Origin of the sequence: Paenibacillus sp. PastM-3 (genome assembly GCF_029893965.1) — a bacterium.
Taxonomy (GTDB): Bacteria; Bacillota; Bacilli; order Paenibacillales; family Paenibacillaceae; genus Paenibacillus_AQ.
Genome location: NZ_JARXXP010000003.1, coordinates 287,344 through 402,686 on the forward strand (window position 1 = coordinate 287,344; position 115,343 = coordinate 402,686).

At 52.2% G+C, this 115,343-nt stretch carries 117 protein-coding genes, 1 pseudogene, 3 riboswitches and 1 other annotated feature (2 of these 122 only partly in view); of the genes and pseudogenes, 103 read left to right on the top strand and 15 right to left on the bottom strand.

The window, feature by feature from the left end; genetic code table 11:
• From M2108_RS07930 to M2108_RS08050, 25 genes are all read left to right on the top strand, one after another.
• Nucleotides 1–27, top strand: the 3' portion of a protein-coding gene (locus M2108_RS07930) for a hypothetical protein (RefSeq protein ID WP_277468493.1). 399 nt of this gene lie to the left of the window's left edge; 27 of the gene's 426 nt are visible here — the last part of the coding sequence; its start codon lies off the left edge, out of view; the stop codon is at nucleotides 25–27.
• Nucleotides 28–254: 227 nt separating this feature from the next.
• Nucleotides 255–1,412, top strand: coding sequence for a D-alanyl-D-alanine carboxypeptidase family protein (locus M2108_RS07935; RefSeq protein ID WP_277468761.1), 1,158 nt, complete (start codon nucleotides 255–257; stop codon nucleotides 1,410–1,412).
• A 171-nt stretch (nucleotides 1,413–1,583) separates the two neighbouring features.
• Nucleotides 1,584–1,937: an anti-sigma F factor antagonist gene (gene spoIIAA, locus M2108_RS07940; RefSeq protein WP_277468491.1), complete on the top strand. Its 354-nt coding sequence runs from the start codon at nucleotides 1,584–1,586 to the stop codon at nucleotides 1,935–1,937.
• Nucleotides 1,934–2,389 (top strand): anti-sigma F factor, encoded by a 456-nt coding sequence (gene spoIIAB, locus M2108_RS07945; RefSeq protein WP_090719100.1) that lies wholly within the window; start codon nucleotides 1,934–1,936, stop codon nucleotides 2,387–2,389. The genes spoIIAA and spoIIAB overlap by 4 nt, the downstream gene beginning before the upstream one ends.
• A gap of 11 nt (nucleotides 2,390–2,400) precedes the next feature.
• Nucleotides 2,401–3,156 (top strand): RNA polymerase sporulation sigma factor SigF, encoded by a 756-nt coding sequence (sigF, locus tag M2108_RS07950; protein WP_039875115.1) that lies wholly within the window; start codon nucleotides 2,401–2,403, stop codon nucleotides 3,154–3,156.
• Nucleotides 3,157–4,929: 1,773 nt separating this feature from the next.
• A complete protein-coding gene (locus M2108_RS07955; RefSeq protein WP_277468490.1) occupies nucleotides 4,930–5,211 on the top strand; it encodes a hypothetical protein in 282 nt (93 codons plus the stop codon).
• Nucleotides 5,212–5,242: 31 nt separating this feature from the next.
• Nucleotides 5,243–5,509 (top strand): hypothetical protein, encoded by a 267-nt coding sequence (locus M2108_RS07960; protein ID WP_277468489.1) that lies wholly within the window; start codon nucleotides 5,243–5,245, stop codon nucleotides 5,507–5,509.
• Nucleotides 5,510–5,535: 26 nt separating this feature from the next.
• Entirely contained in the window at nucleotides 5,536–5,919 is a 384-nt protein-coding gene (locus M2108_RS07965; RefSeq protein ID WP_277468488.1) for a 1,4-dihydroxy-6-naphthoate synthase, read from the top strand.
• A 496-nt stretch (nucleotides 5,920–6,415) separates the two neighbouring features.
• The gene (locus M2108_RS07970; protein ID WP_277468487.1) at nucleotides 6,416–6,694 is read left to right on the top strand and encodes a hypothetical protein; all 279 of its coding nucleotides are present in this window, start codon (nucleotides 6,416–6,418) and stop codon (nucleotides 6,692–6,694) included.
• Between the two features lie 194 nt (nucleotides 6,695–6,888).
• The gene (locus tag M2108_RS07975; RefSeq protein ID WP_277468486.1) at nucleotides 6,889–7,293 is read left to right on the top strand and encodes an Imm10 family immunity protein; all 405 of its coding nucleotides are present in this window, start codon (nucleotides 6,889–6,891) and stop codon (nucleotides 7,291–7,293) included.
• Nucleotides 7,294–7,409: 116 nt separating this feature from the next.
• A complete protein-coding gene (locus tag M2108_RS07980; protein WP_277468485.1) occupies nucleotides 7,410–7,658 on the top strand; it encodes a hypothetical protein in 249 nt (82 codons plus the stop codon).
• Between the two features lie 28 nt (nucleotides 7,659–7,686).
• Nucleotides 7,687–8,142: a hypothetical protein gene (locus M2108_RS07985; protein WP_277468484.1), complete on the top strand. Its 456-nt coding sequence runs from the start codon at nucleotides 7,687–7,689 to the stop codon at nucleotides 8,140–8,142.
• Nucleotides 8,143–8,543: 401 nt separating this feature from the next.
• Nucleotides 8,544–9,071 (top strand): hypothetical protein, encoded by a 528-nt coding sequence (locus M2108_RS07990; protein ID WP_277468483.1) that lies wholly within the window; start codon nucleotides 8,544–8,546, stop codon nucleotides 9,069–9,071.
• A complete protein-coding gene (locus M2108_RS07995; RefSeq protein WP_277468482.1) occupies nucleotides 9,068–9,514 on the top strand; it encodes a hypothetical protein in 447 nt (148 codons plus the stop codon). The genes M2108_RS07990 and M2108_RS07995 overlap by 4 nt, the downstream gene beginning before the upstream one ends.
• Before the next feature lie 203 nt (nucleotides 9,515–9,717).
• On the top strand, nucleotides 9,718–11,301 hold the full coding sequence (locus M2108_RS08000; protein WP_277468481.1) for a sigma-70 family RNA polymerase sigma factor: 1,584 nt from the start codon (nucleotides 9,718–9,720) through the stop codon (nucleotides 11,299–11,301).
• Between the two features lie 28 nt (nucleotides 11,302–11,329).
• Complete coding sequence (locus M2108_RS08005) at nucleotides 11,330–12,094, top strand: metallophosphoesterase family protein (RefSeq protein ID WP_277506133.1); 765 nt, start codon at nucleotides 11,330–11,332, stop codon at nucleotides 12,092–12,094.
• Nucleotides 12,095–12,131: 37 nt separating this feature from the next.
• Nucleotides 12,132–12,641: a hypothetical protein gene (locus M2108_RS08010; protein ID WP_280776955.1), complete on the top strand. Its 510-nt coding sequence runs from the start codon at nucleotides 12,132–12,134 to the stop codon at nucleotides 12,639–12,641.
• A gap of 28 nt (nucleotides 12,642–12,669) precedes the next feature.
• Entirely contained in the window at nucleotides 12,670–12,906 is a 237-nt protein-coding gene (locus tag M2108_RS08015) for a hypothetical protein (RefSeq protein ID WP_277468477.1), read from the top strand.
• Nucleotides 12,907–13,017: 111 nt separating this feature from the next.
• Nucleotides 13,018–13,329 carry a hypothetical protein gene (locus M2108_RS08020; RefSeq protein ID WP_277468475.1) on the top strand — a complete coding sequence of 104 codons (312 nt, stop codon included), beginning with the start codon at nucleotides 13,018–13,020 and terminating at the stop codon, nucleotides 13,327–13,329.
• Nucleotides 13,330–13,535: 206 nt separating this feature from the next.
• Nucleotides 13,536–14,594: a FecCD family ABC transporter permease gene (locus tag M2108_RS08025; RefSeq protein WP_277468474.1), complete on the top strand. Its 1,059-nt coding sequence runs from the start codon at nucleotides 13,536–13,538 to the stop codon at nucleotides 14,592–14,594.
• 2 nt (nucleotides 14,595–14,596) lie between these two features.
• Complete coding sequence (locus tag M2108_RS08030; protein ID WP_277468473.1) at nucleotides 14,597–15,631, top strand: FecCD family ABC transporter permease; 1,035 nt, start codon at nucleotides 14,597–14,599, stop codon at nucleotides 15,629–15,631.
• Between the two features lie 37 nt (nucleotides 15,632–15,668).
• Entirely contained in the window at nucleotides 15,669–16,709 is a 1,041-nt protein-coding gene (locus M2108_RS08035) for an NAD(P)/FAD-dependent oxidoreductase (protein WP_277468760.1), read from the top strand.
• A 162-nt stretch (nucleotides 16,710–16,871) separates the two neighbouring features.
• Nucleotides 16,872–18,431 (top strand): spore germination protein, encoded by a 1,560-nt coding sequence (locus M2108_RS08040; protein WP_277468472.1) that lies wholly within the window; start codon nucleotides 16,872–16,874, stop codon nucleotides 18,429–18,431.
• Nucleotides 18,421–19,626, top strand: a complete 1,206-nt coding sequence (locus M2108_RS08045) for a Ger(x)C family spore germination protein (RefSeq protein ID WP_277468471.1) — start codon at nucleotides 18,421–18,423, stop codon at nucleotides 19,624–19,626. The genes M2108_RS08040 and M2108_RS08045 overlap by 11 nt, the downstream gene beginning before the upstream one ends.
• A gap of 29 nt (nucleotides 19,627–19,655) precedes the next feature.
• Entirely contained in the window at nucleotides 19,656–20,753 is a 1,098-nt protein-coding gene (locus M2108_RS08050) for a GerAB/ArcD/ProY family transporter (protein WP_277468470.1), read from the top strand.
• A 2-nt stretch (nucleotides 20,754–20,755) separates the two neighbouring features.
• Here the strand turns inward: M2108_RS08050 and M2108_RS08055 are convergent, their stop codons facing one another.
• Both M2108_RS08055 and M2108_RS08060 read right to left on the bottom strand, forming a co-directional pair.
• Nucleotides 20,756–20,983, bottom strand: a complete 228-nt coding sequence (locus M2108_RS08055; RefSeq protein WP_277468469.1) for a YczF family membrane protein — start codon at nucleotides 20,981–20,983, stop codon at nucleotides 20,756–20,758.
• Between the two features lie 131 nt (nucleotides 20,984–21,114).
• On the bottom strand, nucleotides 21,115–22,182 hold the full coding sequence (locus M2108_RS08060) for an ABC transporter substrate-binding protein (RefSeq protein ID WP_346780774.1): 1,068 nt from the start codon (nucleotides 22,180–22,182) through the stop codon (nucleotides 21,115–21,117).
• A gap of 416 nt (nucleotides 22,183–22,598) precedes the next feature.
• On the opposite strand from M2108_RS08060, the gene M2108_RS08065 reads away from it, so the two are divergent.
• The 3 genes from M2108_RS08065 to M2108_RS08075 all read left to right on the top strand — a co-directional run bounded on the left by M2108_RS08065 (nucleotide 22,599) and on the right by M2108_RS08075 (nucleotide 25,816).
• Nucleotides 22,599–22,958, top strand: a complete 360-nt coding sequence (locus M2108_RS08065; protein WP_277468467.1) for a (2Fe-2S) ferredoxin domain-containing protein — start codon at nucleotides 22,599–22,601, stop codon at nucleotides 22,956–22,958.
• A 194-nt stretch (nucleotides 22,959–23,152) separates the two neighbouring features.
• A complete protein-coding gene (locus tag M2108_RS08070) occupies nucleotides 23,153–24,328 on the top strand; it encodes an AI-2E family transporter (RefSeq protein WP_277468466.1) in 1,176 nt (391 codons plus the stop codon).
• A 21-nt stretch (nucleotides 24,329–24,349) separates the two neighbouring features.
• A complete protein-coding gene (locus tag M2108_RS08075) occupies nucleotides 24,350–25,816 on the top strand; it encodes a carboxylesterase/lipase family protein (RefSeq protein ID WP_277468465.1) in 1,467 nt (488 codons plus the stop codon).
• A gap of 67 nt (nucleotides 25,817–25,883) precedes the next feature.
• Here the strand turns inward: M2108_RS08075 and M2108_RS08080 are convergent, their stop codons facing one another.
• From M2108_RS08080 to M2108_RS08090, 3 genes are all read right to left on the bottom strand, one after another.
• On the bottom strand, nucleotides 25,884–26,786 hold the full coding sequence (locus M2108_RS08080; RefSeq protein WP_277468464.1) for a formylglycine-generating enzyme family protein: 903 nt from the start codon (nucleotides 26,784–26,786) through the stop codon (nucleotides 25,884–25,886).
• Between the two features lie 102 nt (nucleotides 26,787–26,888).
• Nucleotides 26,889–27,524, bottom strand: coding sequence for a glycoside hydrolase family 11 protein (locus tag M2108_RS08085; protein ID WP_277468463.1), 636 nt, complete (start codon nucleotides 27,522–27,524; stop codon nucleotides 26,889–26,891).
• Nucleotides 27,525–27,943: 419 nt separating this feature from the next.
• Entirely contained in the window at nucleotides 27,944–29,116 is a 1,173-nt protein-coding gene (locus M2108_RS08090) for a substrate-binding domain-containing protein (RefSeq protein ID WP_277468462.1), read from the bottom strand.
• 206 nt (nucleotides 29,117–29,322) lie between these two features.
• Nucleotides 29,323–29,472, top strand: a riboswitch (FMN riboswitch).
• 125 nt (nucleotides 29,473–29,597) lie between these two features.
• On the opposite strand from M2108_RS08090, the gene M2108_RS08095 reads away from it, so the two are divergent.
• The 6 genes from M2108_RS08095 (at nucleotide 29,598) to M2108_RS08120 (ending at nucleotide 36,301) form a co-directional block, all read left to right on the top strand.
• Entirely contained in the window at nucleotides 29,598–30,566 is a 969-nt protein-coding gene (locus tag M2108_RS08095) for a DMT family transporter (protein ID WP_277468461.1), read from the top strand.
• Nucleotides 30,567–30,759: 193 nt separating this feature from the next.
• Nucleotides 30,760–31,419: a stage V sporulation protein AA gene (locus M2108_RS08100; protein ID WP_277468460.1), complete on the top strand. Its 660-nt coding sequence runs from the start codon at nucleotides 30,760–30,762 to the stop codon at nucleotides 31,417–31,419.
• Entirely contained in the window at nucleotides 31,416–31,841 is a 426-nt protein-coding gene (locus tag M2108_RS08105) for a stage V sporulation protein AB (RefSeq protein WP_277468459.1), read from the top strand. The genes M2108_RS08100 and M2108_RS08105 overlap by 4 nt, the downstream gene beginning before the upstream one ends.
• A 665-nt stretch (nucleotides 31,842–32,506) precedes the next feature.
• Nucleotides 32,507–34,189 carry a spore germination protein gene (locus M2108_RS08110; RefSeq protein WP_481856876.1) on the top strand — a complete coding sequence of 561 codons (1,683 nt, stop codon included), beginning with the start codon at nucleotides 32,507–32,509 and terminating at the stop codon, nucleotides 34,187–34,189.
• A 198-nt stretch (nucleotides 34,190–34,387) separates the two neighbouring features.
• The gene (gene lysA / locus M2108_RS08115) at nucleotides 34,388–35,722 is read left to right on the top strand and encodes a diaminopimelate decarboxylase (protein ID WP_277468458.1); all 1,335 of its coding nucleotides are present in this window, start codon (nucleotides 34,388–34,390) and stop codon (nucleotides 35,720–35,722) included.
• A gap of 147 nt (nucleotides 35,723–35,869) precedes the next feature.
• Nucleotides 35,870–36,301 (top strand): peptidylprolyl isomerase, encoded by a 432-nt coding sequence (locus tag M2108_RS08120; protein ID WP_090719028.1) that lies wholly within the window; start codon nucleotides 35,870–35,872, stop codon nucleotides 36,299–36,301.
• A 94-nt stretch (nucleotides 36,302–36,395) separates the two neighbouring features.
• On the opposite strand, the gene M2108_RS08125 is transcribed toward M2108_RS08120, so the two are convergent.
• Nucleotides 36,396–37,187, bottom strand: a complete 792-nt coding sequence (locus M2108_RS08125) for a YwaF family protein (RefSeq protein ID WP_277468457.1) — start codon at nucleotides 37,185–37,187, stop codon at nucleotides 36,396–36,398.
• Between the two features lie 250 nt (nucleotides 37,188–37,437).
• On the opposite strand from M2108_RS08125, the gene M2108_RS08130 reads away from it, so the two are divergent.
• Nucleotides 37,438–41,004, top strand: a complete 3,567-nt coding sequence (locus M2108_RS08130) for a collagen binding domain-containing protein (RefSeq protein ID WP_277468456.1) — start codon at nucleotides 37,438–37,440, stop codon at nucleotides 41,002–41,004.
• Nucleotides 41,005–41,110: 106 nt separating this feature from the next.
• On the opposite strand, the gene M2108_RS08135 is transcribed toward M2108_RS08130, so the two are convergent.
• On the bottom strand, nucleotides 41,111–42,442 hold the full coding sequence (locus M2108_RS08135; RefSeq protein ID WP_277468455.1) for an MFS transporter: 1,332 nt from the start codon (nucleotides 42,440–42,442) through the stop codon (nucleotides 41,111–41,113).
• A 162-nt stretch (nucleotides 42,443–42,604) separates the two neighbouring features.
• On the opposite strand from M2108_RS08135, the gene M2108_RS08140 reads away from it, so the two are divergent.
• The 25 genes and pseudogenes from M2108_RS08140 (at nucleotide 42,605) to glpK (ending at nucleotide 68,896) form a co-directional block, all read left to right on the top strand.
• Nucleotides 42,605–43,807, top strand: a complete 1,203-nt coding sequence (locus tag M2108_RS08140) for a helix-turn-helix domain-containing protein (RefSeq protein WP_277468454.1) — start codon at nucleotides 42,605–42,607, stop codon at nucleotides 43,805–43,807.
• A 110-nt stretch (nucleotides 43,808–43,917) separates the two neighbouring features.
• Nucleotides 43,918–44,313, top strand: coding sequence for a large conductance mechanosensitive channel protein MscL (mscL, locus tag M2108_RS08145; protein WP_277468453.1), 396 nt, complete (start codon nucleotides 43,918–43,920; stop codon nucleotides 44,311–44,313).
• Between the two features lie 162 nt (nucleotides 44,314–44,475).
• A riboswitch (FMN riboswitch) is annotated at nucleotides 44,476–44,647 on the top strand.
• Nucleotides 44,648–44,866: 219 nt separating this feature from the next.
• Entirely contained in the window at nucleotides 44,867–45,967 is a 1,101-nt protein-coding gene (gene ribD / locus M2108_RS08150) for a bifunctional diaminohydroxyphosphoribosylaminopyrimidine deaminase/5-amino-6-(5-phosphoribosylamino)uracil reductase RibD (protein ID WP_277468452.1), read from the top strand.
• A 77-nt stretch (nucleotides 45,968–46,044) separates the two neighbouring features.
• Nucleotides 46,045–46,710: a riboflavin synthase gene (locus M2108_RS08155; protein WP_277468451.1), complete on the top strand. Its 666-nt coding sequence runs from the start codon at nucleotides 46,045–46,047 to the stop codon at nucleotides 46,708–46,710.
• 152 nt (nucleotides 46,711–46,862) lie between these two features.
• Complete coding sequence (locus tag M2108_RS08160) at nucleotides 46,863–48,116, top strand: bifunctional 3,4-dihydroxy-2-butanone-4-phosphate synthase/GTP cyclohydrolase II (RefSeq protein WP_277468450.1); 1,254 nt, start codon at nucleotides 46,863–46,865, stop codon at nucleotides 48,114–48,116.
• A gap of 47 nt (nucleotides 48,117–48,163) precedes the next feature.
• Nucleotides 48,164–48,631, top strand: coding sequence for a 6,7-dimethyl-8-ribityllumazine synthase (gene ribH, locus M2108_RS08165; RefSeq protein ID WP_039879072.1), 468 nt, complete (start codon nucleotides 48,164–48,166; stop codon nucleotides 48,629–48,631).
• A gap of 151 nt (nucleotides 48,632–48,782) precedes the next feature.
• A complete protein-coding gene (locus tag M2108_RS08170) occupies nucleotides 48,783–49,574 on the top strand; it encodes a segregation and condensation protein A (RefSeq protein WP_277468449.1) in 792 nt (263 codons plus the stop codon).
• Entirely contained in the window at nucleotides 49,543–50,148 is a 606-nt protein-coding gene (gene scpB / locus M2108_RS08175; RefSeq protein ID WP_277468448.1) for an SMC-Scp complex subunit ScpB, read from the top strand. Before M2108_RS08170 ends, scpB begins: the two co-directional genes overlap by 32 nt.
• Nucleotides 50,149–50,357: 209 nt before the next feature.
• The gene (locus tag M2108_RS08180; protein WP_277468447.1) at nucleotides 50,358–51,044 is read left to right on the top strand and encodes a DUF2953 domain-containing protein; all 687 of its coding nucleotides are present in this window, start codon (nucleotides 50,358–50,360) and stop codon (nucleotides 51,042–51,044) included.
• Nucleotides 51,045–51,160: 116 nt separating this feature from the next.
• A complete protein-coding gene (gene ytfJ / locus M2108_RS08185; RefSeq protein ID WP_277468446.1) occupies nucleotides 51,161–51,634 on the top strand; it encodes a GerW family sporulation protein in 474 nt (157 codons plus the stop codon).
• A 273-nt stretch (nucleotides 51,635–51,907) separates the two neighbouring features.
• Nucleotides 51,908–53,113: a D-alanyl-D-alanine carboxypeptidase family protein gene (locus M2108_RS08190; RefSeq protein WP_277468445.1), complete on the top strand. Its 1,206-nt coding sequence runs from the start codon at nucleotides 51,908–51,910 to the stop codon at nucleotides 53,111–53,113.
• Between the two features lie 39 nt (nucleotides 53,114–53,152).
• Nucleotides 53,153–53,818, top strand: coding sequence for a nucleoside recognition domain-containing protein (locus M2108_RS08195; RefSeq protein WP_277468444.1), 666 nt, complete (start codon nucleotides 53,153–53,155; stop codon nucleotides 53,816–53,818).
• 7 nt (nucleotides 53,819–53,825) lie between these two features.
• Complete coding sequence (locus M2108_RS08200; protein WP_042178321.1) at nucleotides 53,826–54,359, top strand: spore maturation protein; 534 nt, start codon at nucleotides 53,826–53,828, stop codon at nucleotides 54,357–54,359.
• A 246-nt stretch (nucleotides 54,360–54,605) separates the two neighbouring features.
• Nucleotides 54,606–56,031: pseudogene (locus tag M2108_RS08205) on the top strand (glycoside hydrolase family 1 protein).
• 90 nt (nucleotides 56,032–56,121) lie between these two features.
• Entirely contained in the window at nucleotides 56,122–56,973 is an 852-nt protein-coding gene (gene licT, locus M2108_RS08210; RefSeq protein WP_277468443.1) for a BglG family transcription antiterminator LicT, read from the top strand.
• Between the two features lie 134 nt (nucleotides 56,974–57,107).
• Nucleotides 57,108–59,024, top strand: coding sequence for a beta-glucoside-specific PTS transporter subunit IIABC (locus M2108_RS08215; protein ID WP_277468442.1), 1,917 nt, complete (start codon nucleotides 57,108–57,110; stop codon nucleotides 59,022–59,024).
• A 34-nt stretch (nucleotides 59,025–59,058) separates the two neighbouring features.
• Nucleotides 59,059–59,334 carry an HPr family phosphocarrier protein gene (locus tag M2108_RS08220; RefSeq protein ID WP_042197015.1) on the top strand — a complete coding sequence of 92 codons (276 nt, stop codon included), beginning with the start codon at nucleotides 59,059–59,061 and terminating at the stop codon, nucleotides 59,332–59,334.
• An 894-nt stretch (nucleotides 59,335–60,228) separates the two neighbouring features.
• Entirely contained in the window at nucleotides 60,229–60,573 is a 345-nt protein-coding gene (locus M2108_RS08225) for a peptidoglycan recognition protein family protein (RefSeq protein WP_277468441.1), read from the top strand.
• 20 nt (nucleotides 60,574–60,593) lie between these two features.
• Nucleotides 60,594–61,352: a pseudouridine synthase gene (locus M2108_RS08230; RefSeq protein ID WP_090718397.1), complete on the top strand. Its 759-nt coding sequence runs from the start codon at nucleotides 60,594–60,596 to the stop codon at nucleotides 61,350–61,352.
• A 110-nt stretch (nucleotides 61,353–61,462) separates the two neighbouring features.
• On the top strand, nucleotides 61,463–61,987 hold the full coding sequence (locus M2108_RS08235; RefSeq protein WP_221798098.1) for a redoxin domain-containing protein: 525 nt from the start codon (nucleotides 61,463–61,465) through the stop codon (nucleotides 61,985–61,987).
• On the top strand, nucleotides 61,984–63,672 hold the full coding sequence (gene resB, locus M2108_RS08240; RefSeq protein ID WP_277468440.1) for a cytochrome c biogenesis protein ResB: 1,689 nt from the start codon (nucleotides 61,984–61,986) through the stop codon (nucleotides 63,670–63,672). Before M2108_RS08235 ends, resB begins: the two co-directional genes overlap by 4 nt.
• Nucleotides 63,669–64,931: a cytochrome c biogenesis protein CcsA gene (gene ccsA / locus M2108_RS08245; protein ID WP_277468439.1), complete on the top strand. Its 1,263-nt coding sequence runs from the start codon at nucleotides 63,669–63,671 to the stop codon at nucleotides 64,929–64,931. Before resB ends, ccsA begins: the two co-directional genes overlap by 4 nt.
• Nucleotides 64,932–65,123: 192 nt before the next feature.
• The gene (locus M2108_RS08250; protein WP_068730002.1) at nucleotides 65,124–65,840 is read left to right on the top strand and encodes a response regulator transcription factor; all 717 of its coding nucleotides are present in this window, start codon (nucleotides 65,124–65,126) and stop codon (nucleotides 65,838–65,840) included.
• A complete protein-coding gene (locus tag M2108_RS08255; protein WP_277468438.1) occupies nucleotides 65,841–67,286 on the top strand; it encodes an ATP-binding protein in 1,446 nt (481 codons plus the stop codon). It abuts the gene before it with no gap.
• 116 nt (nucleotides 67,287–67,402) lie between these two features.
• Nucleotides 67,403–68,896 carry a glycerol kinase GlpK gene (glpK, locus tag M2108_RS08260; protein WP_277468437.1) on the top strand — a complete coding sequence of 498 codons (1,494 nt, stop codon included), beginning with the start codon at nucleotides 67,403–67,405 and terminating at the stop codon, nucleotides 68,894–68,896.
• An 89-nt stretch (nucleotides 68,897–68,985) separates the two neighbouring features.
• Here the strand turns inward: glpK and M2108_RS08265 are convergent, their stop codons facing one another.
• The 5 genes from M2108_RS08265 to M2108_RS08285 all read right to left on the bottom strand — a co-directional run bounded on the left by M2108_RS08265 (nucleotide 68,986) and on the right by M2108_RS08285 (nucleotide 74,174).
• Nucleotides 68,986–69,348, bottom strand: coding sequence for a hypothetical protein (locus M2108_RS08265; protein ID WP_277468436.1), 363 nt, complete (start codon nucleotides 69,346–69,348; stop codon nucleotides 68,986–68,988).
• Nucleotides 69,349–69,400: 52 nt separating this feature from the next.
• On the bottom strand, nucleotides 69,401–69,769 hold the full coding sequence (locus M2108_RS08270) for a carboxymuconolactone decarboxylase family protein (protein WP_068729994.1): 369 nt from the start codon (nucleotides 69,767–69,769) through the stop codon (nucleotides 69,401–69,403).
• Nucleotides 69,770–69,794: 25 nt separating this feature from the next.
• A complete protein-coding gene (locus tag M2108_RS08275) occupies nucleotides 69,795–71,435 on the bottom strand; it encodes a thiamine pyrophosphate-binding protein (RefSeq protein WP_277468435.1) in 1,641 nt (546 codons plus the stop codon).
• A 114-nt stretch (nucleotides 71,436–71,549) separates the two neighbouring features.
• Nucleotides 71,550–71,642, bottom strand: a riboswitch (cyclic di-GMP riboswitch).
• Between the two features lie 196 nt (nucleotides 71,643–71,838).
• The gene (locus M2108_RS08280; protein ID WP_277468434.1) at nucleotides 71,839–73,089 is read right to left on the bottom strand and encodes a methyl-accepting chemotaxis protein; all 1,251 of its coding nucleotides are present in this window, start codon (nucleotides 73,087–73,089) and stop codon (nucleotides 71,839–71,841) included.
• Between the two features lie 92 nt (nucleotides 73,090–73,181).
• Complete coding sequence (locus M2108_RS08285; protein ID WP_277468433.1) at nucleotides 73,182–74,174, bottom strand: helix-turn-helix transcriptional regulator; 993 nt, start codon at nucleotides 74,172–74,174, stop codon at nucleotides 73,182–73,184.
• 157 nt (nucleotides 74,175–74,331) lie between these two features.
• On the opposite strand from M2108_RS08285, the gene M2108_RS08290 reads away from it, so the two are divergent.
• Nucleotides 74,332–75,171: an SDR family NAD(P)-dependent oxidoreductase gene (locus M2108_RS08290; protein WP_277468432.1), complete on the top strand. Its 840-nt coding sequence runs from the start codon at nucleotides 74,332–74,334 to the stop codon at nucleotides 75,169–75,171.
• Between the two features lie 96 nt (nucleotides 75,172–75,267).
• Here M2108_RS08290 and serA read toward each other — a convergent pair whose 3' ends face one another.
• Both serA and M2108_RS08300 read right to left on the bottom strand, forming a co-directional pair.
• Entirely contained in the window at nucleotides 75,268–76,860 is a 1,593-nt protein-coding gene (serA, locus tag M2108_RS08295; protein ID WP_277468431.1) for a phosphoglycerate dehydrogenase, read from the bottom strand.
• A gap of 241 nt (nucleotides 76,861–77,101) precedes the next feature.
• Nucleotides 77,102–77,328: a binding site (T-box leader), on the bottom strand.
• A 112-nt stretch (nucleotides 77,329–77,440) separates the two neighbouring features.
• Nucleotides 77,441–78,349 (bottom strand): hypothetical protein, encoded by a 909-nt coding sequence (locus M2108_RS08300; protein ID WP_277468430.1) that lies wholly within the window; start codon nucleotides 78,347–78,349, stop codon nucleotides 77,441–77,443.
• A gap of 66 nt (nucleotides 78,350–78,415) precedes the next feature.
• On the opposite strand from M2108_RS08300, the gene M2108_RS08305 reads away from it, so the two are divergent.
• From M2108_RS08305 to M2108_RS08315, 3 genes are read left to right on the top strand one after another with little or no spacing between them, the layout of a single operon-like run.
• Nucleotides 78,416–79,009 carry a CPBP family intramembrane glutamic endopeptidase gene (locus tag M2108_RS08305; RefSeq protein ID WP_277468429.1) on the top strand — a complete coding sequence of 198 codons (594 nt, stop codon included), beginning with the start codon at nucleotides 78,416–78,418 and terminating at the stop codon, nucleotides 79,007–79,009.
• Nucleotides 79,006–79,386 (top strand): hypothetical protein, encoded by a 381-nt coding sequence (locus M2108_RS08310; RefSeq protein ID WP_277468428.1) that lies wholly within the window; start codon nucleotides 79,006–79,008, stop codon nucleotides 79,384–79,386. Before M2108_RS08305 ends, M2108_RS08310 begins: the two co-directional genes overlap by 4 nt.
• Nucleotides 79,380–80,228 carry a metallophosphoesterase gene (locus M2108_RS08315; protein ID WP_277468427.1) on the top strand — a complete coding sequence of 283 codons (849 nt, stop codon included), beginning with the start codon at nucleotides 79,380–79,382 and terminating at the stop codon, nucleotides 80,226–80,228. Before M2108_RS08310 ends, M2108_RS08315 begins: the two co-directional genes overlap by 7 nt.
• A gap of 125 nt (nucleotides 80,229–80,353) precedes the next feature.
• Here M2108_RS08315 and M2108_RS08320 read toward each other — a convergent pair whose 3' ends face one another.
• A complete protein-coding gene (locus tag M2108_RS08320; protein ID WP_481856864.1) occupies nucleotides 80,354–81,292 on the bottom strand; it encodes a polysaccharide deacetylase family protein in 939 nt (312 codons plus the stop codon).
• Nucleotides 81,293–81,377: 85 nt separating this feature from the next.
• On the opposite strand from M2108_RS08320, the gene M2108_RS08325 reads away from it, so the two are divergent.
• The 39 genes from M2108_RS08325 to hisC all read left to right on the top strand — a co-directional run.
• A complete protein-coding gene (locus M2108_RS08325) occupies nucleotides 81,378–81,758 on the top strand; it encodes a hypothetical protein (protein WP_277468426.1) in 381 nt (126 codons plus the stop codon).
• A 227-nt stretch (nucleotides 81,759–81,985) separates the two neighbouring features.
• Nucleotides 81,986–82,600 (top strand): genetic competence negative regulator, encoded by a 615-nt coding sequence (locus M2108_RS08330; protein WP_277468425.1) that lies wholly within the window; start codon nucleotides 81,986–81,988, stop codon nucleotides 82,598–82,600.
• A gap of 82 nt (nucleotides 82,601–82,682) precedes the next feature.
• Nucleotides 82,683–83,378, top strand: coding sequence for a glutamic-type intramembrane protease PrsW (prsW, locus tag M2108_RS08335; protein WP_068729972.1), 696 nt, complete (start codon nucleotides 82,683–82,685; stop codon nucleotides 83,376–83,378).
• A gap of 338 nt (nucleotides 83,379–83,716) precedes the next feature.
• Nucleotides 83,717–85,081, top strand: coding sequence for a germination protein YpeB (ypeB, locus tag M2108_RS08340; protein ID WP_277468424.1), 1,365 nt, complete (start codon nucleotides 83,717–83,719; stop codon nucleotides 85,079–85,081).
• Between the two features lie 157 nt (nucleotides 85,082–85,238).
• The gene (locus M2108_RS08345) at nucleotides 85,239–85,892 is read left to right on the top strand and encodes a flagellar brake protein (RefSeq protein ID WP_277468423.1); all 654 of its coding nucleotides are present in this window, start codon (nucleotides 85,239–85,241) and stop codon (nucleotides 85,890–85,892) included.
• A 186-nt stretch (nucleotides 85,893–86,078) separates the two neighbouring features.
• The gene (cmk, locus tag M2108_RS08350; RefSeq protein WP_277468422.1) at nucleotides 86,079–86,789 is read left to right on the top strand and encodes a (d)CMP kinase; all 711 of its coding nucleotides are present in this window, start codon (nucleotides 86,079–86,081) and stop codon (nucleotides 86,787–86,789) included.
• The gene (locus M2108_RS08355; RefSeq protein ID WP_277468421.1) at nucleotides 86,786–87,373 is read left to right on the top strand and encodes a lysophospholipid acyltransferase family protein; all 588 of its coding nucleotides are present in this window, start codon (nucleotides 86,786–86,788) and stop codon (nucleotides 87,371–87,373) included. The genes cmk and M2108_RS08355 overlap by 4 nt, the downstream gene beginning before the upstream one ends.
• A gap of 168 nt (nucleotides 87,374–87,541) precedes the next feature.
• Nucleotides 87,542–88,855: a 30S ribosomal protein S1 gene (rpsA, locus tag M2108_RS08360; RefSeq protein WP_244157839.1), complete on the top strand. Its 1,314-nt coding sequence runs from the start codon at nucleotides 87,542–87,544 to the stop codon at nucleotides 88,853–88,855.
• Nucleotides 88,856–89,055: 200 nt separating this feature from the next.
• Entirely contained in the window at nucleotides 89,056–90,381 is a 1,326-nt protein-coding gene (gene der, locus M2108_RS08365; protein WP_068729962.1) for a ribosome biogenesis GTPase Der, read from the top strand.
• Between the two features lie 12 nt (nucleotides 90,382–90,393).
• Nucleotides 90,394–91,011 carry a glycerol-3-phosphate 1-O-acyltransferase PlsY gene (gene plsY / locus M2108_RS08370; protein WP_277468420.1) on the top strand — a complete coding sequence of 206 codons (618 nt, stop codon included), beginning with the start codon at nucleotides 90,394–90,396 and terminating at the stop codon, nucleotides 91,009–91,011.
• A complete protein-coding gene (locus M2108_RS08375) occupies nucleotides 91,004–92,044 on the top strand; it encodes an NAD(P)H-dependent glycerol-3-phosphate dehydrogenase (protein WP_277468419.1) in 1,041 nt (346 codons plus the stop codon). Before plsY ends, M2108_RS08375 begins: the two co-directional genes overlap by 8 nt.
• 67 nt (nucleotides 92,045–92,111) lie before the next feature.
• The gene (locus tag M2108_RS08380; protein WP_068729957.1) at nucleotides 92,112–92,387 is read left to right on the top strand and encodes a stage VI sporulation protein F; all 276 of its coding nucleotides are present in this window, start codon (nucleotides 92,112–92,114) and stop codon (nucleotides 92,385–92,387) included.
• 161 nt (nucleotides 92,388–92,548) lie between these two features.
• Nucleotides 92,549–92,728: a DUF2768 family protein gene (locus M2108_RS08385; protein ID WP_068729955.1), complete on the top strand. Its 180-nt coding sequence runs from the start codon at nucleotides 92,549–92,551 to the stop codon at nucleotides 92,726–92,728.
• Nucleotides 92,729–92,819: 91 nt separating this feature from the next.
• Nucleotides 92,820–93,443 carry a hypothetical protein gene (locus M2108_RS08390; protein WP_277468418.1) on the top strand — a complete coding sequence of 208 codons (624 nt, stop codon included), beginning with the start codon at nucleotides 92,820–92,822 and terminating at the stop codon, nucleotides 93,441–93,443.
• Nucleotides 93,440–93,808 (top strand): 2Fe-2S iron-sulfur cluster-binding protein, encoded by a 369-nt coding sequence (locus tag M2108_RS08395; protein WP_277468417.1) that lies wholly within the window; start codon nucleotides 93,440–93,442, stop codon nucleotides 93,806–93,808. The genes M2108_RS08390 and M2108_RS08395 overlap by 4 nt, the downstream gene beginning before the upstream one ends.
• Before the next feature lie 83 nt (nucleotides 93,809–93,891).
• Nucleotides 93,892–94,644 carry a hypothetical protein gene (locus M2108_RS08400; RefSeq protein WP_277468416.1) on the top strand — a complete coding sequence of 251 codons (753 nt, stop codon included), beginning with the start codon at nucleotides 93,892–93,894 and terminating at the stop codon, nucleotides 94,642–94,644.
• Nucleotides 94,645–95,058: 414 nt separating this feature from the next.
• Nucleotides 95,059–96,537: a stage IV sporulation protein A gene (gene spoIVA / locus M2108_RS08405; RefSeq protein WP_277468415.1), complete on the top strand. Its 1,479-nt coding sequence runs from the start codon at nucleotides 95,059–95,061 to the stop codon at nucleotides 96,535–96,537.
• Nucleotides 96,538–96,848: 311 nt separating this feature from the next.
• Nucleotides 96,849–97,121 carry an HU family DNA-binding protein gene (locus M2108_RS08410; protein WP_042178229.1) on the top strand — a complete coding sequence of 91 codons (273 nt, stop codon included), beginning with the start codon at nucleotides 96,849–96,851 and terminating at the stop codon, nucleotides 97,119–97,121.
• Between the two features lie 165 nt (nucleotides 97,122–97,286).
• On the top strand, nucleotides 97,287–97,535 hold the full coding sequence (gene mtrB, locus M2108_RS08415; RefSeq protein ID WP_277468414.1) for a trp RNA-binding attenuation protein MtrB: 249 nt from the start codon (nucleotides 97,287–97,289) through the stop codon (nucleotides 97,533–97,535).
• Nucleotides 97,536–97,642: 107 nt separating this feature from the next.
• Nucleotides 97,643–98,176 (top strand): hypothetical protein, encoded by a 534-nt coding sequence (locus tag M2108_RS08420; protein ID WP_277468413.1) that lies wholly within the window; start codon nucleotides 97,643–97,645, stop codon nucleotides 98,174–98,176.
• A gap of 113 nt (nucleotides 98,177–98,289) precedes the next feature.
• Nucleotides 98,290–99,159 (top strand): heptaprenyl diphosphate synthase component 1, encoded by an 870-nt coding sequence (locus tag M2108_RS08425; protein ID WP_277468412.1) that lies wholly within the window; start codon nucleotides 98,290–98,292, stop codon nucleotides 99,157–99,159.
• 2 nt (nucleotides 99,160–99,161) lie between these two features.
• Complete coding sequence (locus M2108_RS08430) at nucleotides 99,162–99,914, top strand: demethylmenaquinone methyltransferase (protein ID WP_277468411.1); 753 nt, start codon at nucleotides 99,162–99,164, stop codon at nucleotides 99,912–99,914.
• On the top strand, nucleotides 99,907–100,779 hold the full coding sequence (locus tag M2108_RS08435; protein ID WP_277468410.1) for a UbiA-like polyprenyltransferase: 873 nt from the start codon (nucleotides 99,907–99,909) through the stop codon (nucleotides 100,777–100,779). Before M2108_RS08430 ends, M2108_RS08435 begins: the two co-directional genes overlap by 8 nt.
• Nucleotides 100,776–101,384, top strand: coding sequence for a UbiX family flavin prenyltransferase (locus tag M2108_RS08440; RefSeq protein WP_277468409.1), 609 nt, complete (start codon nucleotides 100,776–100,778; stop codon nucleotides 101,382–101,384). The genes M2108_RS08435 and M2108_RS08440 overlap by 4 nt, the downstream gene beginning before the upstream one ends.
• Nucleotides 101,381–102,241, top strand: coding sequence for a menaquinone biosynthetic enzyme MqnA/MqnD family protein (locus M2108_RS08445; protein WP_277468408.1), 861 nt, complete (start codon nucleotides 101,381–101,383; stop codon nucleotides 102,239–102,241). The genes M2108_RS08440 and M2108_RS08445 overlap by 4 nt, the downstream gene beginning before the upstream one ends.
• On the top strand, nucleotides 102,238–103,206 hold the full coding sequence (locus M2108_RS08450; RefSeq protein ID WP_277468758.1) for a polyprenyl synthetase family protein: 969 nt from the start codon (nucleotides 102,238–102,240) through the stop codon (nucleotides 103,204–103,206). Before M2108_RS08445 ends, M2108_RS08450 begins: the two co-directional genes overlap by 4 nt.
• A gap of 88 nt (nucleotides 103,207–103,294) precedes the next feature.
• Nucleotides 103,295–103,738 (top strand): nucleoside-diphosphate kinase, encoded by a 444-nt coding sequence (ndk, locus tag M2108_RS08455; protein WP_277468407.1) that lies wholly within the window; start codon nucleotides 103,295–103,297, stop codon nucleotides 103,736–103,738.
• Nucleotides 103,739–103,764: 26 nt separating this feature from the next.
• Nucleotides 103,765–104,568 (top strand): CheR family methyltransferase, encoded by an 804-nt coding sequence (locus M2108_RS08460; RefSeq protein ID WP_277468757.1) that lies wholly within the window; start codon nucleotides 103,765–103,767, stop codon nucleotides 104,566–104,568.
• A gap of 109 nt (nucleotides 104,569–104,677) precedes the next feature.
• On the top strand, nucleotides 104,678–104,839 hold the full coding sequence (locus M2108_RS08465) for a hypothetical protein (protein ID WP_277468406.1): 162 nt from the start codon (nucleotides 104,678–104,680) through the stop codon (nucleotides 104,837–104,839).
• 269 nt (nucleotides 104,840–105,108) lie between these two features.
• Nucleotides 105,109–106,278: a chorismate synthase gene (gene aroC / locus M2108_RS08470; RefSeq protein ID WP_277468405.1), complete on the top strand. Its 1,170-nt coding sequence runs from the start codon at nucleotides 105,109–105,111 to the stop codon at nucleotides 106,276–106,278.
• Between the two features lies 1 nt (nucleotide 106,279).
• Nucleotides 106,280–107,383, top strand: coding sequence for a 3-dehydroquinate synthase (gene aroB / locus M2108_RS08475; protein WP_277468404.1), 1,104 nt, complete (start codon nucleotides 106,280–106,282; stop codon nucleotides 107,381–107,383).
• On the top strand, nucleotides 107,377–107,748 hold the full coding sequence (gene aroH, locus M2108_RS08480) for a chorismate mutase (RefSeq protein ID WP_090719796.1): 372 nt from the start codon (nucleotides 107,377–107,379) through the stop codon (nucleotides 107,746–107,748). The genes aroB and aroH overlap by 7 nt, the downstream gene beginning before the upstream one ends.
• Before the next feature lie 341 nt (nucleotides 107,749–108,089).
• Complete coding sequence (gene trpE / locus M2108_RS08485; RefSeq protein WP_277468403.1) at nucleotides 108,090–109,643, top strand: anthranilate synthase component I; 1,554 nt, start codon at nucleotides 108,090–108,092, stop codon at nucleotides 109,641–109,643.
• A gap of 72 nt (nucleotides 109,644–109,715) precedes the next feature.
• Entirely contained in the window at nucleotides 109,716–110,756 is a 1,041-nt protein-coding gene (trpD, locus tag M2108_RS08490) for an anthranilate phosphoribosyltransferase (protein WP_277468402.1), read from the top strand.
• Nucleotides 110,746–111,576, top strand: coding sequence for an indole-3-glycerol phosphate synthase TrpC (trpC, locus tag M2108_RS08495; protein ID WP_277468401.1), 831 nt, complete (start codon nucleotides 110,746–110,748; stop codon nucleotides 111,574–111,576). The genes trpD and trpC overlap by 11 nt, the downstream gene beginning before the upstream one ends.
• A complete protein-coding gene (locus M2108_RS08500; RefSeq protein ID WP_277468400.1) occupies nucleotides 111,569–112,249 on the top strand; it encodes a phosphoribosylanthranilate isomerase in 681 nt (226 codons plus the stop codon). The genes trpC and M2108_RS08500 overlap by 8 nt, the downstream gene beginning before the upstream one ends.
• On the top strand, nucleotides 112,246–113,442 hold the full coding sequence (trpB, locus tag M2108_RS08505) for a tryptophan synthase subunit beta (RefSeq protein WP_277468399.1): 1,197 nt from the start codon (nucleotides 112,246–112,248) through the stop codon (nucleotides 113,440–113,442). The genes M2108_RS08500 and trpB overlap by 4 nt, the downstream gene beginning before the upstream one ends.
• The gene (gene trpA, locus M2108_RS08510) at nucleotides 113,442–114,263 is read left to right on the top strand and encodes a tryptophan synthase subunit alpha (protein ID WP_090719810.1); all 822 of its coding nucleotides are present in this window, start codon (nucleotides 113,442–113,444) and stop codon (nucleotides 114,261–114,263) included. Before trpB ends, trpA begins: the two co-directional genes overlap by 1 nt.
• A 55-nt stretch (nucleotides 114,264–114,318) precedes the next feature.
• Nucleotides 114,319–115,343, top strand: partial view of a histidinol-phosphate transaminase gene (hisC, locus tag M2108_RS08515; RefSeq protein ID WP_277468398.1) — the 5' portion only. Its footprint extends 73 nt past the window's final position; only the first 1,025 of its 1,098 coding nucleotides appear in the window; its start codon is at nucleotides 114,319–114,321; its stop codon lies beyond the right edge, outside the window.

The window sequence follows — 115,343 nt, forward strand, 5'->3', positions numbered from 1 at the left end:
TTCAGCGCAATGGCAATCGGAGGCTAACCATCTCCCGTCTTGACTGGATTGAACAGCAAAGGGCTTTCTCTGCAGAATCCGCGAGGATGCAGGGAAGGCTCTTTTTTATATGTACGGGTTTATTTTGCTGCGTAGAACTGGAATAATTTCCTGCCTTTCTGGCCAGACTGGAATACAGTACCTGTGAATTGAAGGTAATGTTCAGGAGGGGAACTATTTTGAGAAAAATACGTGTATTGACGCTTGTGCTGTGTATGGCTGTTTCTGTACTGGGAGCGGCTGCGGGAGCATCGGCAGAGGAAAAAGCAAAAAGTACCGGCAATTCCGCTGCTGCTGATCTCGCCCCGAATGCGCGTTCCGCCATCCTGATGGATGCGGTCACCGGCACAATCATTTATGAAAAGAACAGTCACGACAAGCTGCCGCCGGCCAGTATTACCAAAATCATGACAATGCTCCTGACGGTGGAGGCGCTGGATGAAGGAAGGCTGCAATTGACCGACATGGTGCGGACCAGTGAATACGCCGCCTCGATGGGCGGTTCGCAGATCTTTCTGGAGCCCGGCGAAGAAATGAGCGTTGACGAGATGCTCAAGGGTATCGCGATGGCTTCCGGCAATGATGCCTCTGTGGCGATGGCAGAGAAGATTGCCGGGTCGGAGAGCGCTTTTGTCGATATGATGAATAGCAAGGCAGCGGAGCTGGGCCTGAAGGACACCCACTTTGCCAACTGTAACGGGCTGCCCGCAGAGAACCATTATTCTTCCGCCCATGACATTGCCGTTATCAGCCGTGAGCTGCTGAAGCATGAACGGATTATCAAATATACCGGCTCCTACCAGGACTATCTGCGCAAGGATACCAAGAAGCCGTTCTGGCTGGTCAACACGAACAAGCTGGTGCGCTTCTATACCGGCGCTGATGGCCTCAAAACCGGATATACGTCTGAAGCTAAGTTCTGCCTCTCCGCCACTGCGTCCAGAGACGGGCTGCGCGCCGTTGCCGTGGTGCTGGGTGAACCGAACACCAAGACCCGCAACAGTGAGGTGTCAGGCATGTTCGACTACCTCTTTTCGCAATACAAGGTGCACACGATCTATAAACCAGGAGATGCTATCGGCTCACTGAAGATTGAAAAAGGCGTGAAAAAAGAGCTGCCGATTACCGCCAAGGAAACCTACAGCGTGCTGCTCAAAAAAGGCGTGACCCAGGAAGGCATCCGCAACGAAGTGGTGCTGCAGAATAATATCAAGGCACCGGTCGCCGCAGATCAGACCATCGGCAAGCTGGTCGTCTACCAGGGCACGAGTGTCATTAAGGAATATGAGCTGAAAGCAGGGGAGGCTGTACCAAAGGCCGGCTTCTGGAAGCTGTTCAAACGTACAGCGGGCTCGCTGTTTACGATTGATTAATTGCTTGCATTTTGTAGATTCACCCTCTGACTTCTGTAGATTCATGGGAGTTTTCTTCTAGTTTTGTCGTGAGGCAGGAATCACTCTTTGCCGTGTAGAAAACCTTGTCCTTGTAGGGGAAAGAAGTCGTTACAGGGTGGTTTGAAAGCAACGAAGAGGAGAGTGGCAAGTATGAATTCCCATGTGGAGATGGAGCATCACCGGGGCGTGCTGATTGTCCGTTTGAATGGAGAGCTTGATCATCATGCAGCCGATTATGTTCGGATGGAAATGGATGAAGCCATTATGCGGGGCCAGGTCGAGCATCTGATTCTCAGCCTGAAGGAGCTGCAGTTCATGGACAGCTCCGGTCTCGGTGTTATTCTTGGAAGGTACAAGCTAATCCGCAGTAAGGGCGGCAAAATGGCAGTCTGTGAGGCCACCGCACCCGTGAAGCGGCTGCTGGAAATGTCGGGCCTGTTCAAAATCATGTCCCTATATGACGACGAGAGTGCTGCACTCTCGGATTTGGAGGTTGCGTTATGACAAAGAATGAAGCTGCTAACTTCATGAGTGTCCAGTTTGCCGCCCTCTCGGAGAACGAATCGTTCGCGCGTGTGGTGGTAGCGGCCTTCGTCTCGCGGCTTGATCCGACCATGGATGAACTGAATGACCTGAAGACGGTCGTATCGGAAGCGGTCACCAACTGTATCATCCACGGCTATGACAGCAACCCGGAAGGGATTGTCAGCATCTCGGCGAGAATCGAGCATGAAACCGTACATCTGACCATTGAGGACCAGGGTAACGGGATTGAGGATCTGGAGCTGGCACAGCAGCCGCTGTATACGTCCAAGCCGGAGCTGGAGCGGTCGGGAATGGGCTTTACGATTATGGAGAACTTCATGGATGCCTTCGAAGTGACCAGCGAGCCGGGCCGGGGCACCTCCATTTCCATGAAGAAAACAATCGTCTCCAAAAAAGCTTTATACAATTAGGGGTTGGAGCCATGGAAGCAGAATCAAAAAAAGCTCCGCCGACCTATTTGGACGATGCGGAGGTCAAACGTCTTATCGCGCTTAGTCAGGCCGGGGATAATCTGGCCCGCGACACGCTCGTAAGCTGCAACATCCGGCTCGTCTGGTCGGTGGTGCAGCGGTTTATGAACCGCGGTTACGAGCCGGATGATTTGTTCCAGATCGGTTGTATCGGACTGCTCAAGTCCGTCGACAAATTCGATCTCAGCTATGAGGTCAAGTTCTCCACCTATGCTGTGCCGATGATCATCGGCGAGATCCAGCGCTTCCTGCGCGACGACGGGACCCTGAAGGTCAGCCGCTCCCTTAAGGAGATGGCCAACAAGGTGCGCAAGATGAAGGACGAGATGTCCAAAACGCTGGACCGTCTGCCGACCATCGGCGAGGTTGCCGAAGCGCTTGGTGTAACACCGGAAGAAATCGTGTTTGCCCAGGAGGCGAACAAGCCGCCGACCTCGATCCACGAGACCGTCTTCGAGAACGACGGCGATCCGATCACCCTGATCGACCAGATCGCCGACGAGTCGCAGGAGCGCTGGTTCGACAAGCTCGCGCTGAGCGAAGCCATCGGCGCGCTCACCGAACGCGAGCGCCTGATCGTCTACCTGCGCTACTACCGCGACCAGACCCAGTCTGAAGTCGCCAGCCGCCTCGGCATCTCGCAGGTGCAGGTGTCGAGGCTGGAGAAGAAAATCCTCGCGAACATCCGGGAGCAGATTGCCCAGTAGGTGGCGGGGAGCGTAGCGGGTTGAGAATTGTACAGGAACATTTGTAAAAGTGAAAGTGAAAGTGAATGCAGGGTGGGAACGTGCGTGCAGGTGAATGTTGTGCGTGTAACAACGTGAATTCGAGATCTGTGGCAAGAAAGCGCAAGACTGAGTGGGTCGGGACATGAGTAACAAGTAATTGGAATGGCCGATCACGTAGGTCAAGGGCAGAAGTGAGCGCCAATGCTGAGGCAGCCGGGATGAGAGTAGTAAGCAGCGTAAGTAGTGAGAGTAATCAGTAAGTGTGATGGCCGATTGCAGCTGTAAGGTGCTTGGAGCAGGGTATGGAGAATGATGTGACGGGTGCAGTATACGGTACGGATTAAACCGCCTCGGGAGGGGCGGTTTTTTGCTTTTGGAGGATGCCGAATAGAATAACTGCAGGATCTGCTGGGCAGGTTGGGTATGCGATTGAATCTGCTATTTTTACTTGCTTCGGTCTGCTCCTTTGTTGTCGTGTCATTTGCTAATCGTTTTTCATCTGGTTTGATATGCGATTCGACGCAGCAGCCGTAGTGATTTCCTGCCCAATCTGCGTTGTTTTCCCTGCTCCAGTTGCTGAGGCAGATAGCAGAGGCTGCTAACGGACCGTACAGCCCTTATTTTTACTCTGGCGTACCTTTCAGATTTCTAACGGACCCCAGCGCCGTTATTTCCTCCCAAACAGACGTTTTTGGCGTAAACCACCGCAGATAAGAGCGCCTGGGTCCGTTAGAATCCCCAAAAGTGTCTTTTTGCAAAAATAAGATCATCTGGGTCCGTTAGAGCTGTATTATTTGCGGATACGGTATTATGATTCAGTGTATTTTTACTGTTGCTCCAGTCTGCTCCTTTGTTGTCGTGTCGTTTGCTAGTCGTTTTTCATCTGGTTTGAATTTGATTCCATGCTGAATCCGCACTGATTTCGCTGCTCCAGTAGCTGAAGAAGGTGCCGGAGGCTGCTAACGGACCGTACAGCCCTTATTTTTACTCTGGCGTACCATTCAGATTTCTAACGGACCCCAGCGCCGTTATTTCCTCCCAAACAGACGTTTTTGGCGTAAACCACCGCAGATAAGAGCATCTGAGTCCGTTAGAATCCCCAAAAGCGGCTTTTAGCAAAAATAAGAGCATCTGTGTCCGTTAGAGCTATATTATTTGCGGATACAGTATTATGATTCAAGTATTGGCAGTCAATTAACTGAGGCTGCGTACAGAGAATCAATTACGTTACACTATGAGGTACTAGAAACTGTCATAGTTGAGGATATCTACGGTGTTAGAGATACTCGGAAATGACAAGTCGATTTTAGAAACTGCGCCGAAATGTATGGGAACTAAGACGTTCCAGCTTCAGATAGAAGCTGTTAGATCAATAGGCAGAAGCTAGTCAGTATAGACCTCGTATTAGATGGTTAACTTTTTTAGAGTGTGAACCATGTAGCCGGTTATAAAAATTGTTGGATTGGAACGGTCAGATGAAGCGCCGGGAATAGTAGTGGCATTGTGGCTACATGTAATTTTGCAAGCTTTAGGAGGGATTTTTCTACTGTTCTATGGTTATTAAGATTGGGTATAGGAGGTACGGGCACAGATGGGGGATAATGATGAGTATCTTGAATATGTAATGGAGAAAGCACGCGAAATTGGAAAAGAGTTCGTTATTGATAGTATCTTTCGTTAAAGCTGCAAGATCAGAACGGGATACTGACAAGTTTTTTGCTTCCTATGTGTTCGCTTGGGAATTTGATTTAAATGAAAAATTACATATTAGATTTGAATATGTACGAAATTATGAGTAATAAAGGCTACAACTTAATTGATCTCTCAACAAAAATCTGGCAGTTACAGGAGATAAACTGGCTGCATTTCTCAGTGGAAGAACAAAAGAAATGGAATCGGGATTTTGAAGATACAGTCGGGTTGCTTATAAAAAAGATTGAACAGAACAATTCAGATGCATCGGTGTTAGGCGAGGGAAAGATAAGCGAAGCGAAAGAGGTTGCTTTGGGGGTGGGTTATGATAAATATAATTAATATGCGGGTTTGGAATAAACAGAGGCGCATAATGAAGGAAACGGAAACTAAAATAATCTCACTGCTTAAAGAACTGAACTACAAAGAAGTAATAATCAATAATACCGTCGTTTATACATCTGAAGGAAAGTATTTAAAGCTAACCTTTATTAGGGGTTTAAAATCATACGTTTTAGAATACGCAGACAGTTATGACGAAGCTGAGAAGAATCTTTTTGAAGATGGTGATTTGTTTCCGTTAACAATGAATGAAGCGGAGCTGCTATGTAAGATGCGGGACGAAATTATGAACTCCTAATCTGACTGCGATAATGAGGTGAAAAGATGCCACATAACAACTTAAAGTTGTTTTGCAAAATATATTTAGACACCGACCTTGATAGAGCTAGCGTATTGTCTGATATTAGCGGAGCTATTGGTGGCCAACCGGGGCCGTATTCGAGTTTAGTCCATGGTACTTGTGATCTCGATGTTATAAGAAATGATGATTTTAATGAACAGAAAAGGAAAGTACTCCCTGACGGATTTTTGTACTCAAAATATTTAATTGAAATTGAACCGAGTAAAGGTATTCGCACTGAAACATATATTACTACAATATCATGCCTGCTCGAAGGATTATGGGAAAGAGGTTATAAGGCAGTGGCTTCGTGTGATTTTGAAGAGTTGTTGCTTAATAAAGGCGGATACAGCCAAGTACAAGATTGAATACATTCAACAACATCCTGGAGGAACCGATATGCTGATGAACTTCAAAGACCTTGGCAGTTATCGACGTGCCCGAGTTTGGCTGGATGAACCTCCGTTTGAGGCCTACCCAGCGAGGGAGAGAGTCGAGCGCGCCTTTCCTTTGATAAACTATAATTGCTTTACAGCCAGAGGTAGTCAGACGCGGAATTCCGGAGGAATATATTGTTGCAATGTTCGATGAAATACATACGTTATCTAAAGATTCCGCTTTCCTGCTGCCATCAGGAACGATAGGAATTCATACCGGGGCTCACGGGGAAGTGGGATCAAGTCCGGTCAGCTTCCGGCAGACAATGAGTGTGCTTTTGCGGCTTATAACACTGGAAAATAAAACTCCTGAGTCAGTGCGAGAGACTATTGTAGATGAGCTCGGCAGAATGAGTAAATAATGTTGAATGCAGATTCAGTTTTTGAAGCCTAAATCCACCATAAACCCAAAGGAGCCACCACCAACATGTTCGATGACATTGACTTTACCCCGGGAATTGTTACTTATGACGGAACTAAATTTCTGGATCAGGAGGACATTTTTCAGGTTGCCTATCGAGAAGATTCTTATACATTGGACGTTGGCTGGTACCGTAAAGTATTTAAGGTAGTTGTGATTAATAATCTAGATTGGGAAAAGCCGGCACTGGAAAAAAGATGCACGAACCCGGATCAGCTGTATGAACTGGTGCAGGAATGTGTTGATTTTATTAGAAAGAGGTTGGAAATGGACCCTAATAGTTAAATGGATGTTGTCATAATCAGAGCAGTGTTTTCCGTAATTGGAGAAACGCTGCTCTTTTTTCGCTTACTTCTACGTTGATTCACCATATTCTGACTACAAATCCGTACAAGAGAAGGGTTACCCTGTATGGATGTTGAAATTATTTACAGTGAATCTTTTATTTGAATAAACTAGGAACCACGGAGGCGGCGAGGATGAGCACATTTACTGCAAGTTTTATATATGCACAGGCTGATGATGAGAATGATGTTCTAATGATAGGCTTCGCTGACGATCAGTTTGATCCGCAAGAGTATATTCTCCTCCAAAAAACAATGCATCCGGACGAACAAGACTTGAAGCTGGGTTTTGATAAAATCCATATTACTTACAACGATGACTCCCAGTCACTATATGGCGGAATCGAAAAAGTGCTGCTTAAACCAGGCTCAATCGAAATTTCTTTGGACGAAGAAGCTGTTGAAGCCTTGGACTGTGAAGCAGCGGTGGTGCGGGTTAATTTTGATCCAAGAGCACTTAAATTAGATGAGCGTAGAGAACTTTTTGAGCAGATGTTTGGAGAGTTGCTTGAAATAGACGCTGAAGCGGGCTTGGCATGATCTACTTTCTGTACGATTCAGACGGGCAAAAATGGTAGGCAGTCTGGGATGAACTGATCAAGGAGCAGCTGCCGGATTGGCTCGAAACCAAACGTACCTTTCCACGGGGCACCAAAGTGATTGGCTATTTAGAAGTGTTATATCCGCATGGAGTTATTGTAAGCATTCCGCATACTAAGGCCCTTGGACTTGCTGACTATGACGAATGTGCTGCACATGCCGGGCATCGCAGTATACATAAAGGCTTGTTAATTGAAGCAACTGTCAGCGGATATGATGAGGTTAATTTTTGGCTTTTATTAGAGGAGCCTCGCGTCAGGGGGATGCTGCTTAGTCTAATACACGATATTGATGGTGGGGCATAACCGATTCGAATAAAAGGAGGCAGAGAAAGTGAATATAAAAGTTCACACGATGCAAAAGCTGCTCTCATTAAGTGTAATCCTTGTTCTGCTTATCGGTATTTCACTGTACTCCGGGTATTCTTCAGGCCAAGCCGAAATAAGCTATCGGACCGATATCAAACCGATCAGCGAGCGCTTCCCCAATCTGACAGGCATTGATAAAGTCTATTGGAGAGGAAGCACCATCGGCGGTGATTTTGGGCCGACTAATTATTGGATGCGGGGCTATGTGTTTTTGAGCCAAGCTGCCGCTGCAGCGCTGAAACAGGACTATGCCTGGGAGAACGAGCTGATCATTCCTAAACTTCAGTATGATTTTAAAGGCAAGCTTCAGCATTGGAGCAGCAGCGATGATTTTGATGCCTATATTAAGAGTTCCAGCTACACGGGCCATTTTTATTTTGACCAGAAGCAGAATGTTCTTTATTTCGATGTGGAGCGGTAATATCATGAGGTACAGTTTACACATAGTTAGGAATATCGGAGGTGTAGGGAATTAAGGAGAGACTTAAATATTACGTTCCGGTGTATATATGCGGATTTTGCATATCCATATGGGTCACGGGCGTTCCTCAATGGTATTACCTGCTTCCTGTTAAACTGATCCCGTTATGCTTTATGATGATTGCTGGAAACAGCTTATATAATATCTCTGTTAAAAAAATGCCTCTATACGCTGCTAAGCTCCTTATCTTAAAATACATATTTGTCTCCATGCTGCTTCTGTTTACTTTTGCTTTGTTTTATCAGCTTCTGCTGACCTATTCAATTGATATATCGCCATTAATTGGAGTGTAGGGCATTATAATTAGACATTGCGCAAAAATAACTCATAAGAGGAAGATAATGAAGATTCATAACCTTCTAAAAGTATCAGCAGCCTTAGTAATTATCTATTTATGCACATCCTTTGGATTTGAGAGTGAGAGCATTCATATCAGAAAAATAAATGAAAACAACTATTTTTTAGTGCTATTCAATAAAACACACCAACCCATTTTTGAAGCAGAGTATCCGGTAGAACCGACGACCGAACTTCTGGGCTCTCATCTAATTCAGATTACACAAAGTCTGGGCAATCCTAACCGCTATGTGTTTTATTTCGATACAGAGAATATGCGGATTTCAGATGTTTACTATAATCCGATTCTGATTGAGGATACTAATATTTTGTATGTAGATGATGAACGAAGATTGATCTATCAAGATATCTTTGATGCCTCTAAAATGTACAGGGAATTCATCCGGAATTTCTCTATGACGGCTGTTGCCTCGAATGCAGTGTATCAGGCGGATATCGTAAATAACACTCTGTGTATTAAATATTTTGAAGGACCAGATCTAGTAGAAAGGGAGGAAGAAATACCACTGTGAAAAAAGCATTCATCACCTTCAGCGCGCTTGTTCTGACTCTATTCTTGCTAACCGCCTGTCAATCCAACCAAAACCAACAATCCGCCAAGGAGGAACGGATGAGCCTGAGCGATGTCACCAAGCTGCTGGATGAACACAAACTTATTTTTACTGAAGCAAGTGCTGCGACTCCTGCCGCAATCATTAGTGAAACTGCGAACGCACAAGTAACCTTTATTTTCCCTCTTACCTACCAGACCCTGCATGTGTACGAGTTTGAGAATGCGCAGGAATTGGCCGATGAGCGGGAGGCTTTGCTTGAACGGTTTGAAGAAGCTTATTTTGACGCAGAGGTTGTGGAGATCGTACATAATAATGTGTACATGGTCACAGCTAAAGATTTAGGGGAAGAGGAGTCCGAGCTGGAGCGGCAGGTTAGGGAGATTTTTGAAGGAGAGAAGTAAGGGAGGCGCGTATGGACGAAACGATTCTAACAGAAGGCTGACCGGATTGATCCGGAGCATGTAGCCGGGTTAGAGACCCTCTTTTCCAGAAAAACATTTCGCAAAGAAGCAGCTGCTTTCAGATGCAGGGCAAATACAAGGTAACCTTTTACCCCCTAAACGGCACTTATAGATAAGAACATGTGAAAAGAGGTCCGGCAGGCATGGAAACGCGGTGGATTGAGGAAGCACAGCAAGGGGATACGGAAGCGTTCGGGCGGCTGGTTACGCATTTTCGCGGGATGGCGTTTGCGGTGGCGTATGACAGGCTGAGGGATGTGCATCTGGCGGAGGATGCCGTGCAGGAGGCGTTCCTGGAAGCTTATACGCATATCGGCAGGCTTGAACAGCCGGCAGCATTCCCGGGATGGTTCAAGACGATTGTCGTCAGACAGTGCCAGCGGGCGCTGCGGCGTAAACGGTATGCCAGTCTTCCACTGGAAGAGGCATCCCATCTTACGGATGGGTCACAGACAGTAGCCGAGCTTGCCGAGCAAAACGAAGGCGCACGCATTCTGCAGCAATCGGTGGCGGCGCTGAGCGACCGGCTGCGGGTGCCGCTGCAGCTGTTCTATTTCTACGGCTATTCCCTCCAGGAAATTTCCGCTTATCTGGACATTCCGCAATCCGCGCTCAAAAAGCGGCTCTTCGACGCACGGCGCAAGCTCCGCGGAGCACTTCCTGTCATCGACCTGGCTTCCGTGTTCAATAGCTTATATGAAGGAGGCAGGAATATGCTCCATATCGTGAACGGAGACAGTGTGGGGAATATGCTGAAGCAGGGCATCGTGCAGGGGGATGTGCTGGTTTGGCGGGAGGTATATTCGGCCGGGCCGAATTTTGTGAATCCTGTAGGTGAACAGGAGCGTGCTTTCCGCGCCAAAATACTCGAACAGTCCATGGGTATCCCGTCAACAGAATATATGGCAGGCTGTGCGGAGCAGGAGGAGCAGCTGCGCGGCTACAGCCGCTATGAGGAAGTGGTGCTCTGGTTTGAGCATGATCTGTTCGACCAGAGTATGCTGGCCTGCCTGCTGCACTGGTTCAAGGGGCAGAGACTTGGCCGCACCAGACTCAGCCTGCTCTGCATCGGGGAATTTCCCGGAATCGAGCTGTTTCACGGGCTGGGCCAGCTGACTCGGGAGCAGCTCAGTACGTTGAATGGAACATGGCGGAGCATCGGGCCTAAGGAGCTGGAGCTGGGCAGCGAGCTGTGGCAGGCCTATGCTGCATCATCCCCTGAGCACATGGCTGATCTGCTCGAGCTAAGAGAAGAAGAGCTGCAGGCATCTGCTCTCCCTTTTGCCTATGCAGCATTCCAGGCTCATTTGTCGCGCCTGCCTTCGGTGGAGAACGGGCTTGGCATCGTGGAGCAAACGACCTTGCTCAAGGTGCGCGGCGGAGCCGACACACCGATGAAACTGTTCCGGCAAGTGTCTGACGAGCTGCATGTGCTAGGGATAGGCGATCTGGAATACTGGCTCTATTTGCGGGGGATGGTACAAGGTGCGAACCCGCTAATCCAAATTGACGGTGCGGCTGCTGCAGCCAACTGGGATTTCCGGCAGGTGCCGGATTTTCTGAATTGCAAAGTAACAGCAACAACGCTGGGCGAACAGGTGCTGGACGGTATAGAGGACCGGGTGGCTTCACAGGGGATTGATGTGTGGTACGGCGGACTGCATCTGCATGGCCATTCGGAACCTTGGCGGTGGGACAGCCTGGCGCAAAGACCCGTGCGTATGTAGCTTTTGATGCTATAATAAGGTTCTGATAATGATTGGAAAGGAGTGGAAGATCATCAGAACCTTAGTGATCAGCGATATTCATGGCTGTTACCGGGAATTTAACGCGCTTTTGCGAAAAGCGGACTATAACCCGGGGCGGGACAAGCTTGCGCTTATCGGCGATTATGTGGACCGGGGGCCGAACAGCAAGGCCATAGTGGATCAGGTGATGTCCCTCCATGCGGAATATGGAGCGGTTGTCTTGAAGGGTAACCACGACAAAATGGCCTGTGACGCGCTGCTCAGCGACGATGAGGACAAGCTCGACCTGCATTGGCTGAACAACGGCGGGTTTTATACGCTGGCTAGCTACGTAGGGGCAGATGCGGATTTTGTGCAGTATGACCTGGGCTGGGCGGAGTATATCCGGATCAAGCACTGGATCAGGCAGGTGTACAAGCATCATCTGGATTTTTTGAGCTCGCTGCCGCTGTATCATGAGACGGAGGACCATCTGTTCGTGCATGCGGGGATCGATCCGGCGCTGGCGGACTGGAGAACGCAGAAGGATTATGATTTTATCTGGATCAGGGAGCCGTTCTACAACCATCCGGTAACGAGTACCGGCAAAACCGTTGTGTTCGGCCACACCCCAACCTTCGAATTCCAGCACGATCCCGGCATCTGGTTCAGCCCGCACGGCGACAAAATCGGCATAGACGGCGGCTGCGCCTACGGCGAACAGCTGAACTGCCTGGAGATTGGTGAGGAAGGGTATAAGAGCTACAATGTGCGCCTCGGTGAGAGCAGCTGAATAAGTGTAACCCGACTTGCAAAATAAGGAGATGAGCATGGACAATCCGGCGACAGGCAATATTACATATTTTAGTGTGTTAAAGATCTGCTACAGGATCTACGGAGTCTATTTATTCGTAACGGGATTTCTTGATATTCTAAGCTATGGGGCCTATTTCCTTAGTCTTGAAGTTTATCTTCAGCTGCTGGTAATGGCAAAAATAGAAGATTTGGTTACAGCAGTACTTACTTTGTTGAGCGGTATTGTTATAGTGGTGCTGAGCGGGAAATTAAGCGCAAGGATTGCAGATAAGCAGCAGGAGCTCTCACTGGCAGCGGACCAGCTTCAGCATATCGTTTATTATGCGCTGCATTTCGTGCTGACTATGGTGCTGGTTCCTTTAACGGTTTATATTTTGGCCGGGATAGCGGTTCTTTTTTATGGAGTAGCTGAAGGATTGGATTGGAGTCAAATCACTATAATTGTCATGATGCTTATCTTATGGTGCTTTTTGATTCTGGCAAAGAAAAGCTGCCGCAGGCTTGTACGGTTTTTCATGAAGTAAGCTTGTAACCTATAAACGGAGGTTGTTGATGAAAAAAATACTGTCCCGTATCGGGCTCGGACTGCTGGTTCTGCTCATCGTATCCATCGGGGTCTGCTTTTATATCGGTGCGTTTACTTATGCCTTCAGGCTTATGATTCTGCTGCTGTTTGTGTTTGGCGGTATGGGGGCCATTTATAAATTGAAGAATGACGAATATATGTATAACGGATACACAGGCAGCCGACGCAGCGACAGGGAGGAGTACGAAGAATATACACGGTAACGGACAGTTCATGGCAGACGGAGCAGGGGAAGGGCAAAGGTCTGCCCGGGCCACAGCGTACATAGAATGGTAGAAGTCATCATCTACTCTACTGCAGCAGGAGGCTTGCGTATGGATGAGAAGCTTCAGGCTCTTATGCTGTCCGTCGATGTTCTTGTAATCGATATTATGGAACCGCTGCGCCGCAAAATGATCAATGAGTCGGCTTTTGCCAGGCTGTATACTGTGCTTGAGGAAGTAGAGATCGTGATCAGGCAGGAGCAGCAGATTGACCGGCAGCTGGCTGCTCAGCTGTTTCTGGTCTATTCGCAGCTGGTAACCCAGTCCAATTATGTGTATGATAAAAGCCCCTTTGTCCCGCATATCGGCAAACTGCAGGGGATGATCCGCAAAATATTCAGCGGTGCTCTGCAAAATGTATAAGGTCCGCGCTTTACAGTGCCCCGTTATTCTCTGCTGCGTCAGAGAACAAACGGGGCTTTTCCGCATGCTGAGCGGCAGAAAAAAACGCTGGCAATAGATTTTTTTTGGAAGACATTTGGATTTGTCCATTGCCAAACCATGGTAATCTATCTTACAATACTATAATGATAATGAGAATCAATTTCAAGAGAATGGGTGAGAGATTCATGAATCAACAGGCAGCTGCCGGCAAAGGGCAGACCCGGACTGCGGATCCTGTGAAGTTTCGTTCACGCCCGTGGGCGGCAACGCTGATTTTGATATGCGGTCTGATTGCCCTGGTATTCGGCATTGCAGTTTCAGTGTCGTTTGGAGCGGCGGATATCAGGCTGTCCGTGGTATGGGCCGCTGTATTTCATTTTAATCCAGATCTGACGGATCATCAGATTATCCGCGAGCTGCGGATGCCCCGGGTGCTCGGCGCCGCGATGGTCGGTGCAAGCTTTGCCGTTGCGGGCGCTATCATGCAGGGGATGACCCGCAATCCGCTTGCGGACTCGGGGCTTATGGGAATTAACTCCGGTGCCGGGTTCGCGCTGGCGGTATGTTTTGCCTTTTTCCCGCAGCTTCCGTTTATGTATCTGATCCTGTATTCCTTTATTGGCGCAGGAATGGGGGCGGGAATTGTCTACGGGATTGGCTCCCTGTCCCGGGGCGGACTGACTCCGGCCAGGCTGGTGCTGGCCGGTGCGGCCTTCAGTGCGCTGCTCTCGGCGCTCAGTGAAGGGATCGCGTTATATTTTAACATCGGACAAGACCTGGCCTTCTGGTATGCAGGCGGGGTGGCGGGAACCAAATGGTTTCAGCTCAAGATCATGTTCCCGTGGATCAGCGGAGCGGTTATCGGAGCAATCGTCCTGTCCAGATCCATCTCCATGCTCAGTCTCGGTGAAGATGTCGCCAGAGGGCTTGGACAGCGTACAGGGCTGGTCAAGCTGGCAGGGGCATTAATCGTGCTGATTCTGGCCGGAGCTTCAGTATCAGTGGTCGGGGCGGTAGGCTTTATTGGCTTGATTATCCCCCATCTGACGCGTTATCTGGTCGGTGTGGATTACAAATGGATTATTCCCTGCTCGGCAGTGCTCGGTAGTCTGCTGGCGATCTTCGCCGATCTGACGGCAAGAATGATTATTCCCAAGCATGAGACCCCATTCGGTGCCATAATCGCCCTGATCGGCGTACCTTTCTTCCTGTATCTGGCCCGTAAGGAAAGAAGGGAGCTGTAGTCATGCAGAGAACAACCGTACCGTCCTACGAATCGGCAAGACGCAGACGCGAGCTGAGAATTCTGGCAGCAATAGCTGTACTTATTATTATTGCTTTTATTATTAGTGTGAATACGGGATACATACGATTAACACCTCTGGAGCTGTTAAATACGATGCTGGGCAAGGGAACGGACAAGCAGCAGCTGATTCTGTTTGATTTCCGGCTGCCGCGCATTGTCATCTCTCTGCTGATCGGAGCCGGGCTGGCTGTTTCCGGAGCAGTTATGCAGGGCGTCTTCCGCAACGACCTGGCTGATCCCGGTATTCTCGGCATCAATGCCGGGGCCGGGCTGATGGTTATGCTGATGATTTCCTTCTATCCGACAACCAATGCAGCTCCGGTTTATTTTCTCCCGGTCATTGCGTTTGCCGGAGCCGGCCTGACTGCCGCCCTGATCTATGCGCTGGCCTACAAGCGGCATGAGGGCATCAAGCCGATCCGCCTGCTGCTGACCGGTGTCGCCGTTGCCGCCGGGATCAGCGCCGCGATGATTGTACTCACGCTGCGCCTTGATCCTGACAAATATCAGTTTGTCGCGACCTGGCTGGCGGGCAGCATCTGGGGAACCAGCTGGAAGTTTGTATTATCACTGCTGCCCTGGATTGTCATCCTGGTACCTTACGTCATCTACAAGGCGCGGGTAATGAATGTGCTCAACCTGGGAGAGCAGACAGCGGTCGGCCTGGGAGCTAACGTCAATAAAGAGCAGTTCAAGCTGCTGGCTGCAGCCGTCGGCCTGGCTGCTGCCAGCGTTGCCGTCAGCGGCGGGATCGGCTTCGTCGGCCTCGTCGGGCCGCATCTGGCGCGGCGGCTGGTTGGGCCGAGGCATCAGCTGATGCTGCCGGCCTCAGCTTTGCTGGGCGCTCTGCTGGTGATTACGGCCGATACGATCGGCCGCTGGATCCTGCAGCCGTCGGAGATTCCGACTGGCATCGTAGTCGCCGTCATCGGCGCACCTTATTTTTTGTATCTGCTGGCACGTACGAAGTCATAGGCTGCTCGGCTATCATTCAACCGGAGGGGATAACATGATTGATCAGGATCTGGAATTATACGACGTGACAATAATCGGCGGGGGACCTGCCGGGATGTATACGGCTTTTTATAGCGGGATGAGAGATCTCAAGACGAAGCTGATCGAAGCCAAAGAAGAGCTTGGCGGACGAATGCGGATCTATCCCGAGAAAATGATCTGGGATGTGGGCGGTGTGACACCGACCCTCTGCGGTGATCTGATCAAGCGGCTGGAGGAGCAGGCCCGCACGTTCGAACCGACTATTGTGCTCGGGCAGCAGATCATCAAGCAGGTGCGCCAGGAGGATGGTACGTTTATACTGACCTCGGCTACAGGCGAGCAGCACTGGACACGGACAGTCATTCTGGCCATCGGTTACGGGATTCTGCAGATGGCCAAGCTGGAGATTGAGGGAGCCGACCGTTACGAGGTAACCAACCTTCATTATACCGTGCAGGAGCTGGAGCCGTTCCGCGGCAAGCATGTGCTGATCTCCGGGGGCGGTGACTCGGCGGTAGACTGGGCGAATGAGCTGGAGAGCATCGCAGCCAGCGTTACAATTGTTCATAGAAGAGACCAGTTTGGCGGACATGAGAAGAACATTTCCCGCATGAAGGCATCGTCGGTCAAGGTACGCACACCGTATACAGTGAGCCAGCTGCACAGCAGCAACGGCGAAAAGATCGACCAGGTAACGATTGCTCATGTCGACTCCGGCGAGAGCGAGCAGTTCACTGTAGATGCGGTCATTGTGAATCATGGGCTAAAATCGGATTTCGGCCCGCTGAGCGACTGGGGGCTGGAGATGGGGGAATGGTGGGCCAAGGTCAGTCCCAAGCTTGAGACGAATCTGCCCGGTATTTTTGCCGCCGGAGATTTCGTTGATTATGACAGTAAAGTCCGCCTGATCGCCGGGACATTTACCGATGCGGTGCTGGCGCTGAACAGCGCCAAGCTGTTTATGGACCCGGATGCTCCCAAATACGCCTATGTGTCTTCCCATAATGACCGGTTCAAAGAGAAAAATAAAGCGTTGGGCGTAATTGACGACCACTAGCAGACAATAACAGAATAGAAACCATCCTGGCTGTCAGCCTGCAGGTATTCTGCGGGCAGGCAGCTTTTTTGATGTTTTCGGGGTCTCCATACCCTCCCGCTCATTCCATAAGCTGCATAAAAAGAGTCTACCAGGCGAATAGTAAGCAGGGAGGTGCTGAGCATGCCTAAACAACAAACACAATCCAGTCCGGGAGAGATCAAAAGCAGCGGAGAGGAGAGTCCGCCCCTCTTCACGCATCTTGAGGACACTCTCAAGCAAATCCATGAAAGGCTCGGCAACAGCCCGGATTTGAATGTACGTAAGTATGAGACTCTCAATCATGACAATCATGTTGCCGTTTTGTATATAAATGGGCTTGTAGATAAAGAGCTTGTAGACGAGTATGTCACTCATGCCCTGTCGTTTGAAGAAATTAAGGAGAAGGCTCCTTCTGCCTGGGACCTCTTTATCTTTGCCAAGGAAAAAGCGCTGAGCATCGGTAAAGAAAAGGTGGTAGAAGACCAGAACAGCTTGCTGGAAGCCTTGATGTCCGGAGATACCATCATTCTTTTTGACAAGGTGGATAAGGGCATCAGCGTGACCACAAGCGGCGGTGAAGGCCGGTCCGTTACTGAAGCATCGACCCAGGTCAATATCCGCGGGCCCAAAGAGAGCTTCACCGAGTCGCTGGGGACGAATATAGCGCTGGTGCGTAAACGGATTAAAAACCCGAATCTCTGGATTGAGACGCTGACGATGGGATCGGTAACCAAAACGGATGTATCCATTGCCCATATTCATGGCCTGGCCAAGGAAGAGACGCTGCAGCAGATCCGCGCAAAGCTGGCAGACATCCATGTCGATTCCATCCTGGAATCCGGATATATTGAACAGCTGATAGAAGAGAATAATTACTCGCCGTTCCCTACGCTGTACAATACCGAACGCCCGGATAGTGTAGCCGGAAATCTGCTGGAGGGGAGAATTGCCATTTTTGTGGACGGCACTCCGTTTGTGCTGATTCTTCCAGCTACTTTTTTTATGTTCTTTCATACTGTCGAGGACTATTACCAGCGCTATGATATTACTTCAGTCATCCGGGTGCTCCGCTTTGTATGCCTGCTGGTGTCACTGTTCGGTCCGGCGATTTTTGTTGCCGCGCTTAATTTTCATCAGGAGATGATCCCGACGCCGCTTCTGATTAATTTTGCCTCGCAGCGTGAAGGGGTGCCGTTCCCGGTTGTTGTTGAGGTACTGCTGCTGGAGGTCACTTTTGAAATCATCCGTGAAGCCGGTATCCGGATGCCTTCGCAGATCGGCCAGACCGTCTCGATTATCGGCGGTCTTGTCCTGGGACAGGCGGCTGTCCAGGCGGGGATCGTCTCTCCGGCGATGGTCATTGTTGTCTCCCTTACGGGAATTTCCAGCTTTGCGACTCCTGCCTTCAATATGGCCCTGTCCATCCGCATTCTCCGCTTTGTTATTACCTTTGTGGCAGCCTATATAGGGCTGTACGGAATTGCCATTGTCGGGCTTATACTGGTTGCCCATCTATGCAGCCTCCGTTCCATGGGTGTGCCCTATATGTCGCCGCTTGCTCCCTTTGCGCCGGGGGACCAGAAGGATATTTTCCTGCGGACACCGCTGCATTTCATGAAGACCCGCCGCCGTCTTCTGAAAAATGATGAAGCGCCGGGAGCCGCCGTTCAGACCAGCCAGGGCAGCCGACATGAAAAGTAGGCTGGCATTGCTGCTTGCGGTCTGTATCAGCTGCTCCCTGGTGCTGAGCGGCTGCTGGAACAGCCGGGAGCTGAATGAGCTGGCCATCGTCAGCGGAATCGGCATTGACAGCCTGGACGGCAAGCCGGGATACCGGGTGACCTTCCAGATTATTAACCCGTCTTCATCTTCACAGACAATGGGCTCCACCAGCAATCAGCCGCCGATCGTCATTGTTACGGCAACCGACCGCACGATCTTTGGAGCCCTCCGCAAAGCGTCAAGACGGGCCACCCGCCAGCTGTTTTTTGCCCATACCCAGCTGGTGATCATCGGGGAGTCATTGGCCAGGAAAGGAGTAACCAGTATCTTTGATATTTTCGAACGGTCGCATGAGCTGCGGCTGAATTCAGCGGTGCTGGTCGCCAAGGGTTCGGATGCGGCTTCCGTTCTTAAACTGCTGACAACGCTTGAAACATCGCCATCCATGGGTCTGCTGAAGAAGATGCAGAATACGTCCCAGGTATGGGGCGAGAACCGCAGGGTTACTGTGTTTGAAGTGATTAACGGGATAACCGGGGCAAGCGATTTTACCGTCAACGGGGTACAAATTGTCGGAAATGCGGCAGAAGGGGAGAAGAAGAGCAGCCTGGAGCAGTCTGACCCTATGGTTGGATCGATTATGAGCGGATTAGGCGTTTTTAAGGAAGGGAAACTGATTGGCTGGCTGAACGGAATGGAATCCAGAGGTACTCAGTGGATGCTTGATAAGCTAAATGAGACCAATGTCAATGTGGACTCTCCGGATACGGAGGAGGATATTGCCGTTAACATTTTTTACTCCAAGACAAGGGTGAAGGTGGAACTGCAAGACGGCAAGCCGGTGTTCCATGTTCATATAACGGAAGAAGGCATTATTAATGAGACTGGGGGTTTCGTCGACTTAAGCAAGGATGAGGTACTGAGGGCACTTGAAGAAAGCATTGAAGAGAAGACAGCGGCTGAAGTCAGGCAGGCGTTTGAGACTGCACAGAAAATGAAGACGGATATTTTTAATCTGGGCAACGAATTGAAGCGTATCCATCCTGATCAATGGGAAAAGGTGAAGCAGGACTGGAGTTCTGCTTTTGCCGAAGGGGAGCTTGATCTCCGGGCGGAAGCCTTCATCCGCAGTACAGGAATGCGGCTAAAGCCGTATATTCCAGCCAAAAAATAAACGTCGGTTAAGGAACGGGGGTCCATTTTATGCGAAAGGAAGTCATTGGTCCGTTTCAATTGTTTGCCATGATCGTTCTGTTTGAACTGGGAACAGCGGTTGTTGTCCCCATCGGCCTGGAGAGCGGTCATTCGGTATGGATCTCCATCCTGGTGGCGCTTCCTGGCGGTATTCTGCTGTTTATGCTCTATGCTTACCTGTACCGCCAGTTCCCGGATCTCGTAATCAGCGGGTATACCCGGAAAATTCTCGGGAAATGGATCGGCTGGCCGCTCAGCCTGCTGTATCTGCCGGTACTGACTTACAACGGAGGCAGAAACTTGCGGGAGGCGGGCGATCTGCTGATCTCCTCTTCGTATGACCGGACACCGATTTTTATCATCAACTCCATTATGATCATTGCTGTAATGTACATCCTGTATCAGGGCATTGAGGTCTTTTCAAGAACCTCGGAAATTTACTTCTGGCTGATTGTAATTATGGGAATGATTTCGAACTTCGTTGTGATCATTGCCGGTCTGGTCCAGTTTAAAAACCTGTTTCCTGTACATCCGGGCGAATGGGTTGAGGTGTACAAGTCGGCGTATCCGAATATCTGGATTTTTCCTTATGGGGAGCTGGTGTGCTTTACTGCTGTTCTGCCCCATTTCAAAGCAAGGAATAAAGTCGGCAGAACCGGTGCGGGTGCCATTACCCTGAGTGCCCTGCTGCTCAGCATTACACATGCGATTGAAATGTCGGTGCTGGGCCCGGATATATACAGCCGCACTACCTTTCCGATGTTCACGACGATTTCACTGGTCAATGTAGCCAATTTTTTGCAGAGGCTCGATGCGCTTGTAATCCTGACGCTGATCATCGGGGTCTTTTTCAAAATGTCCATCTACTGCTATGCGGCGGTATCAATCACGGCGGATTTGTTTCATGTCAAGGAGCCCCGGAAGCTGGTTATTCCTGTAGGCTCGGTGGTGCTCTTCAGCTCATTTGTCAGCGCGGAGAATTACCCTGTCCATATGAATGACGGAAAGGTATTTCTGGAGAATATCCTGCCCTTCCTGTGCGCAGTCATTCCCATTCTGCTGTTCGTTGTGCACCGGGTCCGGCGCAGGTTCGGCTGGTACCGGTAGGGTTATTTACGGCGTGACTTGCGGGGTTTGAACAGATCTGCAGCCGCAAAAAAGACGGGTAGGCCAGCGAACCCAATCATACAGCAGGCTTCCTGAAAGGTCGTCGTGGCAAATGCGGAAGTAACTGATTGCAGCGACCTGTGGAAGCTGGTCCCTCCGATGACATCCACGCTAACAATCATTCCCAGTGTCAGCAGGGCAAGCACCATATAGACTCCAATGATTTTCATACCTTTGATCCTCCTGTTTCCTGCGATTCAAGGTTTCCGCCGGGGCGGAAACTAAAGGTATTATCCCCGTTTCCTGTATAAGGTAGTCAAAAAAAGGCCGGCGGGCAAGAAGACCCGTCAGCCATACTGAATTATTGTCCTGAAGTAAGCCAGTCCGCCAGCTCCTCTGTCTGCGAGAGAACGGCAATCGGATCGTAATACCACGAACGCTCCTCTTTCCATACGTAAATATGGCCATTCTTCACTGCGGGCAGACTGCCCCAAATCGGATCATTGCTGAAATCCTCAAGCGCTTGGTTGTTGTCAGTTACAATGAGATAATCTCCGGCATAGCTGGGCAGCATCTCGTTAGAAATCTCTGCCCACTGCTTCTCCATAATCACATCTGCCACTGCTGTCGGAGGTTTGCGTCCAAGTGCCTGGTAGACTGCCTGTCTGCCGCGTCCAAAGTTGTCCCCGTAAGCCCAGGTGGACTTGTCGGTATGCTCCAGAATGCTAAAGGTAGCTTCAGCCGGGATGGCAGCATCCACTTTGGCTTTGGCTGCGGCAATACGCTTGTCATAATCATCCAGCCAGTCTTTGGCTTCCTGCTCCTTGCCCAACAACTTACCGAAGTAAGTCAGCTCCTCATGGGCATTCTTCAGCTCACCGTAAGGTACAATGACTGTCGGTGCAATCTGGCTGAGCGTTTCATAGCTGTCAGCCATACCGGAGATAATCAGATCAGGCTCCAGTGCAATAATATTCTCCGGAGACATCTTCCCGTAGGTTCCGGTATCTGAAACACCGGCAAGCGCTTCTTTAAAATAGACATTTTCCAGGGTCAAGCCCGGGGCTCCGACCGGTATAGTGCCCAGGGCAATCAGGCTTCCGAGGTACTCTTCAGCCACAATCCGTTTCGGCTCTGCCGGAATTTCAATTTCGCCGTTGACGGTGGTGACGGTTTTGACGGCTGCAGGTGCAGTGGTGGCTTCCGGCTGCGGAGACGCAGAGGCCGGAGCGCTGCTTGCTGTATTGCTTTTTGTAGTAGCCGTACCTGCATTAGTACTGCTGTTACTGCAGGCTGAAGCCACAAGGGCCAGCGTTAAAAGCAGGGGATAAAGGATCCAGTATGTTCGTTTGGTACTGCGTTTGTTGCCGTGCTGCCCATCCGTTACCCAGCAGCCTCTGTGCCTGCCCTGAAGATGAAACAGCAGCATATTCAATCCATACTCCCTGCAGATTAAACTGGGCTTCCAGGGAGAGGGGGAGGCTGCAGCTGCAGCACAGCATCGTACCGCCGGAAATTACATGCTCGATGCCCTCTATTTCAATGACACCGCTGCCGCCGGTTACAACCATCAGGATGGAGAAGGGGGGAGGTGGAACCGTACCCTTGCTTACAGATAAACCGGCAAGATCAATAATCCGGCAAGGCCAATGGAAGCTTGGGGCGTGCGGGGCGGACTGCCGAAGTGCGGGCTGGTCATCATACATTCACTCATCTCTTGTGTGATAATCATTCTCAATTAGAGTATACCAAGGTTTTGGACTATTGACGATCCTCCGGCAGAACCGTAGAGTTTAATGTAATCCTCAATGAGGGTAAAGGGAGTAGTATAAGGAGGGATTGCCTGTGACAACCTGGAATCTGCAAGGGACGGTTAACCACCTGCTGATCTGCAACGGCAGCAGCTGCAAAAAGAATAAAGGCGAAGAAGTCGCTGAAGCGATCGAAGCCGAAATTGATAAACAGGGTGCCGGAAGCCTCATTCATACGACCGTCACCCGCTGCAACGGCAGATGCTCCGATGCCTGTGTGGTCATTTCCTATCCGGACGGCGTATGGTACCGGGAGATGACGCCTAAATCGGGCAAAGCGCTTGTACGCAGGCTGCTGGAAGGGGAGCGGCTGGAGGAGAATATCGTTTATACTTATGAGGGGCAGCTCACCGCGGCTTCATCCAAGGGCACCAAGGGCAAAAAGAAAAAATAACGGAGTAGCGGCACTATAATGGAGCGTAGCAATGAATGCCATACATAGCACAGCTCAGACAGTAAACCGCGGCTGATTAGCAAGAACCATTTTCACCCTTGAAATTTGACTTGCAGGCCATGCGTTGACTATGCTTATATCAGTGCATTTTATCACAATATTAGATGAAGGTTTGTTGCGGGGGGAGTGTATTCATGGAGAGGCTGCAGGTATGGCCTGAACGGTTTAAAAGATTTTTTCTGAATAACCGATTTGTTGTGACTTTATTGATTGTTCTGCTGATCGGCATTAACATTCTGGTGTTCTCCAAGGTCCCGTTTATTTTCAAGCCGGTGTCCACGCTGCTGCATACGGTGGCTGCCCCGCTGCTGTTGTCGGGAATTGCCTATTATCTGCTGAATCCGCTGGTAGACCGCATGGAGACAAGAAGCAAGATTAAACGGGCCTACGGTATCGTTATCCTGTATCTGGCCATCGCGGGGATTGTCACGCTTATCCTGCTGACGGTAATTCCGATTATCCGCACCCAGCTGGTCGGCCTGATCGATAATTTCCCGAAATACAGCGCCCAGATTCAGGAGGAATTTATTAACCTGACCGGCAGTGAGCTGTTCGGGCGGATCCAGGAAAACGTAGGGGTCGGTACCAGTCTTGATTTTGGGGATCTGACGAACAAAGCGACCACATGGGCCACTTCGTTTCTGAATAATGCCGTGAATGGGGTCGGCAGTTTCGTCGGTGCGCTGACCGAGATTGTGCTGGCCGTGGTTACGACACCGTTCATCCTGTTCTATCTGCTCCGTGACGGCAAAAGGCTGCCCGATTATCTGATGCGGTTCATTCCGAACGCCCTGCAGCCGCAGACCCGCCTTGTCATGAAGGAAATGAACAGCCAGGTGGCGTCTTATATCCGGGGACAGATTATCGTCAGCTGCTGTATTGGTGCGCTGCTGTACATAGGCTATCTGATTATCGGGCTGGAGTATTCGCTGGTGCTGGCGATTGTAGCTGCCTGTACGGCAGTCGTCCCTTACCTGGGTCCGGCCATCGCGATTACACCGGCGTTGATTGTAGCGCTGGTTACTTCGCCTTTTATGCTGCTGAAGATGATATTCGTCTGGACGGCTGTCCAGCTTATTGAAGGCAAATTCATCTCGCCGCAGATCATGGGCAAGTCGCTGAAGATTCATCCGATTACGATCATTTTTGTCATTATTTTTGCCGGGAAAATGTTTGGTGTACTCGGTATTATTCTGGCTGTTCCGGGATATGCCGTGCTCAAAGTTATCGTTACCCATATCTTTCAATGGTTCCGGTTCCGTTCCGGGCTATACCGTGTAGAAGCAGCAAAAGAAGAAGCCGAGAAGTAGGCCTGAAAGGATGAGAAGCAAATGACAAGACCCGTTGCGGATACGATATACGGAAAAGTACAGGGAGCGCCAAGCGGCGGAGTAAACGTATGGCGCGGCATTCCGTTTGCTGCACCGCCTGTCGGGGAGCTGCGTTTCCGTGCCCCCCAGCCGCCGGAGCCCTGGGATACCGTAAGGGAGGCTGTGGAATTCGGGACGGCCGCACATCAGCCGCCAAGCTCGGACAGCATCCGGTTCGGCGGGACACAGCCCGTCTTCTCGGAGGATTGCTTGTATCTGAACGTCTGGGCACCGGCAGGCGGGCAGGAAGCGCTGCCGGTAATGGTCTGGATTCACGGCGGCACCTTCCTGACAGGAGCGGGCAGCCAGCCGATGTTCAACGGCGCAAAAATGGCTGAATCCGGCAAGGTAATTGTAGTTACTGTCAATTACCGGCTGGGGCCGTTCGGCTTCCTGCACCTGTCACCGTTCGGCCCGTTTGAGTCCAACCTGGGCCTGCTGGACCAGATAGCTGCGCTGCAGTGGGTGCAGGATAATATAGCCGGCTTCGGCGGCGATCCCAAGCGGGTGACGGTATTTGGTGAGTCAGCCGGCAGCATGAGTATAGCGGCACTGCTGGCAATGCCTGCCGCGAAGGGGCTGTTCTCCGGCGCCATTATGCAGAGCGGCGCGGCGCAGACATTGAAGCCGCAGCAGGGCGCGCAAATTGCTGCGGCGTTCATGGATGAGCTGGGCGGTGACGTGAACCTGCTGCAGGCTTCGACGGCGCAGGACATTCTGGCTGCGGCCGCCCGGATGGCCTACAAGCTGTCCGGCGATTCGCTCAGCATGCTGTTCCAGCCGCTTGTTGATCCGGCGACCCTGCCGGTGGAGCCGGCGGAAGCGGTGGCCGGCGGCGCAGCGGGCGGGATTCCGCTGATGATCGGAACGAATCTGCATGAGGGCCATCTTTTCTTCCGGGGCGACCGGGAAGGAATGGACTTTGACCAGTCGCTGAAGGCACTGGAGCTGATGCTGGGTGTGGATAACCTGACGGAGCTGGCCAGCCATTATCCCAAGAACTGGGAAGGGCAGGCGGCGTTACTGACGGATCTGTATTTCTGGGACAGCTCCCTCGCGTTTGCCGAGCGGCAGCTGCCGCATGCTCCTGTCTGGATGTACCGGTTCGACTGGACCATTCCCGGCCATCCGCTGCTGGGCAAGGCTGTCCATGGGGCAGAGATTTATTATGTCTTTAATACAATAGACCTGCTGCATCAGTATGGGGTGCACGTCAGCCCTGAGATGGCGGCGCTTGCGGAGCGGATGCAGGCGGCCTGGACAGCCTTTGCGCACCGGCGCAGCCCGGAGGCAGACGGCTGGCATTGGCCCGCTTACTCTAAGGGCGGGCGGGACACGATGATCTTCGGGCAGGACGTCCATGTGGAGACCGACCCCGACCGGGACAAGCGCAAGCGGCTGCTGTCGGCCCTGTCTGCTTCCCGGTAAATCGGAAGCGCCAAATTGGATTGAAAGAGGAAGCCGCCAGGCCCATGCCTGGCGGTTAATTTATGTCTTAAGGGTTCGCAGAAGCTGAAATTCGCTGCTTTGCACGGACCGCATGCACCACCCGAAAGCCCTGATCAGGCCCGTACCCGCTGGCTTCGAACTTGCCGCGGAACGAAACCGCGTTATTGCTTACGTCACCGATCCAGCCGCCGCCCTTTACAATGCGGTAGATACCGCCGCCGGCGTCCCCTTGGCTGTACCAGTCCCAGCACCACTCCCGTACATTCCCGGACATATCGTAGAGCCCCAGCTCGTTCGGTCTTTTGCCTCCGCCGATTTTGGTTCTATTGTTGTTTTGTTCAATGACCGGCCAGAGCCAGTCCCCTGTCAAATAACGGTCGCCGGCATTCCGCCAGTACCAGGCCACATCATCCGCAGTATTGCTGCCGCTGTACGTATAGCTCTGGCTTAATCTGCCGCCGCTTGCCGCATATTCCCATTCTGCCTCCGTCGGCAGCCGGTAGCCGTCGGCTTCCGCATTCGGCGTTATTGTCCATTTCAGCGTATCGTTAACACTTTTGTTGGCCGGGTCCGGGGTCTCCTTGTTGATCACATAATAGGGTTCAAAGCCCTCTTGGATACTCCGTTTATTGCAATACTCGACAGCATCATACCAGCTTACCATTTCCACTGGCAGACGGCTGCCTTTGAACAAGGATGGATTGCCACCCATGACCTCCATCCATTCTTGCTGTGTAACCTCATACTTGCCGATATAGAAATCAGAGAGAGAGACGCCATGACCAGCGTAGTTGGTCATGGTGCTGATAAAGCTTCCGCCTTGAACAAAAACAAAGCTGTCCTCCTGCAGAGAAGCCTCTTTGGACTCAGGAGAAGGGGACTGCTGCTGCGAGCAGGCGCAGAGCAGCGCCAATAGGGTGATTGCAGGGATAATCCACAGTTTGCTCATGAACCATGCTCCTTTTTATGCCGCAGGCCGCCGTGCTTATCGCCGGCGGCAAACCGTCCGGCGATACAACCGGACGGTCCTCGGACAACTATGATTATTGCCTTACCACACCGTTACATTGGAGCTGCCGCTGCTCTGGTAACCCTCTGTTGCCAGAACCTGGTAGGACCAGCTGCTGCCCAGATTCATACCCTTGCTTTTCCAGGCATTCACATGATTGGCAAAGGTTATCGCGGCGTTGCTTCCGGTCGCCCGTTTCGACTGACGGACACTCCAGAACTGGGTGAACGTCGCAGTACCGTCGATAGAAGGCGCATTAGTCCGGGTTGTTGTATAGATATCATAGGTGCCGCCGTCACTGGTTACGCTACCTTTGTAAGTGCCTGTAGGCCGGTAGGTGCCCCAGCTGTCTACAACGTAGTATTCGATCAGTGTGTTCCGGGTCCACCCGTAAAGCGTTAAATAGGCATTGCCAGAGGGCGACCATACACCGGCATTATAGTTGATTGTCCGGGAGGCTGATCCGGTATTCCAGCCTTTACCTACTACGAAATTACCTGTATTAGACCAATTAACGCTATAATTACCGCCAGTACCATTGGTAGCGCTTACAGTTCCTCCGCCATCAGTCCAGTTCTGCCAGTAATCGGTCGCTTCCGCACCTGCCGATGCTGCAAACATGCCAAAAGCAATTGAAGCGGTAAGAAGAGTTGTCACTACTTTTTTAAATTTGAACATGGGTATTACCTCCTAGAGTTTAATTGTTTTTTCAATGCTTGATAATGTGCTTCCGGAATGCGGCCTTACGCATATCCCTTGCTATCACATCTGCAAAGTCTCCTGGAGTACATGCTTTGATGAATCCCTGACGTTCAAACTCTTCCGCTGCCGCCTCCTTTCATTCTGGTGAATGCTTTGAGCATATTTGCTTGAATACGAGATGATTATAGAATAACAGCGCTGTCATTTCTATTTACCAAATTAAAGGTGTTACCCGATTTTTTACATATGTTTCAAACAGATAAATTCAAATTGAGAGATTGAAAGCTACAGTTTCACGATTTGTAAAAAAATTTCATTTTCTTTCGCGCAAAAAGGGAGTGTTCCCGGACAGCCGGAACACTCCCTTTCATTGTTTAGAATGGAGCACTCATCAGTCAGTTAACAGGTACGTAGCCGGTCTTGGCCACCAGCTCCTGTCCCTCCGGGGACACGATCCAGTCCAGAAAAGCCTGCATTTTCCCGGAAGGTGTACCCGCTGTTACCGCGTAAAAGTTGACGGTATACGGATAAGCACCGCTGCGGATGCTCTCCTTGTTAGGCTCAACACCATCAATGGCAAGCAGCTTGAGCTCGTCGCTCCGGTTCATTTGAGAGGCGTAGTAAAGGAAGCTGAAGCCGATGGCATTTTTATAGTTGCGGTAATTGGAAGTCCGGGAGATAATCCCGCTCATGAGATCCATAACATCTTCAGACGGCGCCTGCATCAGGGTGCGGTCCTTCATGATTTTTTGCAGCATCGACTGGCTGCCGCTGCCTTCATCGCGCTGAAAGGCCCGGATCCGGTCATTCCGGCCGCCGGCCTGCTTCCAGTTGGTAAGCTCACCGGAGTAGATGTCCTTAATCTGCTCTGTGGTCAGGCTGCTGACAGGATTACGTTTGTTGACAAAAAAGACAAAGGCTTCACGGCCGATCGGTGTAAGCACCAGCTCGCGGCCGGCCAGCTTGGCATCCTTCTCCTGGGCAAGTGAGGGAGCTGCAGTAAAGATAATGTCTGTTTCACCGGAGAGCAGCCGCTGATACGCGTAAGAGGTGGAAGAACACACGACCGGATTATCTGCAAAATCATACGGGTCATACTCATCCTCCGGGTATACGGCCTGCGCAAATGCGGAGTAGAGCGGATACAGCGCAGTCGCCCCGTCTAGCCGCGGCGGATTGTCTGTAATCTTATAGGAAGCCGGCTGTTCCAGCACAGCAACTTTGGACTCGGGTTTAAACGGCTGATATTGCTGCAGGGAGACCTCTTGCTCGCTTACCTCAGCCAGGCTGTTCACATAAGCTTTGTTCAGCTCATATCCGCCGGTTGCCAGCAGGCAGAGCCCCAGGAACGATGCAAAAGCAATGCCCCGGGTACGGGATGTGAACCAGCCGAAGATGGAGCACACGATATAGGCGCACAGCACAGCAGCGACCACGGCAGTGAGCGGAGCATAGAACCGGAACCCGCCCAGCAGTGCAACAATGAAATAGCCGACAAATGCCAGCAAGGCAATAGGAACTACGGCTACAATAGAAAACAGCAAATTTAACCAGATTGATCTTTTCACAGCTACCCTCTTTCTAAAGATTAAAGTATGGAAAAAAACAGATAGTTTTATTATACCTTAATAATCCAGTATTTTCTTCCAAAAGTCTCAATCTGCCGGACAAGCCCTGCTATGCTGATATGAAACAAAGCAGAAATTTTCATAAAAAGACTGGACGAAATAGCAGAACAGAGTTATTCTGAGATTGTGAAAAAAATAACGGAATACAAGATTCTCGGGGTAAGGTGAAATTCCTGACCGGCGGTGATGTTCAAAGCGAACTAAGCCCGCGACTCAATTACTGCATGTACTGCGGGATTGACTGATCTGGTGACAATCCAGAGCCGACGGTAAAGTCCGGATGGGAGAGGATCATAGATAAAGGCAACAGGTGTATTCCTGATGTCTTTATTGAAAATGCCCCCGATAATTGCTGTAACAGGGTAGTTCGGGGGCTTTTTGGTCTCTTATCGAGGGTTTGTATCGACAAGGAGAATGAATTATGAGTAACGTATCAGCTTCATCATCAGGTATGCGCACATCGCCAGTCCGCAGCGGCTTCTGGCTGGTTGTGCTGGGGGCGGCGCTCTGGGGCGTTGACCCGCTGTTCCGGATTATTTTATTGAAATCATTGACCTCCTCGCAGATCGTTCTGCTGGAGCATGTAGTACTCTTTCTCGCAGCCGCACCGGTTCTTTGGCGCCATCGTGCCGAGCTGAAGTCCATCGGGATCCGTCAGGCAGGCGCGCTGCTCGTTGTGTCCTGGGGCGGTTCCGCCGTGGCAACGATCCTGTTCACCAAGGCTTTGTCCAGCGGTGATCTGAATGCTGTGCTGCTATTGCAGAAGCTCCAGCCCGTGTTCGCTATCGGACTGGCGGCCGTTATTCTGAAGGAACGCCTGCCGCGCAACTTCGGCCTGCTGATTGTTCTTGCACTGGCCGGTACTTATCTGCTGACCTTCGGCTGGACGGTTCCTTTCGGCCATGTTAACAACTTTGTCAGCGTAGGCAGCCTGATGGCCATGGGCGCTGCTGCCCTGTGGGGCGGCTCGACCGTTATGGGCCGTTATCTGCTTGGCTCTATGAGCTATGAGACCGTAACCTCCCTGCGTTTCATTCTGGCACTTCCTTTGCTGTTCACCCTGACTACACTGGAAGGTGCTCCATGGCAGGTAAGCGGCGGACTGGGAGCTACTTCGCTAGTAGCTATCAACCTGCTGCTGCAGGCGCTGCTGCCGGGACTGCTCAGTATGCTGCTCTACTACAAAGGACTGAACACGACCAAAGCTTCTTTTGCCACACTGGCCGAGCTAAGCTTCCCGATGACCGGGATTCTGATCAATTGGGTTGTCTATCACCAGCTTGTTACCATGGCGCAGGTTGTCGGGTTTGCCCTGATCTGGACGGCACTGTTCTACATTTCCAGCCAGCAGACCAAACAGCAGCAGACAGAATTGAAGCGCGCAGCTTAAACAAATACGCCTGAGGAGAGTAACTCCAGGGCTTTCTGCAATATAAGGATGTCTTCATCCAGCCGTAATGGCTGGGAAGGCATCTTTTTTTTGTGTTTTTCCTAAGATGAAATCTGCTTCTCTGGAGTAAAAATAAGGCGTTTCTCCCATACTACCGTTATTCTGCTGTCATCCTTTGAGGAGGTGCATGAAGATGAAGGATAAGCCGGCACCTGCGATTTACATACAGCTGAAGAACAGGGTCACGGTGACCAAAGGCCGGGGAGTTATGCTGCGGGATGTGGCCTACCTGATTGCTGCTGCGGATATTAGGGAGCAGTTGGACTCGATTCTGCTGCTCCAGCCGGAGCAAAGCGACGGGAATCTGATCCTGATTGATCTGCTGACCATTATCCCGCGGATTCATGAGCTTGTTCCGGGGGCCGATATCCAGCCGATCGGGGAGGGGCGGACCATTGTACAGATTGAAGGCCCGTTAGAGGCGCGCAAGCCGTCCATTGCCCTGTTTATGCTCGTCTGGCTGCTGCTGTTCTTCGGCTCGGCGCTGACCATCATGAATTTCCATGCCGATGTCAGCATGCAGGAGGTGCATGTGAGGATTGTGGAAATGCTGACCGGTCGGCATGACGAGCATCCATATGTCTTTCAGGTAGCCTATTCGCTGGGAATCGGGTTCGGGATGGTGGTTTTTTTCAATCACCTGTTCAAGAAAAAATGGAATGAGGAGCCGACACCGCTTGAAGTGGAAATGTTCCTGTACCAAAAAAATATTGATCATTTCGTAGTACATGAGGAATACAGCAAGCTGGAGCACCGTCAAGGCCCTTCCGCGAAAAGGAGGGGAGCCCCATGACGGCTCCGCTCTCCCTCGGGCTCCATCTGCTGCTGGGGGTAGCGTCCGGAATCGCCGTCGGCGGGGGGGTTATTGCCCTTTTTATCGTACTGGATATGGTTCCGCGCCTGGCCCAGCTGACTTCCTCCTACAACAAGGTGCACTGGTATGAGGGAGCGATGGTCAGCGGCTCGCTGCTGGGTACGGCGAGCGATTTCTGGAACTGGAAGATAGCGGCCGGTCCGCTGGCTGAGCTGGGAGTAGGCCTGCTTGACGGGGTTTTTGTCGGCATGCTGGCCGCTGCCCTGACGGAGGTACTGAATGTGCTACCCATTCTGGCCAAACGGCTTCATATGACGCATTATCTGTTCGGCCTGCTGATGGCAATGGTCTGCGGCAAGGTGGCAGGGTCATTGTTCGATTGGTTTGTGTACCAGCGTTAACCCGGCTGTTGTTAGGAACAGCTTCGAAGCATCAGCGGCATTTTGAACTTTTAGGAGGTTATGGAGTAATGAGGTATATACACAGCGGGGATCAGGTGGAGACTGGCCGCAAAAAAGCTTCTGCTCCCGAGCATGCGGATTTGCAGGGAGACGGTGCGGATGGGGGAGAACAGATGCACACAGAGCAGCCGGAGCATAAGGGGGAGGCAGACGGCAGTACCGATATTGGCGTAGATGCAGGGGCAACCGGCTACGGGGATCATGATCTGCAGGCCTCTGTTGGAGCCGGTACTCCGGACCAGGAGGGGGAAAAGACAGAGGGGGAGGAGGAGCCGGAGGTTTCCGGCATATCTGATTCCGCGGAGGATGCAGGGAGTGCAGAGCAGCGCAGCAGCGGGCAGGATGACCAGAAGGACAGCAGGCAAGAAGGCAATGAGCGGCAGGAGGCTGATGAAGGGACGGGCGGGGGTCTGAAGGGCTTTTGGTCCACCTTGTTCGGCGATGAGAGTGATCCGGAAGAATCATCCGCTACGGATGGTTCAGGCACACAGGGGGCAGAAACCTCCGGTATACAGGACTCTGGAGCTACAGGTAATCAGGATGCCGAGATATCCGGTGAGCTTGGTACAGAGCCGGAAAGCGGGAAAAAGGGCTTTTTCGCCAGACTGTTCGGCGAGGAGCCGGATGAGGAAGCTGAGGAGCCGGGAGCGGATCAAGGTAAGCAGGAGAATAACAGACCGCAGGACCGGGAGAGCAGTGAGAAGCCGCGGAAGCAGGCTGCGGAGCCGCAGGAGAAAATAGATGATCCCATTCAGGAGAAGCGGGATTTTGAGCGCTCGGACTCGCTGGAGCAGTCCATTATCTACTGGCAGGGAAATGATGACATTCCGGAACATCTGGAGGACACCAAAAAGACGCTGACGGAGGTGCTGGGCCTCGGTTCTTCATTTGATATCGTCTTCAGGGAAATGACCTTCGGGGGACGTAAGGCGGCTCTCCTGTGCATTAGCGGCTTCGCCAAGGACACGATCATTGACGAAATTTTGAAGCGGCTGACCTATCTGACGCCTGACGAGGTATCTACCGGTGCGCTCAGCAGCTTTATGACCGAATACATCCCCCATGTGCAGGTGGAAAAGGGCGAGCTGCTGAGCGAGAGCATTAACAAGGTGCTTTCGGGCATGAGCGTGTTCTTCATTGAGGGCGAAAAACAGGTTATCATCATGGATACCCGTGCTTATCCGGCACGCGGGCCGGATGAACCCTCGATTGAACGGGTGGTGCGGGGGGCCCGTGACGGGTTCACCGAAACGTTGCTGAGCAATGTGGCCCTGGTGCGCAGAAGGCTCCGCGACCCCGGATTGAAATATGAGATGCACCAGGTCGGCCGGCGGACACGGACGGATGTCTGTGTAGCTTATATCGACGATATCGTCGACAAGACCCAAGTGCAGGCTGTTACCGACAAAATCAAGAGCATAGACATCGATGGCATACCGCTCGCTGACAAGCAGCTGGAGGAGGCGATTGTCGGGCGAGGCTGGAATCCCTATCCGCTCGTAAGATACTCGGAACGCCCGGATACCGTAGCTTCACATCTGCTGGAAGGCCGGGTTGTGATCTTTGTGGACACCTCGCCGAGCGTTATCGTTCTGCCGACAACCTTCTTTGATCTCTGCCAGCATGCCGAGGAGAACCGCCAGACCCCGTTCATGGGAACTTATCTGCGCTGGGTCCGGTTCATCGGCGTATTCGCCTCCATGTTTCTGCTTCCGCTGTGGATGCTGTTGGTCATCCACCCGGAACTCAAGCCGCCGATGCTGGAGTTCATCGGCCCGCAGAAAATGGCGAAGATTCCGATCCTGGGCCAGTTCCTGATCGTTGAGCTGGGGGTCGACCTGCTGCGCATGGCCGCCGTGCACACGCCGACACCGCTGGGCTCGGCTATGGGTCTGATCGCCGCCATTCTGGTAGGGGACATTGCTGTACAGACCGGGCTGTTTGTCAACGAGGTCGTATTGTATATGGCGGTGGCCTCAATCGGGATGTTCGCGACTCCGAGCTATGAGCTTGGTCTGGCCAACCGGATTGTCAGGCTTGTGCTGCTGCTCGCCGTGGCTGCTTTTCAGGTACAGGGCTTTATGATCGGCTCTACGCTGCTGATCATTCTGCTGACCACGCACCGGTCCTATAACTCCTCATATTTGTGGCCGTTTATACCATTTAATGCAAAAGCTATGGGGGCTATTCTGGTGCGTCAGCCGGTGCTCAGCTCCAAAGCAAGGCCGTCTTTCAACAAAACACGGGATAATACCAGAATGCCGCCTGTTCAGGAGAACGATAAATAGGCATACAAAAAATACAAATCAACTGCAAATTAGTCCATTCTATGACGTTCCCTCTGTCTGTTATACTGAATACACTAAATAGCCCCTGTGAAGTCCGGGTTAGAGCCTGGAGCCTGTTTTTGGAACACCGGGGATTAAATTTCATACAATAGACAGGGTGGAATCAAAAAGGTTCCACGGAAATTGGAGGACTGGACAATGTTTTTACACGGGACGAGCCGGATTAATGATGCCGGACATCTGGAAATCGGCGGATGTGATGTGACCGAACTCAAGGCGGAATATGGTACCCCGCTATATATAATGGACGAGCAATTAATCCGCCAGCGCTGCCGCGAGTATATGGATGCCTTCAGAGCGTCCGGATTGGGGTTCCAGGTTGCGTATGCCAGTAAGGCGTTCTCTATCATGGCTATGTGCCGCCTTGTTGACGAAGAGGGGCTGTCGCTGGACGTAGTATCGGACGGGGAGCTGTACACGGCACTCCAGGCCGGATTCCCGGCTGAACGTATTCATTTCCACGGAAACAACAAGACGCCGGATGAGATTGAAATGGCGATTGAAGCGGGCATCGGCTGCTTTGTAGTTGATAATCTCGTGGAACTAAGCCTTTTGCAGGCCATTGCGGCCAGCAAGGAAGTAACCGTGAATGTGCTGCTGCGCGTAACCCCAGGCGTTGAAGCTCATGCTCACCATGCCTATGCTTCGACCGGCCAGACCGATTCCAAGTTCGGCTTTGACATCGGTAACGGCTCTGCCTATGCTGCTGTGCAGCAGGCTTCGGACAAAGCCAATCTGCAGCTGCTTGGCGTTCATTCGCATATCGGCTCACAGATTTTTGAAACCGAGGGCTTCCAGCTGGCTGTAGAACGGATCGCTGATTTCACCCGCAAGGTGAAGGAAGAGCTGAACATTGATTTCCCTGTCGTCAACCTTGGCGGAGGCTTCGGCATCCGTTATGTAGACGGTGATACACCGCTTCTGGTATCGGAATATGTAGCAGCCATTACAGATGCTGTGAAGACACATTTCGCCGGAATCGGCAGCTCGCTGCCGCAGATCTGGGTAGAGCCGGGCCGCAGCATCGTAGGTGATGCCGGAACTACGCTGTACACAGTGGGCACGAACAAGGAGATTCCCGGTGTGCGCAAATATGTGGCCGTTGACGGCGGCATGACAGACAATCCGCGTCCGGCGCTCTATGAATCCAAATATGAGGCGCTCCTGGCTAACCGGGCTACCGAAGCGAACGAAGAAACAGTCTCCATCGCCGGCAAATGCTGCGAAAGCGGCGACATGCTGATCTGGGATGTTGAGCTTCCTGCTGTTAAAAGCGGGGATTTGCTCGCGGTTGCCTGCACCGGCGCTTACAACTATTCGATGGCCAGCAATTACAACCGGATCCGCCGTCCGGCCGTGGTCTTCGTACAGAATGGCCAGAGCGATCTGGTTGTGCGCCGTGAGAGTCATGGTGACATCGTTGTCAACGATATTGTACCTGAACGCATTGCCAAGAAGGCTGTAACGAAGTAAGTTTCGGGGCTACGGCAGCAGCCCTTCCGGCTGAGCGCGTTTGCAAAGCAAGCGGGAACCCTCCCGCTTGCTTTGCTTTGTGCGCAGTTTCATAGTAAACTAATAAACGTGTTCTACATCTGAACTTTTGAAAGGGGTCATTTACATATGGCAAAGCAAGCGAAAATTACACTCGAAAACGGCGGCGTAGTGCTGATCGATCTGTTTGAAAACGATGCTCCTAATACTGTGGCAAACTTCGAGAAGCTGGCTAACGACGGCTTCTACAACGGTCTGGTATTCCACCGCGTTATCCCTGGTTTCGTGGCTCAGGGCGGTTGTCCTAACGGTACCGGTACAGGCGGTCCCGGATACACAATTAACTGCGAGATCAACCCTAACAAGCATGAGCGCGGAACACTGGCTATGGCGCATGCAGGCAGAAACACTGGCGGAAGCCAGTTCTACATCTGCTACGCACCGCAGCCGCACCTTGACGGAGTACACACTGTATTCGGTAAAGTTGTACAAGGCATGGAGCTTGTTGACAGCTTCCAGGGACGCGACAAAATGACTTCGGTCGAAATTATCGAAGCTTAATCCTTCCGGTTCAGGGGCAAATGCCCTTTTCGGATGATGGAACAGCACCGCACTGGTTTTTCCAGGGCGGTGCTGTTTTTTTGTACAACCGTGTTTATATATTTCTGCTCCGGGAAGCATTCCGGTTTCTGATCATCTCCGGCAGCTTGAAGAAAATCAGGAACATTATGAGGAAAATGACGAAAGCAAATGCTTCCTCCACCAGCAGATAATATGGATAAGGGCCAAAGTAGTCGAGAACGGAGAAGGTGCCGGGCTTATGAGCCAAAAACATGTAATTGGCTCCAAGCAGCTTATCGAGCGCAAAAACAATGACGGCGATCAGGTTAAGGCACAGCATGGTGAACAGCAGCGACCGCCAGGTCGGCCGGAATCCGTAAGCCCAGGTCATGAACAGGGAGGACAGCACAATTGCCGCGTGAGCCGAAAAAAACAGCAGGAAGCGGATATGAGGAAAAGGATAGACCAGATTAGGCGTCAGGAGAGCGATGCAGGCCCCGCCGATCCCGGCAAAATACAGAAAAGAGTAGAGCAGCCGGCTGCGGGTTAGCAGCATAACCGCCGACAGCAGCAATGTAATTCCGCACAGCTCCAGCGGCAGGGAATGGCGGCTGCTCCAGATGCCGTGGGACAGATACCATGCATGCAGCCCGCCTTCTGAAGCCAGCAGTACGATAATCAGCAGCCAGCGGACCTGGTTCCGCAGAAGCGGGCGGGTATGCAGTGCAGACCTTGCGGCGAACAGCAGCAGGCAAAGTGCAGCGGCGCAAGCCAGGGCCAGGAAATGCGGAGCCGTGAACATAATGAAATCGCTCTCGTGTTTTCGGCCAAAAAAGGTAGTCAGATCCACAAATTTCGCTCCCTTGTTATAAAGCTTGCTCTTCAAAAAATAAATATTCCTGTTTTAAACATTTTTTGATTCTAAGCTTCTATACTTAGGTGATATAAGTATATAACGCTCAAGCTGACCAGAAAAGGAAGGAATTCTGCTTGTTTACATAAGATGGACGGTTTTTGACCGATATACATAACTGGCCTTGGGGCGGAGTGTGCCATTACCAGCGGATTCGGCGCCATCTTAAACAGAAGCCTTGGTGAGAGCTGAAATGAATTTTAGGAATGGGGGATACCGGGGAATGACAAAAAAGAGGTTCAGTCTGGCTATTGCGGTTCTAATGCTGTTTGTGCAATATGCTTATGGAATCGGGTTTATTACACAGGCTAAGGCAGAAGCGATCGAACATGAAACGGACATCATTACCAGTGTGTCCATGGCCGTTTACGGACCTGACGGAAGCACCGTTACGGACAGCGTCTATGATGTGAACTCGAATGTAACGCTGGACTATACGTGGGCGCTTCCCGACGGACACAGCTACAGCGCCGGAGACACCTTTACCTTCAAGCTGCCTGAACAGTTCCAGCTGTACAATGACATCAGCGGAACACTTGTCTCTGATGACGGGCAGGCGGGCGATTTTACTGTCAGCCAAGCAACACATGAAGTAGCGATGACCTTCAGCAGTTACATTGAGAATCATGGCAATGTGCACGGAACGCTGCGGGTGAACACCAAGTTTGACCGCACCAAGGTCAGCGGAAGCACGACCGAGCAGATTATATTCCCGGTTAACGGAGGCGTTCAGACCATAACGGTTACGTTCAAGCCTGAGGTTGGCTCAACGATTGCCAAGACAGGCACCGCCAGCGGCTTCAATGCCGACAAGATTGACTGGACAGTTGATGTGAATAAAAGACTGGAGCCGGTAACCAATGCCTTGCTAACCGACCCGATCCCGGCCGGCCTGTCGCTGGACAGCACTGCGACGCTGGCCGTATACCAGCTGAATGTGCAGCTTGACGGTACCGTGCAGCAGGGTGCACTGGTGGACGGCAGCAAGTATGCTGCCGATGTTGCCGGCGGTGTGCTTACAGTACATTTTACCGACCCTGTTATTAACGGAGCTTACCGCATTATCTATACTACGGGAGTTACCGGTGATGAGGCAAGCTATACGAATACCGCCACCTTTACAGGAGACGGACGTGATCCTGCCAGTGCCTCGGCGACAGTTAACGTGGAGCGCGGCGGCAGCCTTAAGAAGCAGGCGATCCATTATGACTGGGGCATTCAGGTCATTACCTGGGCCATCGAGTACAACTACAACCTGAAGAGCATCCCGCAGCAGAGCGCTGTACTCAGGGATTTGTTCGATGATACCCAGCAGCTTGTGCCCGGTTCGCTTAAAGTGTATCCGGTGACGCTGGATTCTTCAGGAAAAGCGACCAAGGGGATCGCGTTAACCGAGAATACAGATTACACAGTAACTGCCATTGCAGGAGTGGAGAACAAGCAGGGCTTCAAACTGCAATTCAATGACAGCATCCATTCCGCATACCGGATTGAATACAAAACCGAAGCGGTTGGGCGGGTATTCAAGGACCATACCGTTACGAATACCGTTTCAGACAGCACTTACAGCCAATCGGCAACGCAGCTTGTAAGGCCTATTATTATATACAAAACATTCTCCGGGGCAAATTATGCAGAACATACCGCGAACTGGAAAATTACACTGAACGGCGATAACCATCCGATGAAGGAGGTTGTGGTCACAGACCTATTCCCTCAGGGCGGTCAAAAGCTGATTCCGGAAACAATCGTGGTACGGAACAGCAGCAATACAGTGCTTGACCAATCGACATATACGCTGGAATACGCTGAACCGGTATTACCGAATGCCGGCTTCAAATTGAAGTTCAAAAATCCGATTACAGGTTCCTACACCATCAGCTATACTACGTATTTCAGCAATGACTGGCTGAACGGGAACACCGATGATTTTATTAACACCGCCAAGATTGATTGGACCGATATTGAAGGTGTTAAGCAGAGTACAAGTGCAGAAGGTAAGTTCATTCCCCGCAGTGAGTGGAAGAACAACGGCTTCAAAACCGGAGTGTACAATGCTTCCAGCAAGGAGCTGACCTGGACGGTAGGCGTCAACTACACCGCCAAAGAGGTAAAGCTTCCTGTTGTATCTGATTTGCTGACCGCCGGACAGAGACTGGTTCCGGATTCACTGAAGGTGTATAAGCTGAAGGTGGATGCCAAGGGAGATTATACGCTGGGGACCGAACTGGGCAGCAGCGCGTATTCCTACTACGCAGGTAATGATGGCAGGCTTAGAATCGTGTTCGCTAACAGCATCAGCGAAGCGTATGCGGTTGTCTTTAAGACCACTCTGGCAGGCCAGCTTATCGGCAGCGCTGTAGTCAATACGGCGAATCTGCTGGACGGTGAGAAAAAGGTATCCAAGGATCTGACCGCATCGGTATCGATTCCGCACGGCGGAGAATATGTCCTGAAGAGCGGGCTGCAGAACGGGGAAAAGATCGACTGGACCCTTGCGGTGAACCGCAGCCAGTCTCATGTTAAAGATGCCAAGATTATTGATACGCCAAGTATCAATCAGATTTTACTGCCGGATTCTTTCCGTCTCTATGAAGGAACAGCTGCTGCAAACGGTGATATTACGAAGAGCAGCACGGAATTGGTAAAAGGTGTGGACTACACCCTGCAGGTACTGGCCGATGACGATGGCAGACAGAGCTTTGAATTAAGCTTTGCCCGTGACATCGACAGGGCTTATATCCTGGAGTACCAGTCGCTGATTGCAGCGAAGACAGGCGATAAGCTGACCAACACCGCGAAATTTACCGGAAATAATGTTGTTAATGTTGAAAAGAATACAACGACAGAGGTCATTGTCGGTGTATCCAGCGGCTCGGGCACAGGCAGCGGGGAGCGGGGAACACTGACCGTCAGCAAGCTGGATGCCCAGAACACCGGGAAGGTGCTGGCAGGCGCGACCTTTGAGCTGTACCGTCTGAACGGGACTGAGCGCGTACTAATTAACACTCGCACGACAGATGCGGCAGGCAGCGCTGTGTTCAACAATATCTGGCTGGGCAGCTATATTCTGATTGAGACAGCGGCGCCGAGCGGGTATGTGCTGGATACAAGAGAATATCCGGTGACCATAAGCTCGGTGGCAGGGATTAATCTGACGGTATACAATACTGCCGTACAGCCGACAGCTACGCCAACTCCGACGGTAACGCCATCACCGACGGCTGTACCAACGGAAACACCGGCTGCAACCGGATCACCGGCGCCGACAGCATCACCGGTACCAACGGTCTCACCTGTACCTACAGAGTCAGCGGCACCTACCGCTACGACATCACCTGGACCAGGAGTAACACCTTCTCCTGCTCCGACACCGGCAATTCCGGGAGGAACACCGGGTACGCCGCCGCCGGGTAATGAAGTGCCGGGGGTAGTTGTTGTAGATGATGAGATTCCGGGCGGTCCGGCAATCACTCCTCCGGCAGCAACACCGGGGCCGTCAGTTTCACCTGGATCTCCTGGAGGAGGAACTGTAGAAATTCCGGTTGACGATGAGATTCCGCTTGGCGGGGGTGCCCCTGACAGCGGCAGTCCTGATACGGATACTCCGGATATCGATATTGATGATGACAGTATTCCAAGAGGGACTGTAACGGATGCCGGGGTTGACGGCCAGCTGCCGCAGACCGGCGAGAGCAGTCCGCTCCCGATCTATCTGGCAGGGCTTGGCTTGATTGCGGCAGGTATTGTGCTGAACCGGGTGTTCAGAGGCAGACGTAATCAGGAGTAGTTCATTCAAATCTGCTGATCCCATGGTCAGCTACAGCAGAAAGCCTGCGGCGATATATGCCGCAGGCTTTTTTACTGTTTTTCCGGCCGGCAGTCATGATGTTGCCTCAGGTATGAACCTGCACCGCGCTTTCCCGCTGCTGCATGATTTCCTGCCCGATGCCGCGTTTCAGGCTTCTGGAGCCGAGCAAAGTGACCAGCAGGATTGACAAGCCGGAAACTCCCAGCAGGATGGAGGGAGGAACCCGGTCCACAAGCACCCCGTAGAGGATCATTCCTGCAGGAGCGATCGCACCGGAGGCTGTCTCCACGACGGCAAATACTCTTCCGAGATAGGCAGACTCGACCGTCTGCTGAAGATACACCTGCACCGGTATATTGATATTCATTACGGTGGAGCCGACCATAAACAGCATGGCCATCAGATAGATAAAAGTCCCGGTGCGGCTTAAATCAACGATCAGCGGCAAGGCCAGCGCAAGGAAGAGCAGTCCGAGCATAAGCAGGCCGCGGATCAATGAGCTGGTCGGACTGCTGCTCTGGCGGCGGACGGTCAGCAGCAGCGACATCGCCAGCATGCCTGCGGCGAGCAGCGCATTAATGGCGCCGTATTGTCCGGAGCTGAGGGAAAGCGTCTGAACAACGGCATAAGGAAGGACTACATTTAGGGAAACGACGAAAAAGTTGACCCAGAAGACGATAATGATAACGGAACGGATGACGGGCTTCTTAAAGACATAGGATATCCCCCCGGCCAGACTGCTGCGGAACTCTGCCAGCACAGAGCTGCCGGCGGACTTATCAGGCAGCGGCTGGTGCGCCAGAGCGGAAGCTTCAGAGACTGCCGCCGGTTTGAACTTGAGGCCGAAGCTCATGAGGGTAGAGACTGCAAAGCCTGCAGCATTCAGCAGCAGGAACAGCTCCAGCGGAACGGTGGCGTACAGCATGCCGCCCAGAACAGGTGCGAGCAGGCCGCCGATGGAGCCGGCGATCTGATTGAGCGACCCGGCACGCTGGAGCGAATCTGCCTCTACAAGCTGGAGCAGGGAAGAGGAGACGGCAATGCCGTAAAAAGTAGAACAGACGGAGAGCAGAACGAGGGTCACGTAAACAGGCGGCAGTGTGACTCCGTTCAGCGAGACGGCCAGATAAGCCAGCAGCAGCGTTAATACGGCGCAGAGGTCTGAATATATCAGCAGCCGGCGGCGATTCATCCGGTCCGCCATCACTCCGGCAAAGGGGGCGAGCACAATCCGCGGCAGCATTCCGCAGACCATCGTAACGGCGAAGCTGCTCCCTGAGCCTGTGAGCTTCAGGATATACAGCCCCACTACAAAAGTGTACATACCGGAGCCGAGAATTGAAGCGAGCTTGGCTGTAAAGAACAGCAGCATATTCCGGTTGCCTGGAACAGCCCAAAAGCTTTTTTGCTTTACCATAAACAGCACTCCTCTTGAATAATAGTTAAATATAATTAAACTTATTCTATGGGCAGAGGCGCAAAAGTGCAATAAAAAGTTTAATTTTATTAAACTTTATTTTTTCTTTCCGGCAAGTTAAGTTATACTGGTAGAAAGACAGACATAAGGATGGCTAAACAGATGACAACTAATCAGACAATCGGAGATAAAATAAAAGCATTACGCCAATCCAAAGGGCTTACACAGAGCGAGCTGGCCGGAGAAGCGATGACCAAAAGCATGCTCAGCCAGATTGAGAACGGCCGTGCCATGCCCTCTATGCGCAGCCTGCAGATTCTGGCTGAGCGTCTTGGAGTAGACGCCGGTTACTTCCTGGAGGATGATCAGGGTGCGGAGCTGGCCCGGCTGGTACGCGACATTGAAGTCCAGTTCAAACAGAAAAACTATAAAGCGGTTGTCACTAGAGTGAAGCCGCTGCTGGACGCAAAGCTCCCGGTGACGGTCGATGCCGCCCGGCTGATGGAGTTCTATGTGGCTGCCTGCTATTATACAGGGAGTGCAGGAGGGGAAGAGGCGGTCGCGAGGGCTGCAGAGATCTACGAACGGTTCGGATTATTTGTGGAGAGCGCCAAAGTCCAGTATCTGACCTACGCGCTGCTGTTTACACAAGGCAGGTATGAAGAGAGTCTTGCGCTTATTTTGCGTGTCAGGGAAGAGTATATGAGCAAAAAAGTCGGCAACAATTTTCTGTTCGAGCTGGACCTTCATTACGCAGAGAGCGTTACTCTATCCGCTCTAGGAGATTACAACGGGAGCCGGAAAGCGGCACTGGATGCCATTGCACTGTCACGCGAAGAAGGCGTATATTATTTGACAGACCATTTTTACCGTGTGTTATCCAATCTTGCCCTCATGGCCGGGAGCCTGGAGGAAGCGGGACATTACCTGGAGAAATCGCTGCTGTATGTTGAGCTGTCAGAGGACAGATTGTCAGTTCAGCTGCTGAAGCTGGCCCAGATGAGGCAGGCGAATGCGGAGCAGAGGTATGAGGATGCTCTGAGGATTGGAGAACAGTTTCAGGCAGAAGGAGACCGGTATATATCCAGCCGAAGTCTGGCTGCGGGAACAGCCCTGTATCATCTGGGGCGGGATGAGGAGGCGCTGGAGCTTTTATCCAAAGTTACCCTTACCGATGATGTTCACCATCCGCTGGACCGCGCGGCCGTATTCACTTCTTATGCCTATAAGGCCAGAATCTATGCCAGAGCCGGGAAGCTGGAGGAAGCACGCCAGCAGTCGGAGATTGCTTATGAGCGAGTGCAGAATTATCCTCCTTCCGTATTTTGCACGTTCATCCGGGATACTTACCATGACCTTCATTAGCAGTAGCACAGGCCAGTATTGCTGAATTTGCAAGGCTCGGCAACGGCTTATCGGTCAATCTCGCCGGTAATGCTATAATAACTAAAATTCAATTTATCGGGGGAAATGGAATGTGGAAGGAATTTAAAAGCTTTGCGATCAAAGGAAATGTGCTTGACCTGGCAGTTGCCGTAGTCATCGGGGCGGCCTTCGGCAAAATTGTCTCCTCTCTGGTTGCCGACATTATTATGCCTCTAGTAGGCTTGCTCAGCGGCGGCATTAACCTGGAAAAGCTTACTTTTACCTATCTTGACGTCGAGGTGAGATACGGGATATTCCTGCAGAGCGTGGTGGATTTCTTTATTATTTCGTTCTCGATTTTTATGGTAGTCAAGGTGGCCAACCGGTTCAAGCAGAAGGAAACTGTAAAGGTTGAGGTTGTAGAGACCCCTGCACCTGATCCGGAAATTGCCCTGCTGACAGAAATCCGCGATCTGCTGAAAGAGAGCAAGCAGGGGGAAGCGTAACCGTTAGGGTAGCACACAAACTGTGGTTTTGACTATTCCGGGCAGCAGCTTCCGGCTGCGGGCATACAATGATCTGCTTGCTTTTTTGACCGTATAGTGCTAACTTTATGTTAGTCATTGTTAATGACATGCAGTATTCGATGATACTAATTTCATACTGGTTTGATCCTTCAGGGCAGGGTGTAATTCCCTACCGGCGGTGATGTCACTGTGTATTGGCTGTTACAGCCTGCGCGTGCTTAGTCCGCTACCCGCGCCGTATCCTTTGGATACGGACGGTGGACCCGGTGCAAATCCGGGACCGACAGTATAGTCTGGATGGAAGAAGGAGAGAATAGCGTACTGCCACTGAACGGGCAGGCGCACTGGTGTATTCCCTAATAATATGTGCGAACTTTCACAATCACTGGTGAAGGGGCTTATTTACGCATCATTTTTATTTGAATTGCCGGTAAACTCTCGTATATCCCGTCTTGAACTCCGCCTGGAGATTAAGGACGGGTTTTTTGTTTATTCAAGCCTGAAGGCCATTAGCAGAGATTGGAGGCAGATCATGAATATTATGAATGATGAATTTTATATGTCGCTTGCGCTTGATATGGCGGAAAGAGCGCAGGGACAGACCGGCATTAACCCCGTTGTCGGCTGTGTTGTTGTAAAAGACGGAGCTGTGATCGGCCTGGGTACACATCTGCAGCGCGGCACCGGCCATGCTGAGGTGCATGCGCTTAATATGGCTGCGGGAAAGGCGCAGGGGAGCACGGCCTATGTGACGCTTGAGCCCTGCAGCCATTACGGCAAGACGCCGCCCTGCAGCCAGCGGCTGATCGACGAAGGGGTTGCGCGGGTCGTCGTTGCCTGTGAAGACCCTAATCCGCAGGTGGCGGGACGGGGCTTTGAGATGCTGCGTGAAGCGGGAATCGATGTCGAAGTCGGACTGCTGAGAAGCCGCGCCTTGAGGCTCAATGAACGGTTCATCAAGTATATTTTGACGAAGCAGCCGTTTGTAACCCTGAAGAGCGCAAGCACGCTGGACGGTAAACTTGCTACAAGAACCGGCGACAGCAAATGGATATCGAACGCACAGGCACGGGAAATTGTACATACGCTGCGGCACCGCCATCAGGGGATTATGGTGGGTGTGGGTACGGTAATTGCAGATAATCCTTCGCTGACTACACGGCTTGAGGTTCCGGGGCTTCATCCGGTGCGCATCGTCATTGACTCCGGCCTGCGGACTCCGCTGGACGCAAACGTCGTCACGGGCGGCGAGGCGCCGACGATTATCGTGACGACCACAGCAGCCGATCCTGCTAAAAAAGCGGCGCTGGAAGCGGCGGGTGTTACGGTAATAACCTGCGGCGACGGGCCGCGGGTGGACCTCAAGGCAGCGATGGTCAAGCTTGGCGAGATGGAGATCGGCTCCATTCTGCTCGAAGGCGGAGGAACGCTGAACGGCTCGATGCTGCAAAGCGGGCTGGTTGACCGGGTGGTTCTGTTCTATGCACCGAAGATTGTCGGCGGCGGAGCCGAAGCTCCGGGAACCTTTGATTTTCCGGGCGTGGCACTGATGAAAGAAGCAATCACACTTGAGGGATTGGAAGTTGAGGTCCTCGGGGATAATGTCTGTATCAGCGGCACCCCGGTCCGCTAGTACAGGCGGATGTTTTGGCAAGAAGTACTACCCGATAGAGCTAGTGTTACAGAAGTAATCTTTAAGGAGGGGATCACATGTTCACCGGATTGATTGAGGAGATCGGCATACTGCGCGGTGTCAGCAGCGGGGGAGAGATGATGGTGCTTACTATCGGAGCCTCTCTGATCATGAGTGATCTGAAAATCGGCGACAGTGTGGCTGTAAACGGCGTCTGCTTGACGGCGACCTCAATTAGCGAGCATTCTTTTACCGTGGATGTCATGCCTCAAACTTACCGCAACAGTAACCTGAGGGAGCTGCGCAGCGGGAGCCGGATGAATCTGGAGCGGGCGATGGCGGCCGGCGGCCGTTTCGGCGGGCATATCGTCCAGGGGCATGTGGATGGTACAGGTGAAATCCGCAGCGTCAAGCGTGACCAGAACGCAGTCGTGTTCGAGATTACGCCGGACAAGGGATCGTTGTTTAAATACATTATCCCCAAAGGCTCCATCACGCTTGACGGTATCAGTCTGACTGTAGTAAGCACCTCATCCTCGGCCTTCACCGTATCGATCATTCCCCATACGCTCGGTGAAACAGTGCTGAACCATAAGCGCCCGGGCGACAGCATCAATATCGAGTGTGATGTGCTGGGCAAATATGTCGATCATCTTCTGCATTACAGAGGGGCCGGCAGTGAAGAAGAAGAGAGCAGCTCCCGGATCAGCCGTGATTTTCTGGCGGCGAACGGGTTTGTATAACTAGCAGAAACGGCTGTGCCGTCCTAAACCGGGCGGTGTCCGATTCTGCGGAAAAAGATAAGGATAAGTAAAATATTTACTTTCTTATCTTCATACTATTCTGATTTACAGCGGCAGGTATAGCTGCGTAGAGCTGACAGGAGGACAGGACTATGAGCGAGAACAGCAAGCAAGACAGCGTTTTGAACCGGATTGAAGACGCCATATATGATCTGATGCGCGGAAAGGTCATAATCGTGGTCGATGACGAGGACCGTGAGAATGAGGGGGATTTCGTTGCCCTGGCCGAACGGGCCACGCCGGAGGTTATTAATTTTATGATTACGGAAGGCCGCGGTCTCGTCTGTGTACCGATCACGGCGGAGCGTGCGGAGGAGCTCGATCTGCAGCCGATGGTTACCCACAACACCGATAACCACGGCACTGCCTTCACCGTATCGGTTGACCATGTCAGTACGACCACCGGCATTTCCGCAGGCGAGCGTTCCCTGACAATCAAAGCCCTAATGGACCCGGATGCGAGACCGGCAGATTTCCGCAAACCCGGCCATATGTTCCCGCTGATTGCCAAAAAGGGTGGTGTACTGCGCCGCTCAGGCCATACCGAGGCTGCAGTCGATCTGGCCCGCATGTGCGGCGCGTATCCGGCCGGCGTTATCTGTGAAGTGGTCAAGGCGGACGGAACGATGGCCCGTCTGCCCGATCTTGTGGACATTGCGAAGAAGCATGATCTCAAGCTGATCAGCATCCAGGATCTGATTCATTACCGCAATGAGAAGGAGCAGCTGGTCACCCGTGAAGTGTCCGTAAACCTGCCGACGGATTTCGGTACGTTCCAGACCATTGCCTATACGAACGAAGTGGATGACAAGGAGCATGTCGCTCTGGTCAAAGGTGATATTTCCGGCGATGAGCCGGTGCTGGTGCGCGTACACTCCGAATGTCTGACCGGCGATGTCTTCCACTCGCACCGCTGCGACTGCGGCCCGCAATTTGAAGCGGCGCTGCGCCAGATTGAAGCGGCGGACCGGGGCGTGCTGCTCTATATGCGTCAGGAGGGTAGGGGCATCGGATTGATCAACAAGCTTCGTGCCTATAAGCTGCAGGAAGAAGGGCTGGATACCGTAGATGCCAACCTTAAGCTGGGCTTCCCGGCAGATCTGCGGGATTACGGCATCGGTGCGCAGATTCTCAAGGATCTGGGAGTCCGCCAGATCCGGCTGTTGACCAATAATCCGCGCAAGATCAAGGGGCTTGAGGGCTACGGCCTTGAGGTCGTAGAGCGTGTGCCAATCCAGATGCCGGAGAACAAAGACAACACCGGCTATCTGCATACCAAACAGGCCAAGCTCGGCCATCTGCTGTCTTTTGACAATATTGAACAGAATGAAGATTCCAAAGCTTAACAACACCATAAAAAACCAACTTACAAATGAAGGGTTGATGAAGAACAATGCCGAATTATTTTGAAGGACATTTAGTATCTGAAGGATTGCGTTACGGTGTAGTGGTAGGACGTTTCAATGAATTTATTACGAGCAAGCTGCTGTCCGGCGCACTTGATGCATTCAAACGCCACGGGGTTGCTGATGATGAGGTGGATGTGGCCTGGGTTCCCGGCGTGTTTGAAATTCCGCTCATCTGCCAGAAAATGGCTGAAAGCGGCAAATACGATGCAGTAATCGCTCTGGGTACAGTGATCCGCGGATCCACGACACATTATGACTATGTGTGCAACGAGGTCGCCAAGGGTGTGGCAGCCATTAACCTCAAGACAGGCGTTCCGACGATCTTCGGCGTGGTGACTACCGAGAATATCGAACAGGCCATCGAGCGCTCCGGAACCAAAGCGGGCAATAAGGGCTGGGATGCGGCTACTTCGGCAATCGAGATGGCTAACCTCAACAAGCTGTTTAAGTAAGCGGAATAAGCTCTCCCCTCTTGACGGATTAACCGGATTCGTGCTTATTTATATGTATAAGAAGAAAGCATGCACTATAAGAAATCTTTCTACTTGTGTAGCGTCCTTTTAGCGGCGCTGCACTTTACTTTTTTTAGCAGGGGGAAATCGCGTGACTGTATTGTACAAGCTGGAGACGTTCGAAGGTCCGCTCGATCTGCTCTTACACTTAATTGACAAGGCGGAAATCGACATCCAGGACATTCCGGTCAGCGAGATCACCGAGCAGTATATGGAATACCTGCACAGCATGCAGGAGCTTGAGCTGGATATTACGAGCGAATTCCTCGTCATGGCAGCAACGCTGCTGTCGATCAAGAGCAAGCTGCTGCTGCCCAAGCCGCCGGTGATCGAGATTGAAAATTTCGAATATTACGAGGACGACGGGTATGACCCGCGTGCAGAGCTGGTGGAGCGGCTGATCGAATACCGCAAAATCAAAAGCATTGCCGTGCAGCTCATGGATATGGAAAGCGAACGCAGCCTCATATTTACGAAGGAGCCGGAGGATCTGGGTCCCTTTGTGCCGGCCCAGCTTGAGCATACGCTCAAAGGACTGCATACCTCTGATCTGATCGCCGCTTTCCGCAAGGCGCTCAGCAAAGCGGCGAGAAGAACGTCCTATCAGCGGATTACCCGTGATGAAATTTCAGTGAAGGACCGGATCCGCGATGTTTCGGAGGCGCTGATGCGCAAGGGAATGGGCGGCCGGCTGCGTTTTTCGGCGCTTTTGCATGAGAGCATGGACCGGCATGAGATTGTTACTACCTTCCTGGCGATTCTTGAGCTGATGAAGATGAAGGCGATCTTCTGCTATCAGGAGAAGCTGTTTGATGACATTGTAATGGAGTGGAGAGGAGGAGAGGACTTCAGTGGACTACAAAACGCTGAAATCAATTATTGAGGGCCTGCTGTTTCTGTCCGGGGATGAGGGGCTGTCCGTCCGGCAAATTGCCGAAATTACCGAGCAGCGTCCGGATCTCGCGACCCGGGCGCTGGAGGAACTGAAAGAGGACTATGTATCTCAGGAGCGGGGACTGCAGGTCGTGCAGATTGCCGGAAATTACCGGCTGGCTACCCTGCCGGATCACGCCCCGTATTTCGAGCGCCTGGCTTACTCGCCGGCGCGGTCCTCCTTGTCCCAGGCGGCACTGGAGACACTGGCGATTGTCGCCTACCGCCAGCCGATTACCCGGGTGGAAATCGAAGAGATCCGCGGTGTGAAGTCGGAACGGGCGATTCATACGCTGAACAACAAGGATCTGATTCATGAGGTTGGACGGGCTGAGGCTGTAGGCCGGCCTATTCTGTACGGAACGACCAAATCGTTCCTTGACAGCTTCGGGCTGGCCAGCCTGAAGGAGCTGCCGGAGCCGTCGAATTTTGATACTTCCGACAGTCTGGAAGAGGAAACCCAGCTGCTGTTCAACAAGCTGGACAGCCAGATGTCATTCGATGATGTGGATGCTGAACAATAAAGCCCTTATACTTCAGTTCTGACAGCCGTTGTCCCGTATGGGACAGCGGTTTTTTTATGCTTGTGCTGCGCATTTAGAGACAGGTTTAAGCGGATTTTACGGCCTGTCAGCCTATTTTTACTGCTATTTGCGTCTGTCCGAATGTTTTCCAATCCACTTTGCCATACTAACCCAAGGATTCTACAAAAAGGCTGCTTGGAGGTAAAACCGTGACTCTATGGCTTGTTATACCCTTAGCCCTGCTGCTGCTTGCAATTGTACTGGTGCTGTCTTCCTCTATTCATTTTCACTTCCGTTTAAACAGAATCGGCAAAGATGACCGTGTAGAATTCGATATCAAAGCGCTGTTCGGACTGGTTAAGTTCCATTTTGAGCTGCCTAAACTGGTCTATGAGGGGATTGCGCGGGGCGTGAAGGTAAAACTTGAGGAGAGCGGAATCAAGCCAGTACGTCAGGAATCGGATTCCGAAGATCAAATTGACAAAGAGAAGCTGCAGGTCTGGAAAGAGGAACTGAAAGAAGCGCTTAAGGCAACCCGGGGGCTTAGAAAATGGATGAAGGCGCTAATGTCCCATGTCCGTATCACCCGGTTCGACTGGTCGACAGATTTCTCACTGGGCGATGCGGCCTCTACTGCCATTGCTACAGGTGTAGTATCCGGCCTGAAATGGGGACTTGTCGGCTGGATGTCGCAGATGGTAAGACTGCAGCGCAGTCCGCGGATGTTCGTTGTCCCGGTGTTTCGCGATGAGCTGTGTTTTTCTACAGAGGCTGTCTGTACCGGAAAATTAAATGTTGCCTACGTCCTCTATTCGGGATTACAGCTGCTGCGGCGTATCGCCAAGGTGGAGGGCGGGCTGGCCCGCTGGAAACGTCTGCTTAAACACGAGGGCTGATTCCGGCAGGAGAAGCTTATTCTAAGAAACATCTTACATACAAATGCTGCGCACGGGGGATGATATCACCTGTGAAAGACTTGAGAAGTCTTTATAAGCCAAAGGAGGATTTCAACATGAGTGACCATCCGATCCAAGGACTAATGCAGACGGCAATGGAAAATATCAAGGGCATGGTGGATGTCAATACGATTGTCGGAGATCCGGTGGAAACCCCTGATGGCAGTGTCATTCTGCCGATCAGTAAAGTGGCCTTCGGGTTTGCCGCAGGGGGCAGCGATTTCCGGGTAGAGGATGACGGTCCTGGGGTCAACGCTAGCGGCAGCAGCGTCAAAATGCTTCCTTTCGGGGGAGGCAGCGGGGGTGGGGTATCGATCCGCCCGATCGCTTTTCTCGTTGTAGGCAGAGAAGGGGTACATATTGTGCCGCTGGATAACCAGACTCACCTGTTCGAGAAGATCATTGACTCCGCCCCCAACCTGATTGACAAAATCCAGAATATGTTCCAGAACAACGGGACGCCGGTCGGGGCAGAAATCGTAGGAACTCCGTCAGTAAAAGCTACACCTCCGAGTTCATCGGCCCATTAGAAGGCCAATAACTGAATGTGCCCGTATGGAATGCGGAGCTGCATATCAGGGACATCGCCTGCTTAAGGCGGTGTCCTTTTTTGGAGTAAGAAAATGGTTGTGTTTCGGAGGCTCTGGTAAGTACCTGAGCCAGCCTGCAGGTTAAGACCCCGCACCCCGCTTGCGGGGTTATTTTGCTTTCCCGGGGAAGGACATACCTGCCCGGCGTTCAGCATACACTTGTACAGGCAGGAGGATAAGGACAGGTGAACTGATCAAAACCGGAGGATGAACATGAAACCATTAACTGTAATTACTGTGAAGCCGTCGTTAATTCTGATAATGTGCCTGCTGCTCGCAGTGCTTGTCCCGGTGAATCCGGTATCTGCGGAGAACGCTTCTGTTTCAACCCATGCCAGGGCGGCGGCACTCATTGATGTGGAATCCGGAAGGCTCCTGTACAGCAGCCGGGGGGATGAGCCGATGCTGATTGCCAGTCTGACCAAAATCATGACGGCGATCGTGGCGATAGAGAACGGAGATCTGGCTTCCAAAGTGAAGGTGGGCAAAAATGCCTTTGCCAAGGAAGGCTCCTCGCTGTATTTGAAGCAGGGCGAAGAGATGCTGCTGGAGGATATGCTATACGGGCTGATGCTGCGCTCGGGAAATGATGCGGCAACGGCGATCGCCGAGCATGTCGGCGGTTCGGAGCAGGGGTTTGTCTATCTGATGAATACCAAGGCCGAGGAGCTGGGACTGAAGAATACCCATTTTGCCAATCCGCACGGACTGGATGCAGAAGGGCATTATTCCAGTGCCAACGATCTGGCTGTGCTGACTGCTTATGCGCTGCATAATCCTGTATTTAAGGAAATTGTGGGGACACAGGAGAAGACAGCTGACAATCCGTATGAGAAATGGGACTACAAATGGGCTAACAAAAATAAAATGCTGCGCCTGTACGAAGGTGCGGACGGGGTTAAGACCGGTTATACCAAAAAAGCGCTGCGCTGCCTGGTCAGCTCCGCTACCCGCGGCGGCCAGCAGCTGGTGGCGGTGACGCTGAATGACGGCAATGACTGGAATGATCATGCCGCACTGCTTAATTTCGGATTCAATCATTATCCGCTCAAAACCTTAATTGAACGCGGGGAGGGCATCAGCGGGTACAGCTTTGTTACGTCCCGCAAATTTGCCTACCCGCTTGGTCAAGGCGAGGAAGCCAGAATAACGACCAGGCTGGTTCTGAATGAGGAGCCGGCCGCCAGGAAGAAGACAGTCCGGGGCAGCAGCTTCGGACTAAAGGGCACTGTGGTGCTGCAGCTCGGAGGCAAGGAGATTGGCCGGGTGCCGGTCTATGAGCCGGACCGGCTCCCGCCCGAGGAATCCATGTACATGAAGCGTTACAGTCCGGCGGGAACGGCCGCATATCCGGCAGATAACTGGCTTCAGGCGCTGGGAAGCGCCCTGCGGGCACTGCTGCAGATGGGAAGATTATAAGAGTACCGGGGAAGAGAGCCGGGTGGAGGAGGGACCGGGATGATTAACGGGATCTGGCTGGGGATGATCGTGATCGGCTTTGTGTTTGCAGCCGTGAACGGCCGGATGGATGCTTTTACTGCCGCCGTCTTTGACGGAGCCAAGAACGGGGTCACTGTAAGCTTTGGCCTGATTAGCGTACTGGTATTCTGGATGGGGATGATGAGGGTGGCCGAGGATGCGGGCCTGCTTCGCAAAATAGCCCGGCTGCTCGGGCCGGTGGTAGGCTTTTTGTTCCCGGATGTGCCCAAGGGCCATCCGGCGATCGGATATATTTTGTCCAATATGAGCGCCAATCTGCTTGGGCTGGGCAATGCGGCAACACCGATGGGCATCAAAGCGATGCAGGAGCTGCAGACGCTGAATCCCGACAAGGAGACAGCGTCTCCGGCCATGTGTACCTTGCTGGCGCTGAATACTGCCAGCATTACACTAATTCCGGCCACGCTGATCGCGATCCGGCTTAACTACGGCTCGGCTGATCCGGCCGGTATTGTCGGCACGACGCTGGCGGCAACCGCCGTAGCGACGCTGGCTGCGATAGGCGCGGATAGAATGTTCCGCCGGCTGTCCCTGCTGCGCAGGCCGCCGAAGCCCCCGGCAGTCAGGCCGGGCGATCACGCCGCCGGAGGTCCCGCTGTCCCGCATACCTCGATGAAAGGGTGAGCCTAGTTTGTTACACCTAATCAGCCTCATCTCGGCCTGGGCGATTCCGGTCATGATCACCTTTATCCCGCTATATGCTTTTACACGCAAGGTTCCGGTGTACGAATCCTTTGTAGAAGGAGCCAAAGACGGATTCAGCACGGCAATCGCCATCATTCCGCATCTGGTCGGCATGCTTGTTGCCATCAGCGTGTTCCGGGCCTCCGGGGCGCTGGATTTCCTGATGGGCTTCATTGCCCCCGCGCTGGAAGGCCTCGGTGTCCCGCCGGAGGTGCTGCCGCTCGGGCTGCTGCGTCCGCTGACCGGTACCGGCTCGCTGGCTTACACAACGGATCTGATCCGTGTCCACGGGCCGGATTCCCTAATTGGCATGATTGCATCGACTATTCAGGGGAGCACAGACACCACATTGTATGTGCTGACAGTCTATTTTGGCGCTGTGGGAATCCGCAACGGGCGATATGCGCTCAAGGTAGGCCTGTTCTCCGATATCGTCGGCTTCATTGCCGCCATTGCTGTATGTTTATTGGTCTTCGGCTAGGCCGGATCTGAGCGGTTGAAAATGAGGATTTGAAATTCCGGAATTGCTGTGTTAGGATTAATGTAATTAAATAATCCTTAAATTCATCGTTTAATGGATTGTTACTGGCCGGGCCAGGCAAAACCTAAACTGATGGTAAAGCATTTGTCTTCTCTTTTTGGAGGTGGCGGATTTCTTTACTAGCGGTTTAGGTTTTTCTTGTTTTCGGGCATCATACCTACAAAATTACAGAAAGAGGTTATGTTCATGGCCACAGTAAACACAGGATTCCCGAACAACTTTCTATGGGGCGGCGCAACGGCAGCCAACCAGCTTGAAGGCGGCTTTGACCAGGGCGGAAAAGGTTTGTCCACCGCCGATATGATCGCTTATGTTCCCAAGGCGCAGCGCAAAGGCGACCATGCGATGGAAATTTCCTCTGAGCGTATTGCCGAGATCCTTGCCGGTGACCACAGTGAGCGTTTCCCGAAGCGTGAAGGTGTAGATTTTTACCACCGTTATAAAGAGGACATCGCGTTGTTCGCCGAAATGGGCTTCAAGGTATTCCGCATGTCGATTAACTGGGCGCGTATTTTCCCGAACGGGGATGACGCCGAGCCGAACGAAGCTGGCTTGCAGTTCTATGACAATGTGTTCGATGAGCTGCTTAAATACGGCATTGAACCGCTGGTAACCCTGTCCCACTATGAGACTCCGCTTGGCTTGACCCTGAAATATAACGGATGGGCCAGCCGTGAGGTGATCGGGCATTACGTGAAGTACGCCGAGACCGTATTTACCCGCTACCGGAATAAGGTAAAATACTGGCTGACCTTTAACGAGATCAACGTAATGGTAATGAGCGCTTATACCGGCGGAGGTATTCTGTCTGATAAGGTTGAGAATAAGCTGCAGACTGTATATCAGGCGCTGCATCATCAATTTGTGGCTAGCGCGCTGGTGACGAAGCTGGGCCACGAGATTATTCCGGGATCGCAGATCGGCTGCATGCTTGCCCGAATTGAGTCCTATGCCCATACTTGTAACCCTGAGGATGTCCGCAAAGCCCAGGTGGAGAACCAGATGAACCTGTTCTTTACCGATGTGCATGCCCGCGGCCAATATCCAAGCTACATGAACCGTTATTTTGCCGAAAATAACATTGTGATCGCACGGGAGCGGGGGGATGACGAGATTCTTGCCGCCAACACTGTCGATTTCATCTCCTTCAGCTATTACATGACACTGACTGTAACAGCCGGACCCGAAGGCGAAGCAACAGCAGGCAACCTGATCGGCGGGGTGAAGAACCCGTATCTGGAAGCATCCGACTGGGGCTGGCAGATCGATCCGGTGGGGCTGCGCGTTACGCTCAACACGCTGTATGACCGTTACCGGAAACCGCTCTTTATCGTTGAGAACGGACTGGGCGCGATCGACCGTGTTGAAGCTGACGGCTCGATCCATGATACCTATCGTATCGACTACCTGAAGCAACACATTATCCAGATGAAAGAAGCAGTCAAGGACGGCGTAGAGCTGATGGGGTATACAGCCTGGGGGCCGATTGAACTGGTGAGCATGTCTACTTCGGAAATGTCCAAGCGGCTTCATTTATGTCGACCTGGATGATGAGGGCAAGGGTACACTCGCGCGCAGCAAAAAGGATTCTTTTAAACTGGATTGTTACTGAACTTTCAGGCAAAACCAGAAGCTGGCATTAAGTATTAAGTGCCTGTTTTGGTTTTGCCTTTTTAGTACTCTGACGGCGTAAGGTGATGGAATGAAAATTGAGAAGGTGCTCAACAATAATGTCGTGACCGTACTCGATGCCAGCCAGAATGAGCTGGTCATCATGGGCCGGGGAATTGCCTTCAAGAAGCATACCGGCGATATTATTGATGAGGACAAGATTGAGAAGGTATTCTCACTGGATAACAAAGAAGTCTCACAAAAGCTTATGACGCTGCTGTCGGACATTCCAATTGAATATGTTGAATGCTCTGATGAAGTGATCCGCTATGCGGAGACGGTGCTGGGCGAGAAGCTCCACGACAGTGTATACATCTCGCTTACGGACCATATCCATTTCGCCATCGACCGGCACCGTCAGGGGCTTCAGCTTAAGAATGCGCTGCTGTGGGAGATCAAGAGAATGTACCGCAAAGAGTTCTCGATCGGTCTCAAAGCGCTGCAAATCATCGAAGACCGGCTGGGTGTATTGCTGCCGGAAGACGAGTGCGCTTTCATTGCAATGCATCTGGTTAACGCCCAGCTGAACGGGGAAATGCGTGAAACTGTCAGCATCACGAATATTGTGAAGGATATTTCCAATATCGTGAGGCGCAGCTTTTTGATCGAGCTGAATGAAGAGTCGCTGAGTTATTACCGCTTTCTGACTCATCTGAAGTTTTTTGCCCAGCGGGTGGTTCAGGGCTCGCCGGTTGACGAACGGGACAGGGATCATACCCTGCACGATCTTGTCCGCGTCCAATACCCGGAAGCTTATGCCTGCGCGGCGAAGATTGCGGATTACACCCGCAAAATTTACAAGCGGAACCTGTCCAAGGAAGAAATTTTGTACATGACGATTCACATTGAACGGATTGTCCGGAATGAAGAATCAACAGAATAAGAGCAAAACGGGATTGTTACTCTAAGCAGGCAAAACCTAAACGCTGAATAGTATGTGCGGCCTTATCGCGATACTGTGTGGTGTTTAGGTTTTTTTTGTTCCAAATAACTCGGAATTTGAAGGAGCATAAGGATATGGATAAAACAGCATTGTCCAAGGAAATATTGACGCTGGTGGGCGGAGAAGAGAATATTGAGCAGGTTACCCACTGCATGACCCGCCTGCGCTTCAACCTGAATGACAACAATAAAGCGGATAAAGCTGCCCTGCAGAAAACGCCTGGCGTTATGGGTGTAATGATTAACGGCGGACAGTTCCAGGTTATCATCGGTAACGATGTGCCGGTCGTATATAACGAGCTTGTCAAGAATATGTCGGGAGCTCCTGACGGGAAAGTAAGTTCCGCTTCTGCTGATGCCGGGTCCAAGAAGAAAAAGGGTGTCCTGAGCAGCATCCTTGATTTCATCTCCGGAAGCTTCACTCCGATTCTGCCGGCCATTACCGGTGCGGGTATGATCAAAGGGATCATCGCCCTGCTGGTAGCTGTAGGATGGATGGGCACCACCAGTTCAACCTATGTCATTCTTTCCGCGATCGGTGACGGCGCCTTCTACTTCCTGCCGATTATTCTGGCGGTCAGTGCCGCCCGCAAGCTGGGAAGCAACATGTACATTGGCGCAGCAATCGGTGCTGCCATTCTGCATCCGACGATAACAACACTGCTCGGCTCGGGTGAGCCGGTTACTTTTGCCAGCCTGCCGGTTGTTGCAGCCACTTATTCCTCGTCGGTTATTCCGATCATTATTGCGGTGTGGCTGGCTTCCTATGTGGAAAAAGCAGTCGATAAAGTTACACATGCCTCACTTAAGCTGATTATTGTTCCAACCGTCACTCTGCTCGTAATTGTGCCTCTGACCCTGATTGCTGTTGGACCGATTGGTGTTATTATCGGTAACGGCCTGACCGACGGCATTTCCTGGCTGTTTGATAATACAGGCTTGTTTGCGGGCCTCCTGCTGGGCGGTACGATGTCCCTGCTGATCATTACAGGTATGCACTATGCGCTGATTCCAATCATGATCGCCTCCATTGCCAGCCTTGGATATGATTACATGATTCCGATTATGATGGTAGCCAACTTTGCCCAGGCCGGTGCAACATTCGGTGTCTTCATGAAGACGAAAAACAGCAAGCTGAAGCCGCTGGCGCTCTCAACAAGTGTTACTGCGCTGATGGGGATTACCGAGCCGGCAATGTATGGTGTGAATATGCGTTTCAAAAAGCCTTTTATCGCCGCGTTGATCGGCGGAGCTGCCGGTGGAGCATTCCTGAGCCTGTTTAAAGTAAAAGCTTATGTAATTGGCGGTCTGGCCGGGTTGTCCGGGATTCCGATGGTACTTGGAGCAACCTTTATTTACTCGCTGATCGGATTTGCCATTGGTATTGCTGTAGCTGCAATCGTAACGTACATCCTTGGTTTTGAAGACGAGCCAGAAGCTGCTGTGGAAGCGGCTCCGGCTGCACCAGCTGCTGCAAATGCTTCGGCAAACTCTGCTGTTATTGCTGATGCGCTGGAAGCTGAAGCTGCTCCAAAGGTTACCGAAGACATCTACAGCCCGATTGCCGGTGAAGTTAAACCGCTCAGCGAAGTGAATGATCCGGCCTTCTCCGAAGAAATCATGGGTAAGGGGTTTGCGATTCAGCCATCTGAAGGACGGGTAGTATCTCCTGTAAACGGTACCGTGTTCTCCCTGTCGAAGAGCGGACATGCCATTGGTCTGATCAGCGACAACGGCGCTGAAATGCTGATTCACATCGGTATAGATACCGTGAAGCTGAAGGGACTGCATTTCTCGCCAAAAGTGACAGCCGGCACCAAAGTATCCGTTGGCGACCTGCTGATGGAGTTCGACCGTGCCGAAATTGAAAAAGCAGGCTACAGCACCATTACACCGGTGATTATTACCAATATCGCCGAGTACAGCTCCATTAAGCCTGCAGGCCGTTCCACAGTGAAGGAGCAGGAGCTGCTCTACACCGTGCAGGCCTAAACTATTCCAATAGAAGAAAGTGAGTGAAGCTGTTATGCAAAAAACATTCAAAATCGTTGATGAAGACGGTATCCACGCCCGCCCGGCCACAGCGCTGGTCAACACAGCTACCAAGTTTAAAGATACCGAGGTGTTCGCCGAAAGCGGCGGCAAGAAGGTTACCCTCAAATCCATTCTCGGCGTGTTGTCGCTCGGCCTGGAGCCCGGCGATACGCTGAGCTTGATTGCCGAAGGCGGCCAGGCTGCAGAAGCGCTGAGTGCGCTGCAGGAGGTTATGGTTAAGGAAGGGCTGGGCGAGGTTCAGGAGTAAGGCTGGCTGAATGCCGCCTTCGCATCAAGCTGACTATGTCACAGACGAATGAACTCCTGGTGTTCCGGTACCTGCATTTGCGGGTATTCGGGCACCAGTTTTTGGTATGAACTGTTTTTCACCGGGTATCACGGGAATATAGAAGCTGGAGGAGCCGGAGAATGAGTTCTTGTAACTAGTGAGTGCTTACATAGAGTGCGGCACCGCCAGTCCACAGCAATTAGTTGGAATTAAATCGCTTACATCCCGTGTTTTCGCCTAGTTGCCAGATCTAGTTGGAAAAAGGACATCTATTCACTCCTGTTGTGGCTAAAATGCTGCTTTTTCGATGATCTAAGTGTGCTTTTTCCACCTAAATGCCGGATTTGTCTGAAGAAGAGTAAATTAGTTGGCGTTTTTTCACTTAGGTTTTGGAGATGCCTCTTCTGGCAGTAAGTACAAGCTAGGTAGTGAGTGCCAATGGACTTGCAGGCCACTCTGACGAAACCTTGGGAATTTGGTGTTGTAACATTTTATGTTATTTAAAGGCAGAGGGAATTTCCCTCTGTCCATTCAGGCTGGCAAGCGCTGCCAAGCCGCTTGCCCTCATCCTACCCTCACCCTCGGCGGGGTGAGGGTTTGTTTTTGCCTTCAAGCGCAGCGGATGGGCGGGAGTAACGGAGGGAATTTTGGAACTGTAGGAGCGTAGCGTCCGCCTCTTAGGTTTGGATTTCTACCGAAACTGCGGTACAAAATCAGGAAATCCAAACCTAACAGCGGCCGGAAGTCCAAAATTTCCCGCAGTTACGGCTGCAGCCCATCCGCCCCATCCGCATGATTTAAAAAACACCCCGTCACGCCGCCCTCCCCCCAATCATATGCTATTTCAGCAATACGGAAGGAGGCCGGCATGCGTTGGAATATAAAGGATTTATTCTGCATCATTCCCGCTGTCCGTCGATAAACGGCAAGGGGTTTGATTTTTGGGTAGGGACGGACGGCGGAATTTACGCTGCTCCGCTGTTGACGGACCCGGATTATATCCACATTTGTCTGGAAGGGGATTACGGCGAGGAAAAGGGATTTCCGCGGCTTCCGGGCCGCCGGGAGCAGCTCTTTGCCACAGGCAGGCTCCTTCTGGAGCTGGCTGCGCGCTATCATATTTCGCCGCTGGTGATCGAGCCGCATAATAATTCATGTCCTGGAGCATTTTTTCCATGGAATGAACTTGTGATTTATCCCGCTGATGGTTATCATTAACCTGAGGTGAGTAGTCGAAAATGGAAAGATTACAGAAAATTTTGGCGCAAGCAGGTGTTGCGTCCAGACGCAAGTGTGAAGAATTGATTTTGGCCGGTAAAGTGGAGGTCAACGGGGAGCTCGTAACTACGCTTGGTACGAAAGTGGACCCCGAACAGGATATTATTAAGGTGGCCGGAAAACTGATCCGGGGCGAAAATAAAATCTACATTATGTTCAACAAGCCTAAGGGTGTCATTACAAGCGCATCCGATGATAAGGGCCGCAAGGTAGTAACGGATTATTTGAAGGGGATCAAGGAGCGGGTATACCCGGTGGGCCGCTTGGACTATGACACAGAAGGGCTTCTGCTGCTGACGAATGATGGGGAGTTTGCGAATCTGCTAACCCATCCGAAGCACCATGTCCCTAAGACGTATCTGGCCACGGTCAAGGGTGTACCGCACGGCACGGCGCTGGACAAGCTGAAGGCCGGCATCAAGCTGGAGGACGGCATGACTGCACCGGCTGAAGTGGAATATAAGGATGTCGATGAGGAAAACAAGGAATCGGTGATCAGCATTACCATCCATGAAGGCCGTAACCGTCAGGTCCGCCGGATGTTTGAAGCGATCTCGCATCCGGTTATCCGGCTCAAGCGGATTTCCTTCGGGGACATTCTGCTGCAGAATCTCAAGCGCGGCTCCTATCGCCATCTAACCAAGGATGAAATTAACCATCTGCAGCAGATTGCCAAGGCGGGAGCGCTCAAAGCAAACCAGACCCGCAAAGACACATAACGTTCACAATTTCCTCTCCTAAAACTGTGACAATATTCGGTATAATGTTCATAGGATGTTCACACCTGACAACTAAATTATGAATTGCGTCACAGAAGGGGGCTTCGCGTGTGGGCAAAGCGAGAAAGCCGATTCAAATCGTAATTCTGTTTCTGATACTTTTGCTTGGAGGGTATGCAATCGGCACTTCGGTGTTCGGCGGAGACGGAAAACCGCATGAAGGCAGTAAAGCGCCCTCCTTTGAGCTGCTGGGGCTAGACGGCCTGACCCATACGCTGGACGAGTACAAGGGGCAGCCGGTCGTGCTGAATTTCTGGGGCTCCTGGTGCGGTCCCTGCGTAAAGGAAATGCCCGCTCTTCAGGCCCAGTATGAGAAGTGGAAGGATGAGGGGGTAGTTGTTGTCGGCGTCAATGTCGGGGAAGATCAAATGACTGTGGAGAATTTCGTTAAGCTGGTTGACATCAATTTCCCTGTTATTATGGATACCGGACGTGATGCGGTACGCAGCTATGGCGTTTCCCCTCTCCCGACCACCTTTTTCATTGACGGAAAAGGAAAAGTAGACAGCATTCACATCGGGCAGCTGGATCTGGACTCGCTTGAGGCGCAAATCGGGAAGCTGGTGGACCCATGACCTCAAAGGAACCTCTGGTCAGCAATACCAAATGTGAATGCGGCCATCAGAACCCGGTTGGAACTGTGCTGTGCGAGGCCTGCGGCAAGCCTTTGGATGAGAAGGAGCTGGGAGCTGAGCATAATCTGGAGATGCGCTACGACGGTGTTGCCCGCCGCTCGCAGCGCGTCAATCCGGGGCTGATTGACCGGGTGTGGAACTTTTTTTCATCTGTCAAAATAGCAATCTATCTGATTGTACTGACACTGCTAGGCTCCACGCTGGGGACCATTTTCCCGCAGGAAAGCACTTTTCTTAACATTGATGCTTCTACCTACTACAAAGAAACGTACGGAAGAGCCGGTAATATATATTATAGACTCGGCCTTTCGCACACCTATGAATCCTGGTGGTTTGTGACTCTGCTTGTGATGATCGGCGCCTCGCTCGTGATTTGCAGCCTGGACCGTGTGCTTCCGCTGTATAAGGCGCTTACCCGACAGAAGGTGCGCAAGCACCGTCAGTTTCTGACCCGCCAGAAAGCGGTTCTGGTGACACCGCTGACGGCTGAACCCGAAGCCTGGGTAGCTGAACTGATAGAGCCGCTGAAGAAGAAAGGCTACCATGTCAAGACGGACGGGTCGGCTTTGCTGGCCGAGAAGCATCGTTTCAGCCGCTGGGGACCTTATGTAATACATATCGGCCTGATTATATTTTTGCTTGCCGTACTGGCGCGTGGATTGCCGGGACTTAATATGGATCAGCATCTTGCTTTTCAGCAGGGTGAGGCCACGCGGATTCCGGATACAACGTATTATCTGAAGAATGAGCAGTTTACAGTCGAGTTTTACAGTGATGAGGAAATGCCCGAGGAGTTCCGCGGCAAAAAGGTGCTGCCCAAGCTTTATGAGACCAGGGCGGTGCTCTATGAGTGTACAGCTGACTGCACGGACCCGTCAAAGGAACCGCAGCTTTCAGAGGTCGCCAGACATGATATCAGAGTGAATTCACCATTAAGCTACAAAGGATTGAAAGCGTATCAGTTTGATTATGACCTGACTCCCGTGCTGCGCTCGGTACAGCCGGTGCTGGTAAATACGGCCACCGGAGAAGGCTACGGCAAATTCAAGCTTGATATGAAGAATCCGGAGCGTACGTTCCAGTCAGGGCCGTACACCCTCTCCCTGAAAGAGAAATATATGGATTTCGGCCTTAATGATGAGGGCCGGCCGGTATCCAAATCGCCTTATCCGAACGCGCCGGCCTTCCTGTTTCTCATTACGGGTCCGGGGCTGCCGGAAGAAGGCCAGCAGTATTTTTATTTTCCCAAACAGGTAGATAAGGAGCAGTTCCAGCAGGTGGCGATCAATGACCGGCTGGGCGGCAGCGGACGTTTTCTGGAGCTTGAAGTGCAGGATATGAGCGATGTTGACTTTGCGGCATCGACCTCTTATCTCAATATCCGGATAGACCGGGCAATGCCGTTTGTATGGGTCGGGGCAGGGATTGTTATGCTGGGGCTTATACTCGGCTTTTACTGGCAGCACAGACGCATCTGGCTCTGTGTAGAGGACGGGGAACTAGTGCTTGGCGGGCACACCAACAAGAACTGGTTCGGCTTCCGCCGTGAGATCGTTGCCATTCTGCATAAGGTAGACCTGATAGTCGATGAAAAATCATTGGACAACGGGGGAGGTCTGGCATGAGCCTGCTCGATTTCAGCAGTGATGTGTTTATTGTTGCCTTCTTTTTGTACAGCGGTGCGTTTATGCTGTATACGATCGCCATTATGGGCCGCCGCTGGTCGGGCCGCAAGCCTGAGGAGCATACCGCCCGCTTTGGCAAAATCGCTTTTATCGCCTCATCACTCGGACTTATTTGCCATCTCGCTTATTTCATTACCCGCTGGATGGGGGCAGGCCACATTCCTGTCAGCAATATGTATGAATTCATGACTTTTTTATCGATGATGATTATGGTAGCGTTCACTGTCATTTTTGCCATCTACCGCAAAATCATCCTCGGGGTGTTTGCGGTTCCGGTCTCTATAATAGTGATGGCTTATGCAGCGGTATTTCCGCAGGAAGTGCAGCCGCTGATTCCTTCATTGAAATCGATATACCTGAATATCCATGTTACACTTGCCGCGTTGGGGGAATCCTTCTTCGCCGTCGGCTTTGCGGCAGGTCTGATGTATTTGCTGCGCACCGTGAATTTTGACAGTACTGCACGCAGTGACCGCAAGCAGCAGCGGCTGGTTGAATTTACTCTCTTCTCAATCATTGTTATAATTGGATTTCTCGGGAGTGTGTTCGCCTTCCGCGGAGGCGGGTACGAATCTGTTTTCGTCCGCAGCGATGTAACGATTGACAGCGCCGGGCAGGGAGATAGTACAATAGAGAAAGTGAGCTATAAAATGCCGCCGATTGTGGCACCATACCAGAGCGAAACAGAGCATTTCCAGCCTTTTCTCGGCATAAAGGAGCCGTTGTTTGAAGCTCCTTCCTGGATGAATGGTGTAAACGCCGGGCGCAAATTCAATACCGTAATCTGGTCGCTTTTATCCGGTCTGATTCTTTATGGCATTCTCCGGCTGATTATCCGCAAGCCGCTGGGCAAGGCCATTCATCCGGTGCTGGACGGGATTGACGAGAATGACCTCGATGAGATTACGTACAGGGCCATTGCCATCGGCTTTCCGATTTTTACGCTGGGGGCGTTGATCTTTGCCATGATCTGGGCACAGGTTGCCTGGGGCCGGTTCTGGGGCTGGGACCCCAAGGAGGTCTGGGCGCTGGTAACCTGGCTGTTCTACAGTGCTTATCTGCATTTGCGGCTGGCCCGCGGCTGGCAGGGACGCAGATCTGCCTGGCTGGCCGTGCTCGGGTTTCTGGTTGTCATGTTCACCCTGGTAGGTGTGAATCTGGTCATTGCCGGACTTCATTCCTACGCGGGAACGGACTAAGACGGGGTAAGGAGCAGGACAGCTGCAGCCTCGTCACAGGAATCTGAGACATGTGCAAGTTTTGAATCATTCGTTTATCCGGTGTTATTTTGCGTTATAGTAATGTAAATCCCATGAATGTAATTTCCATGCCTCGGGTGTGATAGGTACCAGGGTAATGTTCAACTGTATTTGATGAAGGGGTTGTTGTTAATGGCTGAGCATCTGAATAGAATTCTGGTGGTGGATGACGAGGAGCGCATTCGCCGCCTGCTAAAAATGTATCTTGAAAAAGAAGGCTACGAAATCGACGAAGCAGAAGACGGCGAAATGGCTCTGCGCAAAGCAACAGCCAATGATTACGGTCTGATCCTGCTGGATGTGATGCTGCCGGGAATCGACGGGATCGAGGTACTGACAAGGCTTAGAGGCGTCAAATCTACTCCCGTTCTAATGCTGACCGCCAAGGGTGAAGAAATCAACCGTGTACAGGGCTTTGAAATGGGAGCCGATGACTATGTGGTTAAGCCGTTCAGCCCGCGTGAGGTGATTTACCGCGTCAAGGCCATTATGCGCCGCTCTTCGGCTACGGCCTTTTTATCCAAAGAGAGCAACTCTAGCAATAATATTGTGTTTCCGCATCTGATTATTGAGCATGACGCCCACCGTGTAACGGCAGGCGGCCAGGAAGTGAGCCTGACGCCGAAGGAATATGAACTGCTTCATTATCTGGCGATATCACCGGACAAGGTATTCTCTCGTGAGGAACTACTCAAGGATGTGTGGAATTATGAATTTTTCGGAGATTTACGTACCGTGGATACACATGTGAAAAGACTCCGCGAGAAACTGAATAAGGTATCACCGGAATCGGCAGCAATGATCACCACAGTATGGGGAGTTGGCTATAAGCTTGAGGTACCCAAATAGGTGAGCTTCTGGAGAAGCTTGGTCGGCAAGCTGTGGGTTACGATCATCTGCCTTGTTGCTGTTGTACTCATTACGGTAGGGTTGTTTCTGCTCCCTTACATCGACAGCAACTTCGCCAATTCCGGGGCGATCAAACGTTTATTTATGTATGCCTGTATGATCGGGTTTTCATTAACAACGTTTTTTGCGTTGTTCCTGTTCACCAAAATTACACAGCCGATGCAGCAGGTCATTGAAGCGGCCAACAATATCCGCCGCGGACAATACGGCACCAGGCTGAAGCTCCGTACCAGTGATGAGATCGGCCAGCTGGCCACCTCATTCAATCATATGGCTGCAGAGCTGGAAGAGAACATCCGCAGCCTGAATCATGAGAAAGGGCACTTGTCCAGTGTGCTTCGCAGCATGACTGACCCTGTGATTACCTTTGACGATGAGGGTCATATCATCCTCACCAACCCCCATGGTCAGAAACTGCTGGAAACCTGGAGCGATTTGAACCTGGAGGATCAGGAGGAGAGCGATGCCGGGCAGGAGTCGAAGCTTGCGGCTTTCAGCGCAGTTCCGCTTCCGCTGCGTCCTTTATTTATGGATACACTCAGCCAGGGCGGGGATCAGCGTGCCAATGTGCATGTCCGCCAGGGCGTATGGTCCGTTCATATGGCTCCGCTCTATTCGGAAGATCACATCCGGGGTGCTGTAGCCGTGCTGCGGGATGTGACTGAGGAAGTGCGGCTGGAGAAGATGCGCCGTGACTTTGTAGCAAATGTATCGCATGAGATCCGCACACCGCTCTCCATGATGCAGGGCTACAGTGAAGCGCTGCTTGATGGCATGGCTTCCTCCCCGGAGGAGAGAAACGAGCTGGTGCAGGTGATTCATGATGAATCGCTGCGGATGGGCCGGCTGGTCAAGGATCTGCTTGATCTGGCACGGATGGAAGCAGGGCATACGGACATGATGATGGGACAGGTTGATATGGGTGAGCTCCTTGACCGGATCTACCGTAAATTCTCGGTACGGGCCAAAGAACGCGATATTATTCTGGATCTGCATAGACCCGAAGGACCGCTGGTGCTGAAGTCTGCTGATATGGATAAGCTGGAGCAGGTTTTCACAAATCTTCTGGACAATGCTTTCCGGCATACGCCTGCCGACAAACAAATCTCGATTCTGACCGCCTCTGTTGTGCTGGAAGGCCGCCGTTATATTGAGATTGCGATCCGTGATCAGGGCGCCGGTATTCATCCAGATGACCTTCCTTTTATCTTTGAACGTTTCTACAAGGCGGACAAGGCCCGTTTGCGCGGGGAATCGGGCGGTACCGGACTTGGGCTTGCCATTGTCAAAAATATCGTCGAATCACATCACGGACAAATTTTTGCCGCCAGCAAGCTTGGCGAAGGCACGACTTTTACGCTACGGCTTCCTGTCGAAAAACAGTAAATCCGGACTTAGACTGACAGCGCCTCTGAATGCAGAGGTGCTTTTTGTTGAAAGGACTCCTTTAATCTTGTTCATCGTGGAACACAATATACCCGTCACTTTAGGAGGCATTATTCATGATTTTATCATTGGATCAAGGGACTACGAGCTCCCGGGCTATACTGTTTAATCTGGAGGCTGGCATGGTTGCGCAAGGGCAACATGAAATTAAGCAGTTCTTTCCCAGGCCCGGTTGGGTAGAGCATGATCCGGAGCAAATCTGGGAGAGCCAGCTGGCGGCAGCCAGAGATGCGATTCAGGCCAGCGGGATAGCTGCGGAGGACATTACAGCTATCGGAATTACCAACCAGCGTGAAACAGCCCTGATCTGGGACCGGACTACAGGCGAGCCGATATATCCGGCTATTGTCTGGCAGGACCGGCGGACTGCACAGCAATGTGAGGAGATCAAGCGGCAGGGGCTGGACCGGGAAATTGCAGACAAGACGGGGCTGGTTGTGGATGCCTACTTCTCTGCAACCAAGCTGGCCTGGATTCTTGATCATGTGCAGGGTGCACGAGAGCGTGCAGAGCGCGGGGAGCTGCTGGCAGGGACGATAGACAGCTGGCTCATCTGGAAGCTCACAGGCGGCGCTGTGCACGCTACAGACGTGACCAACGCCTCCCGGACAATGCTGTTCAACCTCCATGAACGAAGATGGGACGACCAGCTTATACAAAAGCTGCGTATTCCGCGCTCCATCCTCCCGGAGATCCGTATGTCCGGCGGTGAATTCGGTATAGCGGATGCGGGATGGTTCGGTGCAGCGATTCCGATCTGCTCGGTACTCGGCGACCAGCAGGCGGCGTTGTTCGGACACACTTGCCTTGAGGCCGGCAGTGCCAAAAATACGTACGGGACAGGCTGCTTCATCCTTATGAACACTGGGACGGAAGCGGTTGTCTCCAACCACGGCCTGCTGACAACGGTAGCCTGGGGAATGGGGGACGAGCTGTATTATGCACTTGAAGGCAGCGTGTTTGTGGCCGGGGCAGCCGTGCAGTGGCTGCACGAAGGGCTTGGCCTGATCGAAGGTCCGGCTGACTCTGAGCAGCGGGCAGCTGAAGTAGAGGACAGTGAAGGGGTGGTTGTCGTGCCGGCATTCACCGGTCTTGGCGCTCCGTACTGGGATATGTACGCCCGCGGAGCCGTCTTCGGACTGACCCGGGGGACAACGGCGGGGCATCTGGTCCGGGCAACACTGGAAGCGCTGGCGTTCCAGTCCCGTGATGTAATTGGTGCAATGGAGAAGGATGCCGGCATGCCTTTGACCGGTCTGCGTGTGGATGGCGGAGCCGTCCGCAACAATCTGCTGATGCAGTTCCAGGCAGATATTCTCGGCAGCACAGTGACCCGTACAACTTACGCGGAGACAACGGCGCTTGGCGCTGCTTTATTGGCCGGATTAACCTCAGGAGTCTGGTCGAGAGAGCAGCTCGAGAGCTTTAATAAAGCGGAACGGGATTTCGTGCCCCGGATGGACGGAGAAGAGCGGGAACGCCGTTATAGTATATGGCAGGACGCGGTAGAGCGGAGTATGGGCTGGGAAAAGCATGAGCCACGGAATTAACACAGGACCGGGCTTCAATAACACATAAATACAACAGACAAAAGCAACCTGCAGCAAGGAAAACCTTGTCTGCAGGTTGCTTTTTAGATTTACAGTACATTTTGTTCTTGAAAAGAAGGAACGATCAGCATATTCTCAATTCCCGCTTTACGGCCAAGCCGGGAGAGCTGCATCTTGAGCAGCGGGTTGTTTTCAAGCGCCAAAGTTACCTGCTGAAAGCCATCCGACTTATACATGATGAAGCAGCTTTCCAGCAGGGGCACGACATCCGGTGCGGTGACATTCAGCTTGCGGCAGTCAATTTGCAGGGAATATTCTGAAGTTGTGATGGGATTGACTGTCTGCTGGTAAGCCTGCATTGTTTTGAGGCCATCCTCATTGGAGAAGGTGCCTTCCAGTTGCATATGAACAATCTTACTCACGGAATCTGCTTTCAGAACAAACCTGCCCATTCCTTCCAGCCCCCAAATCGAAAGATATACATTCAGACTGCCATTTCTAAAGTTACTTGATTTCTTCCAAGGTAGCGAGCAGCACGTTGAAGGCGGAGATTACCCGCGGAGCGCCGATTGCAGGTACGAGATGCAGCAGGATGCCTTTGATCTGATCAACTGTCATGCCGACACGCAGTGCCATTACATAATGTACGCCCAGCTGTTCATACTGACCCATCGTGATCAGGGCAGAGATGACAGCAATTTCTTTCCAGTCGGCACCGATTGTGGTCCGCTGAAAAATATCGCCATATGCGTTGCCCATAATATATTCAGCCAGCTCCGGAAAATGCTCTTTAATCGGGGCCAGCTGCTTATTGCCATAATCTCCGGACAAATTCGTAAAATGCTTAAGTCCGCTGTTCACTGAACTTTCCACGTAAAAACCCCCTGAATGATGTTAATTAAAGATTCAATACACGGTGCGCTGTCGGAGGCATTTCGTCACGGTCGGTGAGCAGTTCAATCACTGCTACCTTGTTGGATGCTACCGCTGCATCTATAGCCGCAGCAAATTGTTCAGCCGTTTCGCACTTATAGCCTACAGCTCCGAGAGATTCGCCGAATTTCGCCGCATCCATCGGAACCTCGAAGAGAGTGCCGTCAATTCTGCCGGTCGTCTTTTCCATACCTTTGAGGGCCATATCCAGCTGCATATTATTAACTACAATAAAAATAACCGGGAGATCCTTGCACACAGCAGTATTAATCTCAGCCCCCAGCATCATGAAGCAGCCGTCCCCGGTAATGCAGAAGATGGTTTCGTCGGGAGCGGCAGCCTTGGCTCCGATCGACATGCCGATAGCATTGCCCATGCAGGCAAAGTAGGCATCAAAGATAAAGCTACCAGGCTTCTTGACATTGTACCATTTTACGGCATGGAAGCCGTGGCTGCCGTCATCTACAAAGACGGAGCTGTTATAAGGAATCTGATCGCTTAAAGTGCTCAAGACTGAAGCGATTGAAAGTTTAGGGAGATCAGGCAATTCGTCGCGGTAATTGGCGTCTACTGTTATTTCGTGTCTGACCACACTATCCCGGTCGATATTCTCCAGATAGTAGCTAAGGTTGTCACGAAGATCCCCGCTGACTGAAATGGTTGGCGAATTCAGGATCTTGCCGACGAAGGTAGGGTCGGAATCAAACTGGATCAGCATTGCAGGGTGATTCTCCGCCTTGAGATTGCAGATTGTCATATCACTCAGGCGTGAGCCGAGCACAATATACAGATCGCTGCTGTTCAGCAGATCATCCCCGTGCTTGCAGCCGCCCACACCGACCGGACCGTGATACAGCGGATGATCCCAGGCGATGGCTCCTTTGCCTCCCGGTGAGGTAACTACAGGGATATTGAAGGTTTCAGCCAGCTGCACCAGCTCCTGGTGGGTGCCGGAACGGTTGACACCTTTGCCGGCAATAATCAGCGGGCGCGATGATTCGTTGATTGCGGCAATGACACGCTCAAAATTGCCGGTGCTCACAAGCGGCTCGCGTTCAGGAATAACAATACGGCATTCTTCCAGCATTTCTGTCTGGACATCAAAAGGAATGCACAGATGGACCGGACCGCGTTTGCCGCTGAGGGCAATAGAGATAGCATGATTGAAAATCGTGCTGAAATGATCACCGCGCTCTACCAGCTTGCTGAACAGCGTAGCGGGTCTGAACATATCTGCCAGATCAGCCAGATAAGAGGAGGAATCCTGGCACTGTGGAATTCCGAGCTCTTTAATCGATTGATGCCCTGTAATAAAGAGGACAGGAAGATTGTTAGCCTTGGCATGTGCTGCAGCAGTAAGCAGATTCGTTCCTCCGGGACCCGAGGTTCCGAATGCGACTCCGAGACCTCCGGTTTTGAGTGCATAGCCGGCGGCTTCAAAGCCGGAGCTGGACTCATGTCTGCCCGGAATAAATTCGATACCGTAATCAACCATCTTAAGAGCTATAGGACAAATAGATTTGCCGATAATACCAAAGGAATGTGTCACGCCGAGGCTGCGAAGCGCCTCCGCCATATAATCTGCGACTGTTTTCAAATGCTCCACCCTATCCGTTGTGTATTTTTCTAGCGACTCTTGTGACAATAGAATACCTGTACTCAAATGAGCACAGGCCAGTTGCGGGTATAGCTGTTCAGAACGTAATGGTGCTCACGTCCCGGCTGCAACCTGGCTATCCTGGTCCCAGAAACTGAGACTGTAGATCCATGGCTTTGCGTCATTTCCTTTCGGAGAATTTTGCCATATAAAGTTAGGTCCAATGGATAATATTTCATTGGTTAATTTTACTTTTACAATATATTTTTAAATCTATCATTGTCAATACAATAATGCAGAAAGATACGAAATTTGACGAATTGCAGAACGATTTGGTTAAATATGGAATCATTATCGCAAAAAAGCTGCCGCTCTGTGTGAGCGGCAGCCTTAGGGCCTGAGAACCAATCCTTTAGAATTTGAAAATATGAATGGTTTTTTGCAGCTGGAATACAGCTTGCGTCATTTTGTCGGTTTCATCGGCGACGGATTGCAGGGCGTTAATCTGTTCATTCATTGCAGCTGATACTTCCTCGGTGCCGGCTGCAGTCTCCTGGGTGATTGCGGATATGTTTTCAATGGCGCTGGATATTTTAAGTGCGCTTTCCAGCATCAGGTCACTTTCCTGGGAGAAGGAAGCAATCTGCTCGGTTATGTATTGCACGCTTTGTACAATCTGCGAGAAAATGTGGGCTGTCTCCACGATCAGCTCATTCTGCACCTGTACAACCTCTTCATTGATGGCGATATTCTCTACGGCCTGCTTGATATCGGATTCAATGCTGCGGATGAGGCTGAATACTTCTTTGGTTGAAGCGGTGGATTCTTCAGCAAGCTTACGAACCTCCTGGGCCACAACGGCAAAACCGCGTCCGTGTTCACCGGCGCGTGCTGCCTCAATTGAAGCATTCAGCGACAGCAGGTTAGTCTGCTCGGCGATCTCAGTAATGGACTTGGCAATCAAGGAGATCCCGCGGGCGTTCTGTGAGAGGGCCTCGATGGTACCGGCAACCTTGCCCGTAGCCTCGATATTTTTGCGCATGCCCTCAGCCTGGGTATCTACCGACAGCCGTCCTTGTTCTACCAGTTCAAGCGTATGTATAGAGCGTTTATTCATTTCCTTGGTGGAATGTGTATAGTTGGCTACCTTTGTCTCAATATCTTTAATCGATTCTGTCATGTCCGCGATATCTGCGGAGATTTCATTGGCACCGACAGCAAGCTCGTTAGAGGAGGAGGCAACCTGGGCCATTACGATTTTGAGGCTGTGGTTTTTGTCTTCGATCCCCCTGCTGGCATCCATAACGTGCCGGGTAATTTGTGAGGCTTCGGTCAAAATCTTCTTGAGCTTGTCAATCATGATGTTGAAGGAGCGGCTGACCTCACCCATTGATCCGTTTTCATCAGCCCTGCTTGTAAAATCGCCTTTCGCAATGGTGTGGGTGACATTGGAGAACTCGTCAAAAGAAGATGTAAGCGTTCTCTCGACGAAGCGCGCAAGGGGATAAGTCAGTCCTGCAAGCGCCGCAATGAGAATGATGCCGAGAATGAGTTTGCCCATAACTACCATCGTAATCAATACCGGAACAGCGAACAATGCGGCGACAAGATAACAGCCGGCTACAATTCTCTGTTTTAACGGAAGCTTGGTCATCCAATCCATAATAAAGTTCCCCCTAAAAAAAATGGTGTGTACTGGTATAAGTATAGGGGATTGACGGGGGAACAGTCTATTGTAAAAACTGACATAAAACATCAAATCCCGTTTCCGGCAGAAGTGGAATTACGGGCCATTTCTACATATAAAGCAGAAGTTTCCCGCAAAGCGGTCATCAGGCTGGCTACCAGCTCCTGCGGCTCGGCTGCCACAGCCTCCTGTCCCAGAGATAATATAATTTTACAGGCAGATTCCAGTGTATGGAACTCCGCCTGAGTCTCCATCCAGCCTTCTATGGCAGACTGCCGGGTGGACAGAATAGCTGTATACCGCTCCTGCTGAAGCGAATGCAGGCCCGGGCTGCTGAGCAGCAGGGTGACAGGATAACGGGGCAGCGCTGCCTTGAATGAAGCGGTAGATTGCTCCCAATAGCTCGCCAGATCAAATCCCGGCGGGCGGGTAAATGTTTCCCTGGTTATTTCAGCCCTCGTAATCCGCGAAACCCTGAAGGTCCGCATTTCGCCGCCGCACTCGGCAGCAGCATACCAGACCCCGCGTTTGGCTACCAATCCCAGCGGGGCAATCTTCCGTTCCTTTTGTTCACCGTTGTTGCTGTAAATCATGGAGACCATCCGGTCTGTCCATACTGCTTCCTGCAGCAGGGGAAGGTAAGGATAAGCTTCGCCGGAAGGGTGCCAGCCTGCACCGTCAATATGGATGCGCTCAGTCAGGAGCTGGAGCGGAGAATCCTGCGGCTTGGCTGCTGCCGCTGCTTCCAGCTTTCGGACTGCAGAAGAAAAGTCCTCCTGAATCCCCAGCGCCTCCAGAACAGCTGTGTCCGCCGTCAGAAGCAGCGAGCCGATCTCCCGGGGCTTCATGCCTGTAAGCGTGGTTCTGTAGCCCTGGGGCAGCATCCAGCCGCCGTCCCGGCCTCTTTCTGCAATGACAGGAATACCTGATACACTAAGCGCCTCCATGTCACGCATAACAGTCCTTTCGGAAACGTCAAGCAGCCCGGCCAGCTCACGTGTGCTTATCTTGCCGCGGGCCTGCATCAGAAGCACTATGGATAATAAACGGTCTGCCCTCAATTCGTTCTCCCTCCTTAACCCTGCTTTATACTGAACTGCCGATTAACAGTATATCATTTATATATGACAATGGGTGACATATATACCGGATATAATGATTAATGACAGCAGGAAAGCACATATTATGAATGAAAACCGGAGAGGAGCAGGATTAAAGATGACACTGCAAGGAAAAGTGGCACTGGTTACCGGCGGAAGCAGAGGGGCGGGGAGGGGGATTGCCATCGAGCTGGCCCGCGCGGGGGCATTTGTTTATATCACCGGCAGAAGCACGGGACCACAGCAGGCCGGACAAGTAAAGGGGACAATAGATACAGTCTGCAAAGAGATTCTGGAGACCGGCGGTGAAGCGGCCGCAATCCGCTGCGACCATTCAAATGACCGGGAGACGGAGAAGGTAATCCGGCAAATTACCGAGGAAAAAGGCAGACTTGATATCCTGGTTAATAATGTATGGGGTGGAAATAAGCTGCCGATCGGCCTGGAGCCGTTCTGGGAGCAGCCGCCGGCGCACTGGGACAATATGTTTGAAGCAGGAGTCAGGGCGCAGCTGATGACAAATTATTATGCGGTTCCTCTGATGCGCAAGACTAAGGACAGCGGCGGACTGATTATCCATACGACATTCTGGGACAGGGATAAATATACGGGGAATTTCTATTATGACCTGGCCAAAAATGCGCTAAACCGTATGGCTTACGGTTTGTCCGTTGAGCTTGCTGCCGACGGGATTGCCGTTATACCGCTGTCACCGGGCTGGATGCGGACCGAGCTGGTATTGGCAGAGTTCGGGACGGATGAAGAGCACTGGCAGGAGGTAGAGGCGCTTAAGAATACTGAATCTACGGCGTATATCGGCCGGGCGGCAGCTGCACTGGCTCAGGATGAAGAGAAGCTGGCCCTGTCAGGAATCCCGCAGCAGGTCGGGGCGCTTGCAGAGAAGTACGGCTTCACAGATTCGGACGGGCGCAAAGTTCCTGTCTTCCGGATGGTTTAATATCGGAAGCACCCAATTGAATGGAAAATGCCCGTCCGGAGCAGCGCTGCCATGAGCGCGTTCCGGACGGGCATTAATTATTTACAGGGGCTGTTCCTACAGCAGAATAACTTCTTCCGCAGTATTGATTTCCGGAAGTCCGGCAAGCTTCACCAGCACATCCTGAGGCACCGCTTTATCCACAGTAAGCAGCATGATCGCTGCTCCGCCGACAATTTTACGGCCTACCTGCATGGACGCGATGTTGACATCATTTTCACCGAGCAAGGTTCCGACGAGACCGATAATCCCCGGCTTATCGTTGTGGGAGATCAGAATCTGGTTACCTTCCGGCGCAATATCAACCGGGAAGTTGTTCACCTGGACGATGCGTTCACCGTAGCCCTGCAGCAGCGTACCGGCTACCAGACGAACTTCATCCGGATCTGCCTTCAGTGTAACGGTAATCAGGTTCGTGAAGCCCTTGGTCTTAGGTGATTTCGTCACGACAACGTTCACGTCACGGGTTTTGGCCAGATGCATCGAGTTGACGATATTGACATCGCCAGCGAAGTGGCGGGACAGCACACCTTTGACGATATAGCGGGTCAGCGGCTGAGTATCCACATCGGAGAGGTCTCCGGCATACTCAACGTTGATTTCACGGATTGCACCGTGGGTAAGCTGGGTTGCGAAGCTTCCCAGCTTCTCGCCGAGCGTGAAGTACGGCTGAAGCTTGTTCATTACGCTTGGAGCAACCGGCGGGATGTTGACTGCGTTGATGAACGGCTCGTTGCGCAGGATATGCAGAACCTGCTCCGATACATCGATGGCGACGTTCTCCTGGGCTTCAACGGTCGAGGCACCGAGATGCGGAGTGACAATGATCTTCGGATGCGTCAGGAATGGATGGTCAGCCTGCGGTGGCTCCTTCTCGAATACGTCAAAGGCTGCTCCGGCAACGATGCCGCTGTCGATCGCTTCAACCAGCGCCATTTCATCAATAACACCGCCGCGGGCACAGTTAACGATGCGCATGCCCTTTTTCATAACCTCGAACTGCGGGCGGGAGATCATGTGGCGTGTTTCAGGTGTCAGCGGTGTGTGTACAGTAATGAAGTCGGCTCCGCGCACGATGTCATCCACCGAGGCCAGCTTTACTTCCAGCTTTTCAGCACGGTCAGCTGTCAGGAACGGGTCATAGGCAAGAATGCTCATACCGAATGCTTTGGCCCGCTTGGCTACCTCGCTGCCGATCCGGCCCATACCGAGCACACCGAGTGTCTTGCCGCGCAGCTCAACGCCAAGGAACGTTTTACGGTCCCACACACCGTTGATGGTTTTGGCGTAAGCCTGCGGAATGTGGCGGGCCAGCGCCATCATCATGGCAAAAGCATGCTCACAGGTAGTGATGGTGTTTCCGTCCGGAGCATTAATAACTACGACACCGCGTTGCGTAGCCGCCTCCAGCTTGATGTTGTCAACTCCGACTCCGGCACGGCCGATAACTTTCAGGTTGGTGCCGGCAGCGATTATTTTCTCGGTAACCGTTGTCTGGCTGCGGACAAGCAGACCGTCATATTCGCCAATAATGGCAATCAGCTCGTCTTCGCTCAGTCCTGTTTTCTTATCCACAATTACATCTTTTGCGTCCATCAATTGCTGAATACCCAAATCGCTGATCGGATCCGACACTAATACTTTAAACATGGTTTCTTATCCCCCTTAAAAGTTAAAAAGCTTAATATGCCTAAGGATGCCCTCGAAAGGCACCCGCAGTACCAGTAGTGGTCAAACAGGCTGGCTGACATTGCCGAAATAACGGGGCAACGCGCTGTCGCATAAAAGAGAAAGGATGCAGCTGTACGCGTAAAGCGGGATATGGGCCTTTTAGACCAATTGTAATGAATCCGGGTAACAAAAAAACTCCCAACCCCATACTACTGCCGTAGTAAGGGACGAGAGTTGTCGTGGTACCACCCTAATTCACTGCAACTGTTCAAGAAGCAGCCTCATTGGCCGTATAGGCCACACTGATAACGGAGATGATCCGATTGCATCTACTATTCGTTCGATACAATATCTCGGGAGCGCTAAAGAACACTGTCCGCCACCGGTTTGCACCACCCACCGGCTCTCTGTAGACTTTCAGAATCTTTGTTCCTTCATCGGTTTTGCTTGATTAATTTTTCATAATGTAACATGGTGATGCCAACTGTGTCAATAGGCTTATTCTGCCTGGACTGCCTTGAAGTGAGCTTTATTTTTCGTTATGATGCAATAGCTGGTTCTACTCATAAAAGAACGGAAGCTGCGGTATAACTTCTTTCCCGTAATACTGCTCGCGCCACTTCATGAAATCCTGCTCCTGCACAGCTCCAGTAGAGATAAGCAGCGTGATGGAGGACTGGACGTCCTTCAGGCCGAGCGAGCTGGCAGTGCCGGAATAGATCATATCATCGATTTTGGCTGTAATATCCTGCGGATCGTAGGCACCGTAGATTTTGCGGTTCAGCATGATATTCGCAACAGTCGAATTTTTAAGCAGAAGAGGCATTTTTTTCCAGGAAACAAAGGACAGCGTCTTAATCACCCCTGTCTCTGCAGGAATGCTGCTGCTCGTTTTGGAACCCCATTTAAGCATGGAATCATAGAAGTCTTTTTGCCCCAGCAGCCCGAACTTGATGGCATTTGCCGTAAAATTGTCATTCTTCAGCGCCTTGGCGGTTTCAGAACCGGAGGTGCCTGCGGTCACCTTGCTCGAAGCCTGTGAGAAGAGCGTCAGGCTTTTAAGAATATTGAGCTGGGACTGTGACAGCAGCGGAGAACTGGTAAACAGGGAATCCTTACTGACCTTGTCGTACTGTTTGTCAGCCAGGAGGCTTAGATTCTTCAGTGTTGCCGCGTTCGTGCGGGCATCTGTGCTGCGCGCCAGATTACCCACTTCGTTATTCCAATTCCGCTTGAATTCCCGATAAGGCAAAAATACGTTATGATAGAAAGCAACAAGATCCTGCTGCTGGTACGACCCGGAGAATTCCTCCAGAGCCCCTTCGGCATCGGTCAGGTGGGCATATTTCGCCTCAGTCTTGTCAGCTCCAACCTTCACTCCCGTAAAAAATGCGGCAAATGCGCAGATCAGGAAAAATAGAAAGCCCAGTGTGTATAACATTTGAGTGCGGGAGTTACGGCTATTCATAATTTAGTGCTCCTTCTTCTGGGGAAATTATCTTATGTAAAAACAAATTAGAACAGGCAGGTTACAATGAAAAAATTCAAATTTGGCAACATCAAGATCAAAAAGGCAGATCCGCAGCAGCTGACAGACAAGCTGCTTCTGCTAAATCTCTATATTACACAGGGCCTTACTTTATTTATCGGTCTGATATGGATATTATTGCAGAAAAGAAATCCCATTGACATATTAAATTTTCCTGACAGCGCACAATTTGTGCTCTGGGGCCTTGGTCTGGCTGGCATTATGCTGGTTGTGGATTTTTTGTTAACACATATTGTCCCGCAGGACAGCATGGATGACGGAGGCATAAATGAGCTCCTGTTCGGCCGCCGCCCGTTCTGGCACATTATTATCATTGCGGCGATGGTTGCGGTGTGCGAGGAGCTGCTGTTCCGCGGCGCCATTCAGCACGCATTCGGCCCTTACTGGACCAGTATCTTGTTTGCGGTTATTCATATCCGCTATCTCCGCCACTGGATTCCGACCGGGTGGGTTTTCCTCAGCAGCTACGGGCTTGGTTATATTTACATTCACACTGGAACATTGTGGGCGCCGATTCTTTGCCATTTTCTGATCGACTTGTTTTCAGGCCTGGTCATCCGCTACAGGAGGGAGTCATGAACGAGGAATTAAGCCGGGTGAAATCCCGCCGCAAGTCCGCTGGGCGCAAAAGCCGGCCTCCAGCCGGTAGCAACAGTAAAACAAAGACAGTCCAGACATCGACTGAAGCGCACCCTGGACAAGGAGCTAAGCCATCGGCAGGCCTCTCCAGAAAAGCGAGATATGCGGCAAGAGGCGCTGAGAAGGCGGATAAGCAGCATAGGGCAGCCGCCGAGGAAGAAGCGGAGACCCCTTCCCGCTCCCAGAGTTATCCTTCACAGCGTGTCCGGTGGAGCAAAATATTTGTCAACACGCTGAGCGCCCTGTTTATCCTGCTGCTCGCATTCCTAGTCTGGTGGGGAATCGAGGGCGCACCTGAGCTGAGAAACTTATGGTAGCCGCCTGGATTATCGGTGCCGCTGCTGCTCTTCTGCTTGGACTGGGCATTATAGGTGCAATCATGGTTTTCTCCGCTTTCGGGCGGAACATTATTGCCGAGGAAATATTCCTTAGCGGCCTGCCAGCGGAATTTGACGGCTTCCGGATTCTGTTTATTACCGATATCCATCGCCGGCGGCTTCCCGAAGCCCTTCTTGCACCGCTGGCCGGAAAGGTGGAAGCCGTCTTTCTGGGCGGTGATATAACGGAGAAGGGCAATCCGCTGACCAGGCTGGCAGATAATATGAAGCTTGTCGCATCCATTGCTCCGGTATATGCGGTTCACGGTAACCATGATTACAAGGCAAAGACTAATCTTGCTGATAATATCATCCGGGCCAGCGGAGCAAGGCTGCTCATGGACGAGAATGTCTTTATTGAGCATCAAGGCCGCAAGCTTCTGCTGACCGGGGTCGACTTCCCGCGGCAGGGGGGCAAAAAGGGGTATGCCCCCCTGCCGGCGGTACCTTCCAGTGAAGCTGCTTACTTCCGGATCATTCTCGTGCATGACCCGCTGTGGCTGTCCAGGCAAGATTCCGTTCCGGCAGACCTGATTCTTGCCGGCCATACCCACGGCGGCCAGGTTGTGCTACCGTTCGGCCTGCAGATGCATGCTGATCCGTTCTACCGTACATACAATGCCGGCGAGTTCACCATTCCTAGAAAAGACGGCAGCGGAGCCGGAGCCAAGCTGCTGATCAGCCGGGGCTTCGGCACTGCGCATCTTCCCGTGCGCTGGCGGAGTCCGGCGGAGATTCATGTGCTTACGCTGCGCCAGGGTGAGGACAGGGGGACGGCCTGAATCTGACAGGCCCTTCGGCGACGTTTTTTTATTTTTATGTATGGTATTATTGTAAACGCAAAAAAGGGGCCCGCGGCAATAGTGCCTGGGATCCCTTTTTTTGGAATGGGGTAAGTGCTTTGTGCTTAGCGCTGCTTGAGCTCGATGCTGCGCGGATCAACAAAGCTGTAGCCTTTGCCTTCAAGCGTAGTCAGAAGCGTGTCGAGCGCCTGGGTTGTCCAGGGGAGCTCATGCATCAGGATGTTGCTGCCGGAATGCAGCTGATCCGTCACGTTTTTGACCAGAGTTTCCGTCTTTGCCGTATCCTTCTCCTTCATCTCCCAGTCGAGTGATCCGACAGACCAGGTCATGTAGAGCATTCCGTTCTCCGCGGCTACCTGCTTGCCGACATCTCCGCCGGCACCGTGCGGCGGACGGAAGAAAGCCGGGGCTTCTCCGGTTATTTCCTTGACAATAGTCTGGACATCCCCGATCTGCTTTTGCACTTCTGCGTAACTTTTATCCTTCAGTACGATGTGATCCCAGCTGTGATTACCGATAATCCCTCCGCGTTCATGCAGCAGCTTCAGCAGCTCGGGATGCTCTTTTACCCTGTATCCGTTAACAAAGAAGATCGCCTTTGCCTGATGCTTGTCCAGTGTATCCATGAGTGCATTGATCATCTCCGCTTCTTTGGGGCCGTCATCGAACGTAAGCAGGACTACCTTTTTGTCCGTACCCTCCTCATTGGGAACAATATCGTAATTTTTGTTCATATGGTATAGCAGCGGAATTTCGGCAGCCGCCGGCTCACTGCTTGGGGGAGTGGCTGTACTGGATCCCGGAGCAGCTGAAGCTGCCGGGGCTATGGTTGCTTTCGTGCCATCCTCCGGTGCCGGACTGGATGCGCTTGGCGCTACGGTGCCTGCGGTATCTTCCGTCGGTGCGGCTGTCACTTCTGCAGCTGCAGCCGGAGCTGTCGCAGTACTGCCCTGTACAGGGTCTTCATCGTTGTTGCCGCTGCAGGCTGACAGCAAAAGGGTTGCCAGCAGCAGGGCTGAGATTGCTTTACCCACTTTTTTCATCTCGCTTTCTTGTTGTTTGGCTGTATGAGCGGGAATCTTTCCGCGAACACTAAGCATGATTTTACCATACAAGGAGGTTAGAGATATGAATACTTCGTCATTTCTGTGCGGAGTTGTGCTTGGTGCAGCCGCGAGTATGATTATGTCCAGAAAACGCAGCGCCATGATGTCCTCGCTCATGCAGTCCGGCGGCCAGCTCCAGGGTGCAGGGGAAAAAGCGCGCGACAAAATTGTGGGCATGGCGTTGACCGGGTTCGGCAGCACGGCTGCTGACGGCTCACATGACAAAGCAGACATAACGGAACACAAGACGTCCTCTCAGACCGGACACAGAGAGGATCCGTCGCTGAAGTCGAGGGAGTCCAACCTGAACATGCTGAAGGATTTCATCCGTACAAATCCCGATGTAAAACATGAAGTGGAGCAGATTCTGAAGGACACGCATACAGTCATACCCGGTTTGTAACCGCAAGTCAGCAGTGCAGAATCATTTTGGGGATGATTCCATCCGCAGAATGATTCTTTTTTTGTTCGAAATGGGGGCATAGTGGTAATGAATGATTAAATATATTTATTTACGTGCATTTAGTGCGCCAAAATGATAACATACTTACATAGTAACCATTTTTGGCTCATTACTCGGGACTCATCATACATTAATATTAAATGAGCTTGCAAAAGGAGGATCCTGTCATGAGAATAGAGCGATTAGGTCAAGATAAGATACGGATTTTCCTCACTTTTGACGACCTGAGCGAGCGGGGCATCCAGAAGGAAGATATGTGGCAGGAAGTTCCCAAGGTGCATGACCTTTTTACGGAAATGATGGACCAGGCGTACAGTGAGCTTGGCTTTGACGCTACCGGTCCGCTTGCCGTTGAAGTGTTCGCATTGCCCGCGCAAGGTATGGTCGTTATTGTGACCCGGGGAAAATATGATCACCATCAATACGGTGGAGCCGGGGAAGAAGAAATGCCTGAAGAGATTTACGAAATGGAAGTTACATTAGAACAAAGCGACTCCATTGTGTATGCATTCCGCGATTTTGAGATTCTGGTCGAAGCGGCTCATGTACTCATCGGCAATATTACTTCCCAAGGAAAACTGTATTCTTATAATGATAAATGGTACCTCTACTTCGATCCGAAGGAATATGAAGAATCTGTGCTCACGGGACTGGTTGCCGTATTGTCCGAGTTCGGTGATTCAACGCCGGTGACAGAAGCTGTGCTGGACGAATACGGAAAGACAGTAATGGCTGAGAATGCTATTGAGCTGTTGTGCACACATTTTAAGCGCCAGGAATAAGAGGAGAGCGGGCCCTGGCATCAGCCGGGCCCCTTTTATCAAAGAAAGACACGGTAGAGAAAGTTTCGGGGGAGGAAGTTTGGTGCTTTTGTTATCGGTCATTACGTCGGCAGTGGCACCAGGACTTGCACTGCTGACTTTTTTCTATCTGAAAGACAAGTACGACCAGGAACCGCTCCATATGGTCATAAAGGTATTTTTGCTGGGACTGCTGATTGTTTTCCCGGTCATGATTATTCAGCGGGGTATGGTGCTCGGGCTTGGAGGCGGAGCGTATGTGGATTCTTTTCTGATTTCTGCCGGAGTCGAAGAATGCCTGAAGTGGTTTGTGCTGTACCATATGATTTACAATCATACCGAATTTGACGAGCCTTATGATGGAATACTATATGCTGTAGCGATTTCGCTCGGCTTTGCAACAATTGAGAATGTAATGTATGCCTGGTACAGCCATGCTACGCTTGGCTCCATGTTTATCAGGGCACTGCTTCCGGTTTCGGGTCATGCGATGTTCGGAGTCATTATGGGCTATCATATGGGCCGGGCTAAGTTCACCAAGGGAAAGAAGCCAAGAGGGATACTGCTGGTATCATTGCTGCTGCCCTGGCTATGGCATGGAATATACGATTTTATCCTCGCCACCATGTCCAACTACTGGATCTGGTTCATTGTGCCTTTGATGGCAGTATTGTGGTATGGAGGCATGGGGAAGGTGGCGCTGGCCAACAGCCGTTCACCGTTCCGTTTTCTGAAGCGTGAAGAAGAGGTTAACCTTTAAAAGAGATGGACACACTTAAATCTACCGGAAAGTTCCGTATTAAGGAATTCCAGAGAGGAGAGAGGTGTCTTTTTTTGCGTGTAAAAGTCCGGATTGTATGCAGACAGTGTGGCGAATCTTACATATTGAGAGGCAGCAAGGAGCAGGGGATCGTCCAGACCGGTTTCAAGCAGTGCCTGTGCAGCAGCAGCAGTGGCTTTGATATTGAAGAGCGTGGCTGACCCAGGCGCTGCTCTGGAAGTAATCTCTTTTATTTTGCTGACTGCATCGGTGCATAACTCTTCTCAGTTATTGTCAAACTAACGGCAATAAGCTACTGAAAGGAGTCTTACAGCCCTATGTACAAAAGATTAAGTGCCATAATGTTCCCGCTTACCGCGCTGCTGCTGGTTGGAGCGCTGGTCTGGGGGTACCAGGAGAACCAGGAGAAAAACTCGATTCTGATTAAAGCGGAGAACCAGTACCAGCGTGCTTTTCATGATTTGTCCTATCACGTGGAACGCCTTCATGGTGAACTCGGGAATACCCTTGCCGTGAATTCTGCCTCAAACGGAATGCACCGTAAAGGTCTTGTTAATATATGGCGGCTGACCAGTGAAGCGCAGAATGAGATCAACCAGCTGCCGCTTACGCTGCTGCCGTTCAGTAAAACCGAGGAGTTCCTGTCCAAAATATCCAATTTTTCCTACAAGGCTGCCGTACGTGATTTTACCAAGAAGCCGTTGACCGAAGGGGAAATGGCGAATCTTATGGCACTCTACAAAAACTCCGGTGAGATCTCCAAGGATCTTCAGGAGGTGCAGAAGAAGGTTATCGGTAAAAAGCTGCGGTGGATGGATGTGGAAACAGCTCTGGCAACCGAGGAAAAAGCCGAAGACAACACGATTATCGACGGGTTCAAGACTGTGGATAAGCGGGTTGCGGCCTACCCTGAGCTGGATTGGGGGCCATCTGTAGCGAGTATCTATGATAAACGGTCTGTGAAAAAGCTCGGCGGCAAGCCGGTCACGGCCGAGGATATCAGAGCCAAGGCGGTGAAACTCGCCGCAGCCGGAGCTAACGCGAAGGTGGACATCCGCGAAAACGGGAAGGGTACCGAATGGGCTTCGTATACTGCAACGGTGACCAGCCAGGACCACCAGCAGCCGGTCACCATGAATTTCACCAAAGAAGGCGGGCTGCTGTTAAGCTACAACGACAACCGTGAGGTTGGGGGGGCCCGGGTTTCACTGGAGCAGGCGGCGGTTAAAGGAGCGGAATTCCTTGAGAAAAAAGGATTTCCCGGCATGACGGCGGTCAGCGCGGACCGGTATGACAATCTGGGGAATCTGACCTTTGTAAGCAGCCGGGACGGGGTGCTGATTTATCCGGAAAAAATCACAGTCCGTACCGGGCTGGATACGGGAGAGCCTACGGGCTTTCAGGCCAGCGATTATGCAAAGGAGCATCAGGAGAAGCGGGAAATTCCCAAACCGGGCTTATCGCTTGAGCAGGCCAGAACGCATCTCAATCCGGAATTCAAGGAGCTGTATCACCGGCTGGCCTGGATTGAGAATGAGGATGCTACTGAGCTGTTGACCTATGAGTTCGGCGGCAAAATCAACGGTTCACAATACCGGATTTACCTGAATGCTGCCGACGGAAACGAAGAAGCGTTGGAGCAGGTAAGGACCTCCTCCGGGGCCCAGGATAAACAAAGATAAAGTATAGTCTGAATGAGGAGGCTCCGCCCCGGAGCGCTCCTCTTTTTTGCGGCTACAAATTTCACCGGGTTCTCTGCAACTTTTACTAACCCGGAGCCAAAAGGCCATGCTATAATCGGTAATGTGCTTAATTACTAACTCTGTGGCGGTGACCGGATTGTATCCCAAAATTAATGAACATCTTTACATACAGGTAGCTTCGAGCGATACGGCTGAGGCTGAGATTGAATACAGGTCCAGAATTGCGGACATCGAGGATGATGCGATTCTGATTGAAATTCCCATGCAGATCGGCAAAGCCCGGCTTAAAAAACTGTTTATGGGAGATGAGCTTTCCGTTTATTTTCTCACTGAAGGCGGGATCAAAAACTACTTCAATACCCATGTTATCGGCTTTAAAGAGGATGTGATCCGGATGATCAAAATCCGCAAGCCGGAAGCTGAACATATATTCAAAATCCAGCGCCGCAGCTTCCTGCGGGTTACTGCAGAGCTTGAACTGGCCGTCAAGGACACGCTTGGCAGCCGGGTTCTAGTCCGTACCGATGATGTCGGCGGAGGGGGAACTTCTTTTCTCAGCGACGGCAAGGTCAAATTTGCGGTTGCCGACAAGCTTAGCTGCTGGATGCTGCTGCCTTACCGGAACGGCAGTATTGAGCACGCCTATTTTGAGGGGGAGATTGTACGGATGAAGCAGCTGGACAATAAACGTAATCTCGTCATGCTGAAGTTCTCGTCGATTTCCGATGCTGAGCGGCAAAAAATTATCCGCTTTTGCTTCGAACGGCAGTTCGATTTCCGCAACCGCTGACCATTTTTGCGTATAATTTTACATATTTAGCCCCTTATGCGGTTTTGCACTGTGTTCCAAACTGTGGTATAATTTTATAAGTCGCAGGCAATGCCTGCTTTTTTCTTGATAAGATCAGCAGGTTCCTCGGGAATTTGCAGCCAGCCGGATTCTCGGCTGAAAGAGTGTTTGAGGAGGAATGCCCCGTTGGACAGGCAGGGTACACATACTTACGACAGAATTAACGTCGCCATCGACGGACCTGCCGGGGCAGGCAAGAGCACTGTTGCCCGATTGGTAGCACGCAAGCTTTCTTACATTTATGTTGATACGGGTGCGATGTACCGTGCAATTACCTGGTATATGCTCCGTGAAGGCATTCCGCCTGAAGACGAGCTTCAAGTGAACCGGATTGTCCGGGATATGATCATTGAGCTCATTCCGGAGGAAGATGTACAGAAGGTGCTGATCAATGGGGAAGACGTAACCCCACACATCCGCAGTCTGCAGGTCAGCGGCCAGGTGTCGCAGTACTCGAAGCTTGAAGAGGTACGTAACAGGCTTAGTCATCTGCAGCGTCAGATGGCGCTCCGCAAGGGAGTGGTCATGGACGGCCGCGACATCGGTACGACCGTACTGCCGGATGCCGAAGTGAAGATTTTCATGACGGCAAGCGTGGAGGAGCGGGCTCTCCGGCGTTACAAAGAGCTGAAGGACACGGAAACAGTGACTCTCGAGCAGCTTGAACACGATATTGCAGCACGTGACCGTCTTGATGAAGGGCGGGAAATATCACCGCTGCGCCGTGCGGAGGATGCCATTCTTCTTGACACGACCTATATGGATATCAATCAAGCCGTGGAAGCCATTGTCTCCCACTGCAGATCTCATGTTGACGGGGAGAGAAATCATTCATGATTTATGTTATTTGCCGTGGATTGCTTCGCTTGATTTATGCCATCCTGTTCCCGCTTAAAATTGTGGGAAGAGAAAATGTGCCAAAGGAGGGCGGGGTACTGCTCTGCGCGAACCATATCAGCCTGCTCGATCCGATGACGATCGGGATCAAGCTGGAACGTCAGGTCAAGTATATGGCCAAGGCCGAACTGTTCGGAGTTCCCGTGCTGGGCTGGCTTATCGGGAAGCTTGGCGCTTTTCCTGTCAAACGTGGCGGCGTAAGCAAAGAATCCATTAAAACGGCCCTTAATACGCTTCGCGGCGGACATGTGATGGGCATCTTTCCGGAAGGAACGCGCAACTCTGATACCGGTGTGGCGAAGAAGGGCGCGGCCAGCTTTGCGCTCCGCAGCGGGGCAGCAGTTGTTCCGGCCGCTATCATCGGTTCCTACAAACCGTTCCGCCGGATGACCGTTATTTACGGGGAGCCCATTGATCTGAGCGCTTTTGACGGAGCGGGCAGTGATTCTCTGGAAGAAGTCACCGATGTTATAATGGGACGGATTCATGAGATGGTCCGGACCGGCAAGCCGAGCGCGAGGTAGGTCCGTAAATTTAAGGTGTTTACAGTTACTGAGGAATAACGGCATAACCGCTATTTTTTGGAACATACTATCGTAATACTGTAAATGTTATACAAGTAGTGATTGTTTTGAACCCTGCTCTTACGCGGGTTTAAATAAATGGGGTTTTGAATCGAGGAGGGTAATCACATGTCTGAAGAAATTAAAAATCAGGAAGCTGCGGCTAATGTTGAGAACAACGAAGCTGTGGAAGCGACAGAAGCTGTGGAAACCGCTGCACCTGTTGCCGGCAACGAAGAAGAAGTGACTAGCCAAGAAGGTTTGGAAATCATTTCTGTGAAAAAAGGCGATACCGTGAAAGGAACAATCGTCAAAATCGAAGATAACCAAGCTTATGTAAGCATTGGATATAAATACGACGGTGTGATTCCGATTCGCGAACTTTCTTCTGTACAGCTGGACAACGCTGCAGCAGCAGTTGAAGTTGGACAGGAAGTGGAATGCAAAGTAGTAAGCGTCAACGACAACAAAGAAAGCCTTGTGCTCTCCAAACGTGCCATTGACAGCGAAAAATCTTGGGAAGATCTTGAGAAGTACTTTGCTTCCCAGGAAGCGTTCGAAGTTACTGTGGCTGACGTTGTCAAAGGCGGTCTTGTAGCTGATGTCGGCGCACGCGGATTTATCCCGGCTTCCATGGTTGAACGCCACTTCGTAGAAGATTTCAGCGACTACAAGGGCCGTACCCTCCGCGTAAAAGTGAAGGAACTGGACCGTGAGAACAGCAAGGTTATTCTTTCCGCGAAGGAAGTGCTGGAAGAAGAATTCGAAGCTAACAAGCAGAAGATCATGTCCGAACTGACTGAAGGACAGATCATCGAAGGTACAGTACAACGTCTGACCCAGTTCGGCGCATTTGTAGATGTGGGCGGCGTTGACGGTCTGGTTCACGTATCCGAGATCGCTTGGAACCACGTTGAAAAGCCGTCCGATGTAGTATCCGAAGGCGACAAAGTTACTGTTAAAGTACTTAAAGTTGATCCGGAAAAAGGCAAGATCAGTCTTAGTATCAAAGCGGCTGCTCCAGGTCCTTGGGATTCCGCTGCAGGCAAAATCAACATTGGCGATGTAGTAACAGGCGAAGTTAAGCGCCTGGTTAACTTCGGAGCTTTCGTTGAGCTGCTTCCAGGCGTTGAAGGCCTTGTGCACATCTCGCAAATTTCCCACAAGCACATCGGTACTCCGCACGAAGTGCTTAAGGAAGGACAAGAGGTTCAGGTTAAGGTTCTGGACTTCAATCCATCCGAGAAGCGCGTCAGCCTCAGCATCAAGGAAACCGAAGAAGCTCCGGCTCCTACGGCTAAACCTGAACGCAGAGAGAGACAGGACAGAGCTCCAAAAGAAGTTCTGAACAATCCTAACGTTTCGCTCAGCAACGAAGGTCTCAGCTTCACATTGGCTGAGCGTTTCGGCGACAAGCTGGACAAATTCAAGGGCAATAACTAATCCCTTAAATTAAGTTTTGCACAGCAGTATAAGAATGCTGCATAAGGCGACTTATGTGCTCTTATATGTGGTGTCATACCGGGTAAAGTAATCGGCGAGCCCTCATCCTGAGGGTTCGCCGATTGTGTTTGTATGGAGTTAGCCAATTGTAATGTTTTTTGCTATGATGAGAAACGTAAGGAAGACAGGAGGAATGGAATATGGCAAGACCCGTTGTGGCCATTGTAGGCCGGCCTAACGTCGGAAAGTCGACGATTTTTAACCGGCTGATTGGTGATAAACTGGCCATTGTAGAAGATAAACCGGGAATTACCCGGGACCGGATTTACGGTATTTCCGATTGGAACGGCAAATCCTTCAGTGTCATTGATACCGGGGGGATTGAAGTGGACGGTGAGGATTTCATCCTTAGATCGATCCGCGTCCAGGCGGAGCTGGCTATCGAGGAAGCGGATGTCATTATTTTCATGTGTGAGGCCAAGAGCGGATTGACGAACGCAGATGAAGAGGTAGCGCAGATTCTGTTCCGGTCCGGCAAGCCGATCGTACTTGCGATCAATAAAGTGGATAACATGAAGCGTGCCGAAGATATCTATGAATTTTATAGTCTTGGTATCGGCGATCCGATCGGTATTTCAGGCAGCCACGGTACTGGTGTCGGCGATTTGCTGGATGCGGTTGTTGAGAAGCTTCCTGATAAGGTTGATGAAGAATACGACGATGATGTTATCCGTGTTGCGCTGATCGGACGGCCTAACGTAGGCAAGTCCTCGCTGGTCAACGCCATTCTGGGTGAAGAACGCGTAATTGTCAGTGATGTAGCCGGAACTACACGCGATGCGATAGATACTCCTTTTGAACGGGATGGCCAGAAGTATGTCCTGATTGATACAGCGGGTATGCGCAAACGCGGAAAGGTTTACGAGAGCACTGAGAAATACAGTGTTATGCGCGCCATGCGTGCTATAGAGCGGGCTGATGTTGTTCTGGTTGTTATTAACGGCCAGGAAGGCATCATCGACCAGGATAAGCATATAGCCGGTTATGCCCATGATGCGGGCAAAGCTTCTATTTTTGTCGTAAACAAGTGGGACGTCGTGGAAAAGGACGACAAGACCATGCAGCATTTTGAAAATACAATCCGTGATCACTTCCTGTTCATGACCTATGCTCCGGTTGTATTCCTGTCGGCATTAACAAAACAGCGCCTGCAGAAGCTCCTGCCGGTCGTACAGCATGTTGCGCAGCAGCATGCCCTGCGGATTACAACCCACCTGGTTAACGATGTAGTGTCCGATGCCGTGGCCATTAACCCGCCGCCTACCGATAAAGGACGCCGTCTGCGCATTAACTACGTAACCCAGGTTGCCGTGAAGCCGCCGACGATTGTGGTGTTTGTTAATGACCCTTCGCTGATGCACTTCTCCTACGAGCGTTATCTGGAGAACAAGATCCGCGCAGCGTTCAATTTTGAAGGCACACCGATCCGCCTCTTTACGCGGCGTAAATCTGATAACGAAAGTTAGGGGAGAAGAGTTGTGGCGTTTGAACTTCTGGTTATCGTAGTAAGCTATTTGCTTGGCTCTGTCAGCTTCAGCGTATTGCTTGCCCGGCTGCTTAAAGGGATTGATATCCGCCAATATGGCAGCGGTAACGCCGGGGCGACCAATACGCTGCGGGTGCTTGGAAAAGGACCGGCGATTCTGGTGCTGATTCTGGACGTGCTGAAGGGCATTGCCGCTGTCTGGCTGGGGACATGGGCCGGCGGCTGGGGAAGCTGGGTCGCGGTCGGCTGCGGAATTGCAGCCATTATCGGTCACAACTGGCCGGTGTATTTCCATTTCCGCGGGGGCAAGGGGGTTGCTACGGCGATCGGCGTCATGGCGACACTGTTCTTCTGGCCTGCGCTGGCGGCGGGCGTTATTGCCATTGTGTCTATTGTCTTGACCCGTTATGTGTCACTCGGCTCCCTTATTTTTGTGGCGCTGACTCCGGTATTTCTGCTGTTTGCTCAGTTTACGGCACCGGAGCTGTGGGGCAGTCTGATTATCGCAGTCTTTGCCTTCTGGCGGCACCGCAGCAATATCGTGAAGCTGTCACAGGGAAGAGAGAACAAACTCGGCTCCAAGGCCAAGGAGGGGAATCGTGTTGTCTGATAAAGTAACCGTGCTGGTCGCAGGCAGTTGGGGAACTGCGCTGGCCTCTGTGCTGGCGGCTAACCACAAGGAAGTTTATCTATGGACACGGAGGCCTGAACAAGCTGCCGAGATCAACGAACACCATACCAACGAGCACTTTCTGCCAGGCATACGACTGCCTGAGAATATCATTGCCACTACGGATATGGAACAGGCTGTTTCCGGCTCCAAAGCAGTGGTGATTGTCTCGCCTTCTTCCGGCATGCGCCAGGTGGCGCGCAGCCTTAAGGCTTTCTGGAAGGAGGATATGATCTGTATCCATGCGACCAAAGGCTTCGAGACGGAAACAATGAAACGGATGTCCACGGTTATTTCCGAGGAGCTTGGCTGTAAGGAGGGAGAGATCGTTGTCCTCTCCGGGCCGAGCCATGCTGAGGAGGTCGTCCGCCTCTGTCCGACAACCGTGGTGGTTGCTTCTGCAGATGAAGCACGTGCAGTGACTGCACAGGGACTGTTCATCAATAACGATTTCCGCGTGTACACCAACCGCGATCAGCTCGGTGTCGAGCTGGCTGGAGCGCTAAAGAATATCATCGCTCTCGGTGCAGGACTCTCCGATGGTCTGGGCTTTGGTGACAATGCCAAGGCTGCGCTGCTTACCCGCGGACTTGCCGAGATTGCCCGAGTAGGGGTCGAGCTTGGCGCCAATCCGCTGACCTTTTCCGGACTGGCCGGACTCGGCGACCTTGTTGTTACGGCAACAAGCCAGCACAGCCGTAATTGGCGTGCCGGGTCGATGCTGGGACAGGGCAAGCCGCTGGCCGAAGTACTGGATTCCATGGGCATGGTTGTGGAAGGGATTCGTACAACAGAAGCTGCCTATGCGATTTCTGTTCGTTTAGGCGTGCAGATGCCGATTACCGACCAGATCTACCACGTTCTGTTTAAAGGAAGAACTCCGCGAAGTGCGGTGGAGGCTCTGATGGGCCGTGACCGCAAAACGGAAATGGAAGCTATCTCACAGGAAACCTGGGAGCAGTGGCATTCCTGAGGACTGTTCACCTTTTGCCGGATATTCTCATATGTTGTAGTGGGGATTGACGGAGGAGGGAAGAAGAGTGAACAAAGATTTTTCCAAGGATGCCCTGAATGCCATCAACAAAAAGACGGGGAAGAACATCACGCCAGGCGCAATCAAAAAGCTCGCCAGCACGGTTAAGCCGGGAACCACGCAGAATGAAGCCCAGCTCCGCCAGTTGATCAAGCAGGTGTCAGCGATGGCTAAAGTGCCGGTCACTGAGGCTACTGTGCAGGAGATCGTAAATGCGGTCAAAAAAGGCGGTACGAATTCCGGCACAATGGAGTCTTTAATGAAAATGCTGATGAAAAAATAGTTTGCCTCTTTGAGTCACTCAAGGAGCAAAGAAGCCGGTATCTAGCAGATTCCGGTTTTTTTGCTCTTTTTTGCTGCGGATGATACTTTATAGGTTTCGCGGCTTATGGTTCATGCTATAATATTTGCAATTCAATATAACCGGCAGGAGGCAGAGTAATTATGGACCCTATGACTAAGATGTGGTTGTCGCTGATTGCGATACTGATTATGGGTGTATCCGTATTTCTGATCACCTTTGCCCGCAGCAGGACAAAGGGTCTGCTCAGAGCAGTATTATCGGTCATTGCTTTTGTCATCATGCTGATCGGTTTGCTCAGCGGAGCGGCATCCATTATGTAAGCATTTACAAACAGGCTCAGTCAGATGTATTTCTGGATTATCGTTTGACGATTTCTCAGGAATGGAGCGTGTGCAGATGGCAGGGACGGGAATGTCATACATACAGGAGACAGCATTAAGGAAGGTTGCTGAAGCACTGGATTTAAGCTGGATGGAGAAGCCGCCGGTCTGGCTGCTGGGCGGGAGCTGCGGTCTGATGCTGCATAATGTTTCATTAAGCAGACCGCCTGCCGATATTGATCTGTACGCTGATCTGGAGGATGCAGCACCGCTGCACGAGGCACTCAGCTGTTATTCGGCGGACAATGGGCCTGAGGAAGATTACAGCGGCAATTGCTACTCAAGACGCAGCCGTTATATAGTGGGGGAAATGAAGGTGGAGCTGGTCTGCGGATTCCGCATCGGCAATCCGCCCTTTGGTTACACCGTGGATGTACATTCGCTGCTCCGTCATGCTCCTGTCAGCGGGATCGGCGGCAGCAGCCTGATCCGGCTGATGCCGCTGGCACATGAGCTGCTGTACAATATGCTGCGGGGGAGAACCGAACGCTGCCGGAATATTGCCGGCAGGATGCTTAGCAGCCTGCAGCAGCATGCTTCACTGCTTGAGCAGCTGGCTGAGCAGAACAGGCTCGACCCCGCCTGCCGGGCAGAGCTTAACAGACTGCTGGGGCAGCCGCCGGAAACAGAATTCAGGAAGGAAACTGCACGATGAAATCGCAAAGAGGAATTACGGTTACTTTTCTGCCGGATGAACGCACGGCGGTAGTCAAGCAAGGCACGACACTGCTGGAGGCAGCACGTAAGGCCGGCGTTGTGCTGCCGACACGCTGCGGCGGCAAGGCAGCCTGCCTGATGTGCAAGGTAACAATCGGCCGGGAAAGCAAGGATGCGGTACGGCCGCCGGATGAGGCAGAGAGACGCAAGCTGGGCAGCCTGCTGGAGCAGGGCGTGCGGCTGGCCTGCCAGACGGCTGTACGGCAGGATCTGAGTGTTAATGTACCTGAGGATCCGCTCAAGGCCGCAGTGCGGCGCCGGCTGGAGGCTGCACGGCGCGGTGAAATGGACGAGCTGTGGTAGGATACAACTGTTGACGGTGATTAGTTGATGCACTAAATATACGGGCACTTCACACCTATTGAGCTGGCGGGGAGGCGATGGATATGGATAATAGCATGGGGCTGGGCAGTATAGGTTCTTCTATCCTGAAGCTGGCGCGGCCGCTGCTTCTTCTGTGTGTCCTGGCAGGCTGCATGTATCCCGGGGAACAGCAGCAGCCGGGAGGCGGCAGCAGAGAGAGTGTACGGCGCGTGCAGGCAGCTGTGGAGGAGTATCAGCAGAGGGAAGGGCTGCTGCCGATTCTGAACAGTGATGCGGACACACCGCGTTATGAGAAATTTGTGGTTGATCTGGAAAAGCTGCGCTCGCAGGGGGATCTGGATGAAATCCCCCCGGCTGCTTTTGAGCAAGGCGGGAACGCTTATTTTCTGATTCTGGATGAGGAGACGGCACCTGTAGTAAAGCTGATGGATCTGGTTACCGTGCAGAAGGTAAACGATGTCCAGCGCCAGGTCAACCGCTACAAGTCAGCCCACGGCGGAAGTCTTCCGGCAGGTGAGGAATATTATCCCGGAGTTTATGCTGTCGATCACAAGCAGGCAGGGTCGTCAGCAGTCACATTAAACAGTGTCTATTCGGGCCAGCCGCTGGAATTCATCATGGACGGGGAGGGCAGGGTGTATGCAGATTACTCGGCCGATATTATGACTGCAATAGGGCAGTCCGGGAATACTCCTGACGCAGATCAGGACCTGCGGACTGTGCTTGAGGCAGCTTCTTATTATGTGCCCGTAAAATCCCTGCCCTATCTGTGGATCGGCGGCAAGCCGGTTCCGCAGCCTCCGCGTAGTCCATAGATTATATCACTAGACCCCCTTAACAAGGGGGCTTTTTATTTTTCACAGGGGCTGTAAAAGCATCAGTGAAGTTCTATCCGCTATTTTCCGTTCATATGCTGGATGAGAAGGTTTCCGGGTATCGTGACGCCCTTTCTGTGCGCAATTGCTGCCGCGTGTGAAATTCCTGCATAAAATGCGCAGCTGCGGGTCATAAATCCGTTCCGGATACATATGATGATACTAGTCCAAATGCATGTCCGAGCATTCGGAGTTTAGCGCGGGGCAGAATGTTCCGCTTAGGCAGGCTAGGCTCCCTGGCGGGCAATGCCAAAGTCCGGTGGATGTCCTGCAAGGGTCCGTTTACCGGCGGAACGCGAAGTCGATGCTCTTCAGGCATTTTTTCTTCGGAGTAATATGAGGAGGGGATCTCTTTTGGAAAAAGTGGATATTTTCAAGGACATTGCCGAGCGTACCGGCGGAGACATTTATCTTGGCGTCGTCGGCGCGGTTCGCACGGGAAAATCGACATTCATCAAGCGCTTCATGGAGACGATTGTTCTGCCGAACATTACGAGCGAAGCAGACCGGGTAAGAGCTGTGGATGAACTGCCTCAGAGCGCAGCCGGCAAAACAATCATGACAACCGAGCCGAAATTTGTACCGAACAACGCGGTGCAGATCAAGGTTGCAGAGGGCCTTGAAGTGAATGTGCGGCTGGTCGACTGTGTAGGATATGCCGTCGAAGGCGCAAAGGGCTATGAGGATGAAAACGGACCACGCATGATTTCCACACCATGGTTTGAGGAACCGATTCCTTTTCAGGAAGCGGCGGAAATCGGCACACGCAAGGTCATTCAGGAGCATTCCACACTGGGGGTTGTCGTGACCACGGACGGCACAATTGCCGAAATTCCGCGGCATTCGTACATTGACTCGGAAGAGCGTGTAATCGCTGAGCTGAAGGAGGTCGGCAAGCCGTTTGTGCTTGTGATCAACTCCACCCGTCCGCGCAGTGAAGAGACCCAGCAGCTCCGCGGTGAGCTGGCTGCCAAATATGATATTCCGGTAATGACGCTCAGCGCCGCCAATATGTCGGAGGATGATGTGACCGGTGTGCTGCGGGAAGTGCTGTATGAGTTCCCGGTACATGAGGTCAATGTCAATCTGCCGAGCTGGGTAATGGTGCTTGGCGAGAACCACTGGCTGCGCAGCGCTTATGAAAATTCCGTCCGTGATACGGTAAAAGATATCCGCCGTCTGCGGGATGTGGACCGTCTGGTATCACAGTTTACCCAATACGACTTCATCGACCGTGCAGGCCTCAGCGGCATGAATATGGGCCAGGGTGTGGCGGAAATTGACCTTTACGCACCGGAAGAGCTGTATGATCAGGTACTGATGGAAGTAGTCGGCGTGGAGATCCGCGGCAAGGATCATCTGCTGCAGCTCATGCAGGATTTCTCACATGCCAAGCGTGAATATGACCGCTTCTCGGAAGCGCTGGAGATGGTCAAAACGACCGGATACGGTATCGCCGCCCCTTCGCTGGCTGAAATGGCCCTCGATGAGCCGGAGCTGATCCGTCAGGGCTCACGCTTCGGGGTACGGCTGAAGGCGACAGCGCCGTCCATTCATATGATCCGTGTCGATGTGGAGTCGGAGTTCTCACCGATCATCGGTACGGAGAAGCAGAGCGAAGAGCTGGTCCGCTATCTGATGCAGGACTTCGAGAACGATCCGATCAAAATCTGGGAATCCGACATTTTCGGCCGCTCGCTGCATTCCATCGTGCGTGAAGGCATTCAGGGCAAAATCGCCATGATGCCGGACAATGCCCGCTACAAGCTGCAGGAAACGCTTGGACGGATCATCAACGAGGGCTCTGGCGGACTTATTGCCATCATTTTATAAAGCAGCCGGGCTAGTAAGACAGCCTGCAATCAGGAGAGCGGAATAATCCGCTCTCTTTTTTGTACTCTCGTAGAAGAATCTAACATTATTAGCCTATCATTTCAGTGTGACGGGCCTATTGAAATGCTACTTTCTGCTCCTTTTTTGAGTAACGCCTTGAAATTATGGGTGGGCTGTATTACTATAAGTTTGTTGCGCTTCTAGGAAGAGAGGCGCCCGTATCTAGTAATTAACGGGATTATCACGTATATTTTGCGTTGAAACGGAAACAGTGTATGATACCGGAAATTTACCCAGGGAGGTGAGAAGACATGAATAAATCAGATTTGATCAACGTGGTTACAGAAGCAACTGAACTTCCCAAGAAGGATGCTACTAAAGCGGTAGACGCCGTTTTTGAAGCAATCACTAATGCTCTGCAGAGCGGTGACAAAGTGCAGCTGGTTGGCTTCGGAAACTTTGAAGTGCGCGAACGTTCCGCACGCAAAGGCCGCAACCCGCAGACTGGTGAAGAAATCGAAATTCCTTCCAGCAAAGTACCTGCTTTCAAACCAGGTAAAGCGCTCAAAGACGGAATCAAATAGAGATTTCTACATATCGATCCTATATTCTTTCCGAGTCATAACGATGCCGCCTTTTAGGCGGCATTTGTTTTTCCGAAGCCTAAACCAAGCACATGCTTCTAAAGTCAGCTTTGTACGAAGCTGTTCATGAAGCCAGGCTCATAACATTTTTTAGGGGGATCAACCATGACTGAGAAGAACAACGGCGTAAGTCCAGCACCTGCAGGCAGCGAGTACATTGTGGTCAAAGCCAAGGAGAACGGCGTTCAGGTCATCGGACTTACCCGGGGGCATGATACACGCTTTCACCACACCGAAAAGCTCGACAAGGGCGAGGTGCTCATCGCCCAGTTCACCGAACATACCTCAGCGATGAAAATCCGCGGCAAGGCAGAAATCTGGAGCAAGCACGGACAACTGGAAAGTGAAAGCTGAAAAGCAGGCATAGCCTGCTTTTTTTCAAAATATAACTAGATATAGGCAAGCCGGCATGTTCGTATATTGTCACGGCCTGGCGGAAACGATGGATAAGGGGGCAGGCTATGAACCGGGGCTGGCTGATCGGAATGGTGTTGCTGGTGACCGCTGCCACTGCTGTAATTCTGCCGCAGATGGCTACCCTTGAAGCTGCCCTGCCGCAGCATGCGGTGGAGACGCTTGGCGGGGATGGAACCATACTGGCAGATGAGAATATCGTAGATACACTGAGCAGCCTGCCCTTGAGTCTGGACATCGGAAGCGCCGGCTGGAAAAACGGGGTTTTATCGCTTGATCTCAAGGTAACCGGTAATGATCACGAGCCGGAGGAGCTGTACCGGAACATGGCGCTGGCGGTTTCTTTTGCATTCCAGGAGACGGATAATGTCGATCAGCTGCTGCTGCGGATTGTTGCGGAGGATAAATGGCTGGACAGCCGCCGTCTGCTGCTTGCCGGTGATATCCGCCGCACGGAATGGTCACTCCCGCTTCAGGAGCTGCTGGAGAACACAGGCAACCGGCCTTTGCCGGATGTTCTGAAGGAGGGCTTCCGTATTAGCGAAAGCGAACTGTGGCGCAAGCAGTTCATTTATCCCTGATGTGGGTAAAAGAAACTAGAACGTGCCATGTGCGTGACAAAAAAACATGTGATATAATAGACAAGATTGTGAACAAAGATATTGTAATAACGTCAATGGCTCCGGAGGCTGAAATGAAACCGTACCGCATACCGCAATTAGCAAAACCTTACACCGATTACGACATGATTCAGCGGCATACGGAACTGCCGCCTTTTTCAGATGGTCGCAGTCATTTGTTATATATTTTTCTGAGTTACGGAAATGCGGGTGAAGACCGCAACAAGGAGCTGTATACGCTGGTGACAGGTCTGGTTCAGCTTGCTCTCGACACGCATGAGAGTATTGAGCACGTGAGCGATGATCCGGGCGGGGATGTCATGCGTTCCCGGCAGCTCAAGGTGCTGGCCGGCGACTATTTCAGCAGCTGGTTCTACCATTTGCTGGCCAAGAGCGGCCAAATCGGAATGGTGGGCAGCCTTAGCTCGGCCATCGCCGATATTAATGTAATGAAAGCCCGGCTGTACAGCAAGATGAAGGAGCGGCTGCTCTCCTCGGAACAATACCTGCGGCATTCGGTACAGCTCAATATGCGGCTGTTCCTTTCTTTTACACCGCATATTGAAGAGAGCCTTACCGGCCTGTGGGAGAAGCTGCTGGCCGAATTCAGCCACTCTGAAACCATATGCTCCGAGCTGCGGCGCGGCAATGATCCGGCGGCGGCACGGGACGGCTATTGCTACTGGAAGATACTCGAAAGTGCTGCCGAGGAAGAAACAATACTGCTCCGGGAGCAGCGGCTGGACCTGAAGGACTGGAAGAAGCTCAAAATGAAATATAAATGCGATACCCTGCTGACCGACAAGCTGCACCAGTCGATTCAGTCCATTCAAGGACTTCTACAGGGTATTAAGGACGAGCATCTGGTAAGTGGGCTTAACACTGCTCTGGACCGCTTCCTCCTGCAGATGAAAATTTCCGGACAAGCAGCCGTGGAGGGGTAAAGATGACTATAGAGAAGACTTCTGCTCTGGGAGAAACAAAGGCACAGCCGAAAGAGCAATTTGTACATTCCGTATTTGAGAGCATTGCCGGTAAATATGATTTGATGAATGATATCCTTAGCTTCCGCCGCCACAAGGCCTGGCGCAAATTCACAATGCGCAAGATGGCGATGAAACGCGGGGATTCTGCAGTGGATTTGTGCTGCGGTACCTGTGACTGGAGCATCGCGCTGGCTGAAGCAAGCCAGACCGGCTCTGTAGTGGGCCTGGATTTCAGTGCAGGCATGCTTGAAGTGGGACGCGGCAAGGTTGAGGCTCAGGGCCTTCAGGACCGCATTTCACTGATTCAGGGCAATGCGATGGAGCTGCCGTTCGGGGACAATTCCTTCGACTACGCAACGATAGGCTTCGGGCTTCGCAATGTGCCTGATCTCGTTCAAGTGCTGAACGAAATGAAGCGTGTGGTGAAACCCGGGGGAATGGTTGTCTGCCTGGAGCTGTCCAAGCCGATGAAGCAGCCATTCAAGGGCATTTATTATTTTTATTTCGAAAAGGTTCTTCCGCTTCTCGGCAAATTGTTTGCCAAGCGGTACGAACAATACAAATGGCTACCCGAATCACTGGCCCTCTTCCCGGACAGAGAGCAGCTCGCGGTGATTTTCCGTGAAACCGGACTGACGAAAGTGGAATCCTTCCCCTTGACCGGAGGCATCGCAGCACTACATATTGGGTTCAAGGAGAACTGTAATGTTTAAAAAAGTCGGCGTTTTTCTGCAGATGATCAAGTTTGAGCACACTGTTTTTGCTTTGCCATTCGCCTTTATGGGCGCACTGCTGGGATCGGTCGTCATGTTCGGCGAATTGCCGTCATGGCCGCAGATTGGCTGGATTGTCGTCGCCATGTTCGGTGCACGGAGCGCGGCCATGGGGCTGAACCGGCTGATTGACCGGATCAGTGATGCGAAGAATCCCCGGACAGCCGGGAGAGCCATCCCCGCCGGCCTGCTCAAGGTCGGAGAAGTATCGGTATTTATCGCTATTTCCTTCTTCTTATTATTCTGGGCTGCCTTCAAGCTGAATCCCCTGTCGGCCAAGCTTCTGCCGGTAGCCGTTTTTCTGCTTGTGTTTTACTCCTTCACCAAACGCTTTACCTGGGCCTGCCATCTGATCCTCGGGCTGACAATAGCGCTTGCTCCGCTAGGCGGCTGGGTTGCGGTAACGGGCAATGTGGACTGGACGGCAATGATTTTTTATTTCACGATTGTCTTCTGGACGGCCGGTTTTGATATTATCTATTCCTGCCAGGACGTTGAATTTGATAAAAAGGAAGGACTGTATTCCATTCCGGTTCGGTTTGGAGTTGCCCGTGCGCTGTTTATTGCCAAGGCGTTCCACATTTTAACCGGAATCGGATTCATTTCACTGCTCTTTATGGCAGACCTGAGCTGGTGGTATGTGGCGGGCATGATTATTGCTTATATTATCCTGTTCTACGAGCATCATATCGTGTCGCCAAGCGACTTAAGCCGCCTTCAGACTGCGTTCTTCACAATGAATGGTGTGCTCAGCATAGTGGTATTTTCCTTCACTCTGATTGACCTGGTGGTGCAGTTCAGATGACCGGACCAAAACCTAAACATTTCGTAGTTGGCATTACCGGGGCAAGCGGCGGGATTTACGGGGTCCGTCTGACAGAAACCCTGCTGTCGCTGGGATACACTGTCCATCTTGTGGTCAGCAATGCGGGCTGGCGGGTGTTCAAGGAGGAGCTGGGTTTTAACGTCACAGACCGGGAGGGCTTCTTGAACGGACAGTTCAGGGGCCATCCCGGTTCTCTGCATTATCACCCGATTGCAGATATCGGCGCCTCCATAGCAAGCGGCTCCTTCCGCACGGAGGGAATGGTTATTATGCCTTGTTCCATGGGTACACTGTCTGCTGTAGCACATGGAAGCTCGGATAATCTGATGACACGGGCTGCTGATGTAATGCTGAAGGAAGGGCGCCCTCTGGTGCTGGTGCCGCGTGAAACCCCGCTGCATGCCATTCATCTTGAGAACATGCTGAAACTGTCCCGGCTTGGAGTGAAGCTTATTCCGGCGATGCCGGCCTTCTACTTCGGTCCGAGCACTATGGATGACCTGGTGGACTTCATGGTCGGCAAGGTGCTCGACAGCTTCGGCATTGAACACAGCCTATTCCGCAGATGGGGGGAAGATGAATGAAGGACCGGCAGCATACGGTGATCGGTAAAATCAGCTATACCAACTCATGGCCGGTATTTCACAATTTTAACCCCTCTGCCCTGATGCATCCGGCAGAGATGGTGAGTGAAGTACCAGCCATTCTTAATCAGGGGATGTCCAGAGGGACTATCCAAGTCGGGGCATTATCCTCCTTTGCCTATGCAGAGGCGAGCGACCGGCTGCTGTTGCTGCCGGATCTGTCGGTCAGTGCAGACGGGCCGGTCAAGTCGATTCTGCTGTTCTCCAGGGTTCCGGTTGAGCAGATAGGGAGCGGACGGATTGCCGTCACAAATACCTCGGCAACCTCGGTGAATCTGCTGAAGATTCTGATGGAAAAGGCCATCGGCGGCAGACCGGAGTACATTACGGCTGAACCTGATCTGGACAGCATGATGGACCAGGCGGACGCCTGCCTCCTGATCGGCGACCAGGCGATCAAGGCATCCTGGCAGGACCAGGGCTATCTGGTTACTGATCTGGGGCAGGTATGGAAGGACTGGACGGGACACAGCATGACCTTTGCCGTCTGGGCCGTTAACCGCGAAGCGGCTAGGGACAAGCCGGAGGCTATTGCCGAGATTGCTGCGGCTTTTGTGGACAGCAAACAGCGCGGTGTGCGCAATCCTGCACCAATTATCCGGGAGGCCTGTTCGCGTATTGGCGGTACTGCTGAATATTGGGACGGCTATTTCAGTAATTTATGTTATGATTTTGGGGAAAGGCAGCAGGAAGGTCTGAACCTCTATTTCCGCTATGCCTATGAGATGGGCCTGCTGCCGCAGGAAGTGAAGATGGAGTTATGGAGCCGCAATCTGCTGACACGGGTGAAAGAATGAAACGAATGCAAATTTTCGGAATGCTGAGTAAGGACATGGACCAGATAGAAAAAGAGCTGTACCGCAGTGTACAGGGCGATGATGAACTGCTGGCGGAAACTTCGCTTCATCTGCTGAAGGCCGGCGGCAAACGGCTGCGTCCTGTCTTTGTACTGATGGGCGGCAAGTTCGGGCAATATGATCTCGAGAAGCTGAAGCGCGTGGCGATTCCGCTTGAACTGATACATAGCGCTTCGCTGGTTCACGACGATGTAATCGACGATGCCGAGCTGCGCCGCGGAGAGCTTACCGTCAAGGCCAAGTGGGGCGACAAGATCGCCATGTACACCGGTGATTACATTTATGCCAAGGCGCTGGTTATTGCTTCGGAGCTCCAGAATCCGCGGATTCACCAGATCCTGTCCAAGGCGATGGTGGAGATGTCGATCGGCGAAATGGAGCAGATCCGCGATTTCTTCAACAGCGGACAAAGTGTCCGCCATTATCTGCGGCGCATCCGCCGCAAAACTGCACTCCTGATTGCTATCAGCTGCGAGCTGGGGGCGCTGGCTGCCGACGCGGAGCCGGGGACGGCCCGCCTGCTCTATGATTACGGTTACAACGTCGGGATGGCCTTCCAGATCCGGGATGATCTGCTCGATCTGTCGGGAACCGAGAAGCAGATCGGCAAGCCTCCCGGCAGTGATATGCGGCAGGGCAATATTACGCTGCCGGTCATTTACAGTCTGGAAGACAGCCGGCTGCGTACACCGCTGCTGGACGAGCTTGCGCTGATCCGCAGCGGACAGGCCGGAGTCGGCCGTGCCATCGATCTGATTCTGTCCGGTGACGGTATTACCCGGGCAGAGGAGCTGGCCTCACGTTATATTGACAAGGCGCTGGTTGCACTGGAGCAGCTTCCCGTCAACAAGACCAGACGCAATCTGCGCGATATTGCCTATTTTGTGACCGGACGGGCATATTAACTGCCGGAGAGCCGAATATTAAGCGTTCACAGATGGCATGCTTTCTGATAATATCAGAAAATAAAAAGCGAAATTGGAGAGTGGCTCTATGGAAAAGACGTATCTGATGATCAAACCGGATGGTGTTCAGCGCGGATTAATCGGACGTATTGTAGCCCGGCTGGAGGACAAGGGGTTTAAGCTGGTTGCCGCCAAGCTGATTAAGGTTACGGAAGAGCAGGCCAAGAAGCACTATGCAGAGCACGAGGGTAAGGACTTTTTCCCGGAGCTTGTAGGCTTTATTACTTCCGGTCCTGTGTTCGCAATGGTGTGGGAAGGCGATGACGTGGTTGCTCTATCCCGGCTGTTGATCGGCAAAACGAAGGTAGGCGAAGCATTGCCAGGAACGATCCGCGGTGATTATGCCAGCCACACTCCGCTTAACCTGATTCACGGTTCGGATTCTCCGGAAAGCGCAGCACGCGAAATCGCCAATTTCTTCGCTCCTGATGAACTGGCTGACTACACTAAAGACATCGCGGTCTGGATGTAAATTTCGGCAGGAGGCAGGGATGAATGATGGCTGATCGTGAAGAGACAACAACTGCGCCAGACCCGGATTATACCGGCTTTATTCATAACGTCAAGCAAAGCACAGGAATAGACCTTGCCCAATACAAGGAAGCGCAGATGAAGCGCCGCCTGACCACACTGCGGATGAAGAACGGATATCATACCTTTACTGATTTTTTTGCCGCTATGATGAAGGACAAGGCTTTATTCTATGAATTTCTGGACCGGATGACTATCAATGTATCTGAATTCTGGCGCAATCCGAACCGCTGGGAGGTGCTGCGGGATGTTATTCTGCCCGAGCTCCAGCGCTCCGGCCGCCAGCTGAAGCTGTGGAGTGCCGCCTGTTCAACCGGGGAAGAGCCGTATACACTGGCTATGATCCTGTCGGACAAGAATCTGCTGACCCAGACTGGCATTCTTGCAACGGATATTGATGATGGTGCATTATCCAAAGCGAAGCAGGGCCTCTATCTGGAACGTTCCCTGAAGGATGTGCCGGGGGATGTAGCAGCCCGCTATTTCACACCGGAGGGCCCGGTGTTCAAGGTTAGTGAAGCGCTCAGGAAAAATATCGAATTCCGCAAGCAGAATCTGCTGCTCGACAAATTTGATGCCGGCTTTGATCTGATCATCTGCCGCAATGTGATGATCTATTTCACAGAGGAGGCTAAGAACAAGCTGTATCACAAATTCTCGGCCAGCCTGCGTCCCGGCGGGTATTTGTTCGTAGGCAGCACGGAGCAGATTTTTACCCCGGCCCAATACGGATTTGAATCGACAGAGACCTTCTTTTACCGTAAAAAATAACAGGATGCACATACCAGCCGTTGTTCTGCCCGGAGCGGGTATACTTTATCCTCTTTTCAGTGATAATGAAAACAGGTACCGTATGCTATGCGAAAGGTCGATAATTCACATGGACAAAAGTAAGGTCATTGCCGCGTACAGACGCGGGTTTCTGACCGTCCGCGAGTGCGGGCAAATTCTTGGCGTCGAAGAGCTGCAGCTGCAGAGCCTGCTCAGTCAGGTGGAAGGCAAGCAACGCATTCCCGAGGCGCAGCAAAGGATCGGAAGCTAGAAGTGGAAGCTCTGAACCGTAATGTGCCGCAGCGCCGCCTGAGCTCGAAAGAGCCGGGCGGCGCTGTTCTTTGAAATGAGAGCGCCCCCGCTAAGTACTTGAGTCAGCACCAATGTAAAGGCTGCGCTTTGCGGGGGGATTTTGTATAACGCTGCCGCCTGACCAGAGCTTATCCTTTCTTGTCAAAGCGTGTAGGCTATACTATAATGAGGCAAGAGTTTTAATATTTTAGCGGTTTACAGTTTAAAAGTGTGAAAGGGGAACGCGTCATGAGTTTACGCTACTTAACAGCGGGGGAAACGCACGGCCCCCAGCTTACAGCCATTATCGAGGGATTGCCCAGTAATCTGACACTTGATTTCGAAGAGCTTAATTTTCAGCTGCACCGCAGACAGAAGGGCTACGGCCGCGGGCGCCGGATGCAGATCGAGAAGGATACGGCCCAGATCGTCGGCGGAGTACGCCACGGCTATACAACAGGTGCCCCGGTAGCCCTTGTAGTGGAGAACAAGGACTGGACACACTGGAAGAATATTATGAATATTGAGCCGATTCCCGGCAGTGACGAGGAGAAGCGGCGCGTGAACCGTCCTCGTCCGGGACATGCAGACCTAAATGGCGGACTCAAGTATAACCATACAGATCTGCGCAATGTGCTGGAGCGCTCCAGCGCCCGCGAGACGGCAGCAAGAGTAGCGGTAGGTGCTGTTGCCCGCCAGCTGCTGGAGGAGTTCGGTGTCAAGATTGCCGGACAGGTGATCCGGATCGGCGAGATTGAAGCGCCGGCAAACGATCTGCCTATTGATGAGCTCATTGCCAAGACAGAAGAATCCTCTGTGAGAGTTGTAGATAAAGAGACCGAGCAGAAGATGGAGGCGTACATAGACAAGATTAAGGAGGAAGGCGACTCCATCGGCGGAATTGTAGAATGTATCGTGGAAGGTCTGCCTGTCGGCCTCGGCAGCTATGTGCAGTACGACCGTAAGCTGGATGCGGCAATTGCCGGAGCGGTTATGTCGATCAACGCGTTCAAGGGCGTAGAAATCGGTATCGGCTTTGAAGCCGGCATTCTCCGCGGCTCGCAGGTGCATGATGAGATCATGTACGATCCATCCCGCGGATACTACCGGGCCAGCAACCGGCTGGGCGGATTTGAAGGCGGCATGACCAATGGAATGCCGGTTGTCGTCCGCGGTGTCATGAAGCCGATCCCGACGCTGTACAAACCGCTGCAAAGCGTAGATATTGATACCAAAGAGCCGTTCACGGCGCAGGTGGAGCGCTCCGATGCCTGTGCAGTTCCTGCAGCCTGTGTAGTGCTGGAGAATGTTGTAGCCTGGGAGCTTGCCAAAGCCTTCCTCGACAAGTTCGGCGGGGATTCGCTTGAGGAGATCAGAGCCAACTACAATAATTACCTGGCCCAGCTGGAGAGCTACTGATATGCGCAGCATAACCGTAGATTTGGGCGAGCGCTCCTATCCGATCCTGATCGGCAGCGGATTGCTGCAAGGTATCGGGGAGCGCTGCAGGGAAGCAGGCTTACCGCAGCGGAGCCCGCTGCTGGTGGTCAGTGACAGCGAGGTAGCCCCCCGTTATCTGAGCGTGGTGGAAGCCTCGCTTCGCGGACAGGGCTATACTGTCGTTAGTCATGTAATCCCGTCCGGTGAAGCATCCAAGTCATTGGCGGTATACGAAGAAGTGATTACAACGGCCATCCAGGCCGGACTGGACCGCAGCTCCGCGGTCCTGGCGCTTGGCGGCGGAGTCGTCGGTGATCTCGCGGGTTATGTGGCCGCTACGTATATGCGGGGAATCGGGTTTGTGCAGATTCCGACAACCATTCTAGCGCATGATAGCAGTGTCGGGGGCAAGGTGGCTGTCAATCATCCGCTGGCGAAGAATATGATCGGCGCCTTTTATCAGCCGTCCATGGTCCTGTATGATCTGGATACACTGCGCACGCTTCCGCCCCGCGAGGTGTCTTCCGGGCTGGCTGAAGTGGTGAAGCACGGCCTTATTCTCGATAAGGAGTTTGCATACTGGTGCCGCGAGCATGCTTCAGAGCTGCTGGCTCTGGATGCCGAGGCGCTGGGCTATGCATTGGAGCGAGGATGCGCCATCAAGGCAAGGGTGGTCGGTACCGATGAGCGTGAGAACGGCCTGCGGGCCATTCTTAACCTGGGACACACAATCGGCCACGCCATAGAAGCAGTGGGCGGCTATGGTGTATTCCTGCATGGGGAGGCTATCGCCATCGGCATGGCCGGTTCGGCGCTGCTGGCAGCCAAGCTGGGCCGGGACCGTGAAATATACGAGGATACCGTATCCATGCTGTCTGCATTGTCGCTGCCGGTCAGACTCCCGGCGGAATACAGCGAGGATGCGCTGATGGAAGCGATGATGCATGACAAGAAGTTCAAGGAAGGCAAAATGACCTTTATTGTGCCAGATTCAATCGGTGCTGTGAGCATCATTAATGATATACAGCAGAGTGACGTGCGCGAGGTTATCGCACAGCTCAAGAAGGAGGGGAGCCCATGGTAAACCGGGGGATCCGCGGCGCAACAACCGTCGTCAATAATGAGGAAAATGAAATTTTACGTGAAACCGTAGTACTGCTCCGGGAAATTGTCGAGCGCAATGATGTTATTGCTGAAGATATCTGCAGCGTATGGATTACTGTGACCGGTGATCTGGATGCTACGTTTCCGGCACGTGCCATCCGTGAGATCGAAGGCTGGGAGCTGGTGCCGCTGATGTGCTCCGTCGAAATCCCTGTTAAGGGCGGCCTGCCGAAGTGTATCCGTCTGATGGTGCAGGTCAATACGGACAAATCACAGCGGGATATCCGCCACGTCTATCTTAATGAGGCCAAGAAGCTTCGCCCTGATCTCTCACAGAGCAAGTAATTAATTTGCTGCTGCGGGTTGTCAATGAACACCGTCATCATGTATAGTGTAATTAGCCGAGAGAAGATGAGTTTAGTTTGAGCCTAGTTGAGTATAGTTGAGATGAGTGCAGGATGTTAGATCTGAGGCATTCCGTTTATTTTAGATATGTCCGCATGGATGTACTTCATGGTAGTATTTGCGCTACCCGTATATCCTCTACGTGACGATGTCGTCTAATTCGGAGAATAATGCCTTGTCCAGTGCGCTTTTTCATATACTTGCCTACACAACCTCTACTCCGGTAGAGGTTTTTTTGTATTCCGGATTATAGATTTGACCATTCCAAGGAGGTATTCCAAATGACGTACCCTGGCATCGAAGAAGTAGTGAAACTGTCGCGGGAGTATAACCTGATTCCTGTAGTAAAAAGACTGCTGGCTGATATGGAGACGCCGATCCGGCTGTTTCAGCGGTTTGCCGGCGAATCCCATGCCTTTCTGCTGGAAAGTGTAGAGGGCGGAATCCAGTGGGCCCGTTATTCTTTTATCGGCAGCGATCCTTTTCTGACCATCTCGGGAAAAAAGAACGTCATCCATGTCAAAGTAGGCGAAGAGCAGAGACAGCTCACCGGCAAACCGGTCGAAGAGCTAAAAGCGCTGCTCCGCTCCTACCGCAGCCCCAAGCTGGACGGGATGCCTCCTTTTACCGGCGGGGCAATCGGATTCTTCGGTTACGACCTGCTGCAATATTACGAGAAGCTGTCCCCGCACGCGGTTGATGATCTGGGGACGGATGATATCCGGTTTATGTTCTGCGACCGTATTATTGTATTCGATCATGTGAAGCAGCAGATCCTGCTCATAGGCAACCTGCATATCAAAGACGGTGACACGGATTCCGATATCCGGGCTGCCTACGAAGCCTTGAACGGCAAGCTGGAAGACTTCGCTGAAGAGCTGCAAAAGGAAGGGCCCAAAGAAAACGTCAACCGCCGCAGCATACCGGAGGATATTGAGCTGGGCCAGATTCATTCCAACCTGACCAAGGAGCAGTACATTGCCAATGTGGAGCAGGCCAAAGAGTACATCCGTGCGGGAGATATTTTTCAAGTGGTGCTGTCGCAGCGGCTGCATATTGAGACGGAGGTCTCTCCGCTGCATGTGTACCGGATGCTCCGTACGCTGAACCCTTCGCCGTATATGTACTACCTCAAGATGGATGAGGAGATCATCGTCGGCACCTCTCCGGAGGCGCTGGTGAAGGTGGACGGCAGCCGGGTAGCTACCCGGCCGATTGCCGGAACCCGCCCCCGGGGAGCGGACGAGGCAGAGGACCGGGCACTGGCCCAGGAGCTGCTGGAGGATGAGAAGGAGCGGGCAGAGCATCTGATGCTGGTGGACCTGGGCCGCAATGATCTTGGCCGGGTATCGAAGTTCGGCACAGTCAAATGCGATTCCTTTATGGAGATAGAGAAATACTCCCATGTCATGCACATGGTATCCAATGTGTCGGGAACGCTGGACGACAACAAGGATTTCTTCGACGCCTTCCTGTCCTGCTTGCCGGCAGGAACCGTCTCCGGTGCACCCAAGCTGCGCGCGATGGAGATTATCTCCGAGCTCGAGCGGGAAGCCAGAGGGGCTTATGCAGGAGCCATCGGGTACCTGGGCTTCTCCGGTAATATGGATTCCTGTATTACGATCCGAACGATTATCTTCCGCAAAGGCCGGGCCTATGTGCAGGCCGGGGCGGGAATTGTCTGGGATTCAGTGCCGGAGAAGGAATATGAAGAGACCCTTAACAAAGCGAAGGCGATGTTAAAAGCAATCCGGATGGCAGAAGCCATGTTTCCGGCAGAGATCAGAGAACCGCAGGTAATCAATCAGGATTACATGTACGAATATACCCCGTAAGCGAAGGAACCAGTGAAGATTAGAAGAGCCGAGCAGAGAATGCTCCATACTACTTTTAGGAGGCAGATCAATATGGAAGCAAGCCAGTTAATACAATCAGGAATTGCGGGATTAATCGAAGGGAAAAATCTCAGCCGGGCGCAGGCCCGTGAAATAATGGGAACGATTATGGATGGTACCGCATCAGCGGCACAGATCGGTGCCCTGCTGACCGCGCTGCGGATCAAGGGAGAGACGGTTGAGGAAATTACCGGCTTTGCCGAGGCGATGCGCGGATTCGGAACCCCGGTGCTCACAGAACGCACCAGACTACTGGATACCTGCGGTACCGGAGGCTCAGGCATCCATAAATTTAATATTTCTACCGCTTCTGCTATCATCTCCTCAGCTGCGTCTGTACGCGTCGCCAAGCATGGCAACCGCTCTGCTTCCGGCAGAGCAGGCAGTGCAGATGTACTGGAAGCGCTGGGTGTGAACATTCACCTGAATGCGGAGCAGGCCCGCCGCTGCCTGGACAGTATCGGAATCTGCTTCCTGTTTGCGCAGATTTATCACCCGTCCATGAAGCACGCCGCTGCTCCGCGCCGTGAGCTTGGTGTCCGGACCGTCTTCAATATGCTGGGCCCGCTGACCAACCCGGCTGGAGCTGACCGGCAGCTGATGGGCATCTATGACCGGGATAAGACTAATATTGTCGCTAACGTACTGAAGGAGCTGGGCTCCAAGCGGGCCATGATTGTAAGCAGTCTGGACGGCCTGGATGAAATCAGCATATCGGCGCCTACACAGGTGTCTGAATTGAAGAACGGAATTGTAACTACGTATGAGATTACGCCGGAAGAGCTTGGCCTGAGCCGCCATCCGCTGGAGGCAGTGCTGGGCGGGGATGCTGCCGAGAACGCCGCCATTATTACAGATGTACTGCAGGGAGCGCTTACCCCATACCGTGATATTGTCCTGGCTAATGCCGGTGCCTGTATCTATGTTGCCGGACTGGCGGAGAGTCTGAACGAAGGTGTGGCGCAGGCCCGCCAGATGATCGATTCCGGCAAAGCACTGCTCAAGCTGGAGCAGCTCAAAGCCATGACAAAGGAGCTTGACTATGTATCTTGATAAAATTGTCGCCACCAAAGTAAAAGAGGTTGCAGCCCTGGGCACAAGCTTCTCTATAGCAGTAGCTGAAGAGGTCATAGCAGGTTTGCCCGCTACCAGGGGGTTCAGGGATGCACTGATACAACGCCGGAACCGGGAGATGGGGCTGATTGCAGAGGTTAAGAAGGCATCGCCGTCAAAAGGGCTGATCCGGGCGGATTTCGATCCTTCCGCTATTGCCCGCGGTTACGAGGCAGGCGGCGCTGATTGCCTTTCGGTTCTGACTGACCGGGACTATTTCCAGGGCAGCAATGCCTTTCTGCAGCAGGTAAGAGACGCGGTGAGTCTGCCGCTGCTGCGCAAGGATTTTATTATTGACGAGCTGCAGATTTACGAAGCGCGGATACTGGGTGCGGATGCCATCCTGCTGATTGCGGCGATTCTCACTGCAGAACAATTGGCCTCCTTTACCGACCTGGCAGGCTCTCTCGGCCTGGATGTGCTGATTGAGATCCATGACCAAAGCGAGCTGGAGCTGGTAATCAGTACCGGTAAAATCAATAGTCCTCATGTGCTGCTCGGCATCAATAACCGCAACCTTCGCACATTTGAGACCCGGCTGGAGACAACAGCCGAGCTGGCGGCTCTGGTGCCCCAAGGGGTGGCTGTAATCAGTGAGAGCGGAATCGCCGGTCCGGCAGATATTGATTATTTGCGCTCAAGCGGTGCCGACGGTGTGCTGGTCGGAGAGTACCTGATGCGGCAGGAGAACGTAGAAGAAGCGGTACACGGGCTGCTCGGACCGGTTTCTGCAGGAAAGGATCGTGCCCTGCATGGCTGAAGCGCTGGTAAAAATCTGTGGACTTCAGGACGTTGAAGTGCTAAAATCTATGAAGCGATTGCCGCTCGACTATATCGGCTTTGTATTTGCTCCCAGCCGCCGCAGAGTCACTGCTGAACAGGCAGCACTGCTGGCTGCCGAGCTGTCCGGCTGGGAAACAGGCAAAGCTCCCGGCGCGGCCGGAGTCTTTGTGAATCCTGAGCTGCAGGAGCTGCAGGAGCTTCTGGCCGTTGTTCCGCTGGATGTGATTCAGCTGCACGGGCAGGAGAGTCCTGATTACTGCAGGGAGGTCAAGCTGGCTTTTCCGCAGGCTAAGGTATGGAAGGCGCTTTCGGTGGCCGGCAGTGGACAAGCGGATGGCACTGGAGGCGAGAGTATGGTGGACAGCTATGCAGGGACTGTTGACGCACTGCTGCTGGATACATACGATCCGCAGGGCAGCGGCGGTTCAGGCCGAACCTTTGACTGGGGCAGGATTCCGTTCTTCCATCAGGCTGCAGCAAGGCATGGACTGCCTTTATTTGTAGCAGGAGGACTTCATCCGGATAACGTTGGTGAATTACTGAGAGATTACAGCCCTGATGGGGTAGATGTCTCCAGCGGGGTAGAGAGCAGCGGGGTAAAGGATATTGCCAAAATGACTTCTTTTGTGGAAAGGGTGAAGCAATCATGATACAAGTACCGGACAAATACGGGCGTTTTGGTTCTTTTGGAGGCCGCTTCGTTCCCGAAACCTTGATGAATGCACTGATTGAGCTGGAGGAGTCCTATGCCAAATTTTCGGCGGACCCGGCTTTTCAGGAAGAAATAGAGTATCTGCTGAAACAGTATTCCGGGCGTGAAACGCCACTGTACTATGCAGAGCGGCTGACCAAGCAGCTTGGCGGGGCCAAGATCTATCTGAAGCGTGAGGATCTCAACCATACCGGAGCCCATAAGATCAACAATGCAATCGGGCAGGGGATTCTGGCCAAAAGAATGGGCAAAACCAAGGTTATCGCCGAAACAGGCGCCGGCCAGCACGGTGTGGCTACCGCTACGGTGGCGGCGCTGCTGGGCATGGAATGCAAAGTGTTCATGGGTGAAGAGGATACCCGCCGCCAGGCGCTTAATGTGTTCCGCATGAAGCTGCTTGGAGCCGAGGTCATCCCGGTGACTTCCGGTTCCCGGACCCTCAAGGATGCCGGCAATGAAGCGCTGCGCTACTGGGTCAGCAATGTCGAGGATACCTTCTATATTCTGGGCTCGGCTGTCGGCCCTCACCCTTACCCGATGATGGTCCGCAACTTCCAGCGGATTATCGGCGACGAGACACGGCGCCAGATTCTGGAGGCCGAAGGCCGTCTTCCGGATCTGCTGGTTGCGGCAGTCGGCGGCGGCAGCAATGCCATCGGCATGTTCTACCCGTTCATGGAAGACGAGAGTGTAGGAATGATCGGTGTGGAGGCTGCCGGCAAAGGCGTCGATACCCCTTTCCACGCGGCAACCATGAGCAAAGGAACGCACGGGGTATTCCAGGGCTCCATGAGCTACCTGCTGCAGGATGAACACGGTCAGGTGACCGAAGCCCATTCCATCTCTGCCGGTCTGGATTATCCCGGGGTTGGCCCGGAGCATTCCTATCTCAAGGACATCGAACGGGCCAAATATGTTCCCGTTACCGATAAGGAAGCGCTCGACGCCCTCAAACTTTTATGCGTAACCGAAGGGATTATTCCGGCTTTGGAATCGGCGCATGCCATCGCCCATGTGGCCAAAATTGCCCCCGGACTCAGCAAGGATGATATCGTGGTGATTTGCCTCTCCGGGCGCGGGGACAAAGACGTGGAATCGATCATGGCTTATACGGAAGGGGCGGATTTGTAATGACCACCGAAACGACTAACCGGATGGATCTGGCTTTCCGGAAGCTTAAAGAGGAAGGCAGAACGGCCCTGATCCCTTTTCTTACCGTAGGCGATCCCGATCTTGAAACTACGCTGGATATTATCTCCGAGCTCGAGGCTGCCGGAGCGGATGTGCTGGAGCTTGGAGTTCCCTATTCCGATCCGCTGGCGGACGGACCGGTCATCCAGCGGGCCTCATCCAGAGCGCTGCGCGGCAAGGTTCACCTCCGCACCTGTATGGAAACCGCGCTGAAGGCCCGGCAGAACGGCAGCAAGCTGCCGTTCATCCTGTTCACCTACTATAATCCGGTGCTGCAGATGGGCCTGGATACCTTTTTTGCCGAGCTGGATACCCATGAGATCAGCGGCCTGATCATTCCCGACCTGCCTGTAGAAGAGTCGGAGGAGATGCGCCGGCGCAGCCGTGAAGCAGGCGTGAATCTCATTCCGCTGGTTGCCCCGACCTCCAGTGAGCGGATCGAACGGATCGTTTCCGGCGCCAGCGGCTTTGTATATTGCGTATCCTCGCTTGGTGTGACAGGAGAACGGTCCTCTTTTCACAGCGGTGTAGACGACTTTATTGCTTCGGTCCGCCGTGCAACGGATCTGCCGGTAGCCGTAGGCTTCGGTATTTCCACCGGCGAGCAGGTGGCCCGCTTTGCACAAATATGTGACGGTGTCGTTGTGGGCAGTGCGATTGTCCGCAAGGTGGAAGAGGTCATACCGCTGCTGGAAAACCCGGCCACCCGCAGTGACGGGCTGTTGCAAATTCGTGAATTTGTGTCACAATTAAGACCATAACAGTCAAGCCTGCCTGAAGCAGGCTGTTACTATTCATGGAGAGTGAGGACTTCAGATGAATCCGAAACCGAATATCGTTAACCTCCCTGTCTACAAGCCGGGAAAACCTATTGATGAGGTTAAAAAAGAGCTTGGCCTGGAAGAGGTCATCAAGCTCGCTTCCAATGAAAATCCGTATGGTGCTTCCCCGAGTGCCAAAGCGGCCATTATCGCGGATCTCGACAATCTGTTCCTGTATCCCGACGGCTCAGCAGCTGGTCTGACGGCCGCGCTGGCCGGACATCTCGGCGTACAAAGCGAGAATATCATTTTCGGCTGCGGTTCGGACGAGATCATCGCCCTGATCTGCCGCGCCTTCTTCCTGCCCGGCGATGAGACCATCATGGCAGATCAGACCTTCTCCGTATACAAGAGCAATGCGGATATTGAAGGAGCTCTAACCATTGAAGTACCGCTGGCAGACGGAACCCACGATCTTGACGGCATGCTTGCCCGCGTCACTGACAAGACCAAGGTCATCTGGATCTGCAATCCGAATAACCCTACCGGAACAATTGTCCCGCACAATGCACTGGTTAAATTCCTGGATGCAGTACCGGCAGGAGTAATGGTGGTGCTGGATGAAGCTTACTTTGAATATGTGACAGACGAGTCCTATACAGATGGGATCAAGCTGATGGAGCAGTATCCGAATCTGGTGGTTCTGCGGACCTTCTCCAAGATTTATGGTCTGGCCGCCCTGCGTATCGGTTACGGTGTTGCCAGCCCGCAGATCATCAATCTGATTAATAAGGTGCGTGAGCCGTTCAACACTTCCCGACTGGCTCAGGCCGGAGCCCTGGCAGCGCTGGCTGATCAGGACTATGTGGCTGAATGCCGCCGGCTTAACAGTGAAGGGATTGCACAGCTGCAGGAGGAATTCCTGCGTCTGGGCCTTCATTCCTTCCCGGCTAACGGCAACTTCATCATGGTTGATGTACGCAAGCCTGCTGTAGAGGTATTTGAGGCCCTGCTGCGTCTCGGCATTATTGTCCGGGCCGGACACCGTCTGTACCCGACTTATATCCGTGTGACTGTGGG

Coding starts and splice junctions, on each gene's coding strand:
- M2108_RS08230 (WP_090718397.1), top strand. CDS start 60,594: ATGGAAAGATTACAGAAAATTTTGGCGCAAGCAGGTGTTGCGTCCAGA.
- M2108_RS08460 (WP_277468757.1), top strand. CDS start 103,765: ATGGCTGATCGTGAAGAGACAACAACTGCGCCAGACCCGGATTATACC.
- rpsA (WP_244157839.1), top strand. CDS start 87,542: ATGTCTGAAGAAATTAAAAATCAGGAAGCTGCGGCTAATGTTGAGAAC.
- M2108_RS08450 (WP_277468758.1), top strand. CDS start 102,238: ATGAAACGAATGCAAATTTTCGGAATGCTGAGTAAGGACATGGACCAG.
- M2108_RS08390 (WP_277468418.1), top strand. CDS start 92,820: ATGTCATACATACAGGAGACAGCATTAAGGAAGGTTGCTGAAGCACTG.
- M2108_RS08250 (WP_068730002.1), top strand. CDS start 65,124: ATGGCTGAGCATCTGAATAGAATTCTGGTGGTGGATGACGAGGAGCGC.
- glpK (WP_277468437.1), top strand. CDS start 67,403: ATGATTTTATCATTGGATCAAGGGACTACGAGCTCCCGGGCTATACTG.
- M2108_RS08095 (WP_277468461.1), top strand. CDS start 29,598: ATGAGTAACGTATCAGCTTCATCATCAGGTATGCGCACATCGCCAGTC.
- mtrB (WP_277468414.1), top strand. CDS start 97,287: ATGACTGAGAAGAACAACGGCGTAAGTCCAGCACCTGCAGGCAGCGAG.
- M2108_RS08220 (WP_042197015.1), top strand. CDS start 59,059: ATGCAAAAAACATTCAAAATCGTTGATGAAGACGGTATCCACGCCCGC.
- aroH (WP_090719796.1), top strand. CDS start 107,377: ATGGTAAACCGGGGGATCCGCGGCGCAACAACCGTCGTCAATAATGAG.
- ndk (WP_277468407.1), top strand. CDS start 103,295: ATGGAAAAGACGTATCTGATGATCAAACCGGATGGTGTTCAGCGCGGA.
- M2108_RS08465 (WP_277468406.1), top strand. CDS start 104,678: ATGGACAAAAGTAAGGTCATTGCCGCGTACAGACGCGGGTTTCTGACC.
- trpB (WP_277468399.1), top strand. CDS start 112,246: ATGATACAAGTACCGGACAAATACGGGCGTTTTGGTTCTTTTGGAGGC.
- ccsA (WP_277468439.1), top strand. CDS start 63,669: ATGAGCCTGCTCGATTTCAGCAGTGATGTGTTTATTGTTGCCTTCTTT.
- M2108_RS07935 (WP_277468761.1), top strand. CDS start 255: ATGGCTGTTTCTGTACTGGGAGCGGCTGCGGGAGCATCGGCAGAGGAA.
- ribD (WP_277468452.1), top strand. CDS start 44,867: ATGAATATTATGAATGATGAATTTTATATGTCGCTTGCGCTTGATATG.
- lysA (WP_277468458.1), top strand. CDS start 34,388: ATGTTTTTACACGGGACGAGCCGGATTAATGATGCCGGACATCTGGAA.
- ypeB (WP_277468424.1), top strand. CDS start 83,717: ATGTACAAAAGATTAAGTGCCATAATGTTCCCGCTTACCGCGCTGCTG.
- M2108_RS08305 (WP_277468429.1), top strand. CDS start 78,416: ATGAAAAAATTCAAATTTGGCAACATCAAGATCAAAAAGGCAGATCCG.
- mscL (WP_277468453.1), top strand. CDS start 43,918: ATGTGGAAGGAATTTAAAAGCTTTGCGATCAAAGGAAATGTGCTTGAC.
- M2108_RS08120 (WP_090719028.1), top strand. CDS start 35,870: ATGGCAAAGCAAGCGAAAATTACACTCGAAAACGGCGGCGTAGTGCTG.
- M2108_RS08420 (WP_277468413.1), top strand. CDS start 97,643: ATGAACCGGGGCTGGCTGATCGGAATGGTGTTGCTGGTGACCGCTGCC.
- M2108_RS08140 (WP_277468454.1), top strand. CDS start 42,605: ATGACAACTAATCAGACAATCGGAGATAAAATAAAAGCATTACGCCAA.
- M2108_RS08400 (WP_277468416.1), top strand. CDS start 93,892: ATGGATAATAGCATGGGGCTGGGCAGTATAGGTTCTTCTATCCTGAAG.
- M2108_RS08155 (WP_277468451.1), top strand. CDS start 46,045: ATGTTCACCGGATTGATTGAGGAGATCGGCATACTGCGCGGTGTCAGC.
- M2108_RS08000 (WP_277468481.1), top strand. CDS start 9,718: ATGGAAACGCGGTGGATTGAGGAAGCACAGCAAGGGGATACGGAAGCG.
- M2108_RS08500 (WP_277468400.1), top strand. CDS start 111,569: ATGGCTGAAGCGCTGGTAAAAATCTGTGGACTTCAGGACGTTGAAGTG.
- M2108_RS08015 (WP_277468477.1), top strand. CDS start 12,670: ATGAAAAAAATACTGTCCCGTATCGGGCTCGGACTGCTGGTTCTGCTC.
- M2108_RS08195 (WP_277468444.1), top strand. CDS start 53,153: ATGATTAACGGGATCTGGCTGGGGATGATCGTGATCGGCTTTGTGTTT.
- M2108_RS08055 (WP_277468469.1), bottom strand. CDS start 20,983: ATGAAAATCATTGGAGTCTATATGGTGCTTGCCCTGCTGACACTGGGA.
- M2108_RS08020 (WP_277468475.1), top strand. CDS start 13,018: ATGGATGAGAAGCTTCAGGCTCTTATGCTGTCCGTCGATGTTCTTGTA.
- M2108_RS08280 (WP_277468434.1), bottom strand. CDS start 73,089: ATGGATTGGATGACCAAGCTTCCGTTAAAACAGAGAATTGTAGCCGGC.
- M2108_RS08135 (WP_277468455.1), bottom strand. CDS start 42,442: ATGGTAAAGCAAAAAAGCTTTTGGGCTGTTCCAGGCAACCGGAATATG.
- trpC (WP_277468401.1), top strand. CDS start 110,746: ATGTATCTTGATAAAATTGTCGCCACCAAAGTAAAAGAGGTTGCAGCC.
- M2108_RS07990 (WP_277468483.1), top strand. CDS start 8,544: ATGAAGATTCATAACCTTCTAAAAGTATCAGCAGCCTTAGTAATTATC.
- ribH (WP_039879072.1), top strand. CDS start 48,164: ATGCCGAATTATTTTGAAGGACATTTAGTATCTGAAGGATTGCGTTAC.
- M2108_RS08215 (WP_277468442.1), top strand. CDS start 57,108: ATGGATAAAACAGCATTGTCCAAGGAAATATTGACGCTGGTGGGCGGA.
- ytfJ (WP_277468446.1), top strand. CDS start 51,161: ATGAGTGACCATCCGATCCAAGGACTAATGCAGACGGCAATGGAAAAT.
- M2108_RS08190 (WP_277468445.1), top strand. CDS start 51,908: ATGAAACCATTAACTGTAATTACTGTGAAGCCGTCGTTAATTCTGATA.
- trpD (WP_277468402.1), top strand. CDS start 109,716: ATGGAAGCAAGCCAGTTAATACAATCAGGAATTGCGGGATTAATCGAA.
- M2108_RS08005 (WP_277506133.1), top strand. CDS start 11,330: ATGATTGGAAAGGAGTGGAAGATCATCAGAACCTTAGTGATCAGCGAT.
- M2108_RS08435 (WP_277468410.1), top strand. CDS start 99,907: ATGTTTAAAAAAGTCGGCGTTTTTCTGCAGATGATCAAGTTTGAGCAC.
- M2108_RS08085 (WP_277468463.1), bottom strand. CDS start 27,524: ATGTTCAAATTTAAAAAAGTAGTGACAACTCTTCTTACCGCTTCAATT.
- M2108_RS08030 (WP_277468473.1), top strand. CDS start 14,597: ATGCAGAGAACAACCGTACCGTCCTACGAATCGGCAAGACGCAGACGC.
- M2108_RS07955 (WP_277468490.1), top strand. CDS start 4,930: ATGAAAAATTACATATTAGATTTGAATATGTACGAAATTATGAGTAAT.
- M2108_RS08385 (WP_068729955.1), top strand. CDS start 92,549: ATGGACCCTATGACTAAGATGTGGTTGTCGCTGATTGCGATACTGATT.
- M2108_RS08320 (WP_481856864.1), bottom strand. CDS start 81,292: ATGAAAAAAGTGGGTAAAGCAATCTCAGCCCTGCTGCTGGCAACCCTT.
- aroC (WP_277468405.1), top strand. CDS start 105,109: ATGAGTTTACGCTACTTAACAGCGGGGGAAACGCACGGCCCCCAGCTT.
- resB (WP_277468440.1), top strand. CDS start 61,984: ATGACCTCAAAGGAACCTCTGGTCAGCAATACCAAATGTGAATGCGGC.
- M2108_RS08105 (WP_277468459.1), top strand. CDS start 31,416: ATGACGGCTCCGCTCTCCCTCGGGCTCCATCTGCTGCTGGGGGTAGCG.
- M2108_RS08010 (WP_280776955.1), top strand. CDS start 12,132: ATGGACAATCCGGCGACAGGCAATATTACATATTTTAGTGTGTTAAAG.
- M2108_RS08330 (WP_277468425.1), top strand. CDS start 81,986: ATGAGAATAGAGCGATTAGGTCAAGATAAGATACGGATTTTCCTCACT.
- trpA (WP_090719810.1), top strand. CDS start 113,442: ATGACCACCGAAACGACTAACCGGATGGATCTGGCTTTCCGGAAGCTT.
- M2108_RS08430 (WP_277468411.1), top strand. CDS start 99,162: ATGACTATAGAGAAGACTTCTGCTCTGGGAGAAACAAAGGCACAGCCG.
- M2108_RS08080 (WP_277468464.1), bottom strand. CDS start 26,786: ATGAGCAAACTGTGGATTATCCCTGCAATCACCCTATTGGCGCTGCTC.
- der (WP_068729962.1), top strand. CDS start 89,056: ATGGCAAGACCCGTTGTGGCCATTGTAGGCCGGCCTAACGTCGGAAAG.
- M2108_RS08040 (WP_277468472.1), top strand. CDS start 16,872: ATGCCTAAACAACAAACACAATCCAGTCCGGGAGAGATCAAAAGCAGC.
- M2108_RS08395 (WP_277468417.1), top strand. CDS start 93,440: ATGAAATCGCAAAGAGGAATTACGGTTACTTTTCTGCCGGATGAACGC.
- serA (WP_277468431.1), bottom strand. CDS start 76,860: ATGTTTAAAGTATTAGTGTCGGATCCGATCAGCGATTTGGGTATTCAG.
- M2108_RS08440 (WP_277468409.1), top strand. CDS start 100,776: ATGACCGGACCAAAACCTAAACATTTCGTAGTTGGCATTACCGGGGCA.
- aroB (WP_277468404.1), top strand. CDS start 106,280: ATGCGCAGCATAACCGTAGATTTGGGCGAGCGCTCCTATCCGATCCTG.
- M2108_RS07970 (WP_277468487.1), top strand. CDS start 6,416: ATGTTCGATGACATTGACTTTACCCCGGGAATTGTTACTTATGACGGA.
- M2108_RS07975 (WP_277468486.1), top strand. CDS start 6,889: ATGAGCACATTTACTGCAAGTTTTATATATGCACAGGCTGATGATGAG.
- M2108_RS08445 (WP_277468408.1), top strand. CDS start 101,381: ATGAAGGACCGGCAGCATACGGTGATCGGTAAAATCAGCTATACCAAC.
- M2108_RS08410 (WP_042178229.1), top strand. CDS start 96,849: ATGAATAAATCAGATTTGATCAACGTGGTTACAGAAGCAACTGAACTT.
- M2108_RS08300 (WP_277468430.1), bottom strand. CDS start 78,349: ATGAATAGCCGTAACTCCCGCACTCAAATGTTATACACACTGGGCTTT.
- M2108_RS08075 (WP_277468465.1), top strand. CDS start 24,350: ATGACAAGACCCGTTGCGGATACGATATACGGAAAAGTACAGGGAGCG.
- M2108_RS08290 (WP_277468432.1), top strand. CDS start 74,332: ATGACACTGCAAGGAAAAGTGGCACTGGTTACCGGCGGAAGCAGAGGG.
- M2108_RS08025 (WP_277468474.1), top strand. CDS start 13,536: ATGAATCAACAGGCAGCTGCCGGCAAAGGGCAGACCCGGACTGCGGAT.
- M2108_RS07965 (WP_277468488.1), top strand. CDS start 5,536: ATGCCACATAACAACTTAAAGTTGTTTTGCAAAATATATTTAGACACC.
- M2108_RS08050 (WP_277468470.1), top strand. CDS start 19,656: ATGCGAAAGGAAGTCATTGGTCCGTTTCAATTGTTTGCCATGATCGTT.
- M2108_RS08310 (WP_277468428.1), top strand. CDS start 79,006: ATGAACGAGGAATTAAGCCGGGTGAAATCCCGCCGCAAGTCCGCTGGG.
- M2108_RS08160 (WP_277468450.1), top strand. CDS start 46,863: ATGAGCGAGAACAGCAAGCAAGACAGCGTTTTGAACCGGATTGAAGAC.
- M2108_RS08070 (WP_277468466.1), top strand. CDS start 23,153: ATGGAGAGGCTGCAGGTATGGCCTGAACGGTTTAAAAGATTTTTTCTG.
- M2108_RS08425 (WP_277468412.1), top strand. CDS start 98,290: ATGAAACCGTACCGCATACCGCAATTAGCAAAACCTTACACCGATTAC.
- spoIIAB (WP_090719100.1), top strand. CDS start 1,934: ATGACAAAGAATGAAGCTGCTAACTTCATGAGTGTCCAGTTTGCCGCC.
- sigF (WP_039875115.1), top strand. CDS start 2,401: ATGGAAGCAGAATCAAAAAAAGCTCCGCCGACCTATTTGGACGATGCG.
- M2108_RS08130 (WP_277468456.1), top strand. CDS start 37,438: ATGACAAAAAAGAGGTTCAGTCTGGCTATTGCGGTTCTAATGCTGTTT.
- M2108_RS08315 (WP_277468427.1), top strand. CDS start 79,380: ATGGTAGCCGCCTGGATTATCGGTGCCGCTGCTGCTCTTCTGCTTGGA.
- M2108_RS08045 (WP_277468471.1), top strand. CDS start 18,421: ATGAAAAGTAGGCTGGCATTGCTGCTTGCGGTCTGTATCAGCTGCTCC.
- M2108_RS08265 (WP_277468436.1), bottom strand. CDS start 69,348: ATGGGCAGGTTTGTTCTGAAAGCAGATTCCGTGAGTAAGATTGTTCAT.
- spoIIAA (WP_277468491.1), top strand. CDS start 1,584: ATGAATTCCCATGTGGAGATGGAGCATCACCGGGGCGTGCTGATTGTC.
- licT (WP_277468443.1), top strand. CDS start 56,122: ATGAAAATTGAGAAGGTGCTCAACAATAATGTCGTGACCGTACTCGAT.
- M2108_RS08100 (WP_277468460.1), top strand. CDS start 30,760: ATGAAGGATAAGCCGGCACCTGCGATTTACATACAGCTGAAGAACAGG.
- M2108_RS08355 (WP_277468421.1), top strand. CDS start 86,786: ATGATTTATGTTATTTGCCGTGGATTGCTTCGCTTGATTTATGCCATC.
- trpE (WP_277468403.1), top strand. CDS start 108,090: ATGACGTACCCTGGCATCGAAGAAGTAGTGAAACTGTCGCGGGAGTAT.
- M2108_RS07960 (WP_277468489.1), top strand. CDS start 5,243: ATGAAGGAAACGGAAACTAAAATAATCTCACTGCTTAAAGAACTGAAC.
- M2108_RS08060 (WP_346780774.1), bottom strand. CDS start 22,182: ATGCTGCTGTTTCATCTTCAGGGCAGGCACAGAGGCTGCTGGGTAACG.
- M2108_RS08325 (WP_277468426.1), top strand. CDS start 81,378: ATGAATACTTCGTCATTTCTGTGCGGAGTTGTGCTTGGTGCAGCCGCG.